The organism is Hymenobacter defluvii, from assembly GCF_017589435.1.
Taxonomy (GTDB): Bacteria; Bacteroidota; Bacteroidia; order Cytophagales; family Hymenobacteraceae; genus Hymenobacter; species Hymenobacter profundi.
In genome coordinates this window covers 57,672-173,014 of sequence record NZ_JAGETX010000002.1, presented here as the reverse complement: position 1 = coordinate 173,014, position 115,343 = coordinate 57,672, and the positions used below count along the sequence as shown (strand labels likewise).

Here is a 115,343-nt window from a genome sequence, read left to right as displayed (position 1 = left end):
GTTGCGGCGTGTGTAGTAGTTGACGCTACCCGTAAGCTTACTATTGAACAGAGCAAAGTCTACCCCAATATTTAAGCTTTGCGCTTCTTCCCAGCGGAGATTAGCGTTAAGGTTTTGGTTTGGGCCATACACTTGGTAGTACGTGCCATTCAACAAATAATACCCAAAGCCGGTGTAAGTATTCAGTGAAAGGTAATTGCCGAAATCCTGGTTGCCAGTCACACCGTAGTCGGCCCGTAGCTTCAGATCATTGATCCATTCCTGGCCGTCCAGAAAAGACTCTTCCCCAATGCGCCATCCTATTGATACCGCTGGGAAATTACCCCACTTGTTATCGGTACCAAACCTTGTTGAACCCTCGTGGCGCAAACTGGCAGACAAAAGGTATTTATCTTTGAAAGAATAATTGACGCGGCCGAAGAACGCAATTAGCTTGGAGTCGTTCTTATAGCTACTGGCATCGTTACGCCCAGCTACCTGCCCATATAGGCCAGTGCCAATGTTGTTGTACGTGAAAGCATCTGATGGGAAGTCACGGTTGTAGATAGCGTTGCCTTCCGCCGAAAAGTATTGGTAGGAATAACCGGCCAGGGCCTGCAAAGCATGCTCTCCAACGTTGAGGGCATAATTTCCAGTCCACTCCAAACTTTGCTGGTCGTAGCGATTATAGTTGCGCTCGGCTGAGTTCATGCCCCCGTCGTTCTGTAGAGCGAACGTAGAAGTAGAAGGCCGGAAGAAGAAGTCGAAATAGTCGGTGGTAAAGCGTCCGTAAGTTACCTGTGTGTTCAGCTTCGGCAGAATATTCAGCTTGAAAGTGGCGTCGTAGTTCAGGATTTTTCCTTCCGTACCATCCAATTCTGTTTGCAGGCGCTCTGCCGGGTTGAAGCGGCCATCAAATCCACTTTGAATATTGTAGTAGCGGGTTGGGTCATCCGGATTTCGTACCGGAATAGTAGGGTTCAGCGTCAGGGCTTGCTCAAAGCTGCTGTAATCGGCGTTGCGGGACGTGAAGTAGCGAGGCGCAAAGTTCAGCCCAATAGAGTAGAGCTTACTGGGCGCATCGTGGTTTAAGGAAATACGGGCACCATACTCTTGCCGACCCGAGCGCACGTCAATGCCCTTGGCATTGCGGTAGTCGAGTGTGGCTCGGTAATTACTATTATCGGAACCGCCCGACGCAGTAAGGGTATGCTTATTCGAAAAAGCGTGGTTTCGGGAAATTGCGTTTAGCCAGTTCGTTCGACCGCCGTAATCCGTACCGCGCTCTTGTGCCAAAAATTCCTCGGGAGAAAGCACCTTAGGTTGCAAGGTGGCATAGTCGAAGGTAGCGTACGTGTTGTAGTCTAGCGTGTTATTCTTTGTGCCCTTCTTTGTGGTGACCACAATCACGCCGTTGCTACCCCGTGTGCCGTAGATAGCAGATGCGGCACCGCCCTTCAGTACATCAATAGATTCGATATCGTTTTGGTTGATGTTTTCCAGATTGCCGCCCGGCACGCCGTTAATCACAATGAGCGGACCTAAGCCGGCATTCCGCGACGAAACGCCACGCAGCTGAATGCTTGGTTGCGAGTTTGGGTCGGCGGCCGAGGTGTTGGCAATAGTCAGACCCGCTACCTTGCCTTGCAACGCCGTCAGCGGGTTGATGGCGGCCACCGTCAGCAGCTCCTTGCTATCGATGTGGGTGATGGTGCTGGTTACTTCTTTTTTATCGAGCGTGCCGTAGCCCACTACTACCACGTTGTCAAGCGACTGGCTATTTTCCTGCAAGGAAACGCGCAAGGTTGTAGTGGCCTCCTGCACCGTCACTTCCTGCGGGTTATAGCCGATAAAGCTGAAAGATAGCACGCTACCCTGCGGCACCGTCAGCGAGAAGTTGCCGTCGGCATCGGTGGTGGTACCAGTGGTAGTACCTTTCACTACCACTGTTACGCCGGGCAGGCCCTGGCCGTTAGGCTGCGTCACACGGCCTGATACAGGCACATCGGCGGCGTTAGCGCTAGTCTCAAGTCGTGCCTGGCTCAGGATTATGCGGCCTTTGCGCACTTCAAACTGTGCCTTGCGCGGAGCGAGTAATTCATTTAAGACTTGCTCTAGCGGTTTGTCGGCAACGCGCAAGGTTACCCGCCGATTAGATCCAATAAGTTGCGGGCTATAGACGAAGTGTACGTCTAGCTGCTTTTCAAGCTGTTTCAGCACCGATTCAATCGTTTGCGATTCCGCTTGAAACGAAACGTGACGTTCCAGAACCACTTGCTGCGCCACAGCTGGGCGAGCAGTAGCCATAGTAGTCAGCGGAAAAGCTAAGGCAGATTGAATCGCTAGTATCCGGAGGGGATATCCAAAACGCTTCGAAAGAGGTAAGCGGTTTTTCATAGATAGAAAACGATTGCGGTGGAGAGGTAAAAAAATTATTGTAGTGGTTGTGGGAGTGAGCGTGCTAGTGTGCTGCTTAGCAGATAGGCATAGCAGTAATCAGAGGCAACAGAGAAGTGAAAGGCCATTGCGAGTTGTATCGAAAGCTTAAAGTGTGCAGCCATCACTGTGGAATAGAATTCGAGCATTGTCAGCAGGAGAATAGCTAGCGCCGAGCGCCTTGCTGAGCACATCCAATCTATCGTAGAGCGATTCTGACTCCTGATAGAAAGTAATGGTGATGGTGCAGTTAACTAGTTTAGCCTCATCATATATAATCTCAACTCCGTACGCCTTCTCCAACGCCTGCAATACTTTGCTCACAGGTTGTTTATCAAAGGTGAAAGTCTGTGGAGTAAGGATTGCAGGATTTTGTACAAGCTGCTTACGCAGTGGGCGCGGCGTTAAAGCAGAATATGCTACCCGCTGGTTGGGCAGCAGTATGATGCCCTCAGCAGCGGGTTGCACAGGCGTGGCACTCAGGTCGGCGCCGCGGCGTAGTTGCACGGATACGCGGCCTTCGTGCACTGCTACCTCATTTTTATGCCCTGCATAGGCTTTCACCCGGAAGCTGGTACCCAGCACAGTCGTCACTAGCTGATCGGTATAGACCAGAAAGGGCGCATCAGGATTTTTGGCAACCTGAAAAAAAGCTTCGCCCTGCAACCGAACCTCGCGGCGCGGACCCGTTAAACCAGCCCTGTATTGCAGGCCACTGCCTGGGGATAGTGTAACGCGGCTGCCGTCCACCAGCGTAAGTAGCTCAATGTTTTTTCCCTTGTTGTGGTGCTGCGTCCACTCAACGGCCGTTGTAGAAGGTACAGGCGCCGATTCCCATTTCTGAGGCAATACGATTGCCAGCGCTACCCCAACTACTAGCAATGCTGCCGCTACCCAACGCATTACTGGCATGCGCCAAAGGGAGGTTGAAGGGTGGAGTTCTTTAACCGGAGGCGTATTACTGAGGCTGTCCTGCGTGAGGTGCTCAATCTGTTGCCACATAGCGGCACGCACTTGTTCATGTTGCGTGGGTGGCAAGACCAGATTCTCCGGCTCCCCAAGCTGGTTGCTCCACTGCTCTATCAACGCTCGTTCGCCGGGCCGGCTGGTGCCGTCGAGGTAGCGTTGGAGCAACTCTTCAAATTCAGCTTCAGTCATAAGAATAAGCCCGAGGTAAGCGTCTAAAAAGGAAGACGCCTATCTCGGGCTTACCCCTAAAGAGGAGGCAAACTTTTTTCAAGCAACTACGCCAGGTAGTATGGGCTTGTATACACAATTGCTTTTCAGCGAATAAAAAACAGGAGAGGAGCCAGCATAACCATGAACTCCCGCAAGTATAGGCGTAACAGCTTCAACGACTTAGTCAAATGATACTCTACTGTTTTAGACGTAACCCCCAAATGCGTTGCTATTTCCTCCACGGATTGGTGCTCCAATCGGCTCAGTTGGAACACTTGCTTTGATTTTTCGGGCAGGAGTTCTACACCTCGCAGGAAAGCGGCCGTTAAATCACTGGCAGCCAGCGCTTCTTCAGTTTCGTGCGTCGTCTCAATTTGTACGGTATGGCAGTAGGCTGCGTAGTGCGTTCGGACTCGATAAGCTCGAATGTAGCTTAGTACCCGATGGTTGATGGCTGCCAGCAAATAATGGTCTAGCTGTACAATGGTCTTTTCGGCCCGCTTGTGCCAGAGGGCGGCAAACAACTCCTGTACTAATTCCTCTGCCGTTTCTCGCGATTTTAACTTTCGGTAAGCCAATGAGAATACCCGGTACCAGTACCGTTCATACACTTCAGCAAAAGCTCCCCGGTTGTCTAAGGCTACTGCTTGCAATAAAGCAGCATCGGTCCAAGAAGCATAAAACCGGATAGGTGGAGAACTCACAAATAGAGATGAGGAAGAGAAAAGTACGGAGAGAGATAAGGTGGTATGATAAATATACTGATTTATAATAAAATAGTAATACTGTTAAATGCAGCTTAGACACTGTAAATACTGGCTATTCGGAAAGCATAGAATACATGAACTCAATACATATCTATGACGATATGTATTGGCGACGTGTGGATACGCAGATAGTAGGAGAGAATTTTCAAGCACTTCTTTACATTTTTGGAAAATTTTTCTGCTTGAAAATCAGCTGAAAACAGCTTTTTTGCAGTGAAATAGAAGGTTTTTTTACAGCAGGCGCTTGACTTCAGAAATTCTTCTTCTACCTTTGTCACATCAAAACGCCGGTAACGGTGTTGAGACTAAAAGCGAGAGTAGCTCAGTTGGTAGAGCGCGACCTTGCCAAGGTCGAGGTCGCGAGTTCGAACCTCGTCTCCCGCTCCAAACAAAAAGACGTTGCTTTACCAGCAGCGTCTTTTTTGTTTGCACGTAGTAAGTATTGTTGCTGGTAGGTATAACTACTTGAGCCAGAGTGGTGTAATGGTAGCCACGAGGGACTTAAAATCCCTTGTCTTCACGGACGTACGGGTTCGAGTCCCGTCTCTGGTACTAGTAAAAAAGCCCTTTCATTGAAAAATGAAAGGGCTTTTTTGTGTCGCTTCTTCTACTGTTCCTAACCTGCTACTGCGTCAAGCGGCTGGCGAGTCACTATCTGAAGCGCATCGGCAAGCAACTGGTAGGAGTACACGCGCGCTTCGTGGTCGAAGATATTGGAGACGGCCATCAGCTCGTTGACTTGCGTGCGGTCAACGAATTCTTGGAGCTCTGCTTGTAGCGTAGCTTTGCCGCCAATGAAGGAGTAGGCCAACATCTGCTCGACCATGTGCTGCTGGGCCGGTGACCAGAAGGGCTGCATGTTTTTCACGGGCGGTTGCAGCGGGGCAGGATGGCCGGCTACTACGCTCAGCATAAAGCGTTGCAAGGAAGTGGATAGCCACTGGGCCTGGTCATCGGTGTCGGCGGCTATTACGTTCACGCAGGCAATAACGTAGGGTACGGCCAGCGTAGCAGAAGGTCGGAACTGCTGTCGGTAGATCTCTAGGGCGGGCAATAGCTGTGCCGGCGCAAAGTGGCTGGCAAAGGCGTAGGGTAGGCCCAACTCTGCGGCTAGGTAGGCGCTATCGGTGCTGGAGCCTAAGATGTAGATCGGGATGTCGAGGCCCTCGCCGGGCATGGCGCGCACGGGGCTGGAGCTATTGGAAGCAGAGAAATAGGTTTGTAGCTGCTGAATATCGCGCGGAAAATCCTGCACGGCCCCAAAACGGCTGCCCCGAATGGCTTGGGCCGTGCGTTGGTCGGTGCCGGGGGCGCGGCCCAGGCCCAGATCGATGCGGCCCGGATACAGCGAGGCCAGCGTACCCATTTGCTCGGCTACCACTAGCGGCGCGTGGTTGGGTAGCATAATGCCGCCCGAGCCTACCCGTAGAGAGGTAGTACCCCCAGCAATGTGACCAATCAGAATAGGTGGCGCTGAGCTGGCTACGCTCACCATATTGTGGTGCTCGGAAAGCCAGTAACGGGTATACCCCATGGCCTCTACCTGCTGGGCCAAGTGCAGGCTATTGCGGAATGTGTCGGTAGGCGTGCTTCCGGCAAGGATGGGTGCCAGATCCAGCACGGAAAAAGCAACGTAAGAAGTATCGGCTGTCATAATTCGGAAGGAAAAGGAGGCTGGCGGACGGCATCCGAATAGGACCGCAGGCAAAGCCTCATGAAGGTTGTACCTGCTCAACAAAAAAGAGACGCTACCGGTTGCCGGAAACGCTACGAGGCTGGATGTAGCCAAAGAACTGTACCACGCCAGCACGATTCCGTACCTGCACAACCGGAACGACTTGCCTATCTTTGCGGTTGAGTACCGGGCACTGCCCCGCACACCCTATGTTCCAACTCTCTGCCCTTATGCGACGCCTGACGGCGGCTACTTTTCTGGTAGCCTTCCTCAGCATGTTCGCGGGGCGGTGCTTCTGCGGCCCGGTAAGCAGTGAGGTGAAAGCGCCTAAGATGACGTGCTGCACCAACATGGCCGGCAAGCAGTGCGAGGGGATGAGCAAGACTGGCCATTCGTCTGGCAGCACCGACAAGTCGGATTGCGAGACGCCGGTAAAAGCCTTTTTTGCCGCGCTAGCCGGCCCGCCCAGCCACGATGTGAGCGTCGATGCGCCGCTGTGGATGGTGCTGCCGCCTACCTTCAACTTTGAGTTTGCGCGCTACGTGCGCTGGGAGCAGGCCCGGCCGGTAGCCTTGGTGCCCCGGCGGCACCTGAAGCCGAAGATTCCAGATATCCGGGTCTTTACCCATTCCTTGACTATTTAAGGTCGATTTCGCACGCGCTGCCGCCGTGGGTTTAGCTCTGCTATGCCCGCGGCGGCAGCGCGTTTTTGTGCGCTAAGACGCTGTAGCAAGTAGGCGCTGTACGGCCTCCCTCTTCACGTTTCTCATTCACTTTCAACCTTTTTCACTTATGCTGATGAAATCTGCATTCCTTTCTTTCGTGGCCGCTGGCCTATTCCTCGTGAGCAGCTGCGGCGCTGATAACAAGCCTGTAACGGTAGGCGCCGAAGGCCCTGGCGACAACATGGAAACCACCACAACCGATACCACGGCTACCCCCGCCACCGCCGGAACCTACGTGTGCCCCATGCACCCCGAAGTGACCAGCGACAAGCCTGGCGACTGCCCCAAGTGCGGCATGGCCTTGGTGAAGCAATAAGGTAGCCACTAGCTGATAGCTGCTAGCTATTGGCTTCTGTTCAACAAAAAGCTGATAGCCATCAGCTGGTAGTCAACAGCTCAAAAACATGGTAGAAAAGCTGATTTCGCTTTCGTTGCGCAACCGGGTGCTGGTGCTGCTGCTGGCAGCAGGGCTGTTTGGGTGGGGCGTATACGCCCTGCGCCGCAATCCCATCGACGCCATTCCGGACCTCTCCGAAAACCAGGTGATTGTGTTTACGGAGTGGAGCGGGCGTAGTCCGCAGGTGCTGGAGGACCAGGTGACCTACCCGTTGGTATCGAACCTACAGGGGATTCCGAAGGTTCGGAATATCCGGGGCACGTCGATGTTTGGGATGAGCTTTGTGTACCTGATTTTTGAGGATGAGGTAGACCTATACTGGGCCCGCTCGCGGGTGTTGGAGCGCCTCAATTACGCCCAGCGCTTACTGCCCCAGGGCGTGACGCCTACCCTCGGCCCCGATGGGACGGGGGTAGGGCACGTGCTCTGGTACACTCTGAAAGCGAAGGGTATGGACCTGGGCGAGCAGCGTGCCTTACAGGATTGGTACGTGAAATTTGCACTACAAACGGTGCCTGGCGTGAGCGAAGTGGCCTCGTTTGGCGGCTTCCAGAAGCAGTGCCAAATTACCCTCGACCCTACCAAGCTCAACTACTACCGCATCCCGCTGCCTGATGTGTTGCGAGCCGTGAAGTCGAACAACGACGACGTGGGCGGGCGCAAGTTTGAGATGAGCGACATGGGCTACATCGTGCGGGGGCTGGGCTACATCGAGAATATCCAGGACGTGGAGAATATGCCCGTGGGCACCTACCAGTCTACCCCTATTCGCATCAAAGACGTGGCCACTGTGCAAATGGGCGGCGACCTGCGCCTGGGCATCTTCGACGTGAACGGCGAGGGCGAAGCCGTGGGTGGCATTGTGGTGATGCGCTACGGCGAAAACGCCGACAACGTCATTCAAGCCGTGAAAGCCAAGATGCAGGAGGTGGAAAAAGGCCTGCCGCCGGGCGTGAAATTTGAAATTGCCTACGACCGAAGCACGCTCATTGAGCGGGCCATTGCCTCGGTGCGCGGCACGCTGGTGGAGGAAATGGTGACGGTGTCCTTGATTGTGCTGCTGTTCTTGTTTCATGCCCGCAGCGCGCTCATCATCCTCATCCAAGTGCCACTGTCGATTGCCATTGCGTTCATTTTGCTGGAAGCCTTCGGCGTGTCGTCCAATATTATGTCGCTCACTGGCATAGCTCTCGCCATTGGGGTGATTGTGGACGACGGCATTGTGGTGGTGGAGAATGCCTACCGGCATTTGTCGGAAGCGCAGCAAGCGGAAGAAGCTACAAGTAGCTAGCCTTAGCTCTAGTTAAAAATTATAGATCGAGAGTCCTAAAATGACCAGCGAAGAACGTAACCGAATTATTGAGCGGGCCTGCCAGCAGGTAGGGCCGGGCGTGTTCTACTCGTCCATTATTATCGTGGTGTCGTTTCTGCCGGTGTTTTTGCTCACGGGGCAGGAGGGCAAGCTGTTCGCGCCGCTGGCTTGGACCAAGACCTTTATCCTGCTCGTTGATGCCTTTATTGCCATTACGGTAGGGCCGGTGCTGGTGAGCTTCTTGCTGAAAGGCAAGCTGAAGCCGGAGGGTAGCAACCCGGTAGGGCGGACGCTGGAGCGCGTGTACGCGCCGGTGCTGGCTTGGTGCCTGCGCTGGCGCAAAACCACGCTGGGCATCAACATCGTGGCCCTGCTCATCAGCATTCCGATGCTCCTGAGCCTGGGCACGGAGTTCATGCCACCGCTCGATGAGGGTAGCATCCTGTTTATGCCCGTAACCCTGCCCGACGTGTCGAACCAGGAGGTGAAGCGCATTTTGCAGGTACAGGACCGCATCATCAAGCAAACGCCGGAGGTGGCGCACGTGCTGGGCAAGGCGGGTAGGGCCAACACGGCCACCGACAACTCGCCGCTGTCGATGATTGAAACCATCATTCTGCTCAAGCCCCGCGACGAGTGGCGCGCTGGCATGACCAAGGCCAAAATCGTAGACGAGCTGAACCAGAAACTCCAGATTCCGGGCGTGGTGAACGGCTGGACGCAGCCCATCATCAACCGCATCAACATGCTCTCGACCGGCATCCGCACCGATGTGGGCGTGAAGGTGTACGGCCAAAACCTGGATTCTATCTACCGGCTTTCCACCCGCATTCGGCAGCAGCTGGCGGGTATTGAGGGGGTGAAGGACTTGTATGTGGAGCCGATTACGGGTGGTAAGTACCTCGATATTAAAGTGAAGCGCGACGAAATTGGGCGCTACGGGCTGAGCGTGGACGACGTGAACCTGCTGGTGGAGTCGGCGCTGGGTGGCATGGAGCTGACTACCACCATTGAGGGTAGACAGCGTTTCAGCGTAAATGCGCGCTTTGCCCAGGACTTCCGCAACAGCCTACCCGCCCTGCAGCGCCTGCAAGTGCAGACCGCCAGCGGCCCCATCCCGCTGTCGTCGGTGGCCGATATCCGCATTGCGGAAGGTCCGCCGATGATCAACTCCGAAAATGCTTTGCTGCGCGGCACCGTGCTGTTCAACGTGCGCGACCGGGACCTGGGTAGCACCGTGGCCGAAGCCCGCCAGCGCCTAGAAACCATGATGGGCAAGCTGCCGAAAGGCTACTTTCTCGATTGGAGCGGGCAGTACGAAAACCAGCTCCGCGCCACCCAAACCCTCAAGCTGATTCTGCCGCTGGTGCTGGCCATCATTTTCGGGGTGCTCTATTTCACGTTTGGCTCGCTGAAGGAAGCCTTTTTTAACCTCGTGACAGTGCCGTTTGCGCTGATTGGCGGCGTGTTCATCGTGTATTTCTACGGTGTGAATCTGTCAGTAGCGGTGGCGGTGGGCTTTATCGCGCTATTCGGGTTGGCCGTGGAAACCAGCATCCTGATGGTGATTTACCTCAACGAAGCCATGCAGAAGCTGGTGGCCGAAAAAGGCAACTCCCGCGACACCATCACGCCCGCCGACATCCGCAGGGCCGTGATGGCCGGCGCCGCCCAGCGCCTACGCCCTAAAATCATGACGGTTTCGGTGTCCTTATTCGGGCTGGTGCCGGTGCTGTGGTCCACGGGGGTAGGGTCTGATGTAATGCTGCCCATTGTGCTCCCGCTGATTGGCGGCGTGTTCACGTCCTCTATTCACATTCTATTGGTCACGCCAGTGGTGTTCGAGATGACCAAGGAATACGAATTGCGCAAACATGGCCGCATGGAAATCCCAGTGGCCCGGCATTGATGGAAAGAAGTAAGAACGTCATGCTGAGCGCAGCGGAGCGAAGCCGAAGCATCTCGCGTGCTGATGGCAGATAGTAATTACCAGGAGCACGCGAGATGCTTCGACTCCGCTGCGCTGCGCTCAGCATGACCGCCTTTTTTCTGCATTTCAGACGATTGTATATATGAAACGCTTCCTGCTTTTCCTGCTTTTCCTACCCCTCACCACCCAGGCCCAACTGCCGGAGGTGTTGCTATTGGACACTATCCTGGCCAGGGTAGAGCGCGTGCACCCGCGCCTGCGCCAGTACGACGCCCAAGCTAAAGCCGCCGACGCATACGCCGCCGGCGCGCGGGTGTGGATGGCGCCCAGGGTAGGGGCCGGCCCCTTTATGGTGCCGTATAGTGCCAACCGCCGCGGCGAGGATATGGGTATGCAGTCGGGAGGCTCGGTGATGGTGATGGCCGAGCAAGGCCTACCCAACCGTGCCCGTCAGCGCGCTAACGAAAGCTACCTGCGCAGCCAAGCCAACGTGGACCGCGAAACCCGCGCCTACACCCGCAACCAGCTGCGCGCCGACGTGAAGCAGAACTACTACGACTGGCTGATGCTGCAAAAGAAGCTGCACGTGCTGGAAAAAACCGAGCGCCTGATGGAGTTTGCGCTTCGTAGCATCGAGCTCCGCTACAAATACGGCGGCGAAAAACTTAGCGACGCCTACCGCGCCCAGGCCGCGCTTCAGTTGCACCACGTGGAGGAAATGGAGCTGGAAGGTCAATTGAAAGAGCGCCGTGCTAACCTGAACACCCTGCTGGTGCGCGACCCGCAAACCCTGTTCTACATCGATACCACCTACCACCTGCGCGCCCTCGACCGCAGCCTCGACACCACCGAGCTGGCCCAGGCCCGCAGCGACGTGCGCGCCCTGGATCAGTCGCTGGTACGCAACCAGTTGCAGCAGCAGTTGGAGCGCACCGCCGCCCGGCCCGAGTTTGCCGTGCAGGCCCAGCACATGCAGGGGCTGGGCAGCATGCCCAACCAGTACACGGTGCTGGGTACCATGTCGGTGCCGTTTGCGCCGTGGGCCTCGCGCCAGTACAAGGCCAATGTGGCGGGCATGCAGCTGGAGGCCCAGGCCCTGCGCGAGCAACGCGCCGATTTGCTGAACCAAGCGGCCGGCAAAGTAGAAGCGCTGAACGCCCGCCGCCGCGCCCAGTACGAGCAGGTGCTCCTATATAAGAAGAACGTGCTGCCGGCCGTGCTCAAAAGCTACCGCGCTACCCTGCTGGCCTATGAGCAAAACACCGAAACCTTCTCGGCGGTGCTGCAAGCCTGGGAAACCCTGCGCAACACCCGCCTCGCCGCCGTTGACCAAGAGCAGCAGCTCTTGCAGCTGCAAGTAGAGTTTGAGCGCGAACAGGAACAGTAGGGGCGCGTTGCACGCGCCCATCGTTGCACGATTTTGATTGATACCATGGTCTATCTACTTGATTTTCTGATGCGAACGGGTAGGCACGCGCAACGCGTTTCTACCGCCTTGCTCCTGTTGCTACTGATTGCCGGCTGCTCTACCAAACAGTCACCCGAGCACACCCACGCCACGGCTGAAGAATATTACACCTGCCCCATGCACCCCGAGGTGGTGCAAGACAGCCCCGGCAAGTGCCCGGTATGCGGCATGTTCCTGGTGAAGAAAACCACCGGCCCGGCCGTTGATGCCGATACCAGTGCCCTCCCTACCCCCGCCAGCAGTGCCGTTACCCCCACCGACGTGCAATTAGTGCACCCTACCTTCGCGGCCGAAACAACGACCATCACCGCCCCCGGCGTCATCAGCTACGACCCGCGCCAGTTCGAGCGGGTGTCGGCGAGGGTAGGCGGGCGCATCGAGCGGCTGTATGTGCGCTACCGCTTTCAACCCGTAAAAAAAGGGCAGAAGCTCTACGACATTTATAGTCCGGAACTGCTAACGGAGCAACAGAACTTGCTTTTCATCCTGAAAAACAAGCCCGTTGACGAGGCACTGCTGACGTCCTCACGGCGCAAATTGGAGCTACTAGGCCTAACAACCGGACAAGTAAGGGCCGTTGAGAAAAGCGGCCGGCCGCAGCTGCGCATCAGCGTATACAGCCCAGCCAATGGTTACGTGACGGAGGTAGGGGCTGCGGCTGAGGCTGACGGTGCGTTGGAGCAAGCCGGTCCGCTGGGCATCCAAGAGGGCGATTACGTGCAAACTGGTCAGCCCGTGTTGCAACTCATCAATACCACTACGGTGTGGGCGTTGCTGCAAGTGTATGCCACCGATTTGGCGCACGTGCAACCTGGCCAGGACGTGGAGATTACGCTGAACGATGCGCCTCAAGCCGCGCCGCGCCAGGGCAAGGTAGCGCTGGTAGAACCACTCATCACCAGCGCCGAGCCAACGGCTACGGCCCGCGTCTACCTATCTAATAGCGGGCAGCAGCTCAAAATCGGACAGCTTGTAACGGGGCGGATTCAGCCCGCCACGCAAGCAACCGGCCTGTGGGTGCCCACCGCGGCTGTCCTCGACCTGGGCACCCGGCAGGTTGTGTTCCGGCAACAAGACAATCAGCTACAGCCCGTAGCGGTGGTAACGGGTGCCCGCACCGGCAACCAGGTACAAATCACGCGCGGCCTGACCACCCAGGACCAGATAGCCGCCAATGCGCAGTACCTGACAGATAGTGAGAGTTTTATCGAACCGGTTCTATAACTGAATTCCTGCAAGACCTTTTCGTCAGAACACTGCGAACCTCTGCGCCTACCTCCGCGAACCTCTGCGAGAAAAACATGAAATACACGCTGCTTTTACTGCTATTCTTCGTGGCCTGCCGCCAAGCCACGCCAGAGGCCGATTCTGCTACGGTGCCCGAAGCTGGCCCCACGCCCAACCCAGCGCTGGCTGCCACGGCGGAGTCGTATTACACCTGCTCCATGCACCCGCAAATCCACGAGGACGAGCCCGGCGACTGCCCCATCTGTGGCATGGACCTCATCAAGGTGCAGCACCAGTCGGGCACTACCACGGCGCGCACCATCCGGCTCAGCGCCGAGCAGGTGCGCCTAGGCGGCATCAAGGTGAGAAAGGTAGGAGAGCAGCCAACGGCCACTGCGGCGGCCGGTACCGGCTTGGCACTCACAGGCCGCGTGGTGCCCAACCCCGAAAATATCACCCAGGTAAGCGCCCGCGTGCCCGGCCGCATCGAGCGGCTCTACGTGCGCAACCCCGGCGAAACCGTGCGCGCCGGCGCGCCGCTGTTTGCGCTCTACAGCGAAGAATTGCAGAAGGCGCAGTTGGATTTTCTACTCGCCACCGCCCAGCAGCGCGAGCTGTCCGGCGCCGATAACATTGACTACGCCCCGCTGGTAGCCGCTGCCCGCAACCGGTTGCAGCTTTGGGGTTTCACGTCGAATCAGCTCCGGCAATTACTTCGGGCTGGCAAGCCGCTAAACCCAGTGCCATACTTCAGTTCAAAAAGCGGCGTAGTGCAGGAAGTAGCCTTGCGTGAGGGCGACTACGTGCAGGAAGGCACGCCCATCTTCTCTCTCGTCGACCTGAGTACAGTGTGGGTGGAAGCGCAGCTTTACGCCACCGATGCCGCCGTGCGCGCCGGGCAGCCGGTTACAGTCACGTTTCCGTCGTTGCCGGGTAGGGAGGTGACGGGGCGCGTGAGCTTTGTGAATCCTGAGCTGGCCGATAGCAAAGTAACCTTGGTGCGCGTGGTCCTACCCAACCCGCAACGCGCCTACACGCCAGGCTTGCAAGCTGTGGTGCGCATGGCCCCTACCTCACCCCAAGCCCCAGCGGCGGTAGGCGCACTACGCGTGCCTATGGCTGCCGTGTTGCAGGAGCAAGCCGGCAGCAGCCTGTGGGTGCGCCTACCCAATGGCAGCTATGAGAACCGCGAAGTAGAACTTGGTAAGCAGACAGGCAGGCAAGTCGAAATTCTCTCGCACCTGACAGCCGGAGAGGAGGTAGTGGTAGATGGGGCCTACCTGCTGCACAGCGAGTATATCTTGCAGAAGGGTGCTTCCCCACTGACAAGGCAGTAAAGACACAAAATAGCGTGTCTAGTCGTTAGCTCCATTGTTGCGCATCTTCCGGTGAACCCTGACAGGGTTAGCTACCGCTGCCGTTCAACAACGAGACAGAAAATGTTGTGTCTCTACCAGTAATAGCGCAACTTTCTGCGTTACACGTTCTGCTGCCGTATCTTTCGCGCCTTCTTATTCCTGCCCCTCACCGCCTATGTCTACCCCAGATCCCGAATACTACCGCCAGAAAATTCAACAGGTGTTTGCCGAAGTGGGCAATGTGGTGGTAGGCCAGCAATACATGGTCAACCGGCTACTGATTGGCTTGTTTACCGGCGGCCATATTCTGCTGGAAGGTGTGCCGGGTCTGGCCAAGACGCTTACCATCAGTACACTATCAAAAGTGCTGCACCTGCACTTTCAGCGCGTGCAGTTCACGCCCGACTTGCTGCCTTCCGACCTCATCGGCACCATGATTTACAATCAGAATCAGTCGGAGTTTGAGGTAAAGAAGGGGCCGATTTTCGCCAACCTGGTACTGGCCGACGAGGTGAACCGCTCGCCCGCCAAGGTGCAGAGCGCCCTGCTAGAAGCCATGCAGGAAAAGCAGGTGACCATCGGCGAAACTACCTACCCCATCGATCTGCCGTTTCTGGTGCTCGCTACGCAAAACCCTGTGGAGCAGGAAGGTACTTACCCGTTGCCCGAGGCCCAGCTCGACCGTTTCATGTTGAAAGTGTACGTCGATTACCTTAAAAAAGCCGATGAGTTGGAGGTGATGCGCCGGATGGCCAACATGAGCTACGTGGAAGCCGTGCAGCCGGTGCTCACTAAAGAGGACATCTTCGCCATTCGGACGCTCATCAATCAGGTGCAGATTTCCGAGACATTGGAGAAGTATATCATTGAGTTGGTATTCGCTACTCGCAAGCCTGCTGAATACGACCTGGCCGAGTATGCCCAATACGTGCATTTTGGGGTGAGTCCGCGGGCCAGCATTGCCCTGCACCGCGCCGCCAAGGCCGTAGCTTTCCTCAACGAGCGCGACTACGTGCTGCCCGAAGACATCAAAGACGTGGCCACCGACGTGCTCAACCACCGGATCCTACTCAACTACGAAGCCGAAGCCGACGGCATCCGCACCCAGGATTTCATCGAAGCCATCCTGCGCAAAGTGCCGATTAGCTAACAGCAGTTCACTTTTTCTAAACCTTCGTACCGCGCTGTGCCAGAAGCCACTTGCGCCAGAGCGCCACGCCATACGCGGCGTCGGCGGGCCCGGGCAGTAGGTGGCGCAGGCCGGTGCCAGTATCGCGCAGAAACTGCCAGAGTAGGTAGAGAGCCGATACCGAATAAGAAAGCGACATCGCCAGTGCCGCTCCCCGAATCCCGTAGCGCGGAATCAGCCAGAAGCAAGCCGCCAGGGTAACCAGCACGCCTAACCCCGCCGCCACGTTGTTGATGCGGTAGCGCTCTAGGCCGCTGAAGTAGGTGCTGCACATAATATTACTAGCCACCGCTAGTATGCCCGGTGTGAGATACCAGAGCACGAGCCGCGCGGCCCCAAACTCGGGACCAAACAGGCGTGTAAGTACCACCGTGGGCAGCGCGCATAGCGCCAGCAAACCCGCGCCGGTTGCTAGCAGCGTGAGCCGTGTTGTGCGAAGGGTAGGGGCCAGTTGCGCCTGCTTATCGGTAGCGTGCACTAGGTCAACGTATTGAATAAGAGCAGTGCTGCGCGGAATCAACCACAACGCCTCGGCCAGCGACACGCCTACGCTTAGAACCCCTAAGGATCGTACGTTGGCATAATGCGCCACAAGGTAGTAAGCTAGGCGGTAGTTGATAAAAGTGAGAATGTTGGAAAAATGCGCACCGCGGCTATGATACGCCAACTCCCGCACCACCTGCCGCAGCGACTGTCCCGTGCGCCAGCGGTCAGGAAGTTGCCACAAAGCTCCAAAGCTGAGTAGTAAAGGCAGGCCGTATGCCAGGTAGGCGGCATAGTAATAAGCATCTACTGTGCGTTGCCAGTTACCTACAAAAGCTATCAGCAAGCCACCAGCCAGGAGCAGCACTTGCCCGATAGTCAAGAGATTATATGCGGTTTCGCGCTTGCGCCCGAGCAGTAGAGAGGTGTTTGTTGATAATAGCGCCTGGCATATCGTCACTACTAATAAATGCGTTAAGTAGGCAGATGCTACCGGTCGAAACAACCCCACGGCCAGGGTGCCCACGCTGCAAACCACCACGGCCCAGCCATAAGCCGGTACCAGCAACTGCCAGCTGCTATAGCGCGGCGAAAGGTAGATAAGTGAGGAGCCACCCAGCAGCCCGATAAACAGCAACACCGCAGCACAGTCCGTCACAAACAAACTCACAGCCCCGCGTCCGGCTGCGCCCAGGTAGCGAGCCGTGAGCCATACCACCCCAAAGCTGAGCAATGCCGTCAACAGGCGCGTCAGGAAATGGTAGGCGATGCGACGGATCATGCGGGTAGTATGGCACGGTAAAGTAGTGCAAATTGCTGTCCTACGGCTTCGTAGCTGAACTTTTCTTCTACACGAGCCCGCATCAGGTCAGGGGAGAACTGTGTTGGATTTTCTAGGGCCGAGAGAAGGGCGTCGGCCAAAGCACCTTCGTCGCCGGGCGGTACTAGCAGGCCGAAGCGGCCGTCGGCGGGTAGTAGCTCGGGCACCCCGCCTACCCTTGTGGCCACGGCAGGCAACCCACTGGCCTGCGCTTCAATCAGCACACAAGGCAAATTCTCATAGTTGCTGAATAAAACCAGACAGTCGGCCTGCTGCATTTCGTGGGCGACGGCAGCAGAAGGAAGTTTCCCTAAAAACCGTACTGTGCCGTCCAGCAAGCCAAGCTGTTGAGCCGTCTGCACCACGTGCGCTTCATCGGGTCCGTAGCCCGCCACGCGTAAGCTGATATCCGGCTGCTCCTTCAGGCGCGCCAGTACCCGCAGCAAGCCAGTCAGGTTTTTGGCTGCTTCGTTGAAGGCTGCTACATGCAAAAGGCGTCGCCCGGCACGCCTGGGGTAGGGTAGGGACGGACGAAACAGCTGCGTGTCCACCACATTCGGAATCACAACTGTATGCGGATTCGAAATACTCAACGCCAGCATCGCCTGACGTAAGTTGTCGGATACCGTGTGCAGCGCCGCCGCTTGAGCTATTACGCGACGGGTGAGCCACTTACGGAGCTTACCTATGCTTGCTGCCTTGGCTGGTAGGTACAGCGTCCAGTGCTCGGTGATGAGGTAGGGAATACCATGTCGCGCCCGTAGCCACCACGCAAACAGACCCGTACGCAACAACACATGCACGTGCACCAGTTGTGGGCGTTGTCCGTTCCAGTGTTGCACAGCTTTTCGGTAGCCCTGCCCCACGCACCAGTAATATAGAATCAGCTTCAATAGCTTATCTACCAGGTCAAAGCCTGTTGGGTGGGCGCGGTAGTAGTAGCGCCAGGTAGGGGTAGGGCCTGCCGTATCGGCTTCGCCGACAACGAGATGGGGTAGGGGACCACGAGCCACGGCAGCAAACACCACGGCGGTCTGCGCGTGGGGGGCAATGGCCGCCACGTGCCGCGCTACAAAATCACCGTCCTGGTCGTCGTAGCGGTGCGGGTACCACTTGGGTAGCATCAGCACGCGAAGTTTGGTCATATGCTGCAAGCTACAGGGTTTTAAACAGCCAAGGCAAGCCCACAGGACCCAGAAAAGACCAGCCCGGCGTAGTTAGAAGCGCCGCAGTACTTTTGCACCGTTTCACTCTAACTGTCTTCCTACCATGCTCCTGTCCATGACCGGCTACGGCATCGCCCACCGCGAAACCGACCGTTACACCGCCACCGTTGAAATTAAGTCGCTCAACTCCAAGACTTTGGACCTGAGCCTGCGCCTACCCCGCTTCCTGCAAGACCGCGAGTTGGAGGTGCGTAACTTGTTAGCTAAGAGTTTAATTCGTGGGAAAGTCAACCTGAATTTCGAAGTGAGCCGTACCGCCGGCGCCCGCGCTGCTACCATCTTCAACCGCGAAGCGCTACTGGCGGCCTATCAGGAGGTGAAAACCATAGCGGAAGAATTAGGCCTGCCTGCCAGCGAGGAAACCCTGTTGGCGGCTCTGCGCCTACCCGGCGTGCTGGCCGGCCCCGATCAACTGGCTGAGCCGGAAGTGGAAATCACTTGGGACGAGCTATTGCCGCTAGTGCACGAGGCGCTGGAGCGCATCAACCAGTTTCGCCGCGACGAAGGCCAGGCCCTGACCACCGAAATTCTGGGCTATATCGACCACATTCGCGTAGCCCTGGCCGACGTAGAGCGCCACGACCCGACGCGCATTACCCAGGTGCGGCAACGCCTGCAAAACCATCTGAGTGAGCTAGCTGCGACGGAAAATTTCAACGCCAGCCGCTTCGAGCAGGAGGTGCTGTACTACATCGAGAAGCTCGACATTGCTGAAGAAAAGGTGCGCCTCATCAACCACCTGCACTACTTCACCGAAACGGTGTATTTGCCCGAACCTACAGGCAAAAAACTCGCCTTCATTTCTCAGGAAATCGGCCGCGAAATCAACACCATTGGCTCGAAAGCCAATGATTCCACCATTCAGCATCTAGTGGTGAGTATGAAGGAGGAGCTAGAGAAAATCAAAGAGCAAATAAATAATATCCTATAAACTATAGGCTCTCTTGCACGGTTTAGATTGATTTTTATAGTACTTTTAAATGATAGCAAGTTTATATTTTGATACGTGTTTACAGTACTTTATTAATGTTGTCTACTATGTGTGTATAATTAACTTAAAGATTTATGTGCTTATGATTGACGTTTTTAGATGAAATTGGCAGGATTTTAGGAGATGAGGTGCAATAGCATAAAAATATTTCTTTTGGGCAAAACTTGTCTTTAAGATTATTCGTAGTAAATTGTGCTAATCAAGCAGGGGGTTGTTTTGTAACAGACCCATTATTCTTTTGAAATTCATCTTTTTTCAAGTAAATGTTATGAAAAAAGCTTTACTACTTCCGTTTCTCTGCCTGTCTATGCTTCTGATGGCAGCTCGCCCGTTCGCTGAGGTGGAGCTTATTAAGAAGCGCGTGCTAAGCGAGCGGGTTGAAATTCTCATTCCCAAAGGCTTCGAGGTGATGAGCGAGCAGCAAATGGATTTCAACTACGGAAGTGCCCAAAGCCGCCCGAGTGTTATCTACACCAACAGCAAGGAAGCCAGCGTTGCCTTCACCTACACCGACAACGCAGCTGATCAGGACATGATCGACATGTACGCTGAAACGTTTTACAAGACGTATACCAAGCAGTTCAAGAACGCCAAGTGGTTTTCAAACGGCGTGCGCGAAATCAATGGCCGTAAGATGGGCTACATGGAGCTGATGAAGCCGGAACTGGGCCACGAGGTATATACGCTGGTGTTCTTCACCGATGTGGAGGGCAAACTGCTCATGTGCACCTTCACCTGCGCCGACCGCCAAAAGCCCGAGTGGGAAACGGTAGCCAAGCAGATTATGGGTTCCCTGCGTACCAACGGCTAAGAAAAAGCACGTCAGCCGAAGAGTGTAAAAACCACTAGCACGTCACCAATCGGTGATGTGCTAGTGGTTTTTTGTGCATATCAGCATGACCGTAGCGCGTTTCGGCAGCTGCTTCGAATGATAGAATAATACGCTCTTGGGTTCGCTTGCTTACTTAAAACGAAGCCAGAAACCGAATAATCAACCTGAACACGCCGGAAAAAGCCGTTAGGGGTAGTGCTGCAGCCTGGTCGTGCACATTGTGGTAGGCAGTAGGGCCGCCACGGGTGTAGAGGAAAAAGGCAGGCACACCGCTTTCGGTGAAATAGTAATGGTCGGAATTGGCTGCCTTGCCGCGGGCTGCTACGGAAGGCACAAAATGCTCGGCCTCGTTGAGCTGTTGCAAGCGCTGAAAAGCATCGGGCAAAACACGGCCATTCACCACGGTAATGCCTTCTTCACCAGTACCCAACAAGTCTAGATTGAGCAAGAACCGGATGCGGGGTAGGGGCACCAACGGGTGCTGCACGAAGTAGCGTGAACCAACTAAACCAGCTTCTTCACCACCAAAGGCAATGAACACCACGGAGTAAGCCGGCCGGTTTTCGGGTCGAGCATAGTAGGTGGCTAACTCCAGCAGCATGGCTGTGCCGCTCGCATTGTCGTTGGCGCCGGGAAAGTAGGCGCGGCGGCCCATTGTGCCCAGGTGGTCGTAGTGCGCCGTAACAACCAAGAACGAATCGGGCTGGGTGGTGCCGGGCAGTATCCCAATCAGGTTTTGGGTTTGGTAGTCGTGTTTCAGTTCTGCATCTACCCGCACAGCTACCTGCGCTGCTAGGTCATCTTGTTTAGCAGCATACTTCTGCCAAACTGATTCCAAAATATCTAGGCGTACTTGGCCAGCCTGCGTGGGAGCCAGTGAGGCCGTGAGCTTAGGTACTAGCGTGAAGCGTAACGCCGCCGAGTCGAGGTGCTGCTGTAGGGGTAGGGGAAGGGTAGCCAAGCGAGGTACGTCGGCGCTACGGATTGCCACGCCGCCCCCGTACCAGGGGCGTTTCAATAGGCGCTGCTGGGCCGCGGCATCTGTGAAAACCAGCGTATCGAGGCGAATAACGGGTGCCGCTGAAAACGGTCCGCCTATTTTGCCTGACCCTGATTCGGGAGCGGCAATAAACTCCTTGCCCGGCTGCAACTGGCGGGAGCGGCCCAGCATCGGAAACCGCAGCATGCCGAAACGAAGCTCCAGTTGCAGCTTCCCCGGAAAGGTATTTACATCCAGCGGAAACGACTGGGTATAGTCAGGTGCTAAGGGCTGCAAACCCAGCTGCTGGAACCGCTGCCGCAGATAGGCAGCGGCGCGCCGGTCGCCGCCTCGGACGTAACCGCGGCCGTGCATCTGGGGCGCGGCGAGGGTAGCAATGGTTTGGCGCGCGCGGGCCATGTCCTGCGCCAGTGCTCCAAAGGGTAGGCACCCTATCCCCAGCAGCAGCCAACGGCGCCCGGTAGCCATTAGGCCTGCCACCAGCGCCGCAGTAGCCAAGCCGCGCCCAAGCCCGCCACGGTACCCAGTGTGTCGCTAATGAGGTCGGACCATTCGCCGTGGCGGCCTAGGTTCATAGTCATTTGCAGCACCTCAATCAGCGCTCCAAATACAGTACAGCCAATACCCACCAACCACATTGCCTGCCTATGCAGTGTAGGGAAACGGCGCTGCCGCCGGGCCGAGATATAGCTGGTGAAAGACAGTACCGCGAAAACGCCTGCATGGGCAGCCGTGTCAAACGACAGCAACTCCCAGTGCGGCGTGTCGGGCATTTCTTGGGCTGGTGTGAGGGTCAGCACCAACACCAACGCCGCCCACGCGGCCGGCACGCCAGCAAAGGCGCGCGGCGACGCGGACGGCGTTATGCTTGTAGAAGCTGTCAACTTACGCGCCTACGATTTCGCCATAGGACTCAGCCGTCAGCAGCTCGTCCAGTTCAGCGGCATTGCCTACCGACATTTTGATCATCCAGCCATCGCCATAGGGGTCGGAGTTCACCAACTCGGGGCTACCGTCGAGGGCGGGGTTGATTTCCAGCACGGTGCCGGTGAGGGGGCTAAATAGGTCCGAAACCGTCTTCACGGCCTCTACCGTCCCGAATACATCGTTTTGGGCTACGTCCTTGTCCAGTGTATCAATGTCTACATACACGATGTCGCCCAGCTCTTTCTGCGCGTGGTCGGTGATGCCTACATACGCTACGTCGCCTTCAACGCGCACCCATTCGTGCTCTTTGGTATACTTCAGTTCAGCGGGGAGATTCATGCAAAGCCAGGTTAAAATGAACAGCTCCCAAAAGTACGGGAAAAGGCGAAGAGTGAAATGGTGAAAGGGGGAGTTTGTGAAGTTGTGAAATGGTGAGAGGTGATTTTGTGAAATGGTGAATGAAAAAGCGTCTGTCATCCTGAGCGCAGCGTAAGGACCTTATCACGCTAGAACGACAGACGTATTAACGACTCGTTCTGCGGGCACAAGGTCCTTCGCTGCACTCAGGATGACAGACGCTTTTTCATTCACCATTTCAAAACTCACTATTTACTGCGACAAGCTGTAGCGAAGCTGAATGCCGCCCTCGGTAGCCGCGTTGCGGAAGGAGTTTTGTACGCGCGGAGCCGTAACGGTGCGCGTGAAGTAGAATTGCAGGTTCAGGCGCTGGTTGAGGGTGTAGTCGATGGTAGGGCGTAGCAGCACCTGGCGGGTACCGCTGGTGACTAGGCTGAAGGGCGTACCTACATATGCACCGTCTACCACATCCTCAATTGTGCGCTGGATGATTGTATTGTCCCGGATAGACATATCCAGGCGGGCGTTGAGTTGGTTGCGCAGCACTTTTTGCTCGCCCCCAATGCGGAAAGGCAGTTTCAGGCGGTCCGTTACGTAGCCAAAGCCTATCACCATCTCGGTGGTGTGCAGCTCCGTTACCTGGGCGTTGATGGTGTTCAGGCCCACGTTGCGCGTTACGCGGTACTCCAGGTTGCCGGATACTTTTTGCAGGGTCTGGAAATTGATACCGATCAGCGGGGCCAGCTGCTCCGAAATCGTCACCTGTCCTAAGATATAGTAGGGAACAAACAGGCTGTTATCGTTGGTAACGGTTGAAAAAGCATTGTCGTCAGGCGCAGCCTTATACAGAGTAGAGGTAGTGTAGCTGTTGATGCTGTAGACCGAGGTATAGGCGTGCTTGAGCGTGACAGAGCGGAAATAGCGCTGCACGAAGGGCAGCTGTGCCAGGCCGTTGTACTGAATAGTCCAGTTGGGCAGCGGAACGTTGAACTGCTTGGTCGGATTGAACCCCTTCGCCTCGTAGCCATCCGACGACTTACCGCGGTAGGCATCCAGGAAAGCGGGTAGCAGCACGTCTTGCGAGTTGTAGCTGTACACGCCGGGGGCAGTATTGGCAGCAGTCAGACGGTCGTACACGAACGCCCGGTTCTGCACGAAGCGGTTGAAGGCCTTGGAAATCGTGCCCTCCGCCGACCGGTCACCAAATAGCGTTTGGATGGAGATGAACGAGGTGCTGAATGACCCCGACCCCAACGGGTTACTTGCTGTAGCTACAGCGCCTGGCACGGGCAGCAACGTTTCTTCATCAATAGCCCGACGGTAGAAGACCTCCCGGTTGCGGACGCGCTGCTGGCGGGCATCCAACTGAATGTTGAAGTCGCGGAAGGGTTGCAGGGAGGTGCGCAGTGTCAGATTATCGGTGAGCAGGGAGCTGAGCGGCGTATTCAGCAGGTCGCTGCGCTCGGTGTACCACCCGTTGCTGGCGGCGCGCTGGTACAGCATATCCAGTTCTGTAAACTTACTGTACTGCTTGCCCAGGATGAACGGAATACCCGGCGCATCAAACGAGTTGTTCATCCCGAAAAACTGCGTGCTGGGCAGGTAGCCCGGCAGCAGCGTACCGTTGCTGCGGGTGTAGGTGAAGTCCAGGGAGCGGGCTGTCATCAAAGAGCGCAACACTGCTTTCAGCGCCCGGAACTCGGGGGCTTTGCGGGTGGTATCGGCGGGGGCACCGGCCACACCAGGGGCACCGGGTGGGGTAGGCTTGGGCTTGATGATGCGGCCTTTCTCGTCGCGCTGTACGGGCGGTGGCGGTGGGGCGTTGTTGATGATGTTGAGGAAGCGCACCTTGTTGTAGAGCTTCACCAAATCAATCTTGCCCGTACCACTCAGTTCACCGTTGTTCTGGATGGTGTTGCCGAGGGTAGTGCTGTCGGAGGTCAGCGGAGCATAGGGGTCGCGCAGCACGCGCAGGGCCGTGGAAGCCGCTTGCCAAGTGTAGTTGGCCGAATAGCGCGCATTGATAGATACCCAGTCGGTGAGCGGGAATTTGTCCAGCGGCACGCGCCACGTTACGGCTACTAGTTGGGTGAAGTTGGTGGTGCGGCCCCCGCGCAAAAGGTTGTCGCGAATCAGGTCGCGGTTTTGCTGGGCCTGATCGGAGCCACCCACGGCTCGGCCTACCCCTTCATCCACGATAGCGCGATTGTTGGCCGTGTAATCTAGGATCAAGGATTTGGTCAGGTCCCACTTCAGGTCGTAGATGCGGTTGAAGTAGAAGCTTTTCTGGAAAATACCTGCGCCCGTTGAAACAGGAAGGGTACCAGGCTCCAGCACACGCTGCAAAAACCGCTCGTTGTAACGTCGGTCCAGGTCGGCCCGGAACGAGAAGCGCGAGGGTAGGGGCGTGAAGTTCACCTCTTGCAAAAACTTCAGGTAGGGCGAGTCTAGGGCTTTCAGACCTGCCAGCGGCGTGTAGTTTTTGGGCGTGGTTTGGTACACGTAGGCCAGCGCCCCCGTGAAGGTACGAGTGTAGTCTTTGTCGGTATTGATGTCGGTGTGCGTGCGCTCGGTAATGGCATAGCTCACCGCAAAGTTCTCAATATCATAGGGGCGCACCGGCTTCTGCGGGTCGGTGCGCTCCTTGTGCGCGTTCAGAACACTGATGCTGCGCTGGCTGGTTTGCGAAACGACTTCCTTCTCGTACTCGCGGCGCAGTTCTCTATCAGAGCCAAATTTTTGCAGCGACTGGCTGAGCTTGGTATCAGGATCCAGCGGGTCGTACTCGGGCTTGCTGACCTCGGAGCCCGCCTGCACCAACACAGGCAGCCGTAGGCCCAGCTTCTCGGGCAGGAACCTGTCGGCCGCGATGGTGGCATTCACATCACCGCGCATAATGTCGCTGGTCGTGCGCTGCTGAAGCTTATCCTGCAAGCCACCGAAGCCCGAGGTAACATAGCTGCCCGTAGCCGTCACGTTGGCCACGTCGGCTAGCTGAGTGTTGAAGCGGGCTGTGGCGGCCCAGGCACTCTTACGGTCGAACTCAAACACCCGGAACTCATCGGCCCACACCGTTACCGACTTACTCACGCCGTTGTCCAGGGGGTTGAAAACGCCAATCATGGCACCCTGCACCTGCGAGAAGTCGGGGTTGCCTACTACCGTGATGGTAGCCCCAGTGGGCAAGTTTTCAGTATAAGTAAAGGGAGTAAAATAAAATTCTGACCCCAGATTATTCTGAACGGCAACGGCATTACGGGCCGCTTTGGCATTGATAAAATCCTGGAACGCCACCTGAATCTGGTTGGCATCGGGCCAGATTTCGGAGGTAGTCGATGCGCCCGTGCGGGTGATTTGCAGGGGCAGCGAGTACTCGTAGTAGTTCTGGGTGTAGTCGGTGCCGATGCGGATGAAAGCGCGTACGTCGCCATCGTTCACGTTGGCTTCCTGCGTTTCGGCGTGCAGGAACATCCGCAGTTGCTTGTACCGCAACAGGCTGATCTGAATGTTCTTATACGCCGCCTTGCCGTAGCCGTCGCGTAGGCCGTCCACTGTCAGGCGTAGGCTTTGCTCGTTTTGCCGGCGGTTCACGGTGCTGGAACCATACTCTTGGTCGCGCTGAATGCCGGGCGGCAGTACGTACGGAATGGCACCCGACGTATTGGCCGAGGCGCCGTTTTCCTCCAAGCTCACCGTCGAAATAGCAAAGCCCTCAGCATCGGTATCGTTGTTGAGTACGGGCTGGCCGGGGGTAGCAATGGTGCTCAGGAAGCGGCGCCACTGGTTGGCCACAAACTGCGGCTGCACCAGGCGTAGCACCACCGGCTGCTGCCACTGCGTGAGGTAGAGGCGCACAAACCGGATGGATTTGAAGCCAAACGGCTGCCCGTTGGGCGTGCCGCGCACAGCCGAATATTGCCGCACCGGCACCCGGAACTGGTACCACGACACCGACTCGCCATTGGAGCCGGCAATGGAGCGCGTCACCTTGTCCACAATGTAGTTTTGGCCCACCACCATGTTGTTGGGCCGGATTTGCAGGCGGTACTCGTAGTAGCGCTCCAGGTCCGTCACCACGTTGTCGCGGTTCAGGTCTTCCTTGTCGGGGTAGGCAGTGGAGCTTTGGTTGGTATCGGAGGTGGAGTTGCCCTCCATCCCATTGTACTGCTTATAGCGACCCAGGATGTGGTTGCCGGCCGGGTTGCCATCGTACTGGCCCGAGAGGTGGTGCAGGAAGTCGTCGCCGGCTGGGTCGTCCAGGCCAGAAAACGGACCGGGTACGCCCAGCGCTTTTTCGGCGGTATTGTCTACCCCGTCCAGCCCCACATCCTGCTGCGCCCGCGCCCCATTGGCCGCCGAGAAGGCATCGGTCAAAAACTGCTGGGTGGTAGCCCGGCCCCACACAGTATTCTGCGTTAGATTGGGTGCATTATTAACGCCGTCGGGTAGGCCGTTCTCAAACTCGTTAATGTTGTTGTTGCGCAGCACATCTTCCGACACCGAGCCCAAGTTGATATAAAAATCACCGCCAGGGTTGGCAGAGGCTACCGTCTCGTTCACCCCATCGCGGATGACGTTATTGCCGTTGTTGCTCTGAATGAACGGGTCCATCATCCAGAACTCGATATACTCTACATTGGCGTTGTCGAAGTCCGTATCGAAGGTGATTTCGCGGCTGATGGCGCCGTAGTTACTTTGAGGTAACCCGAGCAATGCGGTACGGGTGGGGTCTCTGGGGTCAGGAGTAGCCTGTGGGTTATAGTTGTACTGCCCGCGCTCGGTTGGAAAGTAGGCTAAGTCCAGGGGCAGCTCAAAACCGTTACCAGTAGCGCCCACGTCGCGGGCCGGGAAAATCTCGGTGCGCGGAATGCCTCGAACATAGTGGTTGCGCAGCTCTTGCGCCCCAATGCTGTTGGGCTTGCTGGGGCCGTTGGAGTAGTACGTCTGATCTACGGTGTACCAAGCCATTTTGGCGCGATGGTAGGCGAACGGCAGTCCTTGCTCCTGTGAGCCCTGGATGGGTAGGGGGGTAGCACCCAGGCGCCACACCGTGGCCGAGTTCAGGCCGGCCAGCGTGTAGGGCGTGCGTGCATTCTCGAAGTCGTCGAGGTAGGAAACACCGTTCTCGCCGCGGCCTAGCTCCGTTTTGCCCGGCACTAGCTTGGCGAACTCCCCACTAAAGGCCACCGACGACGGCGCCTTGGTGCTGAGGCCCGGCAGCATATCCAAGTACTTGGTGAGGGCCCGCGACTCGCGGCGCATGTTCACGTCGAAGCCGTAGATGGTGTTGTTGTTGGGCTCGTCGCCGATGGCCACGCGGTTGATGCCGGGGGCCTGGTTTTCAATCAGCTTCAGCATGGTAGCGCCAAAGTTGATGTCGGGGCTGAGGCGGTAGTCGAGACGGGTGCCAATGAGGCGGCGCGGCTGCACCTGCACCACCGCGTTTTTCTCGAAGGTGATGCGCAGCTCGTTGGCCGAATTGAGGTAGCTTGGGTTCAGGATTTTCACCTGTGCCTGATCGTAGAACACCTGATAGTCAACCGTTTCCTGCAACAGCGTGCTCCCCGCATACACCCGCACCGAACCCTGCGCAATGCCAAAACCAGGTAGGCTAATCACGTCGGTAGACGTAGCCTGGTAGCGCCCGCGTAGGAAAAACTTGTCCTTGTCCTGCACCTGTTGGGCATCGCTCTGCACTTGATTATACAGGGCCGAGTACACGTACTTGTCGATCAGTCCCTGCTCGGTGCCGGCCACAAACTGGTTCTGCAAGTAATTGCCAAACGGCTCTACCTCTGGGAAGTAAATGCGCCCCAGGGTAGGGTCGATGGTGATGCCCGAGATAAAGTCGAAGTTGCCGTCGGCGTTTCGGTCGTTGTTGGGGTTCAGGTTATCGAGGTTGAGCACCTGAATCAGCGGCACGTTCTGCACGCTCTGCCCTTCCTTCAGCGAAATCAAGTCCACACCCGTCACATCGTCCTTGTACACCACTTGCAGCTGGAAGTTCTCGCGGTTGAGCTGCGTAGCATTCAGCGAGTACACGTTCTTCATCAGCAAATCCCAGGTAGGGAGGTTGCGCGTGAGCAGGTTGGGATTCTGCGGATTCACGTTGGGGTCGGCCAGGCCCACGCCGGGGTTGGTGGCCTTCAGCATCTTCAGGAAAATCACCTGATCGGCATTCACGCTGGCGTAGTCGTCCACCAGCTCGCCTACCTTGTATACCTGGCCGTTGTAGAGGTATTCGTAGCTCACGCCCAGCACCTGCTCGGGTAGCAGCTGCGTGTTCAGCGAAAGGTAGCCCAGCTGGGCATTGAAGGTATATTCGGTAGGGGCCAGCTTACGGGCACGCACCCGCTCGAAGTCAGTGGCTTTCACCAGCCCCAACGCGTTCAAAGAGTTGTCTACGGTGAGGTTGCCACGATCCCGGCGTACCTGCTCATATTCGGTATTCTGCCCGTTGCCGGGGGGCGTATTCGTCGTGCGGTTGCCGGCCAGGAACTGCGGGCGGTATACCCGGAACGGTTCGGCCAGGTCCATCAGCGTCACCACGTTGCGCAGGTCGGTGGCGGTGCGGTTGTCGTTGGTCACGTACACCTCCAAGCGGCGGATTTCAATGCCGCTCTGCACGGTGGGTAGGTTGCGCAAGGCCGCGTTGTACCGGTCGCGGAAAAACTGCGACAGGAAGAAGTGCCGGTTGTTTTCGTACTGACTGGCCTTGATTTCAAAGTTGCGGCTCTGCCCGCCGTTCTGCACCGTCACGGCGTCTTGCTGGCCGCGCAGGGTACTGGCTACGGCCGTTACGCCCAGGCGCCCGAATTGCAGCTGGGCTTTCACCCCAAACAGGTTCTGACCGCCCGTAATCAAGGAGTTGTTCAGGGGTAGGCTCACGTTGCCCAGCTCCACCTTCCGGATAATCTCCGTTTCGTAGCCCGTATAGTCGAGCTTCATGTTGTTCTCGAACTCGAAAGCCGCTTTCGTGTCGTAGTTGAACGTCACCCGCATCTTCTCCCCGATCTGGCCGGTGAGGTTCAGGTTCATGTTCTGCTCGTAGTTGAAGTCGCCGGTGCGCTGCTGGCGGAGCGTGAGGGTAGGGTTTTCGTTGCGGTTGAAGCGCGCGCCCATGCGCAGCGTCACAGCGCCCTGGGGCCGGATGTCTACATAGCTACCCCCGAAGATGCGGTCGGCCATGGGGCCGAGGTAGATTTTCGGAATCAGGCGCTGGGCCGTAGCGGGCGTGTTGGCGCCGCCAGTTACACCGCCAGCGGCCTTTTCGCGGTAATAATCGCGCACAGCCTGCTGTTGCCGAAACCGCGAATACTCCTCAAACGTCATCCGACTCGGATTCCGATAGTCGATATCCGAACCTATTTTCTCGTTTAAGTCGTAGTAGTCTAAACTGTCGCTCGCCACTACCTCGGGTTTCACGTTGGCGGGCTGGTCGAGCAGCAGGGGCGAACGGCGCCGGGTAGGCGACGTAATACCCTGCCGGTCTGCGGGCGCCACTTTGGGGCGCGAGCTGGGCCGGTAGCGGCTGGTATCGGGCAGCACCACGCGCGGGGTATCGGGCAGCAGCTGCGCCACCACGGGTAGGTGTGTCAGGAGCTGGTGCAACCGAGTAGCGTTTGTACTCAACGGCTTCGCCTGCGACCACCAGGTCACCAGCAACGCACACAGAACCAGCGAGGAGGAGAGGTGTTTCTTATCGAAGCTCAAGGAAGTGAAACGGCCGCACGGCCGGGAAGAACGCTAATGGGTCTTAAGAGCAAACTTAATCAATTCCTCTATGCTCAGCTCGTTGCCGTGCTTGTGCTGGATAGTATCCAACGCCTTTTCTGCCGCTGTCCGCGCGAAGCCCAGAGTCACCAAAGCCGCTAACGCTTCGGAGCGGTTGGTATTGTGTGCCTTGGCCAGTGGCACGGTATCCACGCCGGCTTTGGCCAACAGCTCATCCTTCCGCAACCGGTCTTTCAGCTCCAGTACCACCCGCTGGGCAGTTTTCGGGCCAACTCCCTTGATACTCTGAATGGAACGCACATCCTCGCTCACAATGGCGTGCCGGATTTCACCCACGCTCATGCTGCTCACCATCACAATGCCCGTGCCTGGCCCGATGCCCGACACCGAAATTAAGTGCATAAACAGCGCCTTTTCGTTGGGGTCCAGAAAGCCGTAGAGCGTATTGGCGTCTTCCTTGATATGCTGGTAAGTGAAAAGTTTTGCCTTCTCGTTTTCGGCGGGCAGTTTGGAGTAGGTAGCCAGCGAAATCTTCACTTCGTAGCCAATGCCGTGCACGTCGAGAATGGCGAGGGTAGGGTCTTTATAGGCAAGCGTGCCGTCGATATAGGCAATCATAGCAGAGGGTAGGATGAGCTAGAAACAGAAAGTGCTTCTCTGTGAGTGGAAAGCTACGGATAAACACGTTTGGACACGTAATCTATCCCCGGCGAAAGGAAATAATGGCCCTGGGTTGTGCCGAGTACATTCTTTAATTCTCGCTTACTTCCGCGTGCCAGATGGCCCAGGTTTCTTGTTTGGTGAGGTAAAAAGTAGCTACTACGCCCTGCACTGGCATTCGGAGTAAAATAGCCGCCTGCTTGTCATCAATGGAAAAAGCTTCTATGGATAACAACGGCTCAGTAGGGGTCACCTTCACCCACCGCACCGGGTAGCGCCCTGGCAGCTCGAAATTGCTGATTGGAATAAACCGGCGGTTGTACACCACGGGATTCGAAAATCGAACGGAAATGAAGCCTTGCTGCTCAGCATGAGGCCGCGCGAAATTCCAGAGCTGCGGATTGGTCACTACCGCGCCGATAATGGCCCATACATCGGCCTGCGGATTGGCGGGAGCTTGCCGGCAGCTGTTCAGGCATAGCAGCAATAAGCAGCAAACAACGAAACCTCTTATAAAAGGCACCGGCTTATCAATTTTTATCAAGCTATCGAAAAATTAATAAGCCGGTGCCTGTGCTGCTACTTATAGTTGCTGCCTACCCTTCGCCAGCTGCTGCGCATCGGCCACGGCTATGGCCGTGATGTTCACAATCTCGCGCACCGAGGCGCCCAATTGCAGAATGTGCACCGGTTTGCGCATACCCATCAGCACCGGCCCAATTACCTCGGCGCCGCCCAGCTCCTGCATCACTTTGTAGGCAATGTTGCCGGCTAGTACCGTCGGGAAGATGAGCGTGTTGGCACCGCCGTACTTGGCCAATTCCGAGAACGGGTACTGCTCCTGCAACAGCTGCGGATTTAGGGCGGTGTTGGCCTGCATCTCGCCGTCTAGAATCAGGTCGGGGTAGCGCTGCTTGGCTAGCTCCGTGGCGCGGCGCGACTTGTCGGGAACAGGGCCGGGGTTGGAGCCGAAGTTGGAGTAGCTGAGCACGGCAATGTGTGGCTCGTTGTCGAAGAAACGCACGGTACGCGCCGCCAAGCCAATAATGTCCACCATTTCCTCGGCCGTGGGGTCGATGTTTACGGTGGTATCGGCGAAGAAGAATGGCCCGCGCTTGTGCTGGATGATGTACATACCAGCCACGCGCTTCACGCTCTCGTCTACCCCAATCACCCGCAACGCAGGTTGAATCGACTTACTGTAGTCCTTGGTCAAACCCGTAATAAACGCGTCGGCCTGGCCGGTTTCCAGCATCATCGAGCCGTAGTAGTTCCGCTCGCGCATCAGGCGCTGCGACTCGTAGAGCGTGATGCCCTTGCGCTGGCGCTTCTGAAACAATAGCTGCGCAAACTCCTCGCGGGTCGCCTTTTCCTGGATGTTGTCGATGATTTCGCAGCCGGCAAGGTCCAGGTTGTTGGCGCGGGCAATTTCTTCCAGCTTCTGGCGGTTGCCCAGCAAAACGGGCTTGGCAATGCCCTCATCCACCAGCGTTTGGGCGGCTTTGAGGATTTTGTAGTTGTCGCCCTCGGCAAACACCACCCGCTTGGGGTTGGATTTGGCCGCCGACGTCACGCGGTTCAGTAGCTTCTGGCTCACGCCTAAGCGGCCGCGCAGCTCGTCTTCGTAGACAAACCAATCCGTAATCTGGCGGCGGGCCACGCCGCTTTCCATGGCGGCTTTCGCTACGGCCGGCGATACAGTGGTAATCAGGCGTGGGTCTAGTGGCTTGGGAATCAGGTAGGTGCGTCCGAAGGCCAACGTGTTGTCGCCGTAGGCTTTGTTCACGAGGTCGGGCACTACGTCCTTCGCCAGGTCGGCCAGGGCGCGTACGGCAGCCAGCTTCATGGCTTCGTTGATTTCCGTGGCCCGCACGTCCAGCGCCCCCCGGAAAATGTAGGGGAAGCCCAGTACGTTGTTCACCTGGTTGGGATGGTCGGAGCGGCCCGTGGCCATAATGATGTCCGGCCGAGTAGCCATGGCCAAGTCGTAGTCGATTTCCGGGTTCGGATTAGCCAGGGCAAACACAATGGGATTGTCGGCCATTGTCAGCAGCAGCTCAGCCGGCAGCACGTTGGCCGCCGATAGGCCTAGGAACACATCGGCGCCGCGCATGGCCTCGGCCAGCGTCGTGACGGGCCGCTGGGTAGCAAAGCGCATCTGCATATCAGCCAGATCGGTGCGCTGGGGATTGATAACGCCGTCTTTGTCGAACACTACCACGTTCTCCAACTTCACACCCAACTCCAAGTATAGCCGCAAACACGACACAGCGGCCGCGCCGGCCCCGCTCACCACCAACTGCACCTCGTCAATCTTCTTGCCTACCAGTTCCAACGCATTCAGCAGGGCGGCCGAGGTGATGATGGCCGTACCGTGCTGGTCGTCGTGCATCAGCGGGATGTTCATCTGCTCACGCAGGGCCGTTTCGATGCGGAAGCATTCGGGCGCCTTAATGTCCTCTAGGTTGATGCCGCCGAAGGTAGGCTCCAGGGCCTTCACAATGCGAATGAATTCGTCGGGGTCCGTGGCATCAATCTCAATATCGAAGCAATCAATACCCGCGAACTTTTTGAACAATACGCCCTTACCCTCCATCACCGGCTTGCTGGCCTCGGGGCCAATGTTGCCCAGACCCAACACTGCCGTGCCGTTGCTGATGACGGCCACCAGGTTGCCCTTCGCGGTGTATTTATACACATCATCGGGGTTGGCGGCAATGGCCAAACACGGTTCGGCTACCCCCGGCGAGTAGGCCAGCGCCAAGTCAGACTGCGTACTAACGGGCTTGGTGGGCACTACCTCAATCTTACCGGCAGGCTCCTGGGAGTGGTAGTTGAGGGCGTCTTGTTTGTTGATTTTCAGCATGAGGTAAGAAAGGTGGGTGGCAAAAGTCGTGGGTGCGACTAAGGGGCAAAGGTAAGCTAGTGGCCGGCAAAGGTAGGCGCCACCGGAAAGAAAAGCGCCCCAGGCGGTAGGCCCGGGGCGTAGGGTAGGGTAATGCCTGGCATTTCGAACATTCTGCTTGATGCGCAGAATGTTCGAAATGACGTGCTTTAACTGGTTTCCACAATCAGCTTCTGGCCCGGCTTCACGGCATCCGATTTCAGATGGTTCAACCGGCGCAGTTGCTCCACCGTCACTCCTTGGTAGCGGCGCGAAATGTTATAGAGCGTGTCGCCGGGCTGTACCAGGTAGGTACGGGGCGGCAAAAGGGTGGGAGCAGCGGGCTTTGAGCGGGGCACTGGCTTATGAGCCGTAGCGGTTAGCACCGGAGCTGCCGGAGTTTCTTCATCGGCCTGCGCCACGTAGAGCGTCAGCTTTTGCCCCGGCATCAAGTGGCTGGAAGCCGATGGGTTCCAATCCATCAACTGTGCCACCGTCACATCGTGGCGCTGGGCAATCTTGCTGAGATTGTCGCCGCGCCGTACGGTGTACAGGGTAGCAGCCGTATCCGCAGGCGCTATCGATGCTACTGCTACTGGGGACGTTTCGGGTACTGCGGTAGGGTGTTCCTGATGGGTAGGGGTAGGGGCCTCCGTGCGTCGGGCAGCGGACCGTGTAGGGGCTACCGTTGCGGTGGCAATAGCTGCCGCTGGTGCAACCGGTTTCATTACCGCTACCGGCGTCACGACCGTGCCGTCTGCCCGCCGCGCCGATGCTACGGTGGGTAGGGCCTCCGGTACCTGGGCCGCTACCTTTGCATAAGTTGGGGTAGGAGTAGACTGTTTTTCGGCGGGGGTTGGCACAAATAGCACTAATTTCTGCTGCGCCCGCAACGTCTGCTGGCGGCTGCTCAGCTTGTTCCAACGTCGCAATTGGCTTTGCGAGACACCGTAGTTGCGGGCCACAGTAGCAATAGTCTGGCCTCGGCGCACCGTGTGCACCTTACGTTGCAGGCGCGGGGCTTCAGGTGGTGGCGCGGCGGCAGCCAGCATAGCCGGGGTAGCAGGCGCGCCGGCCATGTGCGGTGGTAGGGGCACTAAAGGCTGCGGCAACTCTCGCAGCGGCTGGCAGTAGGCAAACAGCGTAGACCGATCAACGTTAACTAGCTGTGCCCGGAGCGCCGAGGGTACCTGAATAACGTAGGAACGATACCCCGACGGCAAATACGCCCGCTTGATTTCCGGGTTATACCGCAGCAACGCCAACGAATCGGACAAGCCCACTGCTTGGCTGAGGCGGCGCAGGTCGAAGGCTTTACCGCGCAAGTGCAGCGTGTCGAGCGGCTCGGCGTACTGGTAACGAAGCTCGGACGAGTGCAGCTGGTGCTCCCGCGCGTACTTCATGGTGTACATGATGGCCGTGAAGGTAGGCACGTAGTTGCGCGTTTCCTTCGGCATGTAGGGGTATAGGTCCCAGAAGTTCTTCTTGCCCGTGCGGCGTATCACGCGCTGCACGTTGCCTACCCCCCAGTTATACGACGCCAACACCAGCTCCCAGTCGTGGAAGACGCCGTAGAGAGCCCGCAGGTATTTGCAGGCTGCTTCGGTGGCCTTTTCGGGGCTCATACGCTCGTCCACCCACTCATCGCGCACGAGGCGCCAGTCGCTGGCAGTAGGGCCCATAAACTGCCACAAGCCGGTAGCGCCTACCCTCGATTTGGCCGTCGGAATCAAGGCAGATTCGACGACAGCCAGGTATTTCAGGTCGTTGGGTAAATCGTATTTCGCCAGGTACTTCTCAAAAATCGGGAAGTACATATTCTCCCGCTCCAGCACGCGCTGCGTGTAGGCGCGGTTGCGTTGGGTAAAGAAGTTGACGTAGGCCAGCACCGAGTTGTTGAACACGTGCGGCATGTCGGTTTCAATGCAGCCTACCCGGTCGCCCACTAGGTCGCGCAGCTCGGGGGGCGTTTGGGCCCACAGCAGCTTCACGGAGTCGACGTGCGCCGCTACCAGCGAATCGGGGGGTAGGGCCAGCAGGTTCACCTGCACGGTATCATCGGGAAGCGGGAGCGAGCCAATGGGCGGGGCGGGCAGCGTTTGTGCCGTTCCCATCCTTCCAAAAGCCAGAAATAACAACCCCGGTGCGGCTACCCGCTTCCACAACGACAGCTTCTTCATCAGGGCAACGCGGGTGTTAAAGACTCAGTAATCGAATTGGCAAAAGCCAGCAGGTGTTCCTCGCGGAATGCCCCAGCCAACAGTTGCAAACCAATGGGTAGCCCCTCGCTGTCGGTGCCCGCCGGTACTGAAATAGCCGGTACCCCAGCCAACGACGCCTGCACCGTGAAAATGTCGGCCAAGTACATCGCCAACGTATCCTTATTCACGTCGCCAATGTGGAACGCCGTGGTAGGGGTAGTAGGCAGCACCAGGAAATCGTACTGGCGTAGCAGTTCATCGGTCTTCTCCTTGATCAGGCGACGCACCTGCTGGGCTTTGGTGTAGTACGCATCGTAGTAGTCAGCCGACAGCACAAAGGTGCCTAGCAGAATCCGGCGCTGCACTTCTGAGCCAAAGCCCTGGGCGCGGGTTTTCTTGTAAAGCGATTCCAGATCGGTAGCGTCCGGAGCGCGGTAGCCAAACTTCACGCCGTCGTAGCGGCTCAGATTGGAACTGGCCTCGGCGGTGGTCAGGATATAGTAGGTAGGAACAATGTAATCGAGGTAGGGAAAGTCTACAGCTTCCACCACGTGGCCTTGGCTGCGCAGCAAGTCCAGCGCTTCTTCCGTGGCCGCCTTAATTTCCTCATTTAAGCCTGGGCGCTCCAGGCAGTCCTTGATGTAGCCGATGCGGTATTGCGCCGCCGGTTCCAGTTGCTGGCTGTACGCAGGCACTGGGTGGTGGCTTACGGTGCTGTCAAAATTGTCGGCTCCAGCCATCACTTCCAACAGCAGCGCCGCATCTTCCACGGAGCGCGTGAGCGTACCAATCTGGTCGAACGACGAAGCGTAGGCAATTAGTCCATAGCGCGAGATGCGCGAGTAGGTAGGCTTGAAACCCACCACACCGCAAAAAGCGGCTGGCTGTCGTACCGAGCCGCCTGTATCGGAGCCAATAGAGGCCAGACACAAATCGGCCTGCACTGCCACCGCCGACCCGCCCGACGACCCACCGGACACCCGGTCAGTGTCTAGTTCATTGCGCACGGGGCCAAAGTAGGATGTCTCGTTGGAGGCGCCCATAGCAAACTCGTCGCAGTTCTGGCGACCAATCAGAATAGCGTCTTCATCCAGCAAACGCTGTACGGCCGTGCCGCTGAACAAGGAGCGGAACCCATCCAGAATGTGGCTGCTGCTCTGCAACGCGTGGTCTTTGTAGGCCAGCACGTCTTTCAGGCCAATCACCATACCGGCCAGCTTGCCGGCCGTGCCAGCTTGCAGCTTGGCGTCCACGGCATCGGCCTGAGTGCGGGCCTCTTCGGGCCACACTTCCAGGAAGGCGTTCAGGTGTTGCTTCTGCTGGATGTTATCCAGATAATACTCGACGAGCTGACGACAGGTGGTGGTGCCTGCCGTCAGCTCGCGACGAACTTCCGTGAGGGAGTTAAAACGTTTCAAATCGCTGGGTCAGTGAAGTGAAAAAAGAAATTGTCAGGAAATAACGGTCTGTTGCTGGCGAGCTTTGTAGGCTTGCATAAAGAACAGACCGCTACTTCCTGACAACTAAAGTACGGTTTTACTTTGAAACGACGACTTAGGAAGTCTGATCGAGGCGGTTAGATGTATGCTCTGGCTGCGGAGCCGGCATAGCCACACCACCATCCATGGGCGGTGCTACCGTGGTAGGAGGCACTGGCACCGAGTCGGTATGAACTGGAGCGCCGGGAGCTGAAGCATAAGGCTGTTGGTACGGCTGCTGTGGCTGCTGGTACGATTGATTATGGTTGGGACGGCCGGAATTCTCGATTTCGTTGCGAATCTCCGACGAAGCGTCTTTGAATTCCCGAATGCCTTTGCCCAAGCCCCGCGCCAACTCAGGAATCTTATTGGCGCCGAAGAAAATGAGGATAACCACCATGATGAGCATTATCTCACCACCTCCCAGGTCTCCCAGGAATAAGAAAAGAGGCGTATTCATTGCAGTAGGTTAGTAACGGGGTTGAGTTGGATTCTGATGCTGATTGGTAGGCGGCGCTGGCTGGTCGCGGTAGGGCGGCTGGGTAGGCTGCTGGTTACCGTAGTGAGGCTGCTGGGTTTGCTGCTGGTCGCGGTACTCGGGACGCTCCTCCTTCGAAGCATCCTTGAATTCCTTCACTCCCTGACCCAGGCCACGGAACAATTCAGGAATGCGTTTTGCACCAAAAAAGATGACAAGCACGAAGATAATAAATATGATCGTGCGGGGGGCAATAGCCAGAAACAGCGCGGTTAAGAGCATGGGCGAGGCCGCAAGGCCAGTTTGGGGTGGTAAAACTATAGCTACGCAACTGGCTATGGTTTAGGATTGGTAAAGGTACCCGATAATTCGCAAATCAGTTCCGATAACCAGTAGTTTTCCTGTTGGAGTCGATGCAGGCTAATCCTATTTGTTAGAAAGTAAGGTAAAAAGTTGAGCGCTAAAAATCCAGCTTCTGCCGTGCTAATATCATAGTTCAACGATTACCGCCCGGCAATCCATTGATCAACTGATATCTTCGTTGCCCCCTCTATCTTACTAATCTTTTACCAGCGCATGCAATTCAGTAGTTTATCTGCACGCTAATGACAAAAAAATCATATAAGAGTCAATCCTCACTGATTTCAAATGACTCTGGCAGCCGGGAGGCTACGCGGTTAGAAATACTGCGAAACTATCAAATTCTGGATACGCCCAAAGAACAGGCTTTCGACGACTTGGCAAAGCTCACGGCCTATATCTGTGATACGCCAATTGCTCTCATATCGTTCATTGGCGCCGATCGGCAGAGTGTGAAGGCGGAGGTAGGAGGGGAGGGTCTGCACAATCTGCCGCGCGACATTGCCTTCTGCAACTATGTGATGCTGTCAGAAGATTTGCTGGAGGTAGAAGATGCCGCGAATGACGTTGATTTTCAATACAACCCGCTAGTAGTTGGCAAGCAGAAAGTGCGCTTTTATGTAGGCGCTCCTTTGCTTTCGCCCGAGGGCTACCCCTTGGGTAGTCTATGCGCCATCGATATGGTACCGCGCCGGCTGAACGAGCAGCAGCGCGAAGCGCTACGCATATTAGCCCGCGAGGTAGTAGCGCACCTAGAGCTGCGCCGGGCCCGGCTGCAATTAGAAAAGGAAAAAACGCAGCTGTTTGAACTGCTACGCCCAAGTACCAATAAGCCCGATACAGTGGCGGCGGAAGAGCAGTACACAGAAATATTCGTGCGGCAGGAGCAAAAGCTGGTGCGCGTGGTTACAGCCGACATCACCTACGTAGAGGCCCTGGGCGATTACGTGAATATTTATACTGATCGAGAGCGACTTACGGTATACAGCACGATGAAAGAACTGGAAAGCCGGCTGCCTAATCGGGACTTTGCCCGTATTCACCGCAAGTACATTGTGTGTCTGGGCCGCATTATTGCTATTGAAACCGACACCGCTTTGTTTGAGACCAGCAAGACCACAACGTTGTCGTTGCCCATCGGCAACTCTTACAAGGCGGCACTTCTCAACCGGCTGAACTTGATATAGTACCGTTTCTGAATAGCATGGCTTTTATTCAGCGGCCATAATTCGTGACTTTACCGAGCGAAACTGTTGCTTCAGCGAAAAAGAAAGATATACTTATTGAGAATTATATAACTTTCCGGTAGTTATCTAAGACTTAACAAAGGAGCAGGCTATGTTCTGGAGTTGGAATATTGATAGCTAAGTTTGTTTTCATAGCTCGGAAAGACACCGTATTGTATACGGTGTTTTTTTTGTTCTGTAGGTTTTGCTGCGCTACTTCACCTAGCACTATTTGCGGCCCAGCCAATTTTCTGGGTTGAGATTGGCACTGTTGCGCCACAGCTGAAATTGCACTTCCGAGGTGCCCTCCGAGTTGGTTTGTACGGTGCCAATAGTTGCACGGGCCTTCACTACCTGGCCTTCTTGTACGCTCACGGAGCGTAGCTTGGCATACACGGTGAAATATTCGCCATGCTGGATCATGACAATGTTGTTCATGCCTGGCACGCTGGATACCGTGAGTACTTTACCGTCGAAAATAGCCCGCACTGGCTCACCGGCATTCGTCTGGATATCTACGCCGCGGTTTTCTACTACTACGTTTTTGAGCACCGGGTGCGCGTGGCGGCCAAAGTGTTGGGAGATGAAGCCGCGTGCCACAGGCCACAGTAGGCGGCCTTGGTTGTCGGCAAAGGAAGAGGAGAGGGCGGCCGTTTCGGGGGTAAGCGTTACGCGATTTACCCGGCTGGCGGCGGCATCTTCCTCGGCGGCACTGGTGCGCGAGGTGCCACCCGCACCACCTCGTACCCCGCTACGAGCCGCATTGGCTCGGGCGGCACGAGCAGCGGCAGCGGCGCGGGCCGCCCGAGCAATTTCTTCGCGTACCCGTTGGGCAATCAGGTTGTCGAGGCGCTGCACGGCTTGCTGGCGGCGGGTTAGCTCTTGGCCCAGCTTTTCTTCTTGCTGGCCGAGCTTGGTTACTACCTGATCCTGCTGCGTTTTAAGACTAATAAGGTTCTTTTTCTCCGTGAGCTGATTGGAAAGTAGTGTACTTTTCTGCTGACGCTGCTCATTAAGGTTCGTCAACTGGCGGCTGAGCTTCTGCTGGGTAGCGCTGATCTGGGCGGCCTGGGCCTGCCGCACTTCAGAATACTGCCGCACGTAGCGCAGGCGGCGCAAAAAGCTATTGAACGAATCGGCCGCAAACAGGAGCATGATGCGGTTGTAGCTATTCGCCGTTTTGGAGGCCGCGTAAATCATGCGGGCATATTCGGCGCGCAACTGCTCCAGGCTTTGCTGGGTTTGCTGCACCTGGCCTTCAGTCTGGCGCACATCTGTTTCCACGGTTTTCAGCTCCGTGGAAATGTTGCGAATCACGCCCTGCTGCACGGTGAGCTTTTCCTTCAGCGCATTTAGTTGCCCAATAGAAGCCTGCTTTTTCTCTTGAGTTTGAGCCAAGATGCGGCTGGTTTCTTTGATGCGCCGCAGCGTAGTGCGCCGTTCCCGTTCCAACTGCGCTTTGCTTTTAGTACGGGTAGTAGAGCGCTTACGCTGTTGTGCCTGAGCAGGAGGTCCGCTCAGGTGTAACAGGAAGGCAGTAAGGAGTAAAATGTAAAAACGCAACGTTCCCTTCACGCTGTTACTTTTTTCGCGTGTAGCCCGAAGGTACGGAGAAGGGGAAAGACAGGCGCTCTTTGTCCAGGTCCACGTTGCGGTAGTTGATGGATAGCGTAGAAGCGCCACTACCCTGCTTCACCTGCACCAGCGTGGAGTAGGCGAACTGTTGCTGCGTACCGGCCAGGGCCTGAAAATCGGTGTAGTTCACCATGTAGCTGTTCTGCGAGTTGGGGTCGGTCACTGTTAGCTCCTTCACGCGTTGCCGGCTCAGCTCAATCAGTTGCTTAAGCAGCAGGCCCGATTGGGCATACTCTACCCGCTGCTGCGGGCCTTCGGTAACGACGGTAGGCGTCACGCCGGCCGGTGCGGGCAGATAGTTGCCCAGCAACAGCGCCTGTAGCTGCTCGAAGGTTACCTCCACATTGAACTGCTGCTTCAGGTAGGCAAAGTTGCCGGCGTAATACTCCCGCTGCAACTTATTCATGATTTGGATAGAATCGCGGGTGATGCGGGCGCGTACGCCTTCAAATCCAGCCAGGCCCAACGACATCCAGATAATGCTGTCCTTGCGCATGCGCACGTTGATATTCACCGTCTGCTTCAGCGAAGGCATGTCTACCTGGGCCTTGCCTTTGGCAGTGAGGTAGCGGAAATCGATATTCTCTACCTTGATTTCTGGGTTGATTGGCGTGGCCGTGGTAGCCGGATTGTTGGTAGCAGTAGGAGTTAGCTTGCGCTGACAGCTGCCCAACACGAGCAGAACAAGGAGCAGCAAAACGCCGGGGTACTTACTCATAAAGCTTCTTTTCTTTGATCTTACGGTCAATCAGGGCCGAGGCGTCGCCGGCTTGTTTGGCGCGCTCCCAGGCCGCTACGGCCTGCGTGGGCTGCTGTAGCTGAAACAGCACGTCGCCGTAATGTTCTAGCAGCGTGCCATCGGAACTGTGTTTCAGGGCGGTTTCTAGCGCCTGGCGGGCGCCGGTGTAGTCTTTCAGCTTATACAGCACCCAAGCGTACGTGTCGAGGTAGGTAGGGTTATCGGGAGACTGCTTTACCAGCCGGCCAGCCATTTGCTTAGCTTTGTCCAGCTTCTCGCCTCGCAGGGAGAGATAGTAGCTGTAATTGTTCAGGGCCTGGGCATTGTTGGCGTCAACGCTGAGCGCTGCCTCATACGCGGCATCCGACTTGGGGTAGTCTTTCAGTTCGTGGTATACATCGCCCAACTGCGTATTGAACTGCGCCTGTAGCTCGGGGTTGTCGGTCGTAAGCTTGCGGCCATACTCCAGCGACTTGATAGCCTGGGCGGGCTGCTTTTTCAGCACGTGCCCTACCCCATTGTAGAACCAGAGCGGTGCTTGGTTAGGAAACAGTTCCAGCGCCTGCTCGGTGTGCACCAGCAACGAATCGGACTGGTTTAGCTCAGCATCCAGCAACACCACTTGCTGCCAAATCTGAAACTTGGAGTTGTCAAGCTGAATAGCGCGCAGGTAGGAAGCGCGGGCGTCCTGCCTGTGCTCAATAATGGTCTGTACATCGCCAGCCATGGCAAAGGCCTTGGCCTCCTGAGGGTGCGCTTTCGTGGTTAGCTCCGCCAGGTCCAGCACTATTTGGGTGAGGTCTGGATTAGGCAACTGTCGAACGTATTCAATCAGGATGCGGACTTTTGAGTCTATGTCCATCGCCGGATTACCGAACGCTAGCTTCAGCTGCTCCACCGACTCGGCCTTTTTGCCCTGCAAGCGGTACACATCGGCCAAGATCATGCGGGCCTGTGGGTTGTCGGGGGCTTGGCGCAACGCCTGTTGGGTAACGCGCAATGCGTCGGGTAGGCGGTTGTTGGTCACATACATCTGGGCCTGCGCCAGCACGTACCGAATGTCTTCGGGGTTGGAGGCAATCAGCGTTTCGCCTTCCTGCAACGCCTTATCCAGATTGTTCTGCTTCAGATAAATCTGCTGCTTCTTGAACGCTACCTCATCCGTGGAGCCAAATTCCTTCTCGGCTTGGTCGTAGGTGGTCAGCGCCTCTTGCAGCTTACCCTGCGCCAAGTACAAGTCGGCTAGGTTGAACAGGTAATAGTTTGAATCGGGTACATCCCGAATCAGGCTGGTATACACCTTTGCGGCCTGGTCATACTGCTTTTGGGTGGTGTACGTCTGGGCCAGCAATAGGTAATAATAGGTGTTTTTGGGGTCGAGGCGCACGGCGGCCTGCGCAAAGTTGGTGGCCTCCTTGAGGTTGCCCGTAAGCATATTCACCTCAGCAATTTTATAGCTAATGGCCGCATTGTTGGGGCTGAGCGCATACGCTTTCAGCAGCCGCTCCATGGCCTTGGAGTAGTCTTCGAGCAAAGCGTAGCGCACCCCGTCCACAAAGTATGCCTCGCTTTGCTCCCGTTCCCGCGACGAAGGCTCACGCGAGTTCTGCTGGGCATTTTCTAGGGCCACCCGGTGAGCCAACTCCTTCCGCTCGCGGCGGCTGAGCTTGCGCTCCTTGGCCGGCGTCAGGCCAGTGTCTGTCTCCGTGGATTGTTGTGCCATGGTGCTGCCGGCCACTAGTAGCCCCAGCATCAGCAGCAAGAAAGCGGATAGTTGAGGCATACAGAGAGGAAATAAACCGGCCGGACGGCCCGGCGCATCAACAAAATAACAAAAGAAATAGCACGGCCCGTCAGGACCGCGCTATTGCTAACGTCAAAACGCAGAAAAATATCACACCCGCAGGGTGTTAAAGTCACCCAGGCTCAAATCGGCGGGGGCGCTTACGACGGTGGCGTTGTTACCTACCATCGAGTTGGTGATATTGGCGTGCAATACCGAGGCTGATTTCTGCACGATAGAGTTGGTCAGCACCGAGTTGCGCACGTTGCTACCCTCACCCAACGATACGTGTGGACCCACCACCGAGTCGGTCACCACGGCGTTTTCGCCGATGTACACGGGCTCAATTATCACCGAGTTCGTGATTTTGGCCGAGTCGGCTACCAGTTTCTCGCCGCGCTCCTGCAAGTATTCGAGGTAGCGCTGGTTGGTGAAGACGGTTGCATCCTTGTTGCCGCAGTCAAGCCACTCAGTTACGCGGCCGGGCACAAATTTGGTGCCCTTGTTTTTCATGTTTTCTAGGGCATTGGTGAGCTGATACTCGCCTTTGTCCTTGATGTCGTTGTCGAGCAGATATTGCAACTCCTCGCGCAGGTAGGCGCCGTCCTGGAAGTAGTAGATGCCGATGATGGCCAGGTCAGAAACGAATTCCTCAGGCTTCTCCACAAAGTCGGTAATCTCGCCGCTGTCATCCAGTTTCACCACGCCAAAGGGCTTGGGGTCGTCTACCTTCTGCACCCAGATGGTACCAGCAGCCGACGAGTCCAACTTGAAATCAGCCTTAAACAGCGTATCAGCAAAGGCCACTACCAGCGGGCCGGTCAGCGACTCCTTAGCGCATAGAATAGCGTGGGCAGTTCCTAGGGCCTCATCCTGATACACGATAGTTGCTTTTGCACCTACCGACTCAGCAATTTTTTGCAGGTTGCTCTCCACCTCTTTGCCGAAAGCCCGGCCAATAATGAAGGCTACTTCGTCCACCGGCTCGTTGCACACCTGGGCAATGTCCTCCACGAGGCGCTGCACAATGGGCTTGCCCGCAATCGGAATTAGGGGTTTGGGAACAGTGAGGGTGTGGGGGCGCATGCGTTTGCCCATGCCAGCCATCGGGACGATGATTTTCATATCCTTCCTGAGTAGGAGTGTTAAAAGTGGGTAATAAGTGCTCTATATTATATAGAAACGGGGAAAAGCTTGTTGCGGTTGGTTAATGACTGCCAGTACTGCCGTAGCCGCCCGTGCCGCGGGCTGTTTCGCTTAGCTCTTCGGTAGGTTCCCAGTCAATTACCTCATGGCGGGCTACTACTAGCTGTGCAATTCGCTCGCCGTCCTGCACTACGAAATCCGCGTCGGAGAGATTCACCAGTAGCACCTGAATTTCGCCCCGGTAGTCGGCATCAATGGTGCCGGGGCTGTTCACGATGCCAATGCCGTGCTTGTAGGCCAGGCCACTGCGGGGCCGCACCTGCATTTCGTAGCCCACGGGTAGGGCCACAAACAAGCCAGTCGGGATAAGTGCGCGTTGCAAAGGTCGTAGCGTCACGGGTTCCGTAAGATTAGCCCGCACGTCGAGGCCAGCGGCGTGTGCTGTTTGGTAGGCAGGTAGAGAATGGTGAGAGCGGTTGATAACGGGAATCTGCATCGGGCAAAGGTAGGAGGGTAGGGGCAAGAAGCCAGAACCTCATCCCGAAAGAACATTTAACAGTTACCTACCTAGTGCGCGTTGCGGTTTCTCAATCAGCACAATCAGCCCAATGAAGGCTAGCGTGAGTAGCGCGTGAAAAGCATGTCCACTCCAGGTACCCGATAAGGGTAGCCACCAACTAACAGCTACTACCCCGCAAGCCACCAGCAACCACGTAAGCAGCCGCACCACAGGGTAGGGCACCGGAAAGTGCCGTTCGCCGAGCCACCAGCATAGCGCCGCCATCATAAAATAACAGGCCAGCGTGGCAATGGCCGAGCCCATATACCCCAGCACCGGAATGAGTAGGAAGTTGAGGACGATGGTAAGTACAGCGCCAGCAAATCCTATATAGGTGCCGTAGTAGGTTTTGTCGGTGAGTTTGAACCACACCGAGAGGTTCCAGTATACGCCCAAAAACAGGTTGGCCAGCAGCAGCACCGGCACCACGCTCAAGCCTTGCAGATATTCGGGACTGCGCAGAAAAACCCGCGCCACCAAGTCCACGTTCACGCTTACGGCAACGAACAGAACGGCGCAGCACAGTGTGAACCACTTGAGTACCAAGGCAAACGTGAGGGGTGAGTTTTTTTCGGTGCTCTGCGCAAAGAAAAAGGGCTCGGCCGCGTATTTAAACGCCTGAATAACCAAGCTCATCAAAACAGCAATCTTGTAGCAGGCGCCGTAGATGCCTACCGCTGCCAAGCTGTCCTGACCGGGGTAGAAGCCCTCAGGAAGCCACTTAGGCAGCAGAATGCGGTCCAGCGTTTCGTTCACCATCCCAGCTAGGCCCATCAGCATAATAGGGTAGGCGTAGCGGAGCAACGGCCGCAACGGCTCCAGGTTCAGGCGTGGGCGAATATCGAGCAGCTCCCGGTACAGCAGTACCAGCGTGAAGGCGCTGGCTGCCAGGTTGGAAATGAACACGTATCCTACCCCCACCGTGGGGTCGTAGAGGCGGGCCACCAACGGCTGCAAGGCCGTTAGGTATTTCCCGGCCAGCACATCGGGGCAGAACACAATGAAAAACAGGTTCAACCCGATGTTCAACAGGATGTTAGCCAATCGGATAGCCGCAAATTTCTTCGCCTTGTTCTCCAATCGTAGCCTGGCAAATGGAATGGCCGCTACGGCATCCAGGCCCAGAATACAGGCTATCCAGACGGCGTACCGCTCGTGGCCGGGGGGTAGGGAGAGCAGGCTCATCAGCGGCCGGGCCAGCAAAGCCAACCCTACCGTAAATACGGCGCTGGTGAGCAGTAGCAGCGTCATCACACGATCGTACAGCTCTTGGCGGTCGGTGCCGGGGCGGTTGGCAAACCGGAAAAACGTGGTTTCCATGCCGTAGGTGAATACCACATTCAGGAACGATACGTAGGCAAACAACCCCGTGACAATGCCATACTGCGCTGCCACAAACCGGGCTGTATACACGGGTACCAGCAGCGTATTCAGTACCCGCCCTACAATACTACTCACGCCGTACACGGCCGTCTGGCCCGCCAGCTTTTTAGCTATACTCACGGAGTGAAATGGTAAATGATGAAATAGAGAGCAAATAGTGAGATGGTGAATTTGACGTATTATCTGCGCAACTTGCGCGCACTGCGCCAGTAGTACTCGCAGAACGTCGAGCTCACCATCTCACTGCTTACTCACCCGTGAATGCCGCCGGGCGCTTTTCCAGAAAGGCCTGGGTACCCTCACGGAAGTCAGCAGAGCCGCAGCAACGGCCAAAGAGGTTGGCCTCCGTCTGGTAGCCGTGGCGCTCTTGGTCGTAGGCCGCATTCACGCAGTCGATGATCATGCCGATGGCCAGCGGCGCTTTGCTCAGAATCTTGCCCAGCAACTGCTCGCAGAAGGGTAGCAGCTCCGCCAGCGGCACCACATGGTTCACGAGGCCTAGGCGTAGTGCTTCATCGGCTTTCACTTGGTCGGTGGTCATCAGCAGTTCCAGCGCTTTGCCTTTGCCGATGAGCTGGGCCAGCCGTTGCGTACCACCGTACCCCGGAATCAGGCCCAGGTTGGCTTCGGGCTGCCCGAAGCGGGCGTTTTCGGAGGCCACACGCAGATGGCAGGCCATGGCCAGCTCGCAGCCGCCACCCAGCGCAAAGCCATTCACAGCGGCAATAACCGGCTTGGAGCTTTCCTCAATCAGGCAAAATACCTCCTGGCCCTTCTCGGCCATACGGCGCCCTACTATCTCGTTCAACTCGGCCAACTCGGCAATATCGGCGCCGGCCACAAAGGATTTGTCGCCGCTACCCGTCAGAATGATGCCGCGCACTGCTTGCGCATCCAGGGCATACTGCATGGCTTGGCGGATTTCCTCAATAGTAGCCGCGTTCAGCGCGTTCAGCTTGGTAGGGCGGTTCAAAGTAATGCGCAGGATGCCGGAAGCGGAATCCTGTTGCAACAACAGATTATGAAAAAGAGGAACCATAGAGCCGTAACAAAATAGAAGATCAAAAGTCGAGCGGGCAAAGATAAAGTAAAAGCGCGGGGCCTGTTTCGTCCGGCCTGCGGGTCCGCAATAACCCGAAATCGGTTAGGCAACCAATTGATACTGAATTATAAATGAAAAGATATATTGAAAAGTATATTTACTTTGTGCTATTCCTGTCCATTTATTCACCAAAACAATAGGCTACATGGGTTTCTTCTCTGAGTTTAAAACGTTCGTAGCGAAAGGCAACGTGCTGGATCTGGCAGTCGGTGTCATCATTGGCGCCGCCTTCGGTAAGATCGTCACTTCACTGACCGAGGACATCATCATGCCGATTATCAGTCTGGCTACGGGCGATATAGATTTCAAGGAGTGGTACATTCCGTTGGATGGGAAAAGCTACGCCAATCTGGAAGCAGCCAAGGCAGCCAAGGCGGCTACCGTAAATGTGGGCCTGTTTTTGAATGCCGTTATCTACTTTTTTATCATTGCGTTCTGCGTGTTTCTGATTGTCCGCTTTGCCAATCGGTTTAAAGCACCCACTGTGGTAGAAGTGAAGCCGGACCCAACGCCGAGCAAAGAAGAAATATTACTTACCGAAATTCGCGACGCCTTGCGTAGCCGCGCATAGCGGCGAGAGTGGTCTACTGAGCAGCCGGTTACCAAGCTCGTAAGGCTTGTACACCGGCTGCTTTGTGTATATGATAGTTTGTTTCCGTCCTGTTTTGTCCTTTGTCCTCCGAGTTGTCCTCGTACTGCTGCTTTTGTTACCGACTATCGGCCAGGCGCAGACCATGCCGCGCCGCATTGCCCTTGAACCCTACAAGCTGTCCACTGAAATCGACACGGCCCGCGGCTGGCGGCGCGGTGGCGCCGGTTCCATTAATCTCAGCCAGGTAAGTCTCAACAATTGGGCGGCCGGTGGGCAAAGCTCCCTGTCATTGTTGGGCATTGGCAACGTGTACGCGCATTTTCGGGGTGAGAAACACACCTTCGCCGCAGCTGTCGATCTGGTGTATGGGTTGTTGAAGGCTGGCCCGGCCAAGATGCGCAAAAGCGACGACCGGCTGGAAATGAACATTCGCTACGCCCGGCAGTATTCCAACAAGTGGTCGTACGCTACGCAAGTCAATATCAAAACCCAGCTCACTCCTACCAAGTCCAATGAAATTCGTGATTCGCTGACTTCCCGGTTTTTCGCGCCCGCGTACATTCTGGCGTCGGCAGGCTGGGAGTACAAGCCGGTTGAGTACATCTCCGTCCTATTATCGCCCGCTACCGGCAAGTTTACGGTGGTCAATAGCCAGCGCCTGGCTGATTACGGCGCCTTTGGGGTGCAGGGTGCGCGCCGCGACGCCGACGGACGCCTGGTGCGCGGAACCGGCAAGCTGTTTCGGGCCGAGGTGGGTGGTTATATGAATGCCCGAATGGTGAAAACCATTCTACCTAACGTTTCCTACCAAACCCGGCTGGAACTATTCAGTAACTACTTCCACAACCCGCAAAACGTTGATGTATACTGGACCAATCTGCTTGATTGCAAAGTCAACAAGTTTATCAGCGCCAACGTAGCCACTATTCTGATGTACGACGACGATATTCCCGTACCCATTGGTGATGGCACTACGGGCGAAAAAGGGCGTCGTATTCAGTTCAAAGAAACCTTAGGTATTGGCCTGACTTACAAGTTCTAGGGCTGAACTAAAGTGAGAAGGTAGGGGTTGTCGTACCAATCAAAAAGCGGTATCTTAGTTGCTTGCCGCCCATAGTCTTTTAATACGCTGCTGCATGAAGCACTTTTTTGTCTGCCTAAGCTTGTTGCTCCTCACGTCCTTGGCTCAGCAAGCCATTGCTCAGGCCACACTGGCTACCCGCAAATCGTTGGTTAGCGATGAGCCCGCTACCCGGCGTAGTGGCAAAAAGAAGGCTTCCGATGCAGAGATTGCCCGTATGCAGCAACGTATGAGCATGAACTCTGACGAGGCCAAGCGCGATAAGCAGATGGAAATTCTGGAAGCTCGTTCGGGTATGGGTTCCAATACCAGCTTCAGCCGTGGCAGTAATTCTGCCCGCCAATACGATTCGCGCAACGGTGGTTTTACCGTCAAAAAATTCAAAACCAAAAACGTAGGCTCGCTACGCCAGAAACGCGGCCAGACCCACGCCGCCCCCGGCATCGACCCCAAAGGCAAACCGCTGAAGCACAAGCATAAGAAAAGATTTTTGTTCTTTTAATTAGGAGCAGAAACACCCTAATTGAAAGCCCCTACCACACAGAAGTGGTAGGGGCTTTTTTGGCAAAAAAACAGGGATATGGAGTATGAAATATCAACGGGTATTAACGCAAAGCCAATGAAGCTGTCTAGGAAGTAGGTTAGGTCGTCTTGCTGAGCAAAGTCGAAGCATCTCGCTGCGTCCCCTACCATCTAATGAAGCAATAATGTCTAGACGCTGTTCAGCAGGATGAAGGAGTTTTTACACAGAGGAAGGGCAATTATGTAGAATATGATTGTTGGGAGAATCTAAACGCAAAACGCCCCCGGCTCCATAAGAGCCGGGGGCGTTTTGTACTTGCTGAAAATCCAAGCAGTTGCTTACAGCGTCCGCTTGATTTCCTTTTCCTCGAAGCCTTCAATGATGTCGCCTTCTTGCAAATCATTGTAGCCTTTGATGCTAATACCGCACTCGTAGCCTTGGCGCACTTCCGATACGTCGTCTTTGAAGCGTTTCAGGGCCTGTACGTCGCCAGTATACTGCACGATGCCGTCGCGTACCACGCGCACTCTGGTATTCCGGTTGACAGAGCCCTCTGTCACCATACAGCCGGCAATGGTGCCTACCTTGGTGATGTTGAACACCTGACGTACTTCCAGCGTAGCTACCGTCACCTCCTGCACCGTTGGGGCCAGCATGCCTTCCATGGCATCCTTCACCTCGTTGATGGCATTGTAGATGATAGAGTACAGACGGATATCGATCTGCTCCTGCTCGGCCAAGCGGCGGGCACTCTGCGAGGGCCGCACCTGGAAGCCGATGATGATAGCGTCGGAAGCCGATGCCAGCAACACGTCCGATTCAGAAATCGCGCCTACCCCTTTGTTCAGGATATTCACGGCTACCTCCGGCGTGCTGAGTTTCAGCAGGGAGTCGGCCAGTGCTTCCACCGAGCCGTCCACGTCGCCTTTCACAATCACGTTCAGTTCTTTAAACGAACCGATAGCCAAACGACGACCAATCTCATCCAGCGTGATGTGCTTCTTGGTACGCATGCTCTGCTCGCGAGCCAGTTGCTGACGCTGCGTAGCTAGTTCACGAGCGTCGCGCTCTGTGTCCATCACTACAATTTTGTCACCAGCTTGCGGGGCACCAGTCAGACCAAGCACCTGCACCGGAGTAGCTGGGCCAGCTTTCTTCATCTTCTTGCCGCGGTGGTCCGTCATGGCCTTCACACGGCCGTAGTGCGGACCGGCCAGCACGATGTCGCCTACCTGCAACGTGCCGGTTTGCACCAGCACGGTGGTTACGTAGCCACGGCCTTTGTCCAGCGAGGCTTCGATAACCGTACCCACAGCATTTCGGTCAGGGTTGGCTTTCAATTCCAGCAGTTCCGCTTCGAGCAGTACTTTCTCCAGCAGATCGTCGATACCGATACCAGTTTTGGCTGATACTTCCTGCGACTGATACTTACCACCCCATTCTTCTACCAGAATGTTGATAGCCGACAGCTCCTCCCGTACTTTCTCGGGATTGGCGCCGGGCTTGTCAATCTTGTTGAGCGCGATGATGATCGGTACACCTGCCGCCTGGGCGTGGTTGATAGCTTCCTTCGTCTGCGGCATCACTGAATCGTCGGCAGCTACCACGATGATGGCAATGTCCGTTACCTTGGCACCGCGGGCACGCATGGCCGTAAAGGCTTCGTGACCCGGCGTATCGAGGAACGTAACCGGCTTGCCCGACTGCGTTTTCACCTCATAGGCACCAATGTGCTGGGTGATACCACCGGCCTCACCTTTGGCTACGCTCGCATCGCGAATGTAGTCTAGCAGCGACGTTTTACCGTGGTCAACGTGACCCATGATGGTAACAATAGGGGCCCGGTCGCGGAGATCTTCCGGATCGTCCACAATCTCCATCTCGGTTTCCTCTTCCTCCGCCGACAGGAATTCCACGTCATAGCCAAACTCGTCAGCAATAACAGTAATGGCTTCCGCGTCGAGGCGCTGGTTGATGGAAACGAACATGCCCATGCTCAGGCACACCTTAATTACGTCGTTTACCGACGCGTCCATCAGCGAAGCTAGGTCGTTAGCCGAGATGAACTCGGTAACTTTCAGTGTCTTCGAGTCCAGCTCGTTTTGCTGACGCTGCAACTCGGTAGCTTCGGCCACACCGGCCCGCTTGTCGCGGCGGTATTTGGCGCGGTTACCGCGGCTGTTATTGTTGCTGTTGCCGCTAAGCTTCGCCAGGGTTGCTTTAATCTGCTCCTGTATCTGCTTATCGTTCTGCTCGGGCGTATTGGCTACGGCCGGACGAGCTGGCTGATTGCGGTTACCTTGGCCAGGACGGTTGTTGCCGCGCTGTTGATCGGGACGACCTCCACCGGTGCGGTTGCCTCCTTGTTGGCCTTGCTGGCCGGGCTGGTTCTGCCCGACAGTTCCACCACCAGGGGTAGGAATGCGCTGCCGCTTCTTTTTGTCCGCACCGATGCCGCTTTTCCGCACATCAGATGAAGCCACAGGCCGCCGGCCACCGCGTCGCGATGAGTCTACGGGTAGCTCAATTTTGCCCAGTACCGTGAGGCCTTTCAACTGATCGGCCTTCGCTACGATGGTTGAATCTTCTTCGGCTGGAGCCGTTGGAGCTGCGGGGGGCGTTTCCGGAGCTTTTGCTGAAACAGCAGGAGTAACCGGAGCCGCTGGCGCAGCCGGGGCCGCGGGTGGAACCGGAGCAGGGGTAGCAGTAGGTGCCGCGGGTGTCGGAGTTGGAGCAGCTGGGCGCGTTGGCGTAGTTGCTACTGGTGCCGGTGCCGGTGTCGCCGGAGCGGGAGTAGGCGCAGCCGCTACAGGAACTGGTGCTGGCTGCGGAGCAGCCGGTGTTTTTTCCTGGGCGGGTTGTGCTGGCGCTGGTGCAGGAGCAGCCGTCGGCTTGGGAGCCGGGGCTGGGACCGGGGTAGCGGCGGCGGGAGCAGGTGTCGGCGCAGCAGGTCGGGGTGGCACGGGGCGACCCTTGGCATCCAGCTCAATCTTACCCAACACCTTTAGCCCAGGCACGCGGGGTGCTTCGGGCTGGGCGGGAGCAGCAGGGACCGATGGCGTAGCAGCCACCGGTACAGCCGCTGCGGGAGCAGGCTGCTCGGTGGGTTTGGGCGCAGCGGGTTGTTCGCTGGCCTTAGGAGCCGGAGCTGGCTCGGGTTTGGGCTGGACGGTTTCTTGCTCCGTCTGGCGCTTGGCCTGGCTGAGCTTGGCCGCCTCGATTTTATCCTGCACCGACGATTCGAAGGCCTTATTGAGCATGCGTACTTGCTCGGCCGTCAATTTCGTGGTCGGTTTATTATCGATATCAATGCCTTTTTCCGACAGAAAGTCCACAATCGTGGAAATTCCGACGTTCAGGTCTTTGGCCGCCTGATTCAGCCGTTTGGTTGCTGCTTCCGCCATTCTATGCTCGCGAACGATACTCTTATCCAGTTGCAAAGTTACTATATTAAATCTTGTCAGCCGACGCTAAGTCGCGCCACTGGCGTGATTTAGCGTCTTTGCCGTACCGGCCGCCGCGCCCTCATTGCGCGTCGTCGGAAATGGTTGGTTCTGTTTGCTCTTCGTCGGCTTCAAATTCCTGGCGGATGATGCGGAAAACGTCTTGTACCGTTTCCTCCTCCAGCTCCGTGCGCCGTACGATATCCTCTTTGCTGACCGCTAATACGGCGCGGCCAGTATCGAGACCGATTTTTTTGAATTCATTGAGGATCCACTCCTCAATTTCGTCGCGGAACTCGTCGAGGGCAATGTCCTCTTCGTAGTCTCCCGCATCGCGGAATACGTCGATTTCCATGCCCACCAGCCGCGAAGCCAGTTTGATGTTGGCACCGCCCCGACCAATGGCCAGACTCACTTGATCCGGCTTCAAGAACACCGAAACCCGACCAGTTTGTTCGTTTATCTTCATCGAAGTCAACTTTGCGGGCGACAAAGCCCGGGCGATGTATAGCTCCAGGTTGTCGGTGTAGTTGATGACGTCGATATTCTCGTTTTCCAGCTCCCGCACCACGGCGTGAATACGCGAGCCTTTCATGCCCACGCAAGCACCTACCGGGTCGATACGGTCATCGTAGCTTTCAACGGCTACCTTGGCCCGCTCGCCAGGCTCGCGCACGATGTTCTTGATGGTGATAAGGCCATCGTAAATCTCGGGCACTTCCAGCTCAAACAAGCGCTCCAGGAACGCCGGTGCTGCCCGCGACAGGATGATCTTGGGCGTACCGTTTAGTACATCCACGCGGTGCACTACGGCCCGGATGGTGTCACCTTTGCGGTAGCGGTCCTTGGGGATCTGCTCTACTTTGGGCAATACCAATTCGTTTTCTTCTTTATCCAGAATCAGGGCCTCGCGGCTCCACACCTGGTAGACCTCGCCGGTGATAATTTCACCCACCATGTCTTTGTATTGCTGGTAGAGATTGTCACGCTCCAGGTCTTTCACGCGCTGAATCAGCGTCTGACGGGCCATCAGCACAGCACGACGACCGAAATCTTCGAGCTTCACGTCTTCGGCTACTTCCTCGCCTACCTCAAAGTCAGCCTCAATCTTGCGGGCTTCGGCCAACGGAATCTTGTCGAAATCCCAGATATCCTCGGAGTTATCGTCTACAATTTCCCGGTTGCGCCAGATTTCCAAGTCGCCCTGGTCCACGTTGATAATGACGTCGAAGTTCTCGTCAGTCGTATACTTCTTGCGGATCATGGTACGGAACACGTCCTCCAGGATGCTCATCATCGTGGGGCGGTCGATGTTCTTGGATCGGGCAAACTCGGCAAACGATTCGATCAGGACGTTGCTGTTCATCGAATTTGAAGATTAAATTGTTGAATTGTTAAATGGCTGCTTATTGAATGATAAACGGTCGGTGAGTTCAGCTAGAGCAAACAACCATTCAGCAATTCAACCTGTCAGTACTTAACTATTAACCAGTTATTTAAACGAAATAACCACTTTGGCCTCCGCAATATCCGCAAACGGAATGTGCGTGGCGGGTAGGGTTTTCTTTTTGTTCTTTTCTTTCACTACCTCCGCCAGCTGAATGCCCTCGGGGGTGGTTTCTTCCAATACACCAGTTTTCTCGGTGCCATCGGTGAGCTTCAGATCCAAGGAGCGGCCCACGTGCCGGGTGTATTGGCGTGGGTCGATGAGGGGTTGGTCGGCGCCAGGCGAAGAGACTTCCAGCGTGTAGCTGGCTTCCTCACCGTATTCCTCTTCGATGCGGCGGGCTAGCCGGCGGCTCACCTGCGCGCATTCGTCAATCCCTACTCCTTGTTCGCCATCCAGCGTGACGGTGACTTTGGGCCGGATGGCATCAGATACCGTCAGGCCTACCACAAACAGGTTGGCGTCATCGGGCAGGCTGGCTTGCAACAGCTCGGCAATGCGGTCACGATCAAACTTCATAGGCAGAAAAACAGGGGGCAAAAGAAAGAGGGGACTGCGCGTCCCCTCTTCACGATAGCTAATAAGTGGGGCAAAGGTACGAAATAAGAATGCAATTCGCAACCTGTGGCCCACTTACTGTTGCATAGTAGAGAGGGGTAGCAGTACTATAATAGCATAACACTATGTTAGGGCCACTTAGTTCATGTTGTGTAACTCTCTGCTGGGGCAGTCTACCTACGTATTTCCACCCATCCCTTGACCGCACGACCATCTACCAGTCGCAGCAAATAGTAGTAGATACCATCGGGCTGGATGCCGCCGTCCCAATCGTTCTGGTAGGCCGCCGACTCATACACTTTGGCTCCCCAGCGTGAGAAAACTTGCAGCTGCGGTGGGCAACTGGCTGTTACCTCGAAAGTCGTATTCCAGCTGCTGCTGGGCGTTTTCGTAGAAATGCGCATCTATGCCCGACCACAGTTGCTGGTAGCGTACCTGCCGGAAGCTAGGAACCTTGCTGGCCCAGCGGGTAGGGTCGGCGTCGTGGAGGTAGTTGCGTACTCCGCTGGTTGCCTCCTCGCCGCGGAGCTGTACTTGCGCGTTGGCGCCGGCAAAACGCACGTGCAGGGCGTGCGCGGCGAGTTGGTCGGTGGCAGCCGTGGGAGCGAGGGTAGGGCGCTGAGTAGTAAGCTTGGAGTCGGCGTGCGCGTGCGCCAGCGGGTTGCGGGCAAACAAGGCGTACGTCAGTCCGTCGCTCTCCAAAAATAGCCGCCCCTGGTGCAGGTTGGCAGCATAGCGGACACGAGAATCCCACTGCCCACGATTCTCAATAAAATCTAAACTTTTTGTTGGTTGCGCCGCCAGTGCCGCAGCCATAGAGAGCCAGCCCACAAGCACGCAGACGACCATTCTTTTTAAAAACATAAAAAAGGTAGTAGAAGTACCGTTAGGATAGAAGCAGGATTGATTATTCTCGCAACATACTCAACGTCTGACTTCTACCCAACCTTTAATCGTGCGGCCGGCCGTGTCGCGGAGGTGATAATAGTACACCCCATCCGGCAGATTGTCGGCGTGCCAGTCGTTGCGGTACGTCTCGGTTTCATACACTTTCGTGCCCCAGCGGTTGAACATTTTCAGGGCGGCTGGCTGGCAGCTGAAGCGCGGCACAAAGGTTTCGTTTTTGGTGTCGTGGTTGGGCGTAAAAATATTAGGCACGAACACGTCGCCTACCTCCACGGGGGCAAACTGCGTCACGACCACGCAATTGGCGTAGCGTGCCGTTAGCTGCACGCGGTAGCTGCCGCCTTTGGTGTACTCGTGGCTGGGGTTGGCGTCGGTGGATTTCGTGTTGTCGCCGAAGTCCCACTCATAGCTGCCGCCGGGTAGTATCGGCTCAAACTGCACGGTGAACGGGGCCAACCCCGCGTACTGTGGGGCGGCGGTGCATTCGGGTACGTTCAGGACCACGTTGGAGGCAGAAACGGGGGCTAGTACTACCTGTTGGGTGCCGGTGTTTTCGCAGCCATCAAGGGTAGCGTAGCGGTAGGTGAGCGTGATGTTAGCGCCTTTGCCCTTGGTATCGGGTGGCGTGAACATGCCGCTAGACGACACGCCTGTACCGGACCACGTGCCCCCGGCCGGAGAAGCCGCCGGCAGCTGAAAGGCTTGCGGCTGATCGGCGCAGAGCGTGATGACTGGGTTGGTGGTAATGATAGGGAGCGGCTGCACCGTGACGGCCATCGTAGACACCGTGCAGCTCACCGTGTCGGCGAGCGAATACGTGAGCGTGTGCGTGCCCGCACCAGCCCGGCTGGGGGTAAAGCTGTTGTTTGCAACGCCAGGACCACTCCAGGTGCCACCGGCTACGGCGGCCGCAAGGGGTAGGGCCGCCGTGCTGCTTACGCATAGGGTAGGCATGGCTGTAAGAGCGACGGGCAACGTGCCCGTTATCACGTAGCGCACGGTGGTGCTGCTCACGCAGGTGCCCGTAACGGGGGCGGAGTAGGTAAGGAAGTAGGAGCCTGCACTCAGGTTGGCCGGCGAGAATTGGTAGGAGCCCGAAGCGGTTCGGGTCACGCCAGGGCCGCTCCAGGTGCCACCGGCGGGCGTGCCGCCCAACGTCATAGGAGACGCGCTGGCGCACACGTAGCGCACCGGGCCGGGGTTGGAGCGCACCGGCAGGAAGTCAATCTTGAACGCGGCATTGTTGCAGTTGCTGCTGCGGTTGGTGCTGGAATACGTGCTGGCGCCAGGTGGTATAGGGAAACTGGAATTGCCCCCGCAACCACCGCACACAGCCTGGTACACCACGCCCCGCTTATCGAAGCGCGAGGTACCACCATCCACGTGTTCCCCAGAGCGGCCTGTGCCACCAAAGAAGGTAGCGTACTCCAGCCGCACCATGCCCGGCGTAAACTGGGCCAGGTAGAAGTCGGAGCCGTCGGTTTCTTTTTGAATGGCGTTGGCCGTTGTAGGCAGGCTGTAGGTGTTGCCGCTGTAGTTGGTGTTGCCGCCCCAACCGCTGATATAAATCCGCTCACACTCGTCTACCAGAAAAGCCGTGGGCGAAATGTTGGGGTCGGCGGCGCCCGAGCCGAAGGTGCTGATGTATTCGCTGCGCGTGAGGTTGTGGTCGAGCTTCTGCACAAACTGATGGCCGTTCGGGACGCCATACACGCCCGCGGTAGCCGTCATCCGGCCACGTGTCTGACCCAGAATATAGACGTTCTCATCCCCATCAAGCTGCAAAAAATACGCTTGGTCGGTGGCGCTGGTACCCAGGTAGGTGAGGTGCTCCAAAGTAGCGCCATCGGCGCTGATGTGGGCCGCAAACCCATCGATGCCACCTTGGCGGGTAGGGCGGTAGCTGCCGGTGGTGCCGGGCAGGTTGCTGCTGACAGTACCACCGCAGATAAAGACTTCGTGCGCCTTATCTACTTGAATGGAGTAGGCCGCGTCGTTGCCGGCACCGCCCAAATACGTACTCCACGCCAGCGTGCGCAGATCAGCCGAGAACTTGCAGATAACCGCATCGGAAAGACCGCCCCCCATACGGCGCTGGAAGCCCGTGGCCGGAAAGTTGTTGCCAGTAGTGGAAGAAGCCAGGTATACATTGCCCTCGGCATCGGTGGTGACATCGCCCCGAAACTGGTCGCCGTAGTTCTGCACCAGGTCATCACCAATACGCTCCAGGATGCCGTCGTTGGCGGAGCTGCCCAGGTAGGTAGAGGCCAGCAAGGCGCTGCCGTTGGCGCTGAGCTTGCTGATGATGATGTCGGAGCCGCCGGGGTAGTCCAGGCCCGGATCGGGGGTGAAGGTGGTGCCGCCGTTGTAAGTGCGGTCGTAGGCGCCGACGCTGGTTGGGTAATTGCCGGAACTGGTAGAACCCAGTATCACCAGCTCACCCTGCGGATTCACTACTAGGCTCTGCGGCACCTCGGCGCCGCTACCTCCTATGTAAGTGGCGTATAACCGGGCGGCGGTGCCGCCCACGCTGGTGTTGTATTTAATGATGCCAATATCGGTATTGCCGCTCCAACTGGCGCTATACGCCCCACGCGACACTGGGAAGCCGAGGGCGAATACCGTACCGCCCGAATACATGTTGCCCTGGGCATCGTAGGTAGCCGTGAAGCCCCAGTTGTCGGCCGTGGAGCCGGTGAACGACGAAAACTCCAGGGTAGGGTCGATTACGAGCGGCAGGCGGTGGTCGTACTTGTCCAGCTGAAACGTGAGCGTGTTGCCGGTGAGCACAAAAGCCACCGGCACGGCCACGCGACGACCGTTGCGCTCCTGCCAGGCCTGCGGTGCCTGCTCCGTTACGTGGCCCACGCTGGTGGTAATTACCAGGTTGCCGTGGTCGAGGCGCAGCTGGGCACCGTCGTAGCGCAGGCTGATTTGCTCGGGCTGGGCGCCGGGCTGCACCGTGAAATCGTACTCCAGTAGCTGCCGGCTGTTTTCATACAGTCGCATCCCAATGCCAGGGTAAAGCTTGTCGTAGCGTACCGTGTGGTAGCCCTGCGCGGCGCTGGCCCAATGCTCTTCCTGGTTGCCCAGGAAATAGTTGCGCTGCCCGGCAGTGGGCTCTTCTCCTTGCAGCACGGCATCGGGGTTGGCTCCCACAAACTCCACGCTGTAAGCATGCGCGCGTACTTGGTCGGTGATTTCCGCCGCTACGTGGTCGTGGTGGGCACGCAGGGCCGCCGGGTCCACGAAGGTGTAGGTGAAGCGGGTAGGGCTCAGAAACAGGCGGCCAGCGGGTAGCTCGGCCGCAAAAGCGGCTTGGTCGTTCCACTGCCCGCGGTTCTCCACAAACTCCAGCGTGCGCGCATCCGGCGTAGCAGACGCAAACGCCGGTAGGGTGCTGGTAATCAAACTAGTAATCAAAGCGCACAAGCCAGTGCGTAGGGTAGAAATAAGCATAGGCGGATAAAGTAAAAACGCAGGTAATGTACGGACAAAAAACTGTTTCCTGCCCTTCCAAAGTTGCCAAAAGATCAGGCTTGTAGTGCTTCCGCTGTCGCCAATCCGCCCCGAAATCCTACCTTTGCCAGCGGACCCGCGTTGCCGGCGCAGGCCTGCTTTTCCGCCGATTTTCGTGGCCTGTGCCACGCCGTAGTGCCTGTGCGTCGTTCCTTTGCTTTTAAGTCTACCCTGCTCATCATCCTGTGGGTGCTGGTGGCCATTGCCTGCATGCAAGTGCCGGCCCGCACGTTCTGGCCTGCGGCGTTTGGCGCTCTTACCCTGCCGGTGGCGTTGGGCTTCAACGTGGGCGCCCTGTTCTACTGGCTGCTGCGTAGCTGGCGGGTAGCAGCGTTGCCGCTGTTGGTGGCGGTGCTCACGTGGCCGCATTTTCAGCGGGGGCTGGCCCTGCACCCCTTGCACGTGGTGCCGCCTACCAGCGCGCCTGGCCAGCTGGTGCGAGTGCTCAGCGCCAACGTGCGCATTTTCAATGTATACCCACAGCTACGCGATGCGGGCCTCACTTCCTCTCGCCGGCTGATTGAGTGGGTTGCCACCAACCCGGCCGATATCATCTGCCTGCAAGAGTTCTACAACGAGCCCAAAGCCACTCAGGATGGCGACGTGTTCAATGCTGTACGACGCATTGGGCCGGCGCAGGGTAGGGAAGTGTTCGTGTCGAAATCATTGACAAACAGTATAGGGGCGGAATTTGGGTTAGCCATTTTCTCGCGGTTCCCGATTGTCAACCGCGGCACCATTTCCTTTGGCAAGCTCACGCAGAACCACGCCATGTTTGCCGACCTGCGCCTACCCTCCGGCGACACAGTGCGGGTGTTCAACTTTCACCTGCAAAGCATGAGCATGGAGGAGCGCGACATTGTGGACAGCTACTCCAGCAAGGCCGGGTTCAAGCAGAAAGGCCGTGGGCTGCTGGCGCGGTTCCGGCGCGGCATGGTGGCGCGCAGCGTGCAGATCGACTCGCTTACGCGCCGCTTCGACCGTAGCCCCTACCCACTACTACTCTGCGCCGACCTCAACGACCTGCCCTATAGTTACAGCTACGACCAACTAGCCGACCGCTACCAAAACGCCTGGGCCAGCATCGGCAACGGGGTAGGGGCCACCTACAACGGCCGCATACCCTTCGTGCGCATCGACAATCAATTTGTGAGCGATGAGTGGACCATCGACGACGTGCAGGTGCACCGCGAAATTCCGTATTCCGACCACTTTCCACTCACGGCGCGCTACCGTTTGCACGTGTCAACACCGTCAAAGTAGGGTTATGTACTGGCTATTGAACTTTATATACTGTTGAGCTTCGACTTTATACTACGCAAACTGACTTTTGTACTTAGTTGCGTCATAAAACAAGAAAAAACAGGACGCCGGAAACGAAACGGCCTCGAACTAGTTAGCTGTTCTTACTCGCTAATTGTTTGTCTGACGGCCGCACACAAAATCAGTGCAAGCCGCTGAATCAGCAATATCTGCGATTTACCTTTGCCTTCATGGAGCACCCGCTTTCCCTCTACAATACCCTCACGCGCCGCAAGGCCCCGTTCGAACCTCTACACGCGCCGTTTGTGGGTGTGTATCTGTGCGGCCCTACCGTCTACAGCGAGGCGCACCTAGGCAATGCCCGTGGCCCGGTGGTGTTTGATGTGCTGACGCGCTACCTGCGCTACCTTGGCTACACCGTGCGCTACGTGCGCAACATCACCGACGTAGGCCACCTCGAAAGCGACGCCGACGAGGGTGAGGACAAACTGGCAAAGAAGGCCCGCGCCCAGCAGCTGGAGCCCATGCAAGTGGCCGAAACCTACGCCCACCGCTACCACCACCACATGGCGCAGTTGGGCAACTTGCCGCCCGACATCGAGCCTCGCGCCTCTGGCCACATCACCGAGCAAATCACGATGATCGAGGAAATCATTGCCAATGGATTTGCCTACGAGGTGAACGGCTCAGTGTATTTCGATGTGCCTACCTACAACGACAGCCACAACTACGGCAAGCTCTCCAACCGCAACATCGACGAGCTGCTGGCCGGCACCCGCGACAACTTGGCGGGCCAGAGCGAGAAACGCTCCCCGCTGGACTTTGCGTTGTGGAAAAACGCGTCGCCCGAGCACATTATGCGCTGGCCCTCACCCTGGGGCGAAGGCTTTCCGGGCTGGCACCTGGAGTGCTCGGCCATGAGCCGCAAGTACCTGGGCAAGGAGTTCGACATCCACGGCGGCGGGCTGGACCTGATGTTTCCGCACCACGAGTGCGAAATTGCCCAGAGCCAAGCCAGTCACTCGCACACCGATGAGTCGCAGGTATGGATGCACAACAACATGATTACGGTGAACGGCACGAAGATGAGCAAGTCGACGGGCAACTTCATCACCCTCACCGACTTGTTTGCCGGCACCACCGAGGCGCTGTCGCAGGTGTTTTCGCCCATGGTGGTGCGCTTCTTCCTGCTGCAAGCCCACTACCGCTCGCCCGTAGATGTGACGGAGGAAGGCTTGCAAGCCGCCCGCAAAGGCTACCGTAAGCTCATGAACGGCCTGCGCCTACTCGACAAGCTGGCCCTACCCGAAGGTACCGAGCGCGCCCCCGACACCGAAAAGGCCGATGCTGAGTTGCGCAAGCTGACGGCCGACTGCTTCGTGGGCCTCAACGACGACCTGAACACGGCCCGCTGCGTGGCCAGCCTGTTCAACCTGCTGCGCAAGCTGAACGGCTACGGAGCCAATCTGGCTACCCTCGCCAACGTGAGCGAGGCTGCGTTGCAGGAAACTACCGCTGCCTACCGTGCGTTGGTGACCGACATTCTGGGCCTGGCCGACGAGCCTCGCGCCGACGCCGAGCAACTGCTGCACCTCACGCTGCACTTCTATCAAGAAGCCAAAGCTGCCAAAGACTACGTAAAAGTGGACGAAATCCGGGCCGCGCTTAAAGAGCAGGGCATTGTAGTGAAAGACACCAAAGCAGGTGTTGATTGGGCGTACAGCGAAGAGTAGGTTGTCGTTAACGCAATACGTTTTGACGTAGAAAATCACTTCGTCTGACCGACATTCCGGGCTTGTCGAGGAATGACGTTCTTAGCGCGCTATTTATTTCAATAAAATGACCCAAAAATTCTCCTGGCTGGCTCCTGCGCTGGCGTTGCTGCTGCTCGTAACGGGTTGTAAGAAAGACAACCAGGCCGAAACCACCGCCACCGCACCCGAAACGCCTGCCCTACCCAAAGCCCCCGCTTTCAATGCCGACTCGGCCTATGCCTACACGGCCAAGCAGGTAGCGTTTGGGCCGCGCGTGCCCAACTCAAAAGCCCACGTAGCCACCGGCAATTGGATTGTAGACAAGTTTAAAAGCTTTGGGCTAAGTGTACGCGAGCAGCCGTTTGAGGCGATGGCGTTTGATGGTAAGATGCTGCGCAGCCGCAACATCATTGCGCAGTTCAACCCGCAGGCGGGGCGGCGCGTGGCGGTGTTTGCCCACTGGGACACGCGCCCGTTTGCTGATAAAGACAAAGAGAACAAAAACGCCCCGCTCGATGGGGCCAGCGACGGCGCCAGCGGCGTGGGCATTGCTTTGGAAATGGCCCGCCAGCTCAGCATGCAGCCCGATAGCCTGGAGCCCAATGTGGGCGTCGACTTTATCCTGTTCGACTCAGAAGACTACGGTTATGACGAATCGACCCAGAGCGACCTGAAAAACCGCATTACCGACGGTACCGATAGCTGGTGCCTGGGCTCACAGTATTGGGCCAAGAATAAGGTGCCGGCCAACTACAACCCCAGCTTCGGCATTCTGCTGGATATGGTAGGCGCCCAAAACGCCAAATTCAGCCGCGAGGAGCTGTCGGTGCAGAACGCCAAAGACGTAGTAGATAAGGTGTGGAATAATGCCTCCAACCTTGGCTACTCCGACTACTTCCTGTTCCAAAGTGCCCCGGGCATCGACGACGACCACGTGTACACCAACCAAGCCGGTGTGCGCACCATCGACATCATCGACCACCTACCCGTCGGCGACGAGTACTTCCCCGCCTACCACCACACCACCCTCGATAATATGGACATCATCGACAAGCGCACGCTAAAAGCCGTGGGCCAAACGGTGCTGACGACGATTTACGGAGAGTAAACAAGTTATCCATAAAAGCAAAGGGCCACCGCGTTACAACGCGGTGGCCCTTTGCTTTTATAAGTACTGTAGTTGTGTACCGTCCTCACCTACTACCAACCGTGCCCGGCGCCCCACTACCAGCGCCATATTCTCGGGCTCGTGGCCTACCGGGAAGCCGTACGCTACCGGGAAATTATACTTGCTGGCGTAGGTAGCAATGATTTCCTCGGGCGTCTGCCCGAAAGGCACTGTATTGTCCTGCGGAGCCGAGAAGTGACCCACCACCAAGCCCGCCAGATTACGCAGCTTGCCAGTGCGGTCAAGGTGCACCAGCATCCGGTCGATGCTGTAGAGATACTCCTCTACATCCTCCAAAAACAAGATGTGTCCGGCCGTAGATACATCGGAAGCGGTGCCGGTAATGGTTTGGAGCAGGCTAAGGTTGCCGCCTACCAACTCACCTTCGGCCGTACCTAAGCGGTTGAGCGGGTGCGACGGCACAGCATACGAAACCGGCTCCCCGAATAGCACCCGCCGCAGACTTTCCAACGATGCCTCACCGCCCGCCTGATGAAATAGCAGCGGCATCACGCCGTGGATGCTCGCGTGGCCCAGGGCCAGCAAATGGCAGTTCAGAGCCGTGATGTCGCTGAAGCCGGCTACCCATTTAGGGTTGGCAGCGAAGCCAGAAAAGTCTACCTGGTCGAGGATGCGGGTGGTACCGTAGCCACCCCGCGCCACCAGAACCGCGCGGATATCGGAGCGGTCCAGCATCTGCTGCAAATCCTGCCGGCGTACATCATCGGAGCCGCCAAACTGATGCTGCGCGACGTTAGTGGACGCGCCCAGCACTACCTCCAGCCCCCATGCGGTGAGGGTTTCTACGGCGGCGGCCAGTTCTTCGTGCGAGGCTTTACGGGCGGTGCAAACAATGGCTACCCGGTCACCGGGGCGTAGGGCAGGAGGGAGGGTAGGCATGGCGTAATAGCTGGTTCGGCACAAACCTACTCAACAAACACACTACTTATATAGGTGAGCAAGTGTAGCTACTGGGCTAGCGCAGTGGCATAGAACTGCGCCAAGTGGTGCGCAATCTGCTCTACCTCAATCAAAAAGCCATCGTGCCCGTAGCGGGAGTCCATTTCGGCGTAGGTGGCGCCGGGAATGTGCTGCGCTAGGAATTGCTGCTCGCTGGGCGGAAACAGCACATCGGAAGAAATACCCAGCACCAGCGTATGCGCCCGGATGCGGGCCAGCGCTTCTGCTGCGCCTCCTCGTTCTCTACCCAAATTGTGCGAGTCCATAGCCCTCGATAGCGTTACGTAAGAATACGCATCGAAACGGGCCGCGAGCTTTTGGCCCTGGTAGCGCTGGTAGGCGCTGGCGCGGAAATCAGTGAGCTTCTCGTCAGTTTCTTCCTGCTGCGTTTGGCCGTAGGCATCGTAGGTGCGGTAGCTGAGGAGCGCTACGGCCCGAGCTGCTTGCAAGCCAGCCTGGCCGCCCTCGGGTGTGGCCGCGTGGTAGGTAGGGTCAGCCAGAATGGCCATGCGTTGGGCTTCGTTGAAGGCAATGCCCCAGGGCGAATGCCGGGCGCTGGTAGCCAGCACCACCAAATGCTCGAATAAAGCAGGCTGCTGCACGGCCCACTCCAAGGCTTGTTGCCCGCCTAGCGAGCCACCTATCAGCGTATGAATTTGTGTGATGCCCAGGTGCTGGCACAACAACTCGTGGGCGGCCACCTGGTCGCGGATGGTGACCAGGGGAAACGTCTGGTAGGGCGCCGGCGCGCCGGGCGCGGCTGGCGTGAGCGGCCCCGTGGAGCCGTAGCAGGAGCCCAGCACATTGGCGCACACGATAAACCAGTCGGCCGGATCGTAGTAAAAGCCCGCACCAAACAAGCCGGGCCACCACGTCAGCACGTCGGCGTTGGCCGTGAGGGCGTGGCACACCCATATCACATTGGTGCCAGCGGCATTCAGCGTACCCCAGGTGCAGTAAGACACCTGCATCTGGGGTAGGGAGGTGCCACTCTCCAGCGGAAAGGGCTCAGGTGATACAAAAAGGTGAGTTGAATCCTCCATAAAACGCGAAAAGCAGGCAGTGGTACCGGCCGCCGTATTGCGTCCGGTACGCACTTCCTGCGCATAGAATATACCTCAAATTGGAGCCGGTGCCGAGGGAACGTTTAAAAGTCCCACCCCAAAAACAAAACCCAGTCGGCACCGGACCAATTAGATTGTCATTTCGAACGCAGTGAGAAATCTGAGTGAAGACGCCAAGTTTTACTCAGATTTCTCACTGCGTTCGAAATGACAGGCTTATACTTCCAGTGGCTGAACGTGCTCCTTGGCTGGCTTTTGCAGCGCCTCCTCCGACTCGTCGGGGGTAGCGAGGTTTTTCACCGCATCAAAAGCTTGTTGCAGGTCACCTTTGATGTCTTCGAAGTGCTCTATGCCTACTGAGAGGCGCAGGGAGGTAGGCGTCACGCCCGAGGCTAGCTGCTCTGCTTCCGACAACTGCTGGTGCGTGGTAGCCGAAGGCTGGATGATGAGCGTTTTGGCATCGCCTACGTTGGCCAAGTGGCTTACTAGCTTCAGGTTATCGATGAACTGAGTAGCCGTTTCCTTCGAGCCTTTGATGCTGAACGTAAGCACGCCGCCTGCTCCTTTGGGCAGGTATTTCTGCGCCAGAGGGTAGTAGGGGCTGCTTTGTAGACCAGGGTAGTTCACCGATTCCACTTGCGGATGCTGCTCCAGCCAGTTCGCAATTTTCAGGGTGTTTTCTACCGTGCGCTCCACGCGCAATGAGAGCGTTTCCAGGCCAATCAGCAACTGCCAGGAGTTGAAGGGGCTGATGGCGGGACCAAAGTCGCGCAGGCCCTCTACCCGTGCCCGAATGGCAAAAGCGATGTTGCCAAATGGCCCGCCTACCCCAAATACGTCGTTGAACACCAGACCGTGGTAGCCATCGGAAGGCTCTGTGAACTGCGGGAACTTGCCGTTGCCGAAGTCATACTTGCCGCCGTCTACAATCACGCCGCCCACGCTGGTGCCGTGGCCGCCAATCCACTTCGTGGCCGATTCTACCACGATGTGCGCGCCGTGCTCCAGGGGGCGGAACAGGTAACCACCTGCCCCGAAGGTGTTGTCTACTACCACCGGCAGGTCATGCTTTTTGGCAATAGCCGTAATCTTCTCGAAATCTGGAATGCTGAAGCTCGGGTTGCCAATGGTTTCCAGGTAGATAGCCTTGGTTTTGTCGTCAATCAGCTTCTCAAATTCCTCGGGCTTGTCGCCATCGGCGAAACGCACTTCAATGCCCAGCCGCTTAAATGCTACCTTAAACTGGTTGTAGGTGCCACCATAGAGGTAGGTGGTGCTCACGAAGTTGTCGCCGGCCTGCAAGATGTTGTTGAGGGCGATGAACTGCGCCGCCTGACCCGAACCTACTGCCACAGCCGCTACCCCGCCTTCCAGAGCCGCCACACGCTGCTCAAACACGTCGGTGGTGGGGTTCATCAGGCGGGTGTAGATGTTGCCAAACTCCTTCAGTGCAAACAGGTTAGCACCGTGCTCAGCGTTTTTGAAGACGTAGGAAGTAGTCTGGTACAAGGGTACAGCACGAGCGCCCGTGGTAGGGTCGGGTTGTTGGCCAGCGTGGAGTTGGAGGGTTTCGAAGTGGAGGTTCTGCGTAGACATATGGAAAACGAAAAAACGAGTCAGAGAAGAAGAAAAAAAGCAGGATTTGGAAACTCCAGGGGCTGTCGGAGCCGGGCCAGGGACGCAGCAGGGTGTGCGTCGGAGGAGAGGGGCCGCTCGTGCGCAAGGCATGAAGCGGCGTGCTGGCAAGGGAAAGGAGCGATGCGCGCTACGGCAGCATCAAAAAGCTACATCCGACAACCCCAACACATTCGCATTCGCACCGGCGCAGTAGCCCGTGAAACGCAAGAACCCGCAAAAATTTCGGAACGCGACGAGGCGGCCGGAGTGTGCGAGTAGGTAGGGATGATGTCGGAAGAAAGCAACATGTGGTACTCAAGGTTATAGTTCCCGCCGGCAATACGCCAAGCGGGCAGGAATTGGCACCTGTCGCGCTTCCGCGGATGGTTGCCAGTGGGTCACGGAGCCTGTTCTCTCGCCACTTCTGTATAAATCTCAAAAAAACTACCCCAGCGTGTTGGGGGAGTACCGGGTTGGTGGTTGCAAATGTAAAGGCAGGATTTTAAAATCCAAACTTTAACGAAAATATTTTTTCGACACGACGGCCGGAAATGCAATGGGTCTGCGAGGGCCGTAGGAGAGAGGGATATACAAGAAAAAAGCCGCTTTCTGCTACAGAAAGCGGCTTTTTGATATATTGGGTTAGCTTAGAGCTTAGGCAATTGTAACACTTGGCCCACCTCGATTTTGTCCGGGTTGCTGCCAATAGTGCCTTTGTTGGCGTCGTAAATCTGGTGCCACTTGCTGGCGTCGCCGTAGTGGTTTTTGGCAATTTTGGAGAGCGAGTCGCCGCTTACTACCGTGTAGGTTTCGCTCGTGGTAGCTGCTGCGGTAGTGGTATCGGCTTTGCTGTTGCCGAAGAAATCGGTGTCGGCATTGGCGTTGGGCGTCCCGGCGGCAGGGGCAACAGGTTTTTCTTCGCCTTTATTCAGAAAATCAAAGAGTCCCATGATATATCAAATGCTAGGAGGTGAGGGAACTAGGAAAAACTGCATGTGGCTGAGCCTCATACGGTCTTGCGTAACTTACGCTTGCCGAGCATTTTGGTTGTGCGGAGCACAGAGGCGCTTGTGTGTGGTAAACTCTTTCGGGCTGGGGGCGTAGAAGTCGCAATATCGGCGCAGTGCTATACCGTATTGTGCGGTTTGCTTTTATTCACCCCATTTCACTCCTCCCTATGAAACGTTCTCCTCTTTCTTACCTAGCCAGCCTGTTGGTACTAGTGTCTCTATTCATGGCTAGCTGTAGCTCAGAAAACAAAGTAGGCGAAACCAACCTGCTCTATGGCACCGACAGCAAAACCTGGACAACTGACAAAGAAACCAATGCCGCCGGCGAAAAAGTGGCCCAAACCAGCGCCGACAAGAAAACAGAGCTAAAATTCTACTCCAATGGTTCGTTCAATATGTCGTCGCCCGCGCAGAGCATGCAGGGCAACTACACCTTCGACCAAACGGCCAAGAAAATTACCCTCACGCCTACTGGCGCGCCCAATTCTATGACGTTCGACGTGGTGAACCTGACCAAGGATGAAATTACGCTGAAAGCTCCCGACGGCTCGCAGATGATGCTGGAAGCTCAATAGAAATATTGGGTTTTAAGTGTCGAATGAGCTTTGACACACAACACAAAAGGCCCGCTGACGAAGATAGTCAGCGGGCCTTTTGTGTTGTGTAGGAGGGGTAGGCTCGTTACGACGCTATAACCTCGGCCGCTGCTCGCCGGCCAAACACCCGGCCTACCCACCGCGGCAGGAAAATGGCGCCGAATACCAGGTACAGGTAGTAGGTAGTGATGCGATAGAGTAGCACAATGAAATTGGTCATGGTGGGCGTGCCAATGAACTTGCCGAAGAAGGTAGGGAAAGCACCTTCGGCAATACCTGCGCCACCGGGCGTAATAGCCAGCAACAGAATTACTTTGTAGGTAAGGTTGCGGGCGAAAATCATGGCAAAATCGTGGCCCGTAACCTGGATGAAAGCGGCAATAATGCAGCCGATAACCGCGTAGCGGGCCGTCCAGACGAAAATGGTAGAGAAGATGGCGCGCAGCCAGTAGCCCGCGCCGTTGCCACGCAGCTGGGCCGAGGCCGCTACCATCTCGGCGCCGTGCTGGTAGGCGCTGCCACGCCACCGTCGCAGCAGCTGCCACGAAAAGAACCGCACCAGAAACCGTCGCACCGATATGGGGTTGATAAACAGCGCGTACAACATCAGCCCGGAGTAGAGCGACACCATCACGTAGCTCAGCACAAAGGCAATTTGCAAAGTAGTGATGAGGCCGCTGTGCAGGGTTTCGTCGGGGTAGAGGCCCTCGCCGGCCAGCAACACCACTAGCGGAACCAGCACCACATAGTACATATTATCCAGCAGGGCCGTCACCATCACATAGGCCAGCGATTTGCCTAACGTAATGCCTTCTTTATTCAGCAGAAAGGGTGCTACCGAGGTGCCGCCTACTGCTGAGGGTAGAACACAGGAGGCAAATTCCCAGACCATAATTACCTCCATGCTAGCCCGCCAGCTTAATACTTTCTCCGAAATGTGCCGGATGCGGTACATATAGCCCGCATCGCGGGCAATAAGCACGAGTAGGGTGATAAATAACCAGTGCAATTTTGCATTGGCCAGTGGGGCAAGGTCGCCGGGCTTGTAGCTGCGCCAGAACATGAAGCCCACTACACTCAGCCCCAGCAGCACTGGCAGCACGATGCGCGAAGGGCGCAGTTTGTGAAGCAGTTGCTGTTCCTGAGAGTCTTCAATAGGTGGCATATGCAGGTAGGGTAGGGAAAACAAAAGTAGGTATTAATCAGGCTGGCCCGGAATTGGTTGCTAGGCAGTAAGTCAGGAGCAAGGTATCGTACAACCGCGCCTTCGGAAAAGTCGTACCTTTGTCTAGTGTACGGCATGTAACGTATGGTTGGGTTCGAGCAACGTCATCCGGCCGATTAACCGACACTATTTCTAGCTTATTCTGCTCTCTCTACGATGATTGTTGAACCTGGTCCCCTGCTGGCAGCAATAGACTCGCCCGACGACTTAAAAAAGCTCAGCCCCGAGCAGCTCGTACAGCTCAGCCAGGAACTCCGACAATTCATTATTGATTCTGTTTCCATCTACGGCGGACACTTCGGTGCTTCACTGGGCGTGGTGGAGCTTACAGTGGCTTTGCACTACGTTTTCAATACCCCTTACGACCAATTGGTGTGGGATGTGGGCCACCAGGCCTATGGTCACAAAATCTTAACAGGCCGCCGCAACCAGTTTCCTACCAACCGCCGCTACCACGGCATGTCGGGCTTCCCGAAACGCACCGAGAGTGAGTACGACGCCTTTGGGGTAGGGCACAGCAGTACCAGCATTGGCGCTGCGCTGGGCATGGCCGTGGCCAGCGAGTACAAAGGTGAGCACGACCGCCAGCACATTGCCGTGATTGGCGACGGCGCCATGACGGCCGGTATGGCTTTCGAAGCCCTTAACCACGCCGGGGTAGAAAACTCCAACCTACTGGTGGTGCTCAACGACAACTGCATGAGCATCGACCCCAACGTGGGCGCACTCAAGGAATACCTCACCGACATCACTACCTCCCGCACCTACAACAAAGTGCGCGACGAGCTGTGGAACGTGCTGGGTAAGCTGTCCAAATTTGGCCCAAACCCTCAGCAAATTGCCCGCCGAGTAGAGCAGGCCATGAAGGCTACCTTGCTGAAGCAAGGCAACCTGTTCGAGGCATTGAAGTTCCGTTACTTCGGCCCAGTAGATGGACATGATGTGCAGCACCTTGTCACCATCATGCGCGACCTCAAGAACATTCCCGGCCCCAAACTACTGCACTGTGTGACAGTGAAGGGCAAAGGTTACGCACTGGCTGAGAAGGACCAGACGCTGTGGCACGCGCCGGGCTTGTTCGACAAGATTACGGGCGAGATCTACAAGAAAACTCCCGACAAGCCCCAGCCGCCCAAGTACCAGGATGTATTCGGGCATACGCTGGTAGAACTGGCCGAGCAAAACGACAAAGTAATGGGCGTGACGCCCGCCATGCCGTCGGGCTCGTCGATGAATATTATGATGAAGGCCATGCCCGACCGCGCCTTCGACGTGGGCATTGCCGAGCAGCACGCCGTTACGTTTTCGGCCGGGCTAGCTACCCAGGGGTTGGTGCCGTTCTGCAACATCTACTCGTCGTTTATGCAGCGCGCCTACGACCAAGTGGTGCACGACGTGGCCCTGCAAAACCTGCACGTCGTATTCTGCCTTGACCGCGCCGGGTTTGCCGGCGCCGATGGCCCTACCCACCACGGCGCCTACGACCTGTCGTACATGCGCTCGATTCCGAATATGGTGGTAGCCGCTCCCATGAACGAGGAAGAGCTGCGCAACCTGATGTACACGGCCCAACTACCCGAAAACGCAGGTCCATTCACCATTCGCTACCCCCGCGGCGAGGGCGTGATGCCGGAGTGGCGCACGCCGCTCAAGAAGTTGACGGTAGGCACGGGTCGCGTGGTGCGCAAGGGCCAAGGCGTGGCTATCCTGACCATCGGCCACATTGGCAACTACGCCGTGCGCGCCACCAAGGAACTAGCCGCCGAAGGCCTCAGCACTGGTCACTACGACATGCGCTTCTGCAAGCCGCTGGATGAGGAAATGCTACACGACGTATTCAGTCGCTACCGCGCCATCGTGACGGTAGAAGACGGCTGCCTACCCGGCGGCTTCGGCTCGGCGGTGCTGGAGTTCATGGCCGACCACGGCTACTCCCTACCCGTGCGCCGCCTCGGCATCCCCGACCGGGTGGTGGAACACGGCACCCAAGACGAGCTATACAAGGAGTGCGGCTTCGACGCAGCCGGTATCGCCGCCGCCGTGCGCGAGATGAGCGGGAAGATAGAAGCTCTAGCGCCGGTGGAAAAGGTGTTGCTGTAAGAAACTACCAGATAAAAAGTATGTTATCCTGAGCTTGCGAAGGACCTTCTTACGATAGAACGACGAGCGTAACAGCAATTAATTCTGCGAGATAAGGTCCTTCGTAAGCTCAAGATGATATGGATAAGCCTCCCAGATATTGTGTCTGGTGAGGCTTTTTTCATTATGCTGCTGGCGTTTCGCATCTTTTCCGAATAACAGTCAAAATTCGTTCTTGAATGTCACCCATGATATAGTCCGGCCATAGAACAGCATAGAAGTTAAGACGAGCACTAAGATGCTGGCGGCTGTAAAGGATAAGACGAGTTTGGGTAGGCGATATTGCTTGCAACTTGTACGTACCGTGCAATACATCAAAATAATGCCCGCCGATAATTACGTGCTCATCGAAGGTAGTAGGTGGGATAGTAGTAGTAGGTTGGATGCTAAATGCTAGAAGCCGTTGGGGTTCCCACGCGTCCACTATTTCAATAAATTCTACGCCGCGCTCGAAGGTAGCATGACGCACACCGCCTACGCCCTCATGGGTGAGCGTGGCCTCTACGGGACGCGGAAAGCCTAGCTTATTACCAGGCTAGGGCTTAACTCGGCACTAGAAATAGTAGGGACGCGGGTAATATGCTGCCAGACGACAGAAGTGGGTGCTTGAATCAGAATAGTGTTTTCGACACGGCGAAAATCGGTTGGAGCCACATACCACGTCTCGAAAGTGCCTGCTAAGAAAGGAGCTATGACGAAGGCGGTAAGCGCGAACGATTGATTACGGGGTGGACGTTTGGAAGTCCACATATCATATAGGTTGGCCCCAATTGTAGCTGTAAACATGAACAGCGGCAAAATCATGAGCACGCAAATCATGTCTTCTAGATGGAATAATAAGGTAGTTGATAGGAACAATAGAACCGTCAGTAGAGGATTCCAAAATAGTCGCCAGGTACCAGAAGTAGCCTTCGGAGTAAAGTGGGCTGATACCGCTCCGAGGGAAGTAGGCATTACGACCAAAAATCCTAATGTGAGTAAGCCACCAGCACCATCAAAAATGCTTGTTGCGAATACATAACAAGAGAATAACGCGAAGAATAGCCCGATACCGCTAACTATTAAATAAGGCTTGTAATGGCGTGCAACAGAAATCATAAAGTGAAATAGCTACAAAAACTAAAAGAATCGTAAGTACGCAATACTATTCTTTAGAATTTCTTCATGCATCAACACCCTACCCTCGTCTTCCTCCACGGCTTCATCGAAAGCCGCGAAATCTGGACGGGTTTCACCCGTGACTTTCCCAACGACTACCCCATCTTCGCACCCGATCTATTAGGCCACGGCGATAATACGGCGCCTGTAGTCAACTACTCCATGCGTGCCCAGGCCGATTATGTGGCCAAGCAACTACAGCAGCAAAACATTGAAAAAGCCGTGCTGATAGGCCACAGTATGGGCGGCTACGTAGCGCTAGCCCTGGCCGAAAAGCACCCAGAGCTGGTAGCAGGGTTGTGCCTGCTCAACTCCTCGGCGCTGGCTGATACGGACGAGAAAAAGCAGAACCGTGAGAAGAACATTGATTTCATCGAGCGCCACGGGGTAGAGAAGTTCATGAACTCCTTCGTGCGCCCCCTGTTCGCGCCCGCCCACCGCGACTCGATGCCCGAGCAGCTACGGATGCTGGAGAATATCGGTAAGGCCACACCCAAGGAAACCTTCATTGGTGGGCTGCGGGCCATGGCCGCCCGCGCCGACCGCACACAGGTGCTACGCGAGGCGCAGTTTCCGGTGCTCGTTATTGCCGGTAAAGAGGATTTGGCGGTACCCTTCGAGCAGTCGATAGAAGTGACGCAACTGGCGCCGGTTACATACGCGCTGTTTTTGGCGGAGGTAGGGCACTTGGCCTACCTAGAGGCGCCGGAGCGCACGCGACAGGCAGTGCTTGATTTCGCGGCGGTGACGTTTGCATAAAAAATGGTCTGATGAAGCTCGTTTCATCAGACCATTTTCAGATTTTAACTTAAGGGGATTATTTCTCGATTGGCACCATTTTGTCGCGTAGATCGGCCGGTACATCTTCCGTTGAAATGATGCTAAGGCCATCATTTTTGAAGAGGATAGAGCCCTGTGCACTTTCAGCCATTACACCTTGCACATCGCGCTGTGCAATGCGGTACATGGCGCCAGTAGCCGGGTCTACAATCAGCATTCCGATAAGGCCTCCAAAAACGATGTTGCCAAAATACCAGCCGTTTAAATTGGCTTCCAAGGTCATTTGGCGGTCGGCATAGCCTGCCTTTTTAAAGGTGAGGGTGTAGATTTCCTTTTTAAAGAAGCCGGCACCCGATTTTAGCATAACGGCGGTGGGCACCTTGCCCGCAAATACTTCCTTACCGGCACGATTGGTCACGGTAACATCGGCACCGACTGGCACACTATTGATGGCGACAGGGTAGCGACTTTTGCTAACAATGGATGCGCAGCTGCCTAGTGCCAATGTAGCAGCCAAAGCGAAGGGTAAAGTTACTTTCATGTAATAATGAGTATGATTAAAAAAAGAAAAAAGATCAAATAACGTTCTATTCCGGAAAGGATTTTAGAAGAAGTATGCGAATATAGAAATGGCCAATATCATTTGTATGCAAGGTGATTCATTATTTTTTTCCTTAACCTTATAATAGAATGACAAATACTTATTATATGATAATTCTTATAACTTGAGTTGCTTGTAATTCTCGTAAATACCACAGTGCCCCGGTCGGACTTATCCGATCGGGGCACTGTGGTATTTGCTGCTATAACTCTGCGGTAGCCTCACTGGCCTACCTAATCAACCCCATTTTCATCATGGCCTCGGCAATTTGCACGGCGTTGGTGGCGGCGCCTTTGCGCAGGTTGTCGGCCACTACCCACATATTGAGGGTGCGGGGCTGGGTTTCGTCGCGGCGGAGGCGGCCGACGAGCACGGCGTCTTTGCCGTGGGCGTCTTTGGGCATGGGGTAGACGTTATTTTTTACGTCGTCTACCACTTCCACGCCTTCGGTCTGGCGCAGCAGTTCGCGCACCTCGTCGAGGTCAAATTCCTCGGCAAACTCCACGTTCACCGACTCCGAGTGGCCGCCCATCACGGGAATGCGCACGGTGGTGGCCGTCACGCGGATGCTGTCGTCGCCGAAGATCTTCTTGGTTTCCTTCACCATTTTCATCTCCTCCTTGGTGTAGCCGTTGTCCTCGAACACATCGATGTGGGGTAGCACGTTCAGGTCGATGCGGTGGGGGTAGGCGGGGTTGCTGGCATCCTGGCCGGCGCGCTCCTCCAGGAGCTGATCTACAGCTTTTTTGCCGGTGCCTGTTACGCTTTGGTAGGTGCTTACTACAATGCGTTGCACCTTGTATTTTTCGTGTAGCTTGTTGAGAGCCACCACCATTTGGATGGTAGAGCAGTTGGGGTTGGCAATGATTTTATCATCGGCAGTCAACTCTTTGGCGTTGATTTCGGGCACTACCAGCTTTTTGGTGGGGTCCATGCGCCAAGCCGAGGAGTTGTCAATTACTACGGTGCCTACCTCGGCAAAGCGTGGGGCCTCCTCCTTGCTGGTGGTGCCGCCGGCCGAGAAAATGGCTACATCGGGGCGAGCCGCTACGGCGTCGTCCATGCTCACCACCTTGTATTTTTTGCCCTGAAACTCAATTTCCTGGCCCACCGATTTGGCAGAGGCCACGGGTAGAAGCTCGGTGACCGGGAAATTCCGCTCGGCCAACACTTTCAGCATTTCGCCCCCGACTAGGCCGGTGGCACCTACTACGGCTACTTTCATGGTTGTTTAAAAATGAGTAGAACAGTAAAGGTACACGCTGCTGCTCTTTTTTGTAGTAGAACTTGGATTTCCTGATACAATGCGCAAAGGTTGGCGCGTATTCTGCGTGAGAATACAACGCGCACTGCGCCGGAAATTACTAGTTCGATCCTCGTGAAACTCTATTTGCTATTGGCAGCCCTGCTGCTCACGCTGTCCGCACACGCCCAGCTCAGCGACTCGTTTACCGACGGTGACTTCACCCAAAAACCGCCCTGGACCGGCGACGCGGCCGGCTTTACCATCAACGCGCAGAAGCAGCTGCAAACCAACGGCCCCGCCGTGACGGGCACCCAACTGCAACTCGTAACGCCCTGCCAGGCCGTAACGGGCACCACCTGGGAGTGTTGGGTCAACATCAAAAACACGGTGAGCAGCGGCAACTACGCCGACGTGTGGCTGCTGGCCGACCGTGCCGACCTAAAAACCAGTGGCACGCAGGGCTACTTCGTGCGCCTCGGCGGCACACCGAAGGAAGTAGCGCTATTTCGCAAAAACGCCACGGGTAGCCCAATGTACGTGGTGGATGGGCAGGATAACACGCTGAATTCGACCACCAATAATCTGGTGCGCGTGCGCGTGACGCGCTCCGTGCAGAACGTCTGGACGCTGGAGCGCGACCTGACCGGCGGCTCCAACTTCACCACGGAAGGAACCGGTACCGATGCCACGCACCAGCACGGCGGCTACGTGGGGGTAGTCGTCACGTACTCATCGGCCAACAGCCAGAAGTATTCCTTCACTGATTTTCGGGTGACAGACACCGCACCGCCTACCCCAGTGAAAGCCACGGCCACGGCTGCCCGGCAGTTCGATGTGACGTTCAACGAGCCCGTGGCAACTGGCGTTAGTGCCGCAAGTTTCCGATTGGTGGCGGCCGGGGCGCTGCCAATCCTGAGCGCCGAGCGCGACGCAGTGGACCCTGCCGTAGTGCATCTCACTTACGCGGCCAATCTGCCATTGGGCAGCAATACGGTGGAGGTACGCAACGTGGCCGATCTGTACGGCAATGTAGCAGCCGGGCCATTCACGGTGGGCTTTGTGAACAATGGCTTTGCCGTGGCGCCAGGCTTCAACCAAGTGCTTATCACTGAAATACTAGCCAACGAAATGCCTGTTGTAGGGCTACCCACGTCGGAATACGTGGAGGTGCACAACCCTAGTGCCACGGCTGTGCTGGACCTAGCGGGCGTGCGCCTGCTGAAACCTAGCAGCACCGGTAATCCGGCGGTGTTTCCGACTGGGGCAGTGCTGTTACCGGGCGAGTACGCCGTGGTGTGCGGCAGCACGCGGGCTGCGCAGTTTGCCGGCTTCGGGAAAGTATTTGGCCTAACGAATTTCCCTACACTCACCAATGCCGGCGACCAACTAGTATTGCGCAGCCGCACGGGGCAGACGTTGTTTGAAATCAGCTATTCCGATACGTGGTACAAGGACAGCAAGAAAAAAAACGGCGGTTGGGCGCTGGAAATGGTGGATATGGCCAACCCCTGTGCCGGCCTCGCTAATTGGACCGCCAGCCAGGATGGGAGCGGTGGCACGCCCGGCCGCGCCAACTCTGTGCGCGCTACCAACCCCGACCAAACGCCACCGGCGCTACTGCGGGCACTGGCCACTAACCCCACCACCGTGCGGCTGTTTTTCGGGGAGAAGCTGGATAGTGCCGCTGTGGCGAACGTAGCGCTGTATGCGCTTACTACGGGTATCATCACGCGGGCCACTGCCATAGCTCCCGATTTCCGGGCGGTGGACCTCACGCTGGGCGCGGCTCTGCAAGCCAATCAGCCACTCACGGTAACCGTACAACGCGCCGTAGACTGTGTGGGCAATACTATCGGCGCCGCGGCTACGGCTACGTTTGCCCTACCCGGCATCCCTGCCGCGGGCGACGTGGTTATCAATGAAATTCTGTTCAACCCGCGCACGTATGCGGTGGATTTTATAGAGCTATTGAATCGCTCCGATAAGTACCTGGATGTGCAAGGCTGGACGCTCAGCAACCAAAAGCCTGACGGCACTCTGGACACAAAATTCGTAACGGCCGCGCCCTATGTGCTGGCTCCGCGCCAACTGGTGGTCCTGACGGAGCGCCCCGATATCGTGCAAGCGCAGTACCCGACGTCTCACGATGCGGCCGCGTTCCTACCCGTTTCTGCCCTACCCACCTACCCCGATGATGCCGGTATAGTAAGCGTCAGCTCGGCCGCTGGGGTGCTGCTCGACCGCTACGCCTACGATAAAGCGCAGCATCTGGCTCTGCTCAGCGACCTGGATGGGGTGTCGTTGGAGCGCATTCGGGCTGATGGGCCGAGCGCGGCGGGCAACTTTCACTCGGCGGCCAGCGCGGTGGGTTATGCCACGCCGGGTAGGCCCAACTCGCAGTACCAGGAGGATCCTGGGGGCGATAAGCTGTTTCGGCTGGAGCCCGAGGTATTCACGCCCGACGAAGATGGTCAGCAGGATTTCACTACCCTGAATTACCAACTCGATCAACCAGGGTATGCTGCCACTGTTACTATCTACGATGCTCAGGGCCGGCTCATACGCCGCCTCGTGCGCAACGAAACCCTACCCCTCAGCGGCTTCGTGCAGTGGGATGGCCTCAACGACCAAGGCCGCAAAGTGCCCGTAGGGGCCTACGTACTGCTGATTGAACTTCTGCACCCAGCCAGTGGCAACCAACGGCAGTACAAAAAGACAGTGGTAGTAGGCGCCCGGTTTTAGGTAGCGTTTCGGGCAGAGTGGGTAGATAATCAAATAAAAACCGTCTTACCGAATACAGCTGAAGGCTGTATTCGGTAAGACGGTTTTTATTTGATTATGGACAGTTACTTAATTGCTGCCCGTGGTGCCTGTAGTACTGCCGCCCGTGGTGGTACCCATGCTACCTGTAGTGCCCGTGGTGCTACCTGTGGTGCCGCCTGTGTTACCTGTGGTACCACCGCTTGTGCTACCCGTAGTACCTGCACCGCTGGCATTACCGGCGCTATCCGCCATGCCTGCGTTGTTGGGCGCATCTATGCGGGGTGAGAGTTGCTCTTGTTGGGCTGTGGTTTCGGGGTTGCCGTTGCCAGCCTGGTACGTTTCGTCGGTGGTGTGGCTACGGCAAGAGCCCAGCGTAGCGGTGAGTAGTGCAGCAGCGGCGGCTATGGAAAGGAGACGTTTCATGGGAAAAGAATAAGGAAGGTGTGGTTTTCTGATGTTACCGCGGAAAGTCAGACAAGGTTGTCCTCTAGCTGAAAATCAAATGCCAGCCCCGCCGTAGATGGTTGAACCTTAGGATGGGTAGGCATCCAACGGCCGTCACGAATCGACGGTGTTATGACGCAGCAGCAACTCCAGCATTTGTACTGACCTTCTCGGACTTTGGCCGGTGCATAAGTCAAAACGCCAGCAACGGCACCGACCACGGCACCACCAGCAGGTTTCAAGAAGCAAGGCATCCTCAACGACGCGCCCAACCTGCACGACCTCGACGCCGGCGACCTGAAGTATCACTTCGTTCTTCGCGCCACCTACGCCACCGTGCTCCGCAACTGGCTTCAGGCCGATGACACTACCATTTTGGGTAGCCAATTTGAAGGCATAAGCAGGGTGGCGTAAAGGTGAGCGCCAGAGCTGAAGCATAGGCAAAGAATGCGGCTGAAAAATGGCAGCTCGACAATATCTATTGAGTATCAGGTACGTAGAAGGCGGGGTACGCTGTTTCTCTCACCAAACACTTCTCCTCATGAAAATTCTGTCTCCGTCTGCACATGGCATCCTCGATTACCTGACCGTTGCCTTTTTCGCGTTGGCCCCCACCGTATTTGGGTTCACGGGCACTTATGCCACGGTATGCTACGTACTGGCCGCGGGCTACCTGCTCATTACCCTGCTCACAGCCTTCCCCATGGGCGTGCTCAAGGTTATTCCGTTTCTGGTGCACGGCCGGCTGGAGCTGGTAAGCGGACTGGTGTTTCTGGTTTCGCCCTGGCTGTTTGGCTTCGCCGACGACAACCTGACCGCCCGCAACCTCTTTATGGCCTCGGGGGTGGTGTTTCTGCTGGTGTGGTTCATCACCGACTGGCATGCCGAAACCCGCAGCGTCGCAACGGATACGCCTAGAGTGTAACACCCGGTATACCTAATACGGTTGAAAGCCCTGTCAGACACTGCTGACAGGGCTTTTTGTGGTTTTTAACGGCTTGTACTCAGCGTCTACAGCCGGAAGCTGAACCCCACGAAATACTCGTGGTCTGTTTGGCGGTTGAGGGCAATGTGCGTACCGATGTCGAATTGTAGATTGTCGCTAACGTCGAACTGCGGCCCCAGATTCACGCCGGCTTGCCAGCGGTTTTTGCTTGTATCCCAGTGCCCTACCACTTCTGCAAAGCCTTCCAGCCAATGCGTAAAAACCTTATCGATGGTGAAGGTAGGCGTGAGTAACACAAAATGCGAAGTACTTTCGCGGTCGTACATCCACTCGGCGGCGGTTTGGGCGCCTATGTTCCAGTCGTGGGGTAACATGTAAATTACTGGCACCAGAAGTCCATATTCCACGGCCCCGTCGCCTACCTCTTTGCCGGTGGGCAGGCGTACGTAGCCGATGGCCGCCAAGGCAAAGCCTTTGTTGTCGTCGCCAATAAGGTTGCGTTTGAGGCGCACCACCATATCGCCCATGCGGGCTTGCCGATCCGGCTCCATCGTTCCTTTATCTTCCCAATGTTTGTTGATGGTATAGGAATTCAGCCCTACCTGCAAATCGGTCTGGTTGGTAAGGCCTATTTTCATTAGGACATGGTTGAGGTAAAGCGACCGGTCGCGGGCGTCTCCATCACGGGAGTTGAGCAGGCGCAGTCCATCATTTTCTAGCTGAAAGTGGCCCGCATCCACTGTGTAAGGGCTTTCAGTAATGCCAGGGCGGTCGGGCACCATCGGGCGCATGTACTTGCGCGGGGTAGGGTGGAACAAGTCGTAATGACTTTTATCGACCGAAATGGTGTCGTTGGTCTGGGCACGGGCGCTCAAGCCAACTAGCAGTAAAATTGCCAGTAGCAACGAGGGGTAGGGGAGGGACATAGCGCGAAGGTAGGCGGAAGGAATATAGGTCGCATCGCCCTGGGCTGAGCAAGCCCCTGCGTAGGCTTTCGGTATAACTATTAAGATAAGGCCAAAATCCACCCTGTTGTGCTTCACTATCTGTATACTGCCTCTGCCGTGAATAAAATACAGAATGGATACACAATCTATTGTATGCCAATGTTTTATTGTGGCGCACAGGTATTGGTTGTGATTTTGAGCAATTTGCACGCAGCCGAAAGCAATAGGATGCAGACTTTTGTAGCCAATTGTTTTCAGCGCTGCTGTTCATCCCCACTCCTACCCATGCGTAATATTCTTCTATCAATTCTAGCTGCTGGTATACTAAGCGCGCCGAGCGCTACAGCTCAGAAAGCCACCGCCCCAGCTGCCAAAACCTATTCTGCCGCCGGCAAAAAAGTGCAGGTATACACCACGGCTGCCAATACCCAAATGCGCCTCGCCAAAGCGGATAATGACCTCAGCTTCCAGCAAATGGGGCAGCCGCTGGAGACGCAGGTATGTCTGTTTGTAGACCCTACCCACACGTTTCAGTCGCTCACGGGTATTGGTGGCGCCCTCACCGACGCCTCAGCCGAAGTATTTGCTAAGCTGCCTAAAGCCCAGCAAAAGGAGCTGCTGGACGCCTACTATAGCCCTACCAAGGGCATTGGCTACACGTTGGCCCGCACCAACATTGCCAGCTGCGACTTCTCCAGCGCCAGCTACACCTACGTGGCCGACAACGACAAGGAGCTGAAAACCTTCAGCGTGAAGCACGACGAGCAGTACCGCATTCCGTTCATTAAGCAGGCCACGGCGGCGGCGGGCGGCAAGCTGCCGTTGTTTGTGAGCCCCTGGTCGCCGCCCGCCTGGATGAAGGACAACAACAGCTTGGTGAAAGGTGGTAAGCTCCTAACCGAGTACCGCCAAGCCTGGGCCAACCACTACGTGAAGTTTATCAAAGAGTATGAGCGTCAAGGGATTCCAATTTGGGGCCTCACGGTGCAAAACGAGCCCATGGCCAAGCAAACCTGGGAATCGTGCGTGTATTCGGCCGAGGAGGAGCGCGACTTCGTGAAGAATTTCCTGGGCCCCACGCTCAAGAAAAACGGCTTGTCTGACAAAAAGCTCATCGGCTGGGACCACAACCGCGACCAGATCTTCCAACGGGCCACCACCTTGTTCGACGACCCCGAGGCCAGCCAGTACTTCTGGGGTATCGGCTTTCACTGGTACGAAACCTGGACTGGCAGCGGCCAACTGTTCGACAACCTGCGCCGCGTGCACGAAACCTACCCCAGCAAAAACCTAGTGTTCACGGAAGGCTGCGTGGAGCAGTTCAAGCTCGACAACATTGGCGATTGGAAGCTGGGCGAACGGTACGGCCGCTCCATGATCAACGACTTCAACGCCGGCACTGTGGCTTGGACCGACTGGAACATTCTGCTCGATGAAAACGGCGGCCCCAACCACGTGGGCAACTTCTGCTACGCCCCCGTGCACGCCGATACGCGCACTGGCAAGCTTACCTACACCAACTCGTTCTACTACATCGGGCACTTCTCCAAGTTCGTGCGCCCCGGTGCCAAACGCATTGCCGTGGCCTCTACCCGCGACTGGCTTTCCGCCACGGCCTTCGTAAACCCCGACGGCAAAGTGGCCGTGGTGGTGATGAACGACAGCGACAAACAGCAGGAGTTCAGCCTCTGGATTAAAGGCCAAGCCGCGCCTACCGTCAGCCTACCCCACTCCATGATGACGCTGGTAGTGAACTAAATAGCTGCGTACAAACGAAATCTAAGATAGAACGTCATGCAGAGCGGAGCCGAAGCATGGCGTTCTTTTGTATTCTACCCATACCTCAACCCATGAAAACCCTTCTTCTCGCTACCCTTTCGCTTTTTCTAACGTTCACGGCGGCTGCCCAATCCTTCTCTACCATGCGCTGGCAAAACGCTCCCAAAAAATCGACTATCACCGCCAACAGCGTGCAGGTACAGGTAGACGGCGGCACCGATTTCTGGCGCGTGACGCACTACGGCTTCATCCGCGACAACGGCCATTTCTTCTTTCAGGAGCAGGAAGGCGATTTTCTGGCGAAAGTGAAGGTAGTAGGCCAGTACAAAGAACTGTATGACCAAGCCGGCCTCATGATTCGGTTGGATGAAAAGAACTGGATCAAGACCGGTATTGAATATGTGAAGGGCGTACAAAACGTCAGCGCCGTCGTAACCCGCGAGGTGTCCGACTGGTCGGTGGTGCCGCGGCAGGATAGCCCGAAAGCCATGTGGCTTACGCTCCTGCGTAAAGGCGACTACGTGGAAATTCAGTATTCCTTCGACAACAAGGAGTTCAAGATGCTGCGCCTGGCTTACTTCCCGCCCACGCCGGGCAAGAAAGTGCAGATTGGCCTCATGTGCGCCGCTCCCGATGGCAAAGGCTTCCCCGTAACGTTCGAAGAATTTTCGGTGACGCCGGTAGCGAACGGAAAGTAGACCCTACTTCGGTTTCAAAAGCACGGCTTTCATAAACTGAAATGCCGTGCTTTTCTTTTTTTTGGCTTTATCAAAATGGCACCACCACCTTCACGCTCACATTCCTACCCTGATTATAGATACCCGAGCGGCCATTGGGCGAGGCGGTGTAGTACTCAAAGTATTTCAGCCGGTTCAAGTGCGATTGATACGCCACATTCAACACATTATCCACCTGCACAAATAGTTGTGCTACCTCGCGTTGCCCGGCGCGCAGGGTAGTGCCAGCGCCCAGGCCCAGCAGCGTATAACCCGCGGTGCGGGTTTCGGTGTTATCAACAGCGTAGAAGCGGTTTTGGGTGGCGTTGATATCCACTGTGGCACGCACGTAGGTAGCGTGAAAGGGGCCAAGCGGGCGCGGCGTGGTATAGCGCGCTTCGGAGCGCGCCTGTAGGGGCGGAATGAACGGTAAGTACTTAGCCGCGTTGCCCTCTAGGGCACGCAAGGCGCTGTTTTGGTTCAGGCCTACTACGTAGGCCAAGCTGTTATTGAGCACGAAACCGGGTAGCGCGGTGGGGTGCAGATTGGCGGTGAATTCGGCACCGTAGAGGCGCGCGCCGCTTTGCTGGTACTGGTAGGTAGCGTTGCCGGGCACCAGCTCCACGGGCTGGCCGTTGGCATCGGTGAGGCGAGCCTGGTAAATGTAGCCGGTGATGCGATTGTGGAAGGCGTCCACGCTTAGGTCGGCCCAGGGGAGGCGGGCGGCCAGGCCTAGGTCTTGTTGGAGGCTGAACTCGGGGTTGAAGGTGCGGTTGCCGAGGTACACGATATGGGCGCCGGGGTCGAGGCCGTTGGAGCCTACCTCCGTGATGTTGGGCGCCCGGTAGCCCCGCGCCACGTTGGCGCGCAGCACGTACCGTTCATTCAGCGCATACGTGCCCCCCACGCTAGCCGACACGCCCTGGTACCAACGCCCAAACGCCGCAAACTGCGGCTCCCTACCCGGCGCGGCTGGCACTTGCTGCTCAAAACCCGTGGCTGGGTTTGGTCCCACATAAAAGTCGTTCCAGGTGAGGTGGCGTGTATCGTAGCGCAGACCGCCGGCCAGGTCGAGGCGGCCGAACGTCTTTTTCAGATGGATGTAGCCACCGATGTCGAACAGGTTGTAGTCGGGAATGGGGAAGTCGGTGGCGTCTTGGTTGCGGTTGCGCTGGGCCATGCCGTTCAGGCCCGCGGTAGCCTCCACCCCCAGCAGGGTAGGGGCGGCGTAGCGGAGGTCATAATTATAAGTAGTGAGTTGCACGCTCAGGCCCGGCTGCTGGGGTAGGGTAGGGTGGTTGTACTCGCGGCGGCGGTTTTGCTGCACGCCCAGCAGCGCGTGCAACTCGCCCGTACCCAGCCGGAAGCGGTTGCGCGTGAGCAAGCGGTAGTGCTGAATACGCTGGTACAGCGGGTTGAGGCGGTAGGTGGAAAGCTCAGCCTTAGGCACCAGCGGCCGGTTGCGGATATCATCGCCCTCGTCCAGCACCTGCCGCGTAAAACGGCGGCTCAGGGAGTCGCGGCTGCCGTCGGGGATTTCCTGGTGGTTGTCGTAGAGCGTCGCCGACCAGTCGGAGCTACCCCAGGTTTTGTCTACCCCAGCCGTAGCCGTGGCGTTCAGCTCCCGGAAGGCGGTGCCGTACACGCGGCCATCCACCGGGTTGCGGTAGTTCTGAGCCAGACGGTAGGAGGCGCGGCCACCGTAGTGCCAGCCGCCACGGTGGTAGCGCAACCCTACCGACGCGCCCAACAGGTTGTTGTTGGTTTGATACTCCGTGAGGGCGTCGCCGTGCAGCTGGCCCTCGGCGCCGTCGTCGGGACGGCGGGGTAGCAGGTTCACTACTCCAGCCACGGCATCGGAGCCGTATATAAGGCTGGCGGGTCCTTTCACCACCTCAATGCGCTCAATATCATACTGATCTACCTCAATGCCGTGCTCATCACCCCACTGCTGGCCCTCCTGGCGCAGGCCGTTGTACATGGTCAGCACGCGGTTGTAGCCCAGTCCCCGGATAAACGGTTTGCTGATGTTGGGGCCGGTCGTTACGGCACTCAGGCCGGGCACGCCCCGCACGGCCGCGTCAATCACGTTGCCATTGGCGTTCAAGTTGATGTCGCGGTGGTTGAGAGCCGCTACCGGTACGGGGCTGCGCCGCAATTCCGTAGCGCGCGACACGCCCGTGACTACCACTTCTTCCAGTGCCGCAGGCGTGGCTACCAGGGTAGCGTCCAGCACTAGGGTTTGGGCCGCTGCTACTGTCACGCGCCGCCGCACTGGCTGGTAGCCCACAAACGAAAACACGATTTCCGTAGGACCGGCCGGCACGTTGCGCAGTTCATATCGCCCTTGCGCATTGGTAGTGCAGCCCTCCGCGGTGCCTACCATCGCCACCGTCACCTGCTCCAAGGGCTGGCCCGCCGCCCGCACCTGCCCCCGGATGGTAGCAGCTGTAGCAGACTGCGCTACTGACTCACTTCCTATCAACAGCATAAACAGAAAAAAGAAAAGCTGTTTCATATTTAAAGCGTATGAAAAATATATTTAGATTAATCTAAACCTGTTGACCCAAAAAAGCGCCGCGGCGGACTTACCCACCACAGCGCTTTCGTATTTATCCTATAAACGTCTGCACCAGCAGGTACACGTTCAGTACCACGATGATGGCCGATACGCTCCAGGCCGTGGCTTGCATCCAGGGCTTGTTCACGAATACGCCCATTTTGAGCTTGCTACCCGTGAAGAGCACCAAGGGTATCACAGCAAAGCTGAGCTGAAAGGAGAGGATAACCTGACTGAGTACCAGCAGCTCGCTGGTGCCGTGCTCCCCGTACATCACCGTGACCACAAAGGCCGGCACCACCGCAATGCTGCGCGTAATCAGGCGGCGCATCCAGGGTTTCAGCTTCAAATCCAGAAAGCCTTCCATCACAATCTGGCCCGCCAGGGTGCCCGTGAGGGTAGAGTTCTGGCCCGACGCCAGCAGCGCCACCGCAAACAGTACACTGGCCGCGCCTGCGCCCAGCACTGGCGCCAGCAGCTTGTGCGCGTCCGTAATGTCGGCCACATCGCGGTAGCCGTTGTAGTGGAAGGCCGCGGCTGACGTGACCAGAATGGCTCCGTTCACGAAAAACGCCAGCAGCAGCGACACTGTGCTGTCGATGGTGGCAAACTTGATGGCCATGCGCTTGCCGGGCTCCGTCTGCTCGATCTGCCGCGTCTGCACAATGCTGGAGTGCAAGTACAGGTTGTGCGGCATCACGGTAGCACCCAAAATGCCAATGGCAATGTAAAGCATGTGCGGATTGGTAACAATCTGGGGCTGAGGCACCAGGCCTTGTGCCAGCGCAAAGTAATCGGGGTGCGACACTACTACTTCGTAGATAAAGCACACGAAAATTACCACCATCAGGCCTGCCACAAAGCTTTCCAGCGCCCGGAAGCCTTTGTTCTGGAACAGTAGCACCACCATCACGTCCAGGATGGTGAGGGCCACGCCCCAGGTGAGGGGCAGGCCAAAGAGCAGGTTGAGCGCAATGGCGGAGCCGATGACCTCGGCTAAATCGCAGGCGGCAATGGCAATTTCGCAGAGTACCCACAGCACCAGGCTTACCGGCCGGGAGTAGTGGTCGCGGCAGGCCTGGGCTAAGTCGCGCCCGGTTACGATGCCGAGCTTGGCCGCCAGGTGCTGCAAGAGCATGGCGAAAAAGTTGGAAATCAGAATCACCGACAGCAATGTGTAGCCGTAGCGGGCACCGCCTTCAATGTCGGTGGCCCAGTTGCCGGGGTCCATGTAACCCACGGCCACCATCAGGCCGGGCCCGCCAAAGGCCAGCAGCTTGCGCCAAAAAGAGGCGTTAGCGCCGGGTACTTTAATGGAGCCGTGTACCTCGGGTAGAGAATTGGCGCGCCGAGCGTGCCGCCAGCCGGCATCGGGTGCATCGGTGGGGGTAGGGGCAGATGCGAGTGGGGTAGGCGAATCCTGTACGGGTATAGGCATAAGTAACTTGTAGCGAAAGAACTGCGAAAGCTAGTTTAATTTTTAGATAAACCTAAAAATTAATTTAAGCGTCTATAAATACGTAGAAAAGCAGGGTAAAAGTTTCGCTGAAAACAGAAGTGGTTTTTTTCGCGGAATTTTGTGGCCCTTTTTGCCGTTGCTCCCCTCCCTATGCTTGATAAGAAAACCAAAAACCGTCTGGGCCTGCTATCGTTGGTGGTGAGCGTAGCGCTGGTGGCGCTGAAGTTCTACGCCTACTTCATGACCCGCTCGCAGGTGGTGCTGACGGATGCGCTGGAGTCGATTATCAACGTCTTTACGAGCGGTTTTGCGTTCTACAGCATCTACCTAGCCAGCCTACCCAAGGACGAAAACCACCCCTATGGCCACGGGAAAATCGAGCATCTATCGGTAGGATTTGAAGGTGGACTGATTCTGTTTGCTGGCCTCTATATCTTCTACAGCGCCACGCGCACGCTGTTTGAGCCGCACGCCGTGGCCGCGCCCGATCTGGGCGTGTGGCTGCTGGCGGTAGCGGGTGTCATCAACTTAGGGGTAGGCTACCTGCTGGTGCGCGAGGGCAAGCGCCTGAAATCGGCCGCGTTGGTCGGAGATGGACAGCACTTATATATTGATGCGTTGACGTCGCTGGTATCATGCGCGGCGCTGCTGCTGGTGTTTCTCACTGGCATTGTGCTGTTCGATACGCTGGCGGCGCTGCTGCTGGGCATTGTGATTGTGGTGAATGGCTATAAGATGCTGCGCAGTTCCGCCTCGGCCCTGATGGATGAATCGGACGCGGCCACGGTGGCCGAGGTAGTGGCCGAGCTACAACGCCACCGCCAACCCGCTTGGATTGACGTGCATAACCTGCGCGTGCAGCGCTACGGCGCCAACCTGCACATCGACTGCCACATGCAGATGCCGTATTATTTCAGTCTTGAAGCCATTCATAATGAGCTGAATAAGATTGAAACCCTCATGCGCCAGCACGCCGACGCCGAGGTGGAAATGTTTGTGCACGCCGACCCCTGTACCTTCCGCGCCTGCTCTCTATGCCATATGGCCGACTGCCCCGTCCGCCAACACGCCTTCGCGCACGAGGTAGAGTGGAATCTCGCTAACGCCGTCCGCAACGAGCGACATCAGTTGGCGGAAGGGTAAGAAAATTGACAAAACCTGTCATCCTGACCGCAGCGAAGGACCTTCTCATGTTGAACGACCATCGTACCAACGACTCGTGCCAACGTGAGAAGGTCCTTCGCTACGCTCAGGATGACAAATGAAAACCTACTTCTGTCGGTCCTGGCCAGTCATGTCCAGCATCCAGCCGGGGTACTCGGCGGGTAGGGCGCTGGCTTCGGCCAGCTGCTTCAGCTCTTCTTCGGAGAACTTAACATCTACCGATTTCAGGTTGTCTTCGAGCTGCGACATTTTGCTGGCGCCGATGATAATGCTCGTCACGGCCGGCTGGTGCAGCAGCCACGCCAGAGCCAACTGGGCCACGGAAGCACCCTTTTGTTTGGCCAATGGGTGTAGAATATCCAGAATGTCGAAGGCCCGGTCGCGGTTCACGGGTGGGAAATCGAAGTTGGCGCGACGGCCGTCTTCGCCTTCTTGCTTTTCACGGCTGTATTTGCCGCTGAGCAGGCCGCCGGCCAAGGGGCTCCAAACCATCAGTCCTACCTTCTGGTCTTGTAAGAGAGGCACCAACTCTCGCTCCAGGTCGCGGCCGGCAATGGTGTAGTAGGCTTGCAGCGACACAAATTTCTCTAGATGCAGGCGTTCGGAGGTGCCCAGCGCCTTCATCAGTTGCCAAGCGGCCACGTTGCTGGCCCCAATGTAGCGCACCTTGCCGCTACGCACCAGGTCATCAAACGCCCGCAGGGTTTCCTCGAAAGGCGTCAGCGGGTCGTAGCTGTGCATTTGGTAAAGGTCGATGTAGTCGGTGCCGAGGCGCTTGAGGCTGGCTTCGGCTTGATCCATGATGTGCTTGCGGGTGAGGCCTACCTGGTTGGGACCGTCGCCCATTTTGCCACGCACTTTGGTGGCAACGATCAGCTCGCTGCGGCTCAGACCCAGATTGCTAATGGCCTGCCCAGTCATCTCTTCTGATTGGCCTTCGGAATACACGTTGGCCGTGTCAAGAAAGTTGATGCCCGCGTCGACGGAACGCTTCAGTAGCTCGTCGGCGCCGGCCTGGTCTACCTTGGCAATTTCCTTGAAGCGGCCTTCGGTCTGGCCAAACGTCATGGTGCCCAGGCACAGCTCGGATACTTTCAGGCCGGTGTTGCCTAACAGATTGTATTTCATGTTGGGGAGGGGTAGGTGGTTGTGGAAAGGGTATGCTTACCTTAACTACAAGGCAGTTGTGGCTGATGTTTCCCTGACCTTTCACTTTCTCAGTAGCTGAGTGGATACTTGAACGGTGTAGAGACGCATACTTGCGTCTCATCGTTGAACGATTTCGGCCATCTGGTGCGAGCGAGGAGACGCAAGTATGCGTCTCTACATCGTTCAAGTAGCCTGGAAAATCAACGCAAACAACTTCCAGATAACAACTTGGATTCCTCGCTTTGCTCGGAATGACAAGAAGTTACTTGCGCAAGTCGGGGCGCGGAGTAGTTTTGCTAATGCACCGCCTTCGCACCAACGCTATTCTACTTCCATGAAAAAAATATTACCCTTTCTGGCCGTGGGTCTGGTAGCCTTTGGGGCCGGCGCTTTCGCCACGCGCCCCGTCGAGCTGCCGCCCATCACGCTGGCTACCGTACAAGCTGCCCAAGACCTACTGGGCTTGCACTTCACCGATGCTCAACTCGACTCTACCCTGGGTAACCTGCGGCAAAACCGCGCCAGCTACGAGGCCCTGCGTCAGCTGAATATGCCCAACAGCGTAGCGCCCGCCGAAACCTTCGACCCGCGCCCACTCCGCATCCGCCAGTCTATGCAGCCAGCCCGCGTAGCGGATGCCGGCAAGCTGCCCAAAATGGGCAAGGTGAAGCTGCCCACCAACCGCGACGACTTGGCCTACTACACCGTGCGCCAGCTAGGCGAGCTGCTGCGCACCAAGCAGCTTTCGTCAGAAGAGCTAACGCAGTTTTGCCTGGCCCGCCTCAAAAAGTACGACCCGCAGCTGCATTGCGTCATCAGCTTCACCGAGGAGCTGGCGTTGCAGCAAGCGCGCCAAGCCGACAAGGAAATTAAAGCCGGTAAGTACCGCGGACCGCTGCACGGTATTCCGTGCGGGGTGAAGGATTTGTTCAGCGCCAAGGGCTACAAAACCACCTGGGGCGCCATGCCCTACAAAGACCAGATGCTGGATGAAAACTCGGCCGTGGTGGAGCGCCTGGAGCAGGCCGGGGCGGTACTGGTGGCCAAGTTTACGCTGGGCGCGCTGGCTCAGGGCGACGTGTGGTTTGGTGGCAAAACCCGCTCGCCGTGGAAGCTGAGCGAGGGTAGCAGTGGCTCGTCGGCGGGCTCAGCATCGGCAGTGGCGGCGGGGCTGGTGCCGTTTGCCATCGGCACTGAGACATTAGGTTCGATTGTGAGTCCCAGCACAGCTTGCGGTACCACCGGCCTGCGCCCTACCTACGGGCGCATCAGCAGGGCCGGAGCTATGGCCCTGAGCTGGACTATGGACAAAGCAGGTCCGCTTACCCGCTCGGCCGAGGATTGCGCCCTGGTGCTGGCCGCCCTGGCCGGCCCTGACCCCCGCGACCCGGCTACCCTGCAAGCGCCCGCGCCGTTCCGCTACGCCTTCGACACCAATATCAAGAAGCTGCGGGTAGGCTACCTGAAAGCGGAGTTTGACCGCGACTACCCCACCAAAGCCAACGACCAGGCCAGCCTGGAGGTGCTACGCAAACTGGGCGTAGAGCTAGTGCCGCTGGAATTGCCTACCCTACCCGCCGGGGCCATGCGCTTCGGCCTCTCGGTGGAAGGCGCCGCTGCCTTCGACGACCTCACCCGCTCGGGCCGCGACGGGCTGCTGGTGCAGCAACACCGATACGCCTGGCCCAACACGTTTCGGTCGTCGCGGTTTGTGCCGGCCGTGGAGTACATCCAGGCCCAGCGCGCCCGCACCCTGCTGATTGAAGCCATGGACCAGAAGCTGCAAGGCTTCGACCTTTACCTAGCGCCCACCAGCAGCGCCAGCCTCACCATCACCAACCTCACCGGCCATCCGGCCGTGGCCGTGCCCAACGGCTTCCGTGCCAGCGGCCTACCCAGCACCATCACCTTCACCGGCCAGCTCTACGAAGAAGGCAAGCTGCTGGCCCTGGTGAAAGCCTACCAAGACGCCACGGACTTCGACGAGAAGCACCCGCCGCTGTTTCAATAGTATAACTTAACGCTCACCCCCCCCCTAGCCCCCTCCCCTCCGGGAGAGGGGGAGCCTTGTCAGCTGATAGCTGTTGGCTAATAGCTCTTGTTCAACGGAAAACTATCAGCTAATAGCTCCGGAAAAGGCTCCCCCTCTCCCAGAGGGGAGGGGGCTAGGGGGTGGGGCCGAATTACAGAACTCATGCATTCTCAAACCAATCCCAACGGTTTCCGCATCAGCACCAACCCGGCCGAGCTGGATGTGGCCGCCATTCACCACTACCTGGCCGAAGACTCTTACTGGGCCACAAATATGCCGCTGGAAATCCTGGAGCGCGCCATTGCCAACTCGCTCAACTTTGGGCTGTTTGCGCCCGATGGCCAACAAGCGGGCTTTGCGCGTGTCATAACGGACAAGGCCACGTTTGCCTGGCTTTGCGACGTGTTTGTGCTGCCCGAATTCCGGGGTAGGGGCTTGTCGAAGTGGCTGATGGAGGTGATATGGACGCACCCGGAGCTGAAAGATCAGCGCAGGCACATGTTGGCTACCGTAGATGCGCACGGCCTGTATCAACAGTTTGGCTTCACGCCGCTCACTGCACCTGATAGATTCTTGGAAAAAAAGAAGCTAAATCCGTACGGAGTGGCTACTAAGAACTAATCAGGCATCATTTTTTGTAGAAAGCAGACTTCCTGTTGAAGTTGATTGATGTGACGAATTCTACCTTATCCAACCGTTGGCATCAGCTGACGGCCCCCATGCTACCCGATGAGGCAGCTCGCGCCGCGGCGTACGAGCAGCTCAGCGCCGCCTACTCCGCCTCCGACCGCCATTATCATACCCTGCACCATGTGCGGACGCTGCTGGACGCCGCCGAGCGTTATGCCTCTACCCTGCAAGACCCCGCGGTGGTGCAGCTGGCTATCTGGTTTCATGATGCCGTGTACAGTGCCCGTCGCTCCAACAATGAGGAACGCAGTGCCACGCTGGCGCTGAAGTTCTTGGAGCAAACTACCTTGCCTGCCGCCCGTCGGCAGCGCGTGACCTACCTCATCGAGCGCACCAAAGACCACACCCAACCGCTTTCTGCGCCGGATGCTGATTTGGCGTTTTTCCTGGATGCCGATCTGCAAATCCTGGGCGCGCCAGAAGCCGATTACTGGCAATACGCCCGCCAGATCCGGCAGGAGTACCGCCTGATTCCGGATATGCTGTACCGCCCCGGCCGGCGCAAAGTATTGGAAAAGATGCTGGCCGCGCCAACCCTGTACCGCACGCCCGAGTTTCGGCAGCGGCTGGAAGATGCCGCCCGCCGCAACCTGCGCCTGGAGCTGGCCGATTTGTAGATAGGCTGCTAATAGAGCCGTTGCAACGCTGGGCGGCGGTTGGCGTCCTTGGGTGGAACTGCGTAAGTTGCGGTTCATCCTTCCGCCTGTCTATGCGAAAACTCTCCGCTCTGCTTGCTTTTGCCAGCGTATTGCCACTGGCTGCTACTGCGCAAAGGCCTACCTCTTCCCTGGCTCCGCTGACCGTGGAGAAAATCATGCGCGACCCTACCCAGTGGCTGGGCACGTCGCCCAGCAACGTGTTTTGGAGTGAAGATGGCAAGCGCATCTATTTCAGTTGGAATCCCGATAAAAACCGCCAGGACTCACTGTATTACGTGACTCCCGGCGGCGGTTCTGCCCGGAAGGTAGGCTTCCGGGAACAGCAAGCCCTACCCGCCGGCAGCGGCACTTACGACGAGCGGTACACCCGTAAGGTGTATGAGAAGGATGGTGACATTTTTCTGCTAGACCTGAAATCGGGTAAAATCCTGCAGGTGACCAACACCGCCGAGCGCGAATCCAACCCCGATTTCGCCCTACAAGGGCAACTCGTCAGCTATGCCCGCGGCGGCAACCTGTTCACCTGGAACCCTACCACTGGCGAAACCACCCAGCGCACCGACTTCCGGAAGGGCGCCAAGCCCAAGAACAGCCTCACCGACCCCGAAGAGAAGTTTCTGAAGGCGCAGCAGCTGGCCTTGTTCGACATCATCCGGCAGCGCGACCAAGACGCCAAGGCCCGCGAGCGGGCACAGAAAGCACTCAACAAGCTTCGTCCCAAGCCCATTTATCTGGGCCAGCAGACGGTGCGCAACCTCCAGCTCTCCCCCGATGGCCGCTACGTGACCTATTCCCTGGCGCAAGAGCCTACCAGCGAGAAGGTGGCCGTGGTGCCGGCCTTCGTCACGGCCTCGGGCTTCACCGAGGACATTTCGACCCGCACCAAGGTAGGCGCCCCGCAAACCGCTTTGCAGCTGGGCATCTACGATATTGGTCGTGATACCACCTTTGTGCTGGGCTATAGGGAGTTGCAGGGCCTTGATGAGCAACCGGCCTACCGCAAAGAATATCAGCTGAAAGCCAAAGCGCCTACCCCCGCCGACTCAGCCAAAGCCGCTACGGCCGCTAAAAAGGAAAAGCCAGCCACCGAACTGCGCCGCGTGCAGCCCTACGGCCCCGTGTGGAGCCCAGATGGTAAGCACGCTTTCGTGGTCATCCGCTCGGCCGACAACAAGGACCGCTGGATTGTGGGCCTCGACCCCGCTACCCAGAAAATCAAGCTTCTCGACCGTCAGCACGACGACGCCTGGATCAACGGGCCTGGCATTGGCTACGGTACCGGCAACGTGGGCTGGCTGCCCGACAATCGGCGCATGTGGTTTCAGAGCGAAGCCACCGGCTACTCCCACCTTTACACGCTGGATGTCACCAACGGTCAGAAAAAGGCCCTCACCAGCGGCAAATTCGAAATTCTGAACGCCCAGCTCAGCCGCGATAAAAAGACGTGGTATCTCACGGCCAACAAGCCCGAGCCCGGCCAGCAGCAATTCTACCGCATGCCGGTGGAAGGCGGCACCATGACGCAGATTACCGATAAGGTAGGTGCCAACGACGTGACGCTCTCGCCCGACGAAAAAACGCTGGCCGTGCGCTACAGCTACTCCAACAAGCCCTGGGAACTGTATGTGATGGACAACAAGCCCGGCGCCAAGATGCGTCAGCTCACGCACTCCACTACCCCCGAGTTTGAAAGCTACCCCTGGCGCGAGCCGGAAATCGTGACCCTCAAGGCCCGCGACGGCGCCGACGTGTATGCCCGCCTCTACCGCCCCGCCAACCCCGCGGCGCAAGGCCCCGCCGTGATTTTTGTGCATGGCGCCGGCTACCTCCAGAACGCGCATAAGTGGTGGAGCAGCTACTTCCGCGAGTACATGTTCCATAACCTGTTGGTAGAAAAAGGCTACACGGTGCTGGATATGGACTACCGCGGCTCGGCAGGCTACGGCCGCGACGTACGCACCGGCATCTACCGCTACATGGGTGGCAAAGACCTCACCGACCACGTAGACGGCGCTAAAATGCTCACCGAAAAATATGGCGTTAGTCCCCAGCGCATTGGCATCTATGGTGGCAGCTACGGCGGCTTCATCACGCTCATGGCTATGTTCACCCAACCTGAGGTGTTCAAGGCTGGTGCCGCCCTGCGCTCCGTCACGGACTGGGCACACTACAACCACGGCTACACCGACAACATCCTCAACGAACCCTACAACGACAGCATCGCCTACGCTCGCTCGTCACCCATCTACTACGCCGATGGCCTGAAAGGTGCCCTACTGATGTGCCACGGTATGGTGGACACCAACGTGCACTTTCAGGACATTGTACGCCTCACGCAGCGGCTCATCGAGCTGCACAAGGAGAATTGGGAGCTGGCTGTCTACCCCGTCGAGAACCACGGCTTCGAGGAGCCCGCCTCCTGGACCGACGAGTATAAGCGGATTTTGAAGCTGTTTGAAACGAATCTGAAGCCGGCCGGGGTAGGGGGGAGCGGTGGTACTGGGCAGTAGGTTGTTCAGCCTACAAAACGGGATGGCCTTGCCCTTTTGATGAAGAAGCAAGGCCATTCCGTTTTGTCAATTTAGGACTATTACAGACGCTTCGTAATAGCCAAGCCGCTGTACCCATATCCATTAATATTAATTCCCTGTACTGGTGTCAGGGAAAGGCCCGTACGGTCAGCGGTTTTATGCAGTTGGGGTACCACAATGCCCGTAGCTGCACCTATCACATATCCTACAATATTATCAGAGAGGAAGTGCTTGCCAGCTTTGATGCGGGTATAGGCCGTAGCAGCTGGTACCAGGGCTGCCGCCGTCCACACAAACGGCTCGGCAGCCGAGCCGGGGTTGAAGTCGTGATAGACCTTAGCAGCGAAGAAAGTAGCCACCGCTGTGTTGGCCGTATGGCCAGCGTAGAACGAGTTGGTAGAAATATGGCTATTCCGGTCGCCGCTGCCTTCAGTACCATACAGAAAAGGCCGGTAGCGCGTGGTGGTTCCTATCGTCATCGTGAATATAGCGTTCTGCGCTGCCAGCGTTTGTAAGTACAGCCCCAATACTTGCCCATAGCGCCCACGTACGTCTGAATCTAACGCTAGCAAACCCGGGGCAATAAGTAGGGTAGGATATACAATAAAGTCCCCTACTGTTTGCGCAGTTTTGCTGTAATTGCCTGCTACAAAGCGGTCAAACTTAGGTACATCATTCTTGTTGAGCGCAGCTAGCTGCGTGTCGTTCAAACCGTCTTTCTGCGAAACCAAGTATAATCCTACCCCACTTAGCGCACCCAGGCCTGCTGTAATAGGTGCATCTACAGCAAAACGGGTTTTATAAGGTGAGGGTGCTTTTTGGGCACTTGCTGTTGGGGTAGTGGCAGCTGACAGTGAGCCAGCCAACATTAAAGTGTAGATGTACTTCATAGAAGAAAATTGAATGATAGACATACAACGCAGAATATACTGTGGAGGTTAAGACCTGCACTTTTTTCATTCTGAATGACACCATTCAACAACCACACATAAAACTCGTAGCTTTGCGGCCTTGCCTGGCCTTACTGCCGGTGCGAGGCAGGGGCTGCCGGCCCCTTGCGTACCTTATATGCTTCTACGCTGATGCCGTACTTGTTCACCTCCGAATCGGTTTCGGAAGGCCACCCCGATAAAATCGCCGACCAGATTTCGGACGCTATCCTCGACGAATTCCTGCGCCAGGATCCTACATCCAAAGTAGCCTGCGAAACCCTCGTCACCACCGACTATGTGCTGTTGGCCGGTGAAATTAAGTCGACCGCGCAGGTAGACGTAGAGCAGATTGCCCGCGACGTAATTCGCCGCATTGGCTACAACAATCCCGAGTATAAGTTCGACGGCAATACTTGCCAGGTGGAAAACCGCCTGCACGCGCAGTCGCCCGACATCAACCAGGGCGTAGAACGCCAGAACCCCGAAGACCAAGGCGCCGGCGACCAGGGCATGATGTTCGGCTATGCTACCCGCGAGACGGATAACTACATGCCCCTAGCTCTCGACCTCTCGCACCGCCTGCTGCGCGAGTTGGCCGCTATTCGTAAAGAAGGTAAGGAAATGACTTACCTGCGTCCCGATGCCAAGGCGCAAGTAACCATTCGCTACGCCGACGACAACACGCCCGAGGCCATCGAAACCATCGTGGTAAGCACCCAGCACGACGAGTTCGATGAGTCGGAGGAGAAGATGCTGGCGCAAATTGCCACCGACATCAAAACCATTCTGGTTCCGCGCGTAAAGGCCGGTTTGCACGCCGATGTGCAGCAACTCTTCACCGACCAGATCACCTACCACATCAACCCCACGGGCAAGTTCGTGATTGGTGGTCCTCACGGCGACTCCGGCCTCACGGGCCGCAAAATTATTGTAGATACCTACGGCGGCAAAGGCGCCCACGGCGGTGGCGCTTTCTCTGGCAAGGACTCCTCTAAGGTAGACCGCTCGGCTGCCTACGCGGCGCGCCACATTGCCAAAAACCTAGTAGCAGCGGGCGTAGCCGACCAAGTGCTGGTGCAGGTAGCCTACGCTATTGGCGTTGCCAAGCCGGTAGGTGTGTACGTAACGACTTACGGCACTACCAAAGCCACCAACGCCAGCGGCCAGCTACTCACCGATGGTGAAATCTCGGCCAAGGTGCAGGAGCTGTTTGATATGCGTCCGTATGCCATTGTGCAGCGCCTGGGCCTGCAAAACCCCATCTTCGGTGCTACCGCCGCGTATGGGCACATGGGCCGTCAGCCCGGTCAGGTATCGTTGAATGGCAATGGCCAAACTGCCGAGACCTTTACCTGGGAAAAGCTTGATTATGTGAATCAGATTAAAGCGGCTTTCGAGCTATAAGGCGGAATTGAACCTCATAAGAAGGCCCTACCTGCGACAAGCGGGTAGGGCCTTCTTTTATATATCGTGAAAGGCAGAGGCCTTAGTGCGACATGTGCTTTTCCTTATACTTTACGATTTGTCGACGTAAGCATTCGTACGCCGCGTCGGCTGCCGACTCGAAGGTAGGCGCTTCTTCCTGACAAAAGATAGTGGAGCCGGGGACCAACAATTTAACTTCCAGAGTTTTATTGCTAATGCCGTCCTTGTTGTTCAGCTTCAAAATAACTTCACCTTCCGTCACACGGTCGTAGAAGGTTTCCAGTTTGTCGAGGCGCTTCTGGATGAAGTCGAGCAAGGATTGGTCGGCAGTGAAGTGCACCGAATGCATCTGTACTTTCATCGGGTAAGGGGTTAAGGGTAAAAAAAATAGCTTAGGCTTTTGGATGAGCCTGCTCAAAAACCGCTTTCAGCTTGTCAATCGATAAGTGTGTGTACACTTGGGTAGCAGCCAGATTAGCATGCCCCAACAACTCCTTAATAGCGTTGAGGTCGGCCCCTTTGCCGAGCAGGTGCGTGGCAAACGAGTGCCGCAGCACGTGCGGATGCTGCTGCGACGACGCCGTGGTTATCTGGCTCAAATAGTGCTTCACGGTACGATAAACAAACTTTTCGTAGAGCGGGTCTCCCTTATCCGTAACGAGGAGCGCCCGCCGGACGTTGTCGGCCGTACCGAATTCCTGCTGCTTTTGCGCTAAGTACTTGTCCAACACGCCCAATAATGTGGGATTGAGCGGGACGATGCGCTGCTTGTTGCCCTTACCTGTCACGCGCACCGTGCGGCCAGGTAGGCTCACGTCATCGGGCCGGATGCCAATTAGCTCCGACAAACGGATGCCGGTGCCATAGAGTAACTCCAGCACTAACTGGTCGCGCACGCCGGCAAAAGTCTCCGGAAACTCAAAGGAATTCAACAGCCCGTTCAGTGAATCTTCGGGCACAAAGTCGGGCAGCTTCTTCGCTGCCTTCGGCGACTTAATGCGCAACATGGGGTTGCGCGTGGCAGAGCCCGTTTGGAGCAGAAACTTGTAGTAGGAGCGTAGGCAAGCTATTTTCCGGTTCACGGTGCGCGGGTCCAGTTCCTGCTGCATCAGACTTACTACCCAGCCACGAATAAGTGTATGGTCGGCCTGAGCTGGTTCTGCCAGCTCATACTCAACTTGCAAATAATCAGCAAACTGCCGCAAATCGGTTTGATACGACAGCAAAGTGTGCGGACTGTAACGCTTCTCGAAGCGCAGGTATTCAAAAAACAATTCCATACAAAAGCACCAGCCGGGTAGGGGCTGGGTTACCAATGTATGGAATTCCACAGAAAAGTACGCACGCGAAAAACCGGCTGACTCGCTTCAAAAAGCAAATCAGCCGGTTTTGTCAACTCAAAGAGCGGTCAGACTAGTCGTTGCCTGTGCCGTAAGTGGCTTGCTTATAGATAGCCTTCTCTTTCTGCTTGCGGTTGGTTACCGACGGCTTCTGGAAGAACGTGCGACGACGCAGTTCTTTCAGCACACCCGTGCGCTCAAATTTCTTCTTGAAGCGCTTCAGCGCGCGGTCTACCGACTCATTCTCCTTGATTTGGACGATGATCATATGTTCAGTTAGCTTGAAAACTTCTGCTTTGGTAAAGGGCTGCAAAGATAACCATAGTTTCTGATGATTTCAAAGCGAGCATATTAGGTTTCAGGTGATAAAGCGTTTTTACAGACCCGCAAATCGCTTTCTCAAAACACGAGGAAGCGAAAATAACGTTAGCAGGGCCTATTTTTAGGTATTAAGCAGACTGCGGGCAATGACCAGTTTCTGAATTTCGGAAGTACCCTCACCAATGGTGCAAAGCTTGGCGTCGCGGTAATATTTCTCCGCAGGATAGTCTTTGGTGTAACCGTAGCCGCCAAAAATCTGCACCCCTTCGTTGGCTACGCGCACCGCTACTTCCGATGCGTAAAGCTTCGCCATCGCCGATTCGCGATTTACGTTCAGACCACGCTGCTTCATATCGGCGGCGCGATAGGTGAGCAATGAAGCAGCCTCAATTTCCGTGGCCATATCCGCCAACTTAAAAGAAATCCCCTGGAAGTTGCTGATGGGCTGATTGAATTGATGGCGTTCCTGCGAATAATTTAGTGCAGCTTCCATCGCGCCCTGCGCTATGCCTAGGCTCAGTGCCGCAATGCTAATGCGGCCGCCATCCAGCACCTTCAGCGACTGTATAAAGCCGTCTCCTACCTTACCAATCACGTTTTCCTGCGGTATGCGGCAGTCTATGAAAATCATTTCGGTGGTTTCGGAGGCGCGCATGCCTAGCTTATCTTCTTTGCGGCCACCTGCAAAGCCGGGTGTACCACGCTCCACAATAAATGCTGTCATGCCGTGTGAGTCGCCTACCTCACCGGTACGCGCAAGCACTACTGCCACATGGCCAGATTTGCCGTGGGTAATAAAGTTTTTGGCGCCATTGAGCACGTATTCATTGCCGTCTAGCACAGCGGTAGTACGCATGTTGCCAGCATCCGACCCGGTATTCGGTTCGGTTAGGCCCCAGGCACCAATCCACTCGCCGGAAGATAGTTTGGGAAGATATTTCTGCTTCTGCTCCTCAGAAGCATGTTGGAGAATATGGCCAGTGCAAAGCGAGTTATGCGCCGCCATAGAGAGGCCGATGCTACCATCAATTTTGGCCAACTCAACAATAGCCGTCACGTATTCTGGGTAGCCGAAGCCCGAACCGCCATACTGTTGCGGTACTAACACGCCCATTAGGCCTAATTCGCCTAGCTGATGGAACACGTCAATGGGAAATTCCTGGCTTTCATCCCAACGCATCATGTGCGGCTTGATATGGGTGGCGCCAAAATCACGCACCATCTGCGCAATCAGGGTCTGATTTTCAACTTCTTCTACTAGCATGGGTGGGGTGGGAAAGGGCTTTATACTAACAAACGTAAGTTATTAGTTATGTGTTGATATTAAAAATAAAGTAGACAAGTATCTGGTCAGGCACAAAGCTATAGTGGTGCGAATTTTGAAAGCGACGGCCAATTTGGTTACTTTGAAGGTTTCCAGATAGGCAAACCAGCGTTAAGGCGCTGTCAGTCTGTATCCTAGATCTGATCCGGCTTGTCCGGCCTGCATGCAACAACTACCCTTTCTTCGTCGCCTCTTGCGTTTCTGGCTGGTCTGCCTACCATTTTCGCTAGTAGTATTGCTTTCTTCCTGCACCACCTCACGTGTACGGCAGCAGAACACTATGTTCCGCCTCGATGGTACCATGGCTGATACATCTAAACTGCGTCGTGCTGTAAACCGTGCTGAGCGCAACTACGTCATTCAGCCTAACGACTACCTCGCTATCCGGGTGTATACTAACGAGGGAGAATCTATAATTGACCCAAACGGCGAACTATCGTTTGGCGCCCCTACCGGAGGTGGTAGTCGGCAGGCCGCAGGAGTTGGTCGGCAACAGGCTGGCGCTAGTCGCGGAGGTGGTGCCCAGAATGGCGGTGCCGAGTTTCTGGTGCAAAATGACGGTATCGTGCGTCTACCCATGGTAGGCGACGTGAAGCTGAGTGGTTATACCTTACTAGAAGCAGATAGTGTACTCAGAGGCAGATACAATGAGTTCTATCAGCAACCCTTTGTGACGACGCAGGTCAGCAACAACCGTATTATCGTTTTAGGGGCTGTAGGTGGTAGCAGTGGTCAGATCATTCCTTTGGCCAATGATAACATGAATCTAATTGAAGTCTTGGCATTAGCAGGAGGCATCGATGGTGGTGCTATTACGGGAGCAGGAACCGGGCGCATAGGTCGGGCAGATAATATTCGCCTGATTCGGGGTGATCTAAAGAACCCACGCGTGCAGGTCATCGACCTCACCTCCTTTACTGGCATGCGTAAAGCCAATCTGCAGGTGGAACCCAACGATATAATTTATGTTGAGCCTATACGACGACCATTTTTTGAAGCAGTAGGCGACATTGCTCCTTTGTTTAGTATTGTTAGTGGAATAGCAGGCCTAGCCACTACTATTATCTACCTGACAATCACGTTAAGGCGTGATAATTAACAAGCAATTATACTTATCACTGTCGTTAAACAGTACCATCAAATCAACAGCAAAGCGCCCCTATGGCTGCGAAAGAAGAAGTTGAATTAGAAGAGCTGATCCGCAACGCGGGTGGTGGCGAGGCCGAGTCGGAGGAAGATGAAGGCACTGGCTTAGATTTGACTACACTCCTTATGGTAGCGCGCAAGAGCCTGCCGTGGGTGATATTATTAATTGGCTTAGGTTTGACAGCCTCTTGGCTGTTTTTGCGTTATACGCCCTCTATCTACCGATCATCATCGGTCTTGAAAATAGATGAGAAGACGGAGGCGGGAGTGTTGGGCTTAGGTGGGGTTGGTGAAGGTATGGAGAAGAAGCAAAGCATGAACAACCTTTCAGGAGAGGTGGAACTGATCAAGTCTGATTTAATTTACCGCCGCCTGAAGGATTCACTAATGCTTGATGTAAATTATTATGCAGAAGGCACAGTACTCGAGCGCGAATTGTACCAGATTTCACCGTTCAAGGTCAGTTACACAGTGCAAGATGGTTCCCAGTTCAATACCCGTTTTGCTGTTGATTTCTTAGATGAACAGCGCTTCACACTTTCCTACGAAGTGCAGGGTAAAGAACAAGGGCAGGAGTACCAGGTTGGACAACCTATTGAAACGCCTGGCTTTATATTGACTGTTTCTAAGACTGATTTTTTTGGGTCAGAAACGATAGATGGTAACTATCATTTTGTAATTAATGATAACAGCGCCATTAATAATTATTTGAATGCCAATCTAAGTGTGGCAATTGAAAATCCAGACGCAAGTACTATTAACATTTCATTCACAGATAATACACCACTCAAAGCTCAGGACATCGTTAATAAAGTAGATACAGTTTACTTAATTGAAAAGGTATTAAAGAAGCAAGAACAAGCTGCTAGAACGCTTCAGTTTATTGATTCTGAATTAGATAAAAGCAAAGCTGGCTTAAATAAAGCTGAGGGAGATATTCAATCCTTTGCTGAACGCAATCAAGCTTTTGATGTAAAAGGTGAGCTAACTACTATTGCTTCTGCTATTGCTGATCAGGAAGTAGAACGCCAGAAGCTGCTAGAGAAGGTGAAGCTGCTTGCAGAACTGCGTAGTACAGTAGATAATGACCAGATAATAGGTAGAGGAGACGTAGATGTAGCGCAGGCTATTCCAGCGTTGGGAGATCTAGGCGATTCACAACTGCCGCAGCTCCTGCAACAGTTCAATGACCAGCAACTAGAGCTACAGCAGGTGTTGAAATCGTATAAATCTACTACCACTGCTGTGCAGTTGCGACAGGAAGCTATGGCTTTCACCAAAAAAACGGTACAAGACTTACTATTGCAAAACCAAACAGTATTGCAAAAACAGCTGGCGCTAATGAACCAACAACGCCAGCAGATGGAAGCCCGTTTACAAGCCCTACCCCAAAAATTTACAGAGCAGGAACGCCTACGCCGGCCATTCGAGCTATTGGAGCGAACAAACGGAATGCTGATGGACCGAAAAATGTCGTATGGCATTGCGATGGCCGGAACTACCCCCGACTTCCAAATTCTGTCCCCTGCTTCTGCTCCAAGTACCCCCATCTCACCCGTGCGTGCTATGGTGTACGCTATTGGTTTAGCAGGCGGTATTGTGTTGGGTATTGGGCTAATTGCGGTGCGCTACCTCATGCACAACACTGTAACCAATATTCGGGAATTGGAGCGGAATAGTGCAGCTACTGTATTAGGCGTAATCCCTACCTACGACCGCGAGAAAATGGCCGTGTCGAAGTTGGTGGTGGACAAGAATCCGAAGTCGGCTATTTCAGAGGCTATTCGCTCTATTCGGACCAATCTAGAGTTTATGGCGTCTTCCAAGAAGAAGCGTCTAATTTCGGTGACGTCTACAGTCAGTGGTGAGGGCAAAACCTTCGTGACGGTGAACTTGGCGGCTATTATTGCTTCTTCTGAGCAGCGGGTAGTAGTGCTGGATCTGGACATGCGCAAGCCCAAGGTGAATTTGGCGTTCGATGCCCCTAATGTGAAGGGTATCAGTACGATTCTTATTGAGCGGCATGCTTGGGAAGAATGCATTCAGCATACTTCTATTCCTACTCTCGACTTCATATCGGCTGGCCCTACGCCACCCAATCCATCGGAGTTGATTCTAAATCCGAAGTTTGATGAGCTGTTGGCTGAGTTATATCAGCACTACGATGTAGTGATGATTGACACGCCGCCGGTAGGGCTAGTAACGGATGGTATTCTAATTATGCGCAAAGCCGATGTACCGATCTACATCGTGCGGGCCAACTACTCGAAAAAAGCCTTCCTCAAAAACATCAACAAACTGATTCGTGCCAATGGCTTTACCAAGCTGACTACCATCCTGAACGATGCCAAAGCAAACGGCATGTATGGTTACGGCTACGGCTATGGCTATGGCTACGGCTATGGGCAAGGATATTATGAGGAGCCAACTGCACCACAGGGGCTGGTTGGACGTTTGCGGAAGCGTATGTCCTCCTAGCTTTTAACACGAAATGTCTTCTTTTCTGCAAAAAATATTTGGTAGCATGGCGCCGGCTACGGCTCCCGCGTCGTTGCAGGAACTGGTGGTAGACATGCATTCGCACTTGCTGCCAGGCATCGACGATGGGGCAGCCACGGTGGAGCATTCGGTGGAGTTGTTGCGGGAAATGCAGGAATTAGGCTACCGTAAGCTGATCATGACGCCCCATGTGATGGGGGATTTTTTTCGGAATACGCCTGCTACCATCAGGGCCGCGCTGACACAATTGCGAACAGCCGCTTCCGCAGCGGGTATTACGAATATAGAGTTGGAATGCGCCGCCGAATACTACCTAGATGAGTGGTTTGGGCGTAAGCTGGAAACGAACGAGGAACTGCTAACATTTGGTGGCGACCGGCACTATCTGCTTTTTGAAACATCTTATATCAACGAGCCTTTCAACTTAGCTGAAACCGTATTTAATCTGCGGGCAGCAGGTTACCAACCGGTGCTGGCGCATCCTGAGCGCTATACCTACCTCTACGGCCGGTTTGAGGAGTTGGAGCGTATTCGTGAGAGTGGCGTGCTATTGCAGGTTAATTTGAATTCGCTGGCGGGTTACTACTCATCAGGAGCACAGCGCGTAGCTGAAAAGCTCATTGATGCGGGTTTGGTAGATATGCTGGGGACAGATACCCACAATGTGAAGCACACAGCTACCCTACGCAATAAGGTGCTCACCACCAATTACCTGCGCAAAGCATTGGAATTGCCTCTGCTGAATAATACCCTGTAAGCGGCCGCGGACCCGCAATTTTTCCTACATTCGATTACGAACGGTCCGCCTTCTTTACGCTTACTTCTTTCCTATGATTTTCGTCACCGGTGGTAGCGGCCTGCTGGGCAGTTTCCTGATTGATGCGCTGGTGACGCGTGGGTACGCGGTGCGGGCTCTGTATAGGCAAGCTCCGCCAACCGGCTCAATTGCACAACAGGTGGAGTGGGTAGAGGGCGATATCCGGGACACGGATTTGCTGCAAGCCTCTTTGGCCGACGTTACGCATGTGTTTCACTGCGCGGGGCTGGTTTCCTACGCTCCTCAAGACGAAACGGCTCTACTACAAGTGAATGTAGAAGGAACAGCGGCTGTAGTAGATGCTTGTTTACAATATCCTAGCGTACGGCTGTGCCACGTGTCGTCGGTGGCGGCGCTGGGCGGAGCGGCTGCCACACCGGAAACACCCGCTGGCCCGCTGACGCTGGACGAAACCGCGAAGTGGGACCTGGGCGCCGAGCATCCGGCCTACGCTACGTCGAAGTACTTGGCGGAGCTGGAGGTATGGCGCGGTGTGGCCGAGGGGTTGAATGCCGTGATGGTAAACCCCTCCGTAATATTAGGACCGGCCGATTGGAACCGGAGCAGCACCCGCCTATTTCGGTACGCCTACCAGCAGCACGCTTTTTACACGGCCGGCAGCATCAATTTTGTAGATGTGCGCGATGTAGTGGCCATGATGCTGCATCTCGCCTTCGAGACCAGCCTGACGGACCAGCGCTACGTGCTGAACGCGGGTGCCATGCCCCTGCGCGAATTTCTGGCGGAAGCAGCGCAGTGTTTTCAGAAGAAGCCGCCTACCCTGCAAGTGCCAGAGTGGGCCGCCGAGGCAATTTGGCGACTGGAACACGTGCGCTCCGTGGTGACCGGGGCGCGGCCGCTCATCACCAAAGACACTGCCCGCGCTGGCCGCCGCGCCACTACTTATCAAGCCAAAAAAGTGCAGCAGGCCACGGGTATAGCCTTTCGACCGCTGGCCGAAACCATTGCTTGGTGCTGCGCGGGCCTGCAACAGAACTTGCCGGCATCCGGTGCGGTTGTTGTAACTTAGAAACAGTAACGCCACGCTGGTGGCCTACCCTCCCTTAGCCGGCAGAGTCTGCCTTTTTGACGGTCCTTTGCTTTTTGCAGTATGAGAATGAACGAGAATTTTGAGGAACGGGACGAAGTGCAGGCCACCGTACGCCGTTTTGAACAGATGGTGGCCAGCAATGAGTCCGTCTTTTTTGATCTGGCCGAGTTCGAAAGCATCATCGACCACTATACCAGTAACACCGAATACGCCAAGGCTTTACAGGCCTGCGAAGCCGCTATTGCGCAATATCCATTTAGCACAGAACTGTTGATTGACCGCGCGCAGGTGCTGGCCATGAAAGGCGAGTATGGCGAAGCTGCTACCCAAATTGAGGCCGTAGCCCTACTCGACCCCGACAACCCCGACGTGGCCGTAACGCGTGGCATTATCGCTACCCAGCGCGGCGACTTCTCAACGGCTGTAGAATTTTTTCTAGGCGCCGTGGAGCGTGCGCCCGACCGCGACGATATCTTTTTCAACCTGGGGCTGGCGTACCAGAGCTGGCAGAAATACAAGAGTGCCGCCAAGTACTACAAGCAGAGCCTGCGCCTGAACTCCGACAACGACGTGGCGGTGCAGGAGTTGCTGTACTGCCTGGAGGTGAGCGAACGGCTGGAAGCCAACCTGGAATTTTTTCGCCGCTTCACCGACGAAGACCCTTACTCCGCTATTGCCTGGTACAACCTGGGGCAGGCCTACTACCGCGTAGCCGACTACGAGAAAGCCGTTAGCGCGTTCGAATACGCCATTCTCATCGACAATAAATTCTACGATGCCCACGGCTACCTGGCCAGCACCTATGTGAGCCAGGAGAAATACCAGGCGGCTATCGAGGAGTTTACGTTGAGCTACGAGAAAGACCAGCCCACGGCCGAGGCACTGTGCAACATTGGAGAGTGCTACGAGAAGCTGGAAAACTGGGCCGAAGCTCGCCGCAACTACCAGCATTCCATCGACATTAACCCGGAGATGGATGAGGCATGGTTTGGTATTGGTATCATTTTGAACGCGCAGGAGCGGTGGATGGAAGCCATTCACTTCTTCCGCAAAGCCACGGCTTTGTACGATGAAAGCGTGGAGTATTGGTTGGCGCTGGCTGCGGCCGAATACCAGTTAGGCAACGTAGTATCGTCGGTGGAGGCGTATGACCGTGCTACCCAAGTAGCACCCGATAACAAAGAGGGCTGGCTGAATTGGAGCATCATCCTCTATGAACAGGGCAACTTTGATGGGGCCATCGACTTGATGCGCAATGCCGTGGAAGTGCAGCCCGCCGAAGCAGAACTGTACTACCGCCTGTGTGCCTATCTGCTGGCTGCCGGCCGCTACCGCGAGGCGTATGAGGTGCTGGAAAACGCCCTTACTCTGGATTTCAGCAAGCACCGGCTGCTGTTCGACTACTTCCCGGAGCTAGAGTCGCAGCGTGCCCTGGCCCGCCTGATTGACCAGTATCGAAAATAGGTAGGAGATTTTAGAGGGCTGGGTTGACGTTTAACAATTGTTCTTTTGAACGTCAACCCAGTCCTTCAGTCCCTACCTCCTCGGGTGCTCACTCTACTTATAAAATTCGGGCGTACTTTTACGCCCGTTCTTTTTTTCGGGGCTACCCTTATTATACCGGCCAAGCCCCCAAGACCCAAGACCCTCATATGAATTACCACCTCGATCAACTTCCCGAACGCACTGAGAAACCCCGCGAGCAAGGCTATACCATGGTTATGGACAAAGGCTTGAGCGTACGCGAAACGGAAGACTTTCTGGAAGTAGGCGCGCCGTACGCTGACATTGTGAAACTGGGCTGGGCCACATCCTTCGTGACGCCCAACCTGAAGCGCAAGCTGGCCGTGTACAAAGAAGCGGGCATTCCGGTGTATTTTGGTGGTACGTTGTTCGAGGCGTTCATCATTCGCAATCAGTTTGACGATTACCGTCGCCTGTTGGCAGAGTTCGATATGGAGTACGCCGAGGTATCGGATGGCTCGCTGGACATGCCCCACGACAAGAAGTGTGAGTACATCCGCACGCTGTCGAAGGAGGTGAAGGTGCTGTCGGAGGTAGGCTCCAAGGACGCGGAAAAGATTATTCCGCCCTACAAGTGGATTTCTCAGATGCAGACGGAGCTGGAAGCTGGTTCCATTAAAGTAATTGGCGAAGCTCGCGAGGCTGGCAACGTAGGCTTGTTCCGGAGCACCGGCGAGGTGCGCTCGGGCTTGGTAGAGGAAATTCTGACCAAAGTGCCAGTGGAGAAAATTCTGTGGGAAGCCCCGCAGAAGGCACAGCAGGTGTGGTTTATCAAGCTGCTGGGTGCCAACGTAAACCTGGGCAACATCGCTCCTAACGAAATCGTGAGTCTAGAAACCATCCGTCTGGGTCTGCGCGGCGACACGTTCACGCATTTCCTCGACATGGACAACGTGGATGAGATGTTCAAGCCAGCCAAGCCTACCGGCCGCCCTGGCACTTCCATGCCACGCGGGTAGTTCCTATCTAGCGACTCGCCTATTTAATAAAACGTCATTTCGCGTTGGTCGAGAAATCTCGCGTGCTGATGGTGGATAGTATCTTCCGTCAGCACGCGAGATTTCTCGACCAACGCGAAATGACGTTCTGTTTTCCTGCTTTACTATTCCTACCCTCCAAGGGTAAGAACATTGCATGTAGCTGATGCGTAAGGGAGTATCCATTGTGTACTACCCATCATGAAGCGTCAACATTTTTCTATATTCCTGACTTCCTTGCTGTTAGCAAGTGCGTGCAGCGGCCCTTCGAAAGAAGATAAACAGGAAGCGCAAGCTACTACCCCTACCGATACGGTAGCCACTGCCGTGCAGCCTCTGAAACTGCCAGCACCTTATAAAACGGAGTCGGTGACGCACCGCGTGAAGGTGATTGGCTGGCCGGCCGGCAAAACGCCGGTGGTACCTGCGGGCTTCACCATCAGCGAGTACGCGGGCAATTTCGACAGCCCGCGCTGGGCCTATGTGCTGCCCAACGGCGACGTGCTGGTAGCCGAGGCCAATACGGTGCCCAACAAAACCATCAAAAAGAAGGTAGCGGCCGCCCTGGACCTGGACCCCTCTAAATCGTTGCAGGCTACCAGCGCCAACCGCATTACGCTGCTGCGCGATACCAATCAAGACGGTAAGCCCGATGTGCGCGAGACGTTTCTAAGCGACCTGAATCAGCCGTTTGGGATGCTGGTGCTGGGCAATAATTTTTATGTAGCCAACACCGACGGCGTGTTGCGCTATGCCTACAAGCCAGGCCAAACCAAAATCACCGGGCAGGGTCAGAAGATTATGAGCCTACCCAAAGGGGGCTATAACAACCACTGGACGCGCAACCTGTTGGCCTCGCCTGATGGCTCCAAGATTTACGTGACGGTGGGTTCCGGCTCCAACGTGATGGAGCACGGCCCCGAAAATGAGGAGCGCCGCGCCAACATCTTGCAAATCAACCCCGACGGCTCAGGTGAAAAGATCTATGCCAGCGGCTTGCGCAACCCCGTGGGAATGGATTGGCAGCCTACCTCCGGCAAGCTCTGGACCGCCGTGAATGAGCGCGACGAGCTGGGCGACGAGTTGGTACCCGACTACCTAACCAGCGTGCAGGAAGGTGGTTTCTACGGCTGGCCCTACTCGTATTACGGTCAGAACGTGGACCCGCGCCGCAAGGACGAGCGGCCCGATCTGGTGAAAAAAGCCATTATGCCTGAGGTACCGCTTGGCCCGCATACGGCTTCGTTGGGACTGGCTTTTTACGATCAGCAGGCTTTTTCCTCGCGCTACCAGAATGGTGCGTTCATTGGGCAGCACGGTTCCTGGAACCGCTCTACCTTCTCGGGGTACAAGGTGGTGTTTGTGCCGTTTGAAGGCGGCCGCCCCACGGGTAAGTACGAAGATTTTGTGACGGGTTTCCTGGTAGGCAACGGCGATGAAGCGTACGGCCGCCCGGTGGGTGTGACGGTGATGCCCGACGGTTCGATGCTGGTAACCGACGATGCTGGCAACAAAGTATGGCGGGTGGCCGCTGCCTCGGCTGAGGCGCGGGGGATGGCCAAACTATAGAATTGGTTGTCAACGAAGCCGAGAATTCGACAGCAAAAGTCTGCCGGATTCTCGGCTTCATTCGGAATGACGGCTGCACGTGCTTTCTTTGTGATCTAAACCCCGCTTCATGGAAATTCTACACCAAGCGCTGGACTTCGTTCTGCACCTCGATAAGCACCTCACCGCCATCATTGCCGACTACGGCACATGGACCTACGCCATCCTATTCCTGATCATTTTCGTGGAAACGGGTGTAGTGGTGCTACCCTTCCTACCCGGCGACTCCCTGTTGTTCGCAGCTGGCTCGCTGGCCGCACTGGATGGTAGCCCCCTGAACGTGGCTGTATTGATGGTGCTGCTAATTGCCGCAGCCGTATTGGGCGACACACTCAACTACCACATTGGCGACTACTTAGGGCCGCGGGTGTTTACGGATAAATCCCGCTTTTTGAAACGGGAACACCTGCTGAAAACGCAGGACTTCTACGTGAAGCACGGCGCTAAGACTCTGATCCTGGCTCGCTTCATTCCTATCATTCGCACGTTTGCGCCTTTTGTGGCGGGCATGGGCACCATGAGCTACGCTCGGTTTTTGGCATACAATGTCATTGGTGGTATTCTGTGGGTGATTTTGCTGGTAGGTACCGGCTATCTGTTTGGGCAAGTGCCTATTGTGCAGAAAAACTTCTCGCTGGTAGTGGTAGCCATCATCGTGCTGTCCATCCTGCCGGCAGTATTCGAGTTCTTCCGGTCACGCGGCCAGAAATCAGCCGTGTAGTTAAGGGGCTGGTTGCAAATAAGAAAATACGGCTGTCCTCCTGCGCGTGCGAAGGACCTTATCACGGTAGAACGACCATCGTAACAACGACTCGTTCAACCGGCAGAAGGCCCTTCGCATGCGCAGGAGGACAGCCGTATTTCACTGACAACTCACAACGCACAATGAAGGAGTTTGGACTGATTGGCCGCACGCTGAAACACTCGTTTTCGCAGACCTACTTCACCCAAAAGTTTCAGGACTTGGGCCTCGAAGACTATCGGTATGAGTTGTTCGAGCTACCCGAGGCCGCCGATCTGGCGCAGCTGCTGGCGGCGCGCCCGAACCTGGCCGGCCTCAACGTTACGATTCCGTACAAGGAACAGATCTGGCCTTACCTTGACGAGCTGGCTTCTTCAGCTGCTAGGGTAGGGGCCGTGAATGTGGTGGAGTTTACAGCCGATGGTCGCCGTGTGGGCCACAATACCGACGTTATAGGCTTCCAAGAGTCGCTGCGGCGCTTCTACCCCCGCCGCGATGCGCCCGATCGCGCCCTGGTGTTGGGCACCGGCGGCGCCTCCAAAGCGGTGGAGGTAGCCCTGCGCGACCTGGGCATCGGCTACTGGCTGGTGTCGCGCAATCCCTTGGCGAACGGCCTCACCTACGATGACCTCACGCCCGAACTGGTAGCAGCGCATCCGCTCATCATCAATGCTACGCCCTTGGGCACTTTTCCCAACGTAGACGACTGCCCGCCGCTACCCTACCACGCCCTTACCTCCCAGCACTACCTCTTCGACCTCATCTACAACCCCGCGGAAACCAAGTTCATGCAGCACGGCCTCGCCGCCGGCGCCCACGTCCTCAACGGCTTCGAAATGCTCTGCCTGCAAGCAGAAGCTGCATGGGAGATTTGGAACGGGTGAGTAGCGAAGTTGTGAGTTTTTGAAGTTGCGAAATGGTGGATTGAAAAACGTGTGTCATCCTGAGCGGAGCGAAGGACCTTATGCCAGTTGAACGAGTCGTTGTTACGTTTGTCGTTCTGACGTGAGAATGTCCTTCGCTCCGCTCAGGATGACACACGTTTTTCAATCTACCATTTCGCAACTTCAAAAACTCACAACCTCACCATTACCCTCCCTGCTGGCCGCTGCTGCCGCTTTTGCTGTCGTTGTTTTGGATGCTGCGACGGCGGCGTTGGGGGGCGCTGTTGTCTACCTTGCCGAAGCGGTAGCTGAACGACAGCCGCACGCTGCGCTGGTAGCTGAAGAAGTTGCTGCGGCTGACGAAGCTGGGGGTGGTGGTGGTATTGCGGAAGTTGATGCCGCTTTGCAGGAACGTATTGGCGTTCAGGGTCAGGTCGGCTTTGTCGTTGAGGAAGGTGCGCTTTAGACCCAGCGAATAATAGTAGTAGCCCGAGTTGCGCGACTGAAGTTGCACCCAGCCGGCGTAGTAACCGGCGTAGAACTGCGCCGTGTACTTCTCCTTGAACTTGTACGAAGAGTTGGCGCTGACATTATAGAGAAAACGGCTGCTAGTGCGGTTCAAGGCCACGCTTTTCAGATGCACGTAATTCAAATCCACGTTGCCACCTATCTGTAGACCTTTCACAGGCCGCACCGAGGCATAGAGGTTGGAGCCGATGGTGCTGCTGTTGGCAATGTTCTGGAAGGTAGATTCGCTACGAGCAAGGGTATCGTTGTACGTCAGCACCGACTCGATGGAGTTGTTGGTGCGCCGCCCGTAGAGCGAGAGCGTAAGCGACGACTTCTCTGAATACGTGTTGTAGGAAACATCCAGGTTCTGGGTCAGCTCGGGGCGCAGTTCGGGGTTGCCGTAGGAAATGTTGCGCGGGTCGGTCTGGTTGACGTAGGGATTCAGGAAGTAAATCTGGGGGCGCTGGATGCGGCGGGCATACGTGAGGCCCAGCGTCTGCCCATCCTTTTTCAGGTTGCGGGTGGCGCTTAGGGTAGGCAGCACATTCAGGTAGTCGTTGCGAAACCGACCATTCTCACCCACAAACTCGCCTTTTATATCCGTGTACTCAGCCCGCGTGCCCAGCGTAAAGCTGTACTTTTTGCCCAAGCTAAAGCCCAGGCTACCATACGCCGCCAGTACGTTCTGGCGGTAGTCAAAAGCATTGGAACGAAGGTCATTTCGGGCGAAATCCGTCTGCTGGCCCGTGCGCAGCGTATCCAAGTCGTAGTCGCTATTCACCTGGCGCAGAATAGCTTTGGCACCGGTTTCTAGCGTGGTCTTGCCCTTGAAGGGGTGCACGTAGTCGGTCTGGATGGTGGTTTCGCGGTTCAGGGCCAAGTTTTCACTTCGCTCCTGGTATTCCAGCGGGTTGCCGTTTTCCACTAATTCGGGAGCACGAAACTGATCCAGCGTATAGTTCTGGCGCGAGCGGCTCACGGAGTGCTGCCCCAGCACGCTCCACTCGCGGCGGGGCTGGTCCTTGAACGTGCGCGTGTAGCCGGCACTCACATCGTAGTTGCGCGAGGGCGTGCGCTGCCGGATATCGCGTGTGTATAGCGTGTCTAGGCTGTTGTATTGTTCCAACTGAGGCAGCACTCGGTACTCATTGAACAGGTCTTGGTCGTTGACGGAGTGATAGGCGTTGCCGGTGAAGTCCAGCGTGAAGCCGCTCTGCTCGGTGGGGTCGAAGGTGAGTCCTACCTTGCCAAAGCCTCCACCGCCGCGCGACTTGTTTTCCGTATTCTGGGTGAGTTGGCCAATGGCCCCATCCAGGTAGTCGGTGCGGGAGCTATTGCTGCGGCCGGGGTATTGGTTGTAAAAACCGCTGAGGCTGCTGGTGAAGCCTACCTTGCCACGGCGGGCATTCAGGGCACCGTTCAGGTTCTGGTTGCGGTTGCCTACTGCGACACCCACGCGCCCGTTCACGCCCTGCAACGAGTTCTTCTTCAATACAATATTTACCACCCCGCCTGTGCCCTCGGCATCGTACTTGGCCGATGGGGTAGTGAGCACCTCCACGGCTTTGATCTGGTCGGCCGGAATCTGCTTGAGCGCTTCGGCCAAGTTGCCAGCCAGGATGGCCGAGGGCTTGTTGTTGATAAGCACGCGCAGGTTGCTGGAACCGCGTAGCTGCACGTTGCCGTCGGCGTCCACGTTCAGCAGGGGCGTTTTGCGTAGTACATCGGAGGCGGTGCCGCCGGTGTTGGTAGCGTCGGCCTCGGCATTGTATACAATGCGGTCGGGACGGGCTTCTACGAGCGGCTTTTCGCCTACCACCGTTACCTCGCCTAATTTCTGCGAGGTGGCCGCCAGCGTTAGTTGGCCCATGTCCTTGGCGGTGGCACCTAGCGTCACGGTTTCGGTGCGGCTGGTGTAGCCCACAAAGCTGACCACCAGCCGGTAGGTGCCAGCCGGAGCCGTCAGCACAAAGCTGCCTTTCTCGTCGCAGGCCGCGCCGGCTACGGGTTTATCGCCGGTAGGGGGTAGGAGGGCCACCGTGGCAAACGGCACGGGCTGCTTATTCGCCTCGTCGAGCACGGTGCCTGTGAGGCGAGTAGAGGTGCTC

89 protein-coding genes, 2 tRNA genes and 1 riboswitch (2 of these 92 cut by a window edge) are annotated in these 115,343 nt (G+C 56.3%); of the genes, 41 read left to right on the top strand and 50 right to left on the bottom strand.

Annotated features, from left to right (window positions below; genetic code table 11):
* The 3 genes from J4D97_RS04870 to J4D97_RS04860 all read right to left on the bottom strand — a co-directional run.
* A protein-coding gene (locus J4D97_RS04870) for a SusC/RagA family TonB-linked outer membrane protein (RefSeq protein WP_208306611.1) crosses the window boundary here: on the bottom strand, window positions 1-2,286 show its 5' portion. The gene continues 912 nt to the left of window position 1, outside the view; the window shows 2,286 of its 3,198 coding nt (coding positions 1-2,286); it begins with the start codon at window positions 2,284-2,286; its stop codon lies off the left edge, out of view.
* Between the two features lie 237 nt (window positions 2,287-2,523).
* Window positions 2,524-3,573: a FecR family protein gene (locus tag J4D97_RS04865; protein WP_208306610.1), complete on the bottom strand. Its 1,050-nt coding sequence runs from the start codon at window positions 3,571-3,573 to the stop codon at window positions 2,524-2,526.
* Window positions 3,574-3,698: 125 nt separating this feature from the next.
* The gene (locus tag J4D97_RS04860; protein ID WP_208306609.1) at window positions 3,699-4,298 is read right to left on the bottom strand and encodes an RNA polymerase sigma factor; all 600 of its coding nucleotides are present in this window, start codon (window positions 4,296-4,298) and stop codon (window positions 3,699-3,701) included.
* 374 nt (window positions 4,299-4,672) lie between these two features.
* On the opposite strand from J4D97_RS04860, the gene J4D97_RS04855 reads away from it, so the two are divergent.
* Both J4D97_RS04855 and J4D97_RS04850 read left to right on the top strand, forming a co-directional pair.
* A tRNA-Gly gene (locus tag J4D97_RS04855) sits at window positions 4,673-4,748 on the top strand.
* 82 nt (window positions 4,749-4,830) lie between these two features.
* Window positions 4,831-4,913 (top strand) — tRNA-Leu (locus J4D97_RS04850).
* A gap of 64 nt (window positions 4,914-4,977) precedes the next feature.
* On the opposite strand, the gene J4D97_RS04845 is transcribed toward J4D97_RS04850, so the two are convergent.
* Window positions 4,978-6,015 carry an LLM class flavin-dependent oxidoreductase gene (locus tag J4D97_RS04845; protein WP_208306608.1) on the bottom strand — a complete coding sequence of 346 codons (1,038 nt, stop codon included), beginning with the start codon at window positions 6,013-6,015 and terminating at the stop codon, window positions 4,978-4,980.
* A 230-nt stretch (window positions 6,016-6,245) separates the two neighbouring features.
* Here J4D97_RS04845 and J4D97_RS04840 point away from each other — a divergent pair, with 230 nt between their 5' ends.
* The 8 genes from J4D97_RS04840 to J4D97_RS04805 all read left to right on the top strand — a co-directional run bounded on the left by J4D97_RS04840 (window position 6,246) and on the right by J4D97_RS04805 (window position 15,603).
* Window positions 6,246-6,680, top strand: coding sequence for a hypothetical protein (locus tag J4D97_RS04840; RefSeq protein WP_208306607.1), 435 nt, complete (start codon window positions 6,246-6,248; stop codon window positions 6,678-6,680).
* 154 nt (window positions 6,681-6,834) lie between these two features.
* On the top strand, window positions 6,835-7,077 hold the full coding sequence (locus tag J4D97_RS04835; protein WP_208306955.1) for a heavy metal-binding domain-containing protein: 243 nt from the start codon (window positions 6,835-6,837) through the stop codon (window positions 7,075-7,077).
* 88 nt (window positions 7,078-7,165) lie between these two features.
* A complete protein-coding gene (locus J4D97_RS04830; protein ID WP_208306606.1) occupies window positions 7,166-8,449 on the top strand; it encodes an efflux RND transporter permease subunit in 1,284 nt (427 codons plus the stop codon).
* Between the two features lie 40 nt (window positions 8,450-8,489).
* Window positions 8,490-10,379 carry an efflux RND transporter permease subunit gene (locus J4D97_RS04825; protein WP_208306605.1) on the top strand — a complete coding sequence of 630 codons (1,890 nt, stop codon included), beginning with the start codon at window positions 8,490-8,492 and terminating at the stop codon, window positions 10,377-10,379.
* Window positions 10,380-10,542: 163 nt separating this feature from the next.
* A complete protein-coding gene (locus J4D97_RS04820) occupies window positions 10,543-11,787 on the top strand; it encodes a TolC family protein (RefSeq protein WP_208306604.1) in 1,245 nt (414 codons plus the stop codon).
* Between the two features lie 45 nt (window positions 11,788-11,832).
* On the top strand, window positions 11,833-13,092 hold the full coding sequence (locus J4D97_RS04815) for an efflux RND transporter periplasmic adaptor subunit (protein WP_208306603.1): 1,260 nt from the start codon (window positions 11,833-11,835) through the stop codon (window positions 13,090-13,092).
* Window positions 13,093-13,169: 77 nt separating this feature from the next.
* Complete coding sequence (locus J4D97_RS04810; RefSeq protein ID WP_208306602.1) at window positions 13,170-14,432, top strand: efflux RND transporter periplasmic adaptor subunit; 1,263 nt, start codon at window positions 13,170-13,172, stop codon at window positions 14,430-14,432.
* Between the two features lie 196 nt (window positions 14,433-14,628).
* Entirely contained in the window at window positions 14,629-15,603 is a 975-nt protein-coding gene (locus J4D97_RS04805; RefSeq protein ID WP_185281502.1) for an AAA family ATPase, read from the top strand.
* 16 nt (window positions 15,604-15,619) lie between these two features.
* On the opposite strand, the gene J4D97_RS04800 is transcribed toward J4D97_RS04805, so the two are convergent.
* Together J4D97_RS04800 and J4D97_RS04795 are read right to left on the bottom strand one after the other, a co-directional pair.
* Window positions 15,620-16,906: a lipopolysaccharide biosynthesis protein gene (locus tag J4D97_RS04800; RefSeq protein WP_208306601.1), complete on the bottom strand. Its 1,287-nt coding sequence runs from the start codon at window positions 16,904-16,906 to the stop codon at window positions 15,620-15,622.
* On the bottom strand, window positions 16,903-18,090 hold the full coding sequence (locus J4D97_RS04795; protein WP_208306600.1) for a glycosyltransferase: 1,188 nt from the start codon (window positions 18,088-18,090) through the stop codon (window positions 16,903-16,905). Before J4D97_RS04795 ends, J4D97_RS04800 begins: the two co-directional genes overlap by 4 nt.
* Window positions 18,091-18,214: 124 nt before the next feature.
* On the opposite strand from J4D97_RS04795, the gene J4D97_RS04790 reads away from it, so the two are divergent.
* Complete coding sequence (locus J4D97_RS04790; RefSeq protein WP_208306599.1) at window positions 18,215-19,102, top strand: YicC/YloC family endoribonuclease; 888 nt, start codon at window positions 18,215-18,217, stop codon at window positions 19,100-19,102.
* Window positions 19,103-19,478: 376 nt separating this feature from the next.
* Window positions 19,479-19,973, top strand: coding sequence for a hypothetical protein (locus J4D97_RS04785; protein ID WP_185281498.1), 495 nt, complete (start codon window positions 19,479-19,481; stop codon window positions 19,971-19,973).
* A 154-nt stretch (window positions 19,974-20,127) separates the two neighbouring features.
* Here the strand turns inward: J4D97_RS04785 and J4D97_RS04780 are convergent, their stop codons facing one another.
* The 11 genes from J4D97_RS04780 to J4D97_RS23830 form a co-directional block, all read right to left on the bottom strand.
* Entirely contained in the window at window positions 20,128-21,462 is a 1,335-nt protein-coding gene (locus tag J4D97_RS04780; protein WP_208306598.1) for a M28 family metallopeptidase, read from the bottom strand.
* Window positions 21,462-21,878, bottom strand: a complete 417-nt coding sequence (locus J4D97_RS04775; RefSeq protein WP_208306597.1) for a VanZ family protein — start codon at window positions 21,876-21,878, stop codon at window positions 21,462-21,464. Before J4D97_RS04775 ends, J4D97_RS04780 begins: the two co-directional genes overlap by 1 nt.
* 1 nt (window position 21,879) lies before the next feature.
* Window positions 21,880-22,260: a glycine cleavage system protein GcvH gene (gcvH, locus tag J4D97_RS04770; RefSeq protein WP_185281495.1), complete on the bottom strand. Its 381-nt coding sequence runs from the start codon at window positions 22,258-22,260 to the stop codon at window positions 21,880-21,882.
* A 270-nt stretch (window positions 22,261-22,530) separates the two neighbouring features.
* Window positions 22,531-29,991, bottom strand: coding sequence for a cell surface protein SprA (sprA, locus tag J4D97_RS04765; RefSeq protein WP_243900164.1), 7,461 nt, complete (start codon window positions 29,989-29,991; stop codon window positions 22,531-22,533).
* A 33-nt stretch (window positions 29,992-30,024) separates the two neighbouring features.
* The gene (gene ruvA, locus J4D97_RS04760; RefSeq protein WP_208306596.1) at window positions 30,025-30,630 is read right to left on the bottom strand and encodes a Holliday junction branch migration protein RuvA; all 606 of its coding nucleotides are present in this window, start codon (window positions 30,628-30,630) and stop codon (window positions 30,025-30,027) included.
* Between the two features lie 133 nt (window positions 30,631-30,763).
* Window positions 30,764-31,159 carry a hypothetical protein gene (locus tag J4D97_RS04755; RefSeq protein WP_208306595.1) on the bottom strand — a complete coding sequence of 132 codons (396 nt, stop codon included), beginning with the start codon at window positions 31,157-31,159 and terminating at the stop codon, window positions 30,764-30,766.
* Window positions 31,160-31,255: 96 nt separating this feature from the next.
* Window positions 31,256-33,538, bottom strand: coding sequence for an NADP-dependent malic enzyme (locus J4D97_RS04750; protein ID WP_208306594.1), 2,283 nt, complete (start codon window positions 33,536-33,538; stop codon window positions 31,256-31,258).
* Window positions 33,539-33,726: 188 nt separating this feature from the next.
* A complete protein-coding gene (locus J4D97_RS04745; protein ID WP_208306593.1) occupies window positions 33,727-35,736 on the bottom strand; it encodes a LysM peptidoglycan-binding domain-containing protein in 2,010 nt (669 codons plus the stop codon).
* Complete coding sequence (gene gatA / locus J4D97_RS04740; protein WP_208306592.1) at window positions 35,736-37,175, bottom strand: Asp-tRNA(Asn)/Glu-tRNA(Gln) amidotransferase subunit GatA; 1,440 nt, start codon at window positions 37,173-37,175, stop codon at window positions 35,736-35,738. The genes J4D97_RS04745 and gatA overlap by 1 nt, the downstream gene beginning before the upstream one ends.
* Window positions 37,176-37,311: 136 nt before the next feature.
* Window positions 37,312-37,695: a Sec-independent protein translocase subunit TatA/TatB gene (locus J4D97_RS23835; RefSeq protein ID WP_208306591.1), complete on the bottom strand. Its 384-nt coding sequence runs from the start codon at window positions 37,693-37,695 to the stop codon at window positions 37,312-37,314.
* Window positions 37,696-37,704: 9 nt separating this feature from the next.
* Window positions 37,705-37,995 (bottom strand): Sec-independent protein translocase subunit TatA/TatB, encoded by a 291-nt coding sequence (locus J4D97_RS23830; RefSeq protein ID WP_208306590.1) that lies wholly within the window; start codon window positions 37,993-37,995, stop codon window positions 37,705-37,707.
* Window positions 37,996-38,318: 323 nt separating this feature from the next.
* Between J4D97_RS23830 and J4D97_RS04725 the strand changes: the two genes are divergently transcribed.
* On the top strand, window positions 38,319-39,260 hold the full coding sequence (locus tag J4D97_RS04725; protein ID WP_208306589.1) for a GAF domain-containing DNA-binding protein: 942 nt from the start codon (window positions 38,319-38,321) through the stop codon (window positions 39,258-39,260).
* A gap of 267 nt (window positions 39,261-39,527) precedes the next feature.
* On the opposite strand, the gene J4D97_RS04720 is transcribed toward J4D97_RS04725, so the two are convergent.
* The 7 genes from J4D97_RS04720 to J4D97_RS04690 form a co-directional block, all read right to left on the bottom strand.
* On the bottom strand, window positions 39,528-40,874 hold the full coding sequence (locus J4D97_RS04720) for a murein hydrolase activator EnvC family protein (protein ID WP_347879323.1): 1,347 nt from the start codon (window positions 40,872-40,874) through the stop codon (window positions 39,528-39,530).
* A gap of 4 nt (window positions 40,875-40,878) precedes the next feature.
* On the bottom strand, window positions 40,879-41,652 hold the full coding sequence (locus J4D97_RS04715) for a DUF4292 domain-containing protein (protein ID WP_208306588.1): 774 nt from the start codon (window positions 41,650-41,652) through the stop codon (window positions 40,879-40,881).
* Window positions 41,645-43,456: a tetratricopeptide repeat protein gene (locus J4D97_RS04710; protein WP_208306587.1), complete on the bottom strand. Its 1,812-nt coding sequence runs from the start codon at window positions 43,454-43,456 to the stop codon at window positions 41,645-41,647. The genes J4D97_RS04715 and J4D97_RS04710 overlap by 8 nt, the downstream gene beginning before the upstream one ends.
* A 111-nt stretch (window positions 43,457-43,567) precedes the next feature.
* Complete coding sequence (locus tag J4D97_RS04705) at window positions 43,568-44,581, bottom strand: sugar phosphate nucleotidyltransferase (RefSeq protein WP_185281484.1); 1,014 nt, start codon at window positions 44,579-44,581, stop codon at window positions 43,568-43,570.
* An 82-nt stretch (window positions 44,582-44,663) separates the two neighbouring features.
* Complete coding sequence (dut, locus tag J4D97_RS04700) at window positions 44,664-45,098, bottom strand: dUTP diphosphatase (RefSeq protein ID WP_208306586.1); 435 nt, start codon at window positions 45,096-45,098, stop codon at window positions 44,664-44,666.
* Between the two features lie 63 nt (window positions 45,099-45,161).
* On the bottom strand, window positions 45,162-46,664 hold the full coding sequence (locus J4D97_RS04695) for a polysaccharide biosynthesis C-terminal domain-containing protein (RefSeq protein WP_208306585.1): 1,503 nt from the start codon (window positions 46,662-46,664) through the stop codon (window positions 45,162-45,164).
* A gap of 127 nt (window positions 46,665-46,791) precedes the next feature.
* On the bottom strand, window positions 46,792-47,583 hold the full coding sequence (locus tag J4D97_RS04690; protein ID WP_208306584.1) for an enoyl-CoA hydratase/isomerase family protein: 792 nt from the start codon (window positions 47,581-47,583) through the stop codon (window positions 46,792-46,794).
* Window positions 47,584-47,791: 208 nt separating this feature from the next.
* Between J4D97_RS04690 and mscL the strand changes: the two genes are divergently transcribed.
* The 3 genes from mscL to J4D97_RS04675 all read left to right on the top strand — a co-directional run bounded on the left by mscL (window position 47,792) and on the right by J4D97_RS04675 (window position 49,821).
* The gene (gene mscL, locus J4D97_RS04685) at window positions 47,792-48,217 is read left to right on the top strand and encodes a large-conductance mechanosensitive channel protein MscL (protein WP_185281480.1); all 426 of its coding nucleotides are present in this window, start codon (window positions 47,792-47,794) and stop codon (window positions 48,215-48,217) included.
* Window positions 48,218-48,350: 133 nt separating this feature from the next.
* The gene (locus tag J4D97_RS04680) at window positions 48,351-49,280 is read left to right on the top strand and encodes a DUF3078 domain-containing protein (RefSeq protein ID WP_208306583.1); all 930 of its coding nucleotides are present in this window, start codon (window positions 48,351-48,353) and stop codon (window positions 49,278-49,280) included.
* 94 nt (window positions 49,281-49,374) lie between these two features.
* Window positions 49,375-49,821 (top strand): hypothetical protein, encoded by a 447-nt coding sequence (locus tag J4D97_RS04675; RefSeq protein ID WP_208306582.1) that lies wholly within the window; start codon window positions 49,375-49,377, stop codon window positions 49,819-49,821.
* A 359-nt stretch (window positions 49,822-50,180) separates the two neighbouring features.
* Here the strand turns inward: J4D97_RS04675 and infB are convergent, their stop codons facing one another.
* From infB to J4D97_RS04645, 6 genes are all read right to left on the bottom strand, one after another.
* Window positions 50,181-53,246: a translation initiation factor IF-2 gene (gene infB / locus J4D97_RS04670; RefSeq protein ID WP_208306581.1), complete on the bottom strand. Its 3,066-nt coding sequence runs from the start codon at window positions 53,244-53,246 to the stop codon at window positions 50,181-50,183.
* A gap of 121 nt (window positions 53,247-53,367) precedes the next feature.
* Entirely contained in the window at window positions 53,368-54,651 is a 1,284-nt protein-coding gene (gene nusA / locus J4D97_RS04665; RefSeq protein ID WP_185281474.1) for a transcription termination factor NusA, read from the bottom strand.
* Between the two features lie 126 nt (window positions 54,652-54,777).
* Window positions 54,778-55,251 carry a ribosome maturation factor RimP gene (gene rimP, locus J4D97_RS04660; protein ID WP_208306580.1) on the bottom strand — a complete coding sequence of 158 codons (474 nt, stop codon included), beginning with the start codon at window positions 55,249-55,251 and terminating at the stop codon, window positions 54,778-54,780.
* Between the two features lie 212 nt (window positions 55,252-55,463).
* Window positions 55,464-55,694 (bottom strand): gliding motility-associated C-terminal domain-containing protein, encoded by a 231-nt coding sequence (locus J4D97_RS04655; protein ID WP_208306579.1) that lies wholly within the window; start codon window positions 55,692-55,694, stop codon window positions 55,464-55,466.
* Window positions 55,582-56,154: a hypothetical protein gene (locus tag J4D97_RS04650; RefSeq protein WP_208306578.1), complete on the bottom strand. Its 573-nt coding sequence runs from the start codon at window positions 56,152-56,154 to the stop codon at window positions 55,582-55,584. The genes J4D97_RS04655 and J4D97_RS04650 overlap by 113 nt, the downstream gene beginning before the upstream one ends.
* 60 nt (window positions 56,155-56,214) lie before the next feature.
* Window positions 56,215-59,655 (bottom strand): gliding motility-associated C-terminal domain-containing protein, encoded by a 3,441-nt coding sequence (locus J4D97_RS04645; RefSeq protein WP_208306577.1) that lies wholly within the window; start codon window positions 59,653-59,655, stop codon window positions 56,215-56,217.
* 63 nt (window positions 59,656-59,718) lie between these two features.
* On the opposite strand from J4D97_RS04645, the gene J4D97_RS04640 reads away from it, so the two are divergent.
* The 3 genes from J4D97_RS04640 to J4D97_RS04630 all read left to right on the top strand — a co-directional run bounded on the left by J4D97_RS04640 (window position 59,719) and on the right by J4D97_RS04630 (window position 63,840).
* Complete coding sequence (locus tag J4D97_RS04640; RefSeq protein ID WP_208306576.1) at window positions 59,719-60,978, top strand: endonuclease/exonuclease/phosphatase family protein; 1,260 nt, start codon at window positions 59,719-59,721, stop codon at window positions 60,976-60,978.
* 230 nt (window positions 60,979-61,208) lie between these two features.
* Complete coding sequence (gene cysS, locus J4D97_RS04635) at window positions 61,209-62,711, top strand: cysteine--tRNA ligase (RefSeq protein WP_208306575.1); 1,503 nt, start codon at window positions 61,209-61,211, stop codon at window positions 62,709-62,711.
* A gap of 106 nt (window positions 62,712-62,817) precedes the next feature.
* Complete coding sequence (locus J4D97_RS04630) at window positions 62,818-63,840, top strand: M28 family peptidase (protein WP_208306574.1); 1,023 nt, start codon at window positions 62,818-62,820, stop codon at window positions 63,838-63,840.
* Between the two features lie 57 nt (window positions 63,841-63,897).
* On the opposite strand, the gene J4D97_RS04625 is transcribed toward J4D97_RS04630, so the two are convergent.
* From J4D97_RS04625 to J4D97_RS04610, 4 genes are all read right to left on the bottom strand, one after another.
* Complete coding sequence (locus J4D97_RS04625; protein ID WP_208306573.1) at window positions 63,898-64,800, bottom strand: S66 peptidase family protein; 903 nt, start codon at window positions 64,798-64,800, stop codon at window positions 63,898-63,900.
* A 68-nt stretch (window positions 64,801-64,868) separates the two neighbouring features.
* Window positions 64,869-65,903 carry a homoserine O-acetyltransferase MetX gene (gene metX / locus J4D97_RS04620; RefSeq protein WP_208306572.1) on the bottom strand — a complete coding sequence of 345 codons (1,035 nt, stop codon included), beginning with the start codon at window positions 65,901-65,903 and terminating at the stop codon, window positions 64,869-64,871.
* A 237-nt stretch (window positions 65,904-66,140) separates the two neighbouring features.
* Complete coding sequence (locus J4D97_RS04615) at window positions 66,141-67,520, bottom strand: O-acetylhomoserine aminocarboxypropyltransferase/cysteine synthase family protein (protein WP_208306571.1); 1,380 nt, start codon at window positions 67,518-67,520, stop codon at window positions 66,141-66,143.
* A gap of 339 nt (window positions 67,521-67,859) precedes the next feature.
* Window positions 67,860-67,976, bottom strand: a riboswitch (SAM riboswitch).
* Between the two features lie 212 nt (window positions 67,977-68,188).
* Complete coding sequence (locus tag J4D97_RS04610) at window positions 68,189-68,491, bottom strand: LysM peptidoglycan-binding domain-containing protein (RefSeq protein ID WP_185281461.1); 303 nt, start codon at window positions 68,489-68,491, stop codon at window positions 68,189-68,191.
* Between the two features lie 227 nt (window positions 68,492-68,718).
* Here J4D97_RS04610 and J4D97_RS04605 point away from each other — a divergent pair, with 227 nt between their 5' ends.
* A complete protein-coding gene (locus J4D97_RS04605) occupies window positions 68,719-69,126 on the top strand; it encodes a hypothetical protein (protein WP_185281460.1) in 408 nt (135 codons plus the stop codon).
* A gap of 106 nt (window positions 69,127-69,232) precedes the next feature.
* Here J4D97_RS04605 and J4D97_RS04600 read toward each other — a convergent pair whose 3' ends face one another.
* Window positions 69,233-70,312 carry a lysylphosphatidylglycerol synthase transmembrane domain-containing protein gene (locus J4D97_RS04600; protein ID WP_208306570.1) on the bottom strand — a complete coding sequence of 360 codons (1,080 nt, stop codon included), beginning with the start codon at window positions 70,310-70,312 and terminating at the stop codon, window positions 69,233-69,235.
* Between the two features lie 216 nt (window positions 70,313-70,528).
* Here J4D97_RS04600 and dxs point away from each other — a divergent pair, with 216 nt between their 5' ends.
* Window positions 70,529-72,472 carry a 1-deoxy-D-xylulose-5-phosphate synthase gene (dxs, locus tag J4D97_RS04595; RefSeq protein ID WP_208306569.1) on the top strand — a complete coding sequence of 648 codons (1,944 nt, stop codon included), beginning with the start codon at window positions 70,529-70,531 and terminating at the stop codon, window positions 72,470-72,472.
* Window positions 72,473-73,030: 558 nt separating this feature from the next.
* Here the strand turns inward: dxs and J4D97_RS04590 are convergent.
* A complete protein-coding gene (locus tag J4D97_RS04590) occupies window positions 73,031-73,609 on the bottom strand; it encodes a hypothetical protein (protein WP_208306568.1) in 579 nt (192 codons plus the stop codon).
* A 66-nt stretch (window positions 73,610-73,675) separates the two neighbouring features.
* On the opposite strand from J4D97_RS04590, the gene J4D97_RS04585 reads away from it, so the two are divergent.
* Window positions 73,676-74,428, top strand: coding sequence for an alpha/beta fold hydrolase (locus J4D97_RS04585; RefSeq protein WP_208306567.1), 753 nt, complete (start codon window positions 73,676-73,678; stop codon window positions 74,426-74,428).
* A gap of 58 nt (window positions 74,429-74,486) precedes the next feature.
* Here the strand turns inward: J4D97_RS04585 and J4D97_RS04580 are convergent, their stop codons facing one another.
* Window positions 74,487-74,990 (bottom strand): hypothetical protein, encoded by a 504-nt coding sequence (locus tag J4D97_RS04580; protein ID WP_208306566.1) that lies wholly within the window; start codon window positions 74,988-74,990, stop codon window positions 74,487-74,489.
* A 289-nt stretch (window positions 74,991-75,279) separates the two neighbouring features.
* Window positions 75,280-76,275 (bottom strand): aspartate-semialdehyde dehydrogenase, encoded by a 996-nt coding sequence (locus J4D97_RS04575; RefSeq protein WP_208306565.1) that lies wholly within the window; start codon window positions 76,273-76,275, stop codon window positions 75,280-75,282.
* 153 nt (window positions 76,276-76,428) lie between these two features.
* Here J4D97_RS04575 and J4D97_RS23455 point away from each other — a divergent pair, with 153 nt between their 5' ends.
* Window positions 76,429-79,038: a lamin tail domain-containing protein gene (locus J4D97_RS23455; protein ID WP_208306564.1), complete on the top strand. Its 2,610-nt coding sequence runs from the start codon at window positions 76,429-76,431 to the stop codon at window positions 79,036-79,038.
* Window positions 79,039-79,146: 108 nt separating this feature from the next.
* Here J4D97_RS23455 and J4D97_RS04565 read toward each other — a convergent pair whose 3' ends face one another.
* Together J4D97_RS04565 and J4D97_RS04560 are read right to left on the bottom strand one after the other, a co-directional pair.
* Window positions 79,147-79,482, bottom strand: a complete 336-nt coding sequence (locus J4D97_RS04565; protein WP_208306563.1) for a hypothetical protein — start codon at window positions 79,480-79,482, stop codon at window positions 79,147-79,149.
* A gap of 135 nt (window positions 79,483-79,617) precedes the next feature.
* Entirely contained in the window at window positions 79,618-79,941 is a 324-nt protein-coding gene (locus J4D97_RS04560; protein WP_208306562.1) for a hypothetical protein, read from the bottom strand.
* A 103-nt stretch (window positions 79,942-80,044) separates the two neighbouring features.
* Here J4D97_RS04560 and J4D97_RS04555 point away from each other — a divergent pair, with 103 nt between their 5' ends.
* A complete protein-coding gene (locus tag J4D97_RS04555) occupies window positions 80,045-80,428 on the top strand; it encodes an SPW repeat domain-containing protein (protein WP_185281450.1) in 384 nt (127 codons plus the stop codon).
* Window positions 80,429-80,514: 86 nt separating this feature from the next.
* Here the strand turns inward: J4D97_RS04555 and J4D97_RS04550 are convergent, their stop codons facing one another.
* Window positions 80,515-81,375, bottom strand: a complete 861-nt coding sequence (locus J4D97_RS04550; RefSeq protein WP_208306561.1) for a transporter — start codon at window positions 81,373-81,375, stop codon at window positions 80,515-80,517.
* A 306-nt stretch (window positions 81,376-81,681) separates the two neighbouring features.
* Here J4D97_RS04550 and J4D97_RS04545 point away from each other — a divergent pair, with 306 nt between their 5' ends.
* Together J4D97_RS04545 and J4D97_RS04540 are read left to right on the top strand one after the other, a co-directional pair.
* Window positions 81,682-83,154, top strand: coding sequence for a glycoside hydrolase family 30 protein (locus J4D97_RS04545; protein WP_208306560.1), 1,473 nt, complete (start codon window positions 81,682-81,684; stop codon window positions 83,152-83,154).
* Window positions 83,155-83,246: 92 nt separating this feature from the next.
* Complete coding sequence (locus J4D97_RS04540; protein ID WP_243900163.1) at window positions 83,247-83,873, top strand: DUF1349 domain-containing protein; 627 nt, start codon at window positions 83,247-83,249, stop codon at window positions 83,871-83,873.
* Between the two features lie 70 nt (window positions 83,874-83,943).
* On the opposite strand, the gene J4D97_RS04535 is transcribed toward J4D97_RS04540, so the two are convergent.
* Window positions 83,944-86,409, bottom strand: coding sequence for a TonB-dependent receptor (locus tag J4D97_RS04535; protein ID WP_208306559.1), 2,466 nt, complete (start codon window positions 86,407-86,409; stop codon window positions 83,944-83,946).
* Between the two features lie 94 nt (window positions 86,410-86,503).
* Window positions 86,504-87,889 (bottom strand): Nramp family divalent metal transporter, encoded by a 1,386-nt coding sequence (locus J4D97_RS04530; RefSeq protein WP_208306558.1) that lies wholly within the window; start codon window positions 87,887-87,889, stop codon window positions 86,504-86,506.
* A 171-nt stretch (window positions 87,890-88,060) separates the two neighbouring features.
* Between J4D97_RS04530 and J4D97_RS04525 the strand changes: the two genes are divergently transcribed.
* Complete coding sequence (locus tag J4D97_RS04525) at window positions 88,061-89,053, top strand: cation diffusion facilitator family transporter (protein ID WP_185281445.1); 993 nt, start codon at window positions 88,061-88,063, stop codon at window positions 89,051-89,053.
* Between the two features lie 126 nt (window positions 89,054-89,179).
* On the opposite strand, the gene J4D97_RS04520 is transcribed toward J4D97_RS04525, so the two are convergent.
* Complete coding sequence (locus tag J4D97_RS04520; RefSeq protein WP_208306557.1) at window positions 89,180-90,202, bottom strand: aldo/keto reductase; 1,023 nt, start codon at window positions 90,200-90,202, stop codon at window positions 89,180-89,182.
* Between the two features lie 355 nt (window positions 90,203-90,557).
* On the opposite strand from J4D97_RS04520, the gene J4D97_RS04515 reads away from it, so the two are divergent.
* The 4 genes from J4D97_RS04515 (at window position 90,558) to J4D97_RS04500 (ending at window position 96,114) form a co-directional block, all read left to right on the top strand.
* Window positions 90,558-92,234, top strand: a complete 1,677-nt coding sequence (locus J4D97_RS04515) for an amidase (RefSeq protein WP_208306556.1) — start codon at window positions 90,558-90,560, stop codon at window positions 92,232-92,234.
* Window positions 92,235-92,417: 183 nt separating this feature from the next.
* Window positions 92,418-92,876, top strand: a complete 459-nt coding sequence (locus tag J4D97_RS04510; RefSeq protein ID WP_208306555.1) for a GNAT family N-acetyltransferase — start codon at window positions 92,418-92,420, stop codon at window positions 92,874-92,876.
* Between the two features lie 50 nt (window positions 92,877-92,926).
* A complete protein-coding gene (locus tag J4D97_RS04505; RefSeq protein ID WP_208306554.1) occupies window positions 92,927-93,562 on the top strand; it encodes an HD domain-containing protein in 636 nt (211 codons plus the stop codon).
* Between the two features lie 92 nt (window positions 93,563-93,654).
* Window positions 93,655-96,114, top strand: coding sequence for a S9 family peptidase (locus J4D97_RS04500; protein ID WP_208306553.1), 2,460 nt, complete (start codon window positions 93,655-93,657; stop codon window positions 96,112-96,114).
* Between the two features lie 80 nt (window positions 96,115-96,194).
* Here J4D97_RS04500 and J4D97_RS04495 read toward each other — a convergent pair whose 3' ends face one another.
* Complete coding sequence (locus tag J4D97_RS04495; RefSeq protein WP_208306552.1) at window positions 96,195-97,025, bottom strand: phosphatase PAP2 family protein; 831 nt, start codon at window positions 97,023-97,025, stop codon at window positions 96,195-96,197.
* Between the two features lie 192 nt (window positions 97,026-97,217).
* Here J4D97_RS04495 and metK point away from each other — a divergent pair, with 192 nt between their 5' ends.
* Complete coding sequence (gene metK, locus J4D97_RS04490; protein WP_208306551.1) at window positions 97,218-98,471, top strand: methionine adenosyltransferase; 1,254 nt, start codon at window positions 97,218-97,220, stop codon at window positions 98,469-98,471.
* Between the two features lie 82 nt (window positions 98,472-98,553).
* On the opposite strand, the gene hpf is transcribed toward metK, so the two are convergent.
* From hpf to J4D97_RS04470, 4 genes are all read right to left on the bottom strand, one after another.
* Window positions 98,554-98,853: a ribosome hibernation-promoting factor, HPF/YfiA family gene (gene hpf, locus J4D97_RS04485; RefSeq protein WP_185281437.1), complete on the bottom strand. Its 300-nt coding sequence runs from the start codon at window positions 98,851-98,853 to the stop codon at window positions 98,554-98,556.
* 31 nt (window positions 98,854-98,884) lie between these two features.
* A complete protein-coding gene (locus J4D97_RS04480) occupies window positions 98,885-99,772 on the bottom strand; it encodes a tyrosine-type recombinase/integrase (protein WP_208306550.1) in 888 nt (295 codons plus the stop codon).
* A 133-nt stretch (window positions 99,773-99,905) separates the two neighbouring features.
* A complete protein-coding gene (rpsU, locus tag J4D97_RS04475) occupies window positions 99,906-100,100 on the bottom strand; it encodes a 30S ribosomal protein S21 (protein WP_185281435.1) in 195 nt (64 codons plus the stop codon).
* A gap of 174 nt (window positions 100,101-100,274) precedes the next feature.
* Window positions 100,275-101,417 (bottom strand): acyl-CoA dehydrogenase family protein, encoded by a 1,143-nt coding sequence (locus J4D97_RS04470; protein ID WP_208306549.1) that lies wholly within the window; start codon window positions 101,415-101,417, stop codon window positions 100,275-100,277.
* A 223-nt stretch (window positions 101,418-101,640) separates the two neighbouring features.
* Between J4D97_RS04470 and J4D97_RS04465 the strand changes: the two genes are divergently transcribed.
* From J4D97_RS04465 to J4D97_RS04425, 9 genes are all read left to right on the top strand, one after another.
* Complete coding sequence (locus tag J4D97_RS04465; protein WP_208306548.1) at window positions 101,641-102,576, top strand: polysaccharide biosynthesis/export family protein; 936 nt, start codon at window positions 101,641-101,643, stop codon at window positions 102,574-102,576.
* A gap of 62 nt (window positions 102,577-102,638) precedes the next feature.
* A complete protein-coding gene (locus J4D97_RS04460) occupies window positions 102,639-105,101 on the top strand; it encodes a GumC family protein (RefSeq protein WP_208306547.1) in 2,463 nt (820 codons plus the stop codon).
* Window positions 105,102-105,114: 13 nt separating this feature from the next.
* Window positions 105,115-105,879, top strand: a complete 765-nt coding sequence (locus J4D97_RS04455) for a tyrosine-protein phosphatase (RefSeq protein ID WP_243900162.1) — start codon at window positions 105,115-105,117, stop codon at window positions 105,877-105,879.
* A 73-nt stretch (window positions 105,880-105,952) separates the two neighbouring features.
* Window positions 105,953-106,969 (top strand): NAD-dependent epimerase/dehydratase family protein, encoded by a 1,017-nt coding sequence (locus J4D97_RS04450; protein ID WP_208306546.1) that lies wholly within the window; start codon window positions 105,953-105,955, stop codon window positions 106,967-106,969.
* 87 nt (window positions 106,970-107,056) lie between these two features.
* Window positions 107,057-108,454: a tetratricopeptide repeat protein gene (locus tag J4D97_RS04445; protein ID WP_208306545.1), complete on the top strand. Its 1,398-nt coding sequence runs from the start codon at window positions 107,057-107,059 to the stop codon at window positions 108,452-108,454.
* A 188-nt stretch (window positions 108,455-108,642) separates the two neighbouring features.
* Window positions 108,643-109,473: a phosphosulfolactate synthase gene (locus J4D97_RS04440; RefSeq protein WP_185281430.1), complete on the top strand. Its 831-nt coding sequence runs from the start codon at window positions 108,643-108,645 to the stop codon at window positions 109,471-109,473.
* A 219-nt stretch (window positions 109,474-109,692) separates the two neighbouring features.
* Window positions 109,693-111,060, top strand: a complete 1,368-nt coding sequence (locus J4D97_RS04435) for a PQQ-dependent sugar dehydrogenase (RefSeq protein WP_208306544.1) — start codon at window positions 109,693-109,695, stop codon at window positions 111,058-111,060.
* A 109-nt stretch (window positions 111,061-111,169) separates the two neighbouring features.
* Entirely contained in the window at window positions 111,170-111,820 is a 651-nt protein-coding gene (locus tag J4D97_RS04430; RefSeq protein WP_185281428.1) for a DedA family protein, read from the top strand.
* A 164-nt stretch (window positions 111,821-111,984) separates the two neighbouring features.
* A complete protein-coding gene (locus tag J4D97_RS04425) occupies window positions 111,985-112,725 on the top strand; it encodes a shikimate dehydrogenase family protein (RefSeq protein WP_208306543.1) in 741 nt (246 codons plus the stop codon).
* Window positions 112,726-112,930: 205 nt separating this feature from the next.
* Here J4D97_RS04425 and J4D97_RS04420 read toward each other — a convergent pair whose 3' ends face one another.
* Window positions 112,931-115,343 carry the 3' portion of an outer membrane beta-barrel family protein gene (locus J4D97_RS04420; protein ID WP_208306542.1) on the bottom strand. It continues 92 nt past the right edge of the window, so 2,413 of the gene's 2,505 nt are visible here — the last part of the coding sequence; the start codon falls outside the window, past its right edge; it ends in the stop codon at window positions 112,931-112,933.

What these genes read in the sequence shown, in the direction of transcription:
- J4D97_RS04865 (WP_208306610.1), bottom strand. Translation starts at nt 3,573, where the DNA reads ATGACTGAAGCTGAATTTGAAGAGTTGCTCCAACGCTACCTCGACGGC.
- J4D97_RS04845 (WP_208306608.1), bottom strand. Translation starts at nt 6,015, where the DNA reads ATGACAGCCGATACTTCTTACGTTGCTTTTTCCGTGCTGGATCTGGCA.
- J4D97_RS04840 (WP_208306607.1), top strand. Translation starts at nt 6,246, where the DNA reads ATGTTCCAACTCTCTGCCCTTATGCGACGCCTGACGGCGGCTACTTTT.
- J4D97_RS04835 (WP_208306955.1), top strand. Translation starts at nt 6,835, where the DNA reads ATGAAATCTGCATTCCTTTCTTTCGTGGCCGCTGGCCTATTCCTCGTG.
- J4D97_RS04830 (WP_208306606.1), top strand. Translation starts at nt 7,166, where the DNA reads ATGGTAGAAAAGCTGATTTCGCTTTCGTTGCGCAACCGGGTGCTGGTG.
- J4D97_RS04825 (WP_208306605.1), top strand. Translation starts at nt 8,490, where the DNA reads ATGACCAGCGAAGAACGTAACCGAATTATTGAGCGGGCCTGCCAGCAG.
- J4D97_RS04820 (WP_208306604.1), top strand. Translation starts at nt 10,543, where the DNA reads ATGAAACGCTTCCTGCTTTTCCTGCTTTTCCTACCCCTCACCACCCAG.
- J4D97_RS04815 (WP_208306603.1), top strand. Translation starts at nt 11,833, where the DNA reads ATGGTCTATCTACTTGATTTTCTGATGCGAACGGGTAGGCACGCGCAA.
- J4D97_RS04810 (WP_208306602.1), top strand. Translation starts at nt 13,170, where the DNA reads ATGAAATACACGCTGCTTTTACTGCTATTCTTCGTGGCCTGCCGCCAA.
- J4D97_RS04805 (WP_185281502.1), top strand. Translation starts at nt 14,629, where the DNA reads ATGTCTACCCCAGATCCCGAATACTACCGCCAGAAAATTCAACAGGTG.
- J4D97_RS04800 (WP_208306601.1), bottom strand. Translation starts at nt 16,906, where the DNA reads ATGATCCGTCGCATCGCCTACCATTTCCTGACGCGCCTGTTGACGGCA.
- J4D97_RS04795 (WP_208306600.1), bottom strand. Translation starts at nt 18,090, where the DNA reads ATGACCAAACTTCGCGTGCTGATGCTACCCAAGTGGTACCCGCACCGC.
- J4D97_RS04790 (WP_208306599.1), top strand. Translation starts at nt 18,215, where the DNA reads ATGCTCCTGTCCATGACCGGCTACGGCATCGCCCACCGCGAAACCGAC.
- J4D97_RS04785 (WP_185281498.1), top strand. Translation starts at nt 19,479, where the DNA reads ATGGCAGCTCGCCCGTTCGCTGAGGTGGAGCTTATTAAGAAGCGCGTG.
- J4D97_RS04780 (WP_208306598.1), bottom strand. Translation starts at nt 21,462, where the DNA reads ATGGCTACCGGGCGCCGTTGGCTGCTGCTGGGGATAGGGTGCCTACCC.
- gcvH (WP_185281495.1), bottom strand. Translation starts at nt 22,260, where the DNA reads ATGAATCTCCCCGCTGAACTGAAGTATACCAAAGAGCACGAATGGGTG.
- ruvA (WP_208306596.1), bottom strand. Translation starts at nt 30,630, where the DNA reads ATGATTGCCTATATCGACGGCACGCTTGCCTATAAAGACCCTACCCTC.
- J4D97_RS04750 (WP_208306594.1), bottom strand. Translation starts at nt 33,538, where the DNA reads ATGCTGAAAATCAACAAACAAGACGCCCTCAACTACCACTCCCAGGAG.
- J4D97_RS04745 (WP_208306593.1), bottom strand. Translation starts at nt 35,736, where the DNA reads ATGAAGAAGCTGTCGTTGTGGAAGCGGGTAGCCGCACCGGGGTTGTTA.
- J4D97_RS23835 (WP_208306591.1), bottom strand. Translation starts at nt 37,695, where the DNA reads ATGAATACGCCTCTTTTCTTATTCCTGGGAGACCTGGGAGGTGGTGAG.
- J4D97_RS23830 (WP_208306590.1), bottom strand. Translation starts at nt 37,995, where the DNA reads ATGCTCTTAACCGCGCTGTTTCTGGCTATTGCCCCCCGCACGATCATA.
- J4D97_RS04725 (WP_208306589.1), top strand. Translation starts at nt 38,319, where the DNA reads ATGACAAAAAAATCATATAAGAGTCAATCCTCACTGATTTCAAATGAC.
- J4D97_RS04715 (WP_208306588.1), bottom strand. Translation starts at nt 41,652, where the DNA reads ATGAGTAAGTACCCCGGCGTTTTGCTGCTCCTTGTTCTGCTCGTGTTG.
- J4D97_RS04710 (WP_208306587.1), bottom strand. Translation starts at nt 43,456, where the DNA reads ATGCCTCAACTATCCGCTTTCTTGCTGCTGATGCTGGGGCTACTAGTG.
- J4D97_RS04705 (WP_185281484.1), bottom strand. Translation starts at nt 44,581, where the DNA reads ATGAAAATCATCGTCCCGATGGCTGGCATGGGCAAACGCATGCGCCCC.
- dut (WP_208306586.1), bottom strand. Translation starts at nt 45,098, where the DNA reads ATGCAGATTCCCGTTATCAACCGCTCTCACCATTCTCTACCTGCCTAC.
- J4D97_RS04690 (WP_208306584.1), bottom strand. Translation starts at nt 47,583, where the DNA reads ATGGTTCCTCTTTTTCATAATCTGTTGTTGCAACAGGATTCCGCTTCC.
- mscL (WP_185281480.1), top strand. Translation starts at nt 47,792, where the DNA reads ATGGGTTTCTTCTCTGAGTTTAAAACGTTCGTAGCGAAAGGCAACGTG.
- J4D97_RS04675 (WP_208306582.1), top strand. Translation starts at nt 49,375, where the DNA reads ATGAAGCACTTTTTTGTCTGCCTAAGCTTGTTGCTCCTCACGTCCTTG.
- infB (WP_208306581.1), bottom strand. Translation starts at nt 53,246, where the DNA reads ATGGCGGAAGCAGCAACCAAACGGCTGAATCAGGCGGCCAAAGACCTG.
- nusA (WP_185281474.1), bottom strand. Translation starts at nt 54,651, where the DNA reads ATGAACAGCAACGTCCTGATCGAATCGTTTGCCGAGTTTGCCCGATCC.
- rimP (WP_208306580.1), bottom strand. Translation starts at nt 55,251, where the DNA reads ATGAAGTTTGATCGTGACCGCATTGCCGAGCTGTTGCAAGCCAGCCTG.
- J4D97_RS04655 (WP_208306579.1), bottom strand. Translation starts at nt 55,694, where the DNA reads ATGCGCATTTCTACGAAAACGCCCAGCAGCAGCTGGAATACGACTTTC.
- J4D97_RS04650 (WP_208306578.1), bottom strand. Translation starts at nt 56,154, where the DNA reads ATGTTTTTAAAAAGAATGGTCGTCTGCGTGCTTGTGGGCTGGCTCTCT.
- J4D97_RS04645 (WP_208306577.1), bottom strand. Translation starts at nt 59,655, where the DNA reads ATGCTTATTTCTACCCTACGCACTGGCTTGTGCGCTTTGATTACTAGT.
- cysS (WP_208306575.1), top strand. Translation starts at nt 61,209, where the DNA reads ATGGAGCACCCGCTTTCCCTCTACAATACCCTCACGCGCCGCAAGGCC.
- J4D97_RS04630 (WP_208306574.1), top strand. Translation starts at nt 62,818, where the DNA reads ATGACCCAAAAATTCTCCTGGCTGGCTCCTGCGCTGGCGTTGCTGCTG.
- J4D97_RS04625 (WP_208306573.1), bottom strand. Translation starts at nt 64,800, where the DNA reads ATGCCTACCCTCCCTCCTGCCCTACGCCCCGGTGACCGGGTAGCCATT.
- metX (WP_208306572.1), bottom strand. Translation starts at nt 65,903, where the DNA reads ATGGAGGATTCAACTCACCTTTTTGTATCACCTGAGCCCTTTCCGCTG.
- J4D97_RS04615 (WP_208306571.1), bottom strand. Translation starts at nt 67,520, where the DNA reads ATGTCTACGCAGAACCTCCACTTCGAAACCCTCCAACTCCACGCTGGC.
- J4D97_RS04610 (WP_185281461.1), bottom strand. Translation starts at nt 68,491, where the DNA reads ATGGGACTCTTTGATTTTCTGAATAAAGGCGAAGAAAAACCTGTTGCC.
- J4D97_RS04605 (WP_185281460.1), top strand. Translation starts at nt 68,719, where the DNA reads ATGAAACGTTCTCCTCTTTCTTACCTAGCCAGCCTGTTGGTACTAGTG.
- J4D97_RS04600 (WP_208306570.1), bottom strand. Translation starts at nt 70,312, where the DNA reads ATGCCACCTATTGAAGACTCTCAGGAACAGCAACTGCTTCACAAACTG.
- dxs (WP_208306569.1), top strand. Translation starts at nt 70,529, where the DNA reads ATGATTGTTGAACCTGGTCCCCTGCTGGCAGCAATAGACTCGCCCGAC.
- J4D97_RS04590 (WP_208306568.1), bottom strand. Translation starts at nt 73,609, where the DNA reads ATGATTTCTGTTGCACGCCATTACAAGCCTTATTTAATAGTTAGCGGT.
- J4D97_RS04585 (WP_208306567.1), top strand. Translation starts at nt 73,676, where the DNA reads ATGCATCAACACCCTACCCTCGTCTTCCTCCACGGCTTCATCGAAAGC.
- J4D97_RS04580 (WP_208306566.1), bottom strand. Translation starts at nt 74,990, where the DNA reads ATGAAAGTAACTTTACCCTTCGCTTTGGCTGCTACATTGGCACTAGGC.
- J4D97_RS04575 (WP_208306565.1), bottom strand. Translation starts at nt 76,275, where the DNA reads ATGAAAGTAGCCGTAGTAGGTGCCACCGGCCTAGTCGGGGGCGAAATG.
- J4D97_RS04565 (WP_208306563.1), bottom strand. Translation starts at nt 79,482, where the DNA reads ATGAAACGTCTCCTTTCCATAGCCGCCGCTGCTGCACTACTCACCGCT.
- J4D97_RS04560 (WP_208306562.1), bottom strand. Translation starts at nt 79,941, where the DNA reads ATGCTTCAGCTCTGGCGCTCACCTTTACGCCACCCTGCTTATGCCTTC.
- J4D97_RS04555 (WP_185281450.1), top strand. Translation starts at nt 80,045, where the DNA reads ATGAAAATTCTGTCTCCGTCTGCACATGGCATCCTCGATTACCTGACC.
- J4D97_RS04550 (WP_208306561.1), bottom strand. Translation starts at nt 81,375, where the DNA reads ATGTCCCTCCCCTACCCCTCGTTGCTACTGGCAATTTTACTGCTAGTT.
- J4D97_RS04545 (WP_208306560.1), top strand. Translation starts at nt 81,682, where the DNA reads ATGCGTAATATTCTTCTATCAATTCTAGCTGCTGGTATACTAAGCGCG.
- J4D97_RS04540 (WP_243900163.1), top strand. Translation starts at nt 83,247, where the DNA reads ATGAAAACCCTTCTTCTCGCTACCCTTTCGCTTTTTCTAACGTTCACG.
- J4D97_RS04535 (WP_208306559.1), bottom strand. Translation starts at nt 86,409, where the DNA reads ATGAAACAGCTTTTCTTTTTTCTGTTTATGCTGTTGATAGGAAGTGAG.
- J4D97_RS04530 (WP_208306558.1), bottom strand. Translation starts at nt 87,889, where the DNA reads ATGCCTATACCCGTACAGGATTCGCCTACCCCACTCGCATCTGCCCCT.
- J4D97_RS04525 (WP_185281445.1), top strand. Translation starts at nt 88,061, where the DNA reads ATGCTTGATAAGAAAACCAAAAACCGTCTGGGCCTGCTATCGTTGGTG.
- J4D97_RS04520 (WP_208306557.1), bottom strand. Translation starts at nt 90,202, where the DNA reads ATGAAATACAATCTGTTAGGCAACACCGGCCTGAAAGTATCCGAGCTG.
- J4D97_RS04515 (WP_208306556.1), top strand. Translation starts at nt 90,558, where the DNA reads ATGAAAAAAATATTACCCTTTCTGGCCGTGGGTCTGGTAGCCTTTGGG.
- J4D97_RS04510 (WP_208306555.1), top strand. Translation starts at nt 92,418, where the DNA reads ATGCATTCTCAAACCAATCCCAACGGTTTCCGCATCAGCACCAACCCG.
- J4D97_RS04500 (WP_208306553.1), top strand. Translation starts at nt 93,655, where the DNA reads ATGCGAAAACTCTCCGCTCTGCTTGCTTTTGCCAGCGTATTGCCACTG.
- J4D97_RS04495 (WP_208306552.1), bottom strand. Translation starts at nt 97,025, where the DNA reads ATGAAGTACATCTACACTTTAATGTTGGCTGGCTCACTGTCAGCTGCC.
- metK (WP_208306551.1), top strand. Translation starts at nt 97,218, where the DNA reads ATGCCGTACTTGTTCACCTCCGAATCGGTTTCGGAAGGCCACCCCGAT.
- hpf (WP_185281437.1), bottom strand. Translation starts at nt 98,853, where the DNA reads ATGAAAGTACAGATGCATTCGGTGCACTTCACTGCCGACCAATCCTTG.
- J4D97_RS04480 (WP_208306550.1), bottom strand. Translation starts at nt 99,772, where the DNA reads ATGGAATTGTTTTTTGAATACCTGCGCTTCGAGAAGCGTTACAGTCCG.
- rpsU (WP_185281435.1), bottom strand. Translation starts at nt 100,100, where the DNA reads ATGATCATCGTCCAAATCAAGGAGAATGAGTCGGTAGACCGCGCGCTG.
- J4D97_RS04470 (WP_208306549.1), bottom strand. Translation starts at nt 101,417, where the DNA reads ATGCTAGTAGAAGAAGTTGAAAATCAGACCCTGATTGCGCAGATGGTG.
- J4D97_RS04465 (WP_208306548.1), top strand. Translation starts at nt 101,641, where the DNA reads ATGCAACAACTACCCTTTCTTCGTCGCCTCTTGCGTTTCTGGCTGGTC.
- J4D97_RS04460 (WP_208306547.1), top strand. Translation starts at nt 102,639, where the DNA reads ATGGCTGCGAAAGAAGAAGTTGAATTAGAAGAGCTGATCCGCAACGCG.
- J4D97_RS04455 (WP_243900162.1), top strand. Translation starts at nt 105,115, where the DNA reads ATGTCTTCTTTTCTGCAAAAAATATTTGGTAGCATGGCGCCGGCTACG.
- J4D97_RS04450 (WP_208306546.1), top strand. Translation starts at nt 105,953, where the DNA reads ATGATTTTCGTCACCGGTGGTAGCGGCCTGCTGGGCAGTTTCCTGATT.
- J4D97_RS04445 (WP_208306545.1), top strand. Translation starts at nt 107,057, where the DNA reads ATGAACGAGAATTTTGAGGAACGGGACGAAGTGCAGGCCACCGTACGC.
- J4D97_RS04440 (WP_185281430.1), top strand. Translation starts at nt 108,643, where the DNA reads ATGAATTACCACCTCGATCAACTTCCCGAACGCACTGAGAAACCCCGC.
- J4D97_RS04435 (WP_208306544.1), top strand. Translation starts at nt 109,693, where the DNA reads ATGAAGCGTCAACATTTTTCTATATTCCTGACTTCCTTGCTGTTAGCA.
- J4D97_RS04430 (WP_185281428.1), top strand. Translation starts at nt 111,170, where the DNA reads ATGGAAATTCTACACCAAGCGCTGGACTTCGTTCTGCACCTCGATAAG.
- J4D97_RS04425 (WP_208306543.1), top strand. Translation starts at nt 111,985, where the DNA reads ATGAAGGAGTTTGGACTGATTGGCCGCACGCTGAAACACTCGTTTTCG.